This window comes from Leptospiraceae bacterium (assembly GCA_025059995.1).
Classification (GTDB): Bacteria; Spirochaetota; Leptospiria; order Leptospirales; family Leptonemataceae; genus SKYB61.
Genome location: JANXCF010000005.1, coordinates 115,343 through 220,071, shown reverse-complemented (window position 1 = coordinate 220,071; position 104,729 = coordinate 115,343). Strand labels below are relative to the sequence as shown.

The following is a 104,729-nucleotide window of genomic DNA, read 5'->3' as shown; positions in this document are numbered from 1 at the left end:
TTCCCTTTTCAGAGTAAATCACCTTAAAGTGAATGGTGCCGTCATCTGATATTTCTTTAAGTTCATAAATAAGCTCTTTCTTTTCATTAGCCTTTTTAAGTTCAATCTCTGATGCATCAAAATAGAATTTTTTACCGTCAAATTCAACAGGCATACTTCTAAACACTCTATCAGTTTTTACGTAATAAAGCATTCTTGTTTTCCAAAACAGAATTACGTCTCTGTCGTCCGTGTAAATCTTCTCGTAAACGTTGTTATGAAACGGTGTAGAATTAAAATAGATACTTCCACTTTCAGTAAAGTATCCCTTGAAGAATGTGTAAAGCTTATCAAACAACTCTTCCCTAAATGTAGGATATTTCTTTAATGCTTCATCTACATCTTTCTTAAGCAACTGTTCTATCTTCTCGTAATACTTAGATTTTACTTTCATTAAATTCACAAATCCACCAATACCTTCTACTTTTGCACCGATAAACATATCCCTAAGTGTATTGAAAAACCTCTGTTCCCTAGTCATTGTTCCTCTTTTCTCGTATTGTTTTTTACTAAATATCTGAATAACATATTAACCTTTTTATTCGCTCTTTTTCTTCCACCCCCACAATGAAGTTGGATTGTTCTGTCGCTATAAGCCAGATTTTTGCTGCCTTGCCTGTTTTTAGCCTCATAAAAATCACTTACATAATATAAATTCAAATGCTCAATATAAGTCCAAGTCATGTCTATTTTCACCTGCTCAACACTTACATTCATTATAGCATACCATACCACACCACACATATGTCATTATCCTACCATTGTTTTAATATTTCACCCTCAATCATTTCCTATAATGGCAGGTATCCCCTCCCCCCTCTTCAAGAACAAAAACGCATAGTCCAGAAGCTTGAGCAAGTCCACCGCATAGTAAGAGAAATCCTCAGAGAAAAAAAGCAGATGGAAGAGAAAACAGAACTCCTCGAAAAGTCCGTGCTCGACAGAGCTTTCAGAGGCGAGCTCTAAAGGTTATAGACCTTTCTGGTTTACGATGTAAACCCGCGCTATTTATAGAAAGAGAAGAGGAACTGAAAAGACCACAAATGGCTTAGCCATGCGGATTTTTTGAACTTTTATGTTTTAATTTTGCTGTGTCTAACATTAAGTTTGTGAGATAACATCACCCCATGAAGAAAGACTGGAAGATTATAACAAAGAATAGGAAGCGAAGGAAAGAGAAAAATGGGTATGGAAGGCGGTGGCATGTGGAGAGTTTCTTTTCGTCTTTTAGGTTTTAAGCGGTGGTTTGGTGAGTATGCAAGAAGCGTGAAGTTCGAGAATACACAAAAGGAGCCGATGTTCAAGGTTATGACAACGAGCATGTTTTTAAGCGGTGGTATAGGAATGATAGTGAGGTGAGATTATGATCATATAGATGGGTTATGCTGGTGGGTGGTGAGTAGGGGATTTGGGGGCGTTATGGAGGATACTGAAACTCTTATTGGACACAGCAAATCCGAAAATATTTATGATTTTGTGTTAGGTCTTCTGAATCAGCGGGGATATACGTTCATTTCTGAAAATGATGAGCTGAACAAAATAACTCTTAAAGAATTTGAAGAGAAGTTTGAAATAGAAATTCCTGAAATACTCAAAGAAAACGAAAGTGAATAGAAACCTTTATCTCTCATTTTAGTGGGATGCAGAGAAATTGAAAAAACTCTTCCTTCGATGGTTGAGAAGTTGGAGACCAGAAAATGAACGAGAAGCAGAATATAAAAAAAATTACATCCAAACCTTAAAATCTCGTAAGAAAGATATTTTGGATTTCTTGTTAGAAACTGAACCAACAACTACGATTCCTCTTTTTGAAAAACAAAATAACTGAAGACCTCCAAAATGCCAAAGCCTGAGATTGAATGAAGAGTATTTAAACAAAAAATATCCCAATTCCAATTGAAAAAAATTTTTATTAAGATTTTACAATCTGATATTGTTCGAAGTTCTAACTGGTTTACGAGTTTGGGAATCAGTGTATTAAATTCTAATATTAATAATACACGTCATGAAATAAAAACAATCCTTGAGCATCTAAAAAAAGGAAATTCTAAATTAAAAGTTTTTATGGAATCAATCTTACTCCAATTAGACTTAGATCAAACCTTAAAGGATGATCCATTGAAGTGGAGATTGCAAGCGGCATTTTCTAAAGATGATTTGGTTTTCCCTAAAAAAGTAAAAGAAAAAAATAGACAAAGTCCAAAAACAAATCTAAGATTTTCGAATTCTAACTGAAGAAGAACACCAAGAGTTTCTAAGCTTAGCGAAGGACTATTATGATTTAGAAAAGATTGCTCAAAAAGGTTTATGGATTTCTAACCATCCTGAGCATCAACTCTTTCAAAAATGCAATTGTAAACCCAAACCCAAAAAAACGCAAAAGAAGAAATCCTTAAACAAATCCCAGGACTGAAAACCAAAGATGAAATAAACAGACTTATTGAACTTTTAAATAATGAAACCATCAAAATCAATAAGCGAGATACGGAAGTTAATCAATGTAATCAAAGACTTAGCGAAATATAAAATATAGCACAGAGTATAAAAACTTCTTCAAGATTCGCTTTAATGAAATACGAAACAAAAAAAGGAATTTGTCAGAAGACGAAAAAAAGAAAAAGAAATTTATTTAAGTGTATATCCTCTTGAAAAAAGCCAAAACCATAATCAAGGAAATACTCTAAAAGAAAAAATCTTAAAGAATTTCTCTTATCTCGAGAGAATCAAGTAATCGCTACAATAATCCATTTCTCTATATTCAACTTTATGGTGTTTTAAATGAAGAACGAAGTGGGTTCTATAAGACCTGTATGGCTTGCACATTGGAAAATGAACTTCGATCAGAATTAAATCAAAATCAAAATGCTATAGCAAAACGTCTTGCCGCAGATGCTATTCGTCCGATTGACTCACAAGTAGTAAAAATCCTTGAAAGAAAAGTCTTCGAGCTCTACAAACTGATAGAAAAAGAACTTGAGAAAAATTCCGCAAAGATACAATCATGGAAACTTTCCATCTAACTTACACCTACGGAAATAAGCAATACCAACTCGAAACCATCATGCAAAAGAGAATAATATAAAATATGCGGTTATATCGTTAACATATAAACCTTATGTTTTCAGGTGGTGAACAATGAACATCGAAACCGAAGTGATTATTGGTTATGACGTCCAAGATAACAAGCGAAAAAATAAGTTAATCAAAACTCTCAAAAAGGAAGGGCTAATCCGTATCTCCAAAAGTCAGTTTTTTGGGTTTTTTACTTCCCTCCGAGAAACGTGCCATAGTGCGAGAGTTCCATCGAATTTAAAAGAAGATAAGGAATTTCTTGTGGATGTGCCTTTTTCGAAAATGATACGTGATCACCACTTTGGCCATACCAACTTGGAGCTGTTGAAAAAATTTTTGATTCTATGATTGAGGGTACGGAGGATTTCTTATTTTCTTTTTCATAATTATGAAGTTTCAAAAGATATTCTCACTTTGAAACAAGGCAGGGATTATCAAAAGCTTAAATCAAGAAACCTTCAAAAGCGAATGTTGAAAAATTTGAGTTTTCCAAATTCAAAAATCGTAAGGCATGAATTCGTTATCTCTCACAATTACCAAATCTATGGCATAGTGGATTTATATTTCGAAACAGAAACCGCATATTCTATTGAAATCAAATTGTTTTCTAACAAAATCAGGAAAATTTATCTCTTGCAGGTTTCTTGCCTACGGCTTCGGCTAACAAGAAGCAAAACAGATGAAACGACCTCGAGAAAAATTACAAGCTTTTTTCGAATAAGTGTTTCGTTTTTGTTCCAGATTCTAAATTCTAATTTGAGTAAGAAAAAAATAAAAAAGAGCTCAAAAGGGTGATTTTGCGGTCAATTTGGGCGCTCACAACCCTGCATATGAAAAAAATGAAACTGTTTGCTTTTTTTGGCTTTTGGATAAAAAAAGCATAAATGGAGAAAGAAATCAAGTTTTTGTTTCAGTTTAATAAAAACAATCAGCAGGACCTTTTTGTTCGTGGAATAATCCCTGAGTTGAACGTTCGGTTTGTGTTTGCTCAACTGAAAGAAGCTCTGAAAGAAATCCGTCAGCTCCAAGAACTATCGATACAAGCTCAGGCGTTGTTGGGGGAAGTGATCATGGGGGCGTTTTTACTCACTTCTCGAGAAATCAAAGAGTTTCACGAACAAATTGGGATCCAAATCCACAGTGATGGAGTCATAAAAAGAATCATTGCTTTTGCTAATAGTTATGGAGGGGTTCGAGGGATTATTTCTCCTCCTGATGCGGAATGGGAGGGAGAACTCCATCAAGGAAAGGGGGAAGGGATACTTCAAGTCAACAAATTCAAAATGACGAGTAAAAAGATTTATTCTTCGGCGGTGGAAATGAGGAAGGTCCCCTTTTCGAAAAATATCGAAGAATACATTAGCAAATCCGATCAAGTGAATGCCTTTGTAGGGATTTTTTCTCTTTATGACAAATACCAACCCCAAAAGCCAGTAGAAATCTTTGGATATTTTTTCGAAGCTCTGCCTGATACTTCTTTCGATCAGATTGATGCTTTGGCAAATTTCATACAAAAAACGGATTTTCCTACTTTCTTTCAAACTCTGTTTTATGAGCATCAAACAAATCAAAAAAGAACCTTCCATCAGCAGTATCGAGTAGAAATCCTACAGACGGGGAACTTATTTTTTTATTGTGATTGTAGCTTGGAGAAAATTGAAGAAGTGATCTTTACGCTCGGCAAAGACGAAATCCATGCAATTTTAAAAGAAGAAGGCAAAGTAGAAATTACTTGCGAATTTTGTAAAAAAAAATATACTTTCAATGAAAATGATATACAAAAATTGTTTATGAAAAAAAACAATTTATAAGGTATTAGGAGTTTTTATGGACAAAAAATCCAACCCTCAAAAGGAATACATTTACATTCGTTCCATCGAAGATATTGATCCGAAAAAACTTTCCATTCGAGATTTGAATAAAAAGTTCATCGATGCTCACGGAAGAAAGTATGCAGTGAAGTTTGACTTTAACACAAGAGAAGTTCAATTCGTTCGTCTGGCGAGTTCTTACTATGAAGCAATGAAGGTCCGAGAAGAAATCCTAAAAAATAAATCTATGGAAGATTCTCTAATAGATGATATTCAAATCGATGACAGTTTTTCTCAATCCCATCAAACTGAAAGCTCAAAAGTTGAAAATTTTATGCAAGAAGTCAATCATGAATTTGAAAACAAAGACGATACAACCTTAGTCATTGAAAATGAATTCTACAAAGAATTAGAAAGAGAGTCCAAAAAAGCCATTGAAAGTTTAAAAGCAGTAGAAAAGATCTTGGAACGGTCTTCTGTTATCCAAAGGATTTCTACCTTGATGAGTTCTTTCATAAATTTGCAAAAAGAGATCGAAATCAAGGTTTTTAACAAAAATGATGATGCGATAAAAATCCTCAAAGAACTTTTATACTACCCAAAAAACTTAGAAGATTATCTTTTAAGGCTTCCTGAACGTGTTCGAAAGAAAATCGAAAGCATTCCTCAAGAAGAACGAATGAACTACTATAAAAGATTTGAAATCTATCGCCACTTTCGAGAAATGTTTATGAATCTTTTAGAGTCTTCGAAGAAATTCGAAGATCTATACTATCGTATTCCTGCTTTTGAAAGAGAACATAAGCCTTTACGGGACATCCCTCCTTCCTTGATGGAAATTAGCGATAATACAAAGAAAATTTTAGAGAAAATGAATCAGTGGTATGTTCAATATCAGAAATATTGATTCAAACGTTCAAGAATTGTTGGATTTCACTTTTTAATTTTTTTAAAGACTCTTTATTATCGTATTCTAAAATAAAACTATCTTTTGCGATGTCATCATATTCTGTGCGAATAGTAGCTTCGATAATGTTGATTTTGTTTTCATACAAAAACTTCGTGATGCTTAATAATAAACCGGGACGATCTTTTGCCTCAAAGTAGAATAAAATTTGATTCTTTTTTGGGATTTCTTCTATGATAAAATCAAAATTAGAACTGAAGATTTCTTTGATATCAGGAAGTTTCCTTTCTGGATTCATTGCCAAGAGCTGTTCTGGATCCGAATCTCGATTCAAAAGGCTTTCCATCAAAACCCCTAATTGTGCGGCAAAATCACCAAATGCCTTTAGTTCCTTTGGATTTCTTAAAATGAATACGTCCTCAGAATATTCTTTTCCTTCTTCGTCTTGTTTGGTCTTGATGTCTCCCGAATGAATATCCATTCCCATCACGAAGATTGCCGTTGCTAATCGATACAAGGTACCTCGTTCCGTATGATCGGTGACGATTTTTAAGTAAATATTTCTTTCACTTAATGGATAGCATTCAAATTGAATCATGCTAATTATTTTTATGTTGAATGACGTCGATACACCATCGAATGAATAAATCAGGAATAATATCGACTGCGGGAATTTTTTCGTAATTTTGTCCTACATGGATTTCCATGTGATTTTGCTCAATGCTGAATCGATCCGCAAAATCTTGGAGATTCCTTCCCAAGATGGGTTCTAGTTCCCTCCAACTCATCACAATATAACCGCTTTTTAGAGCTCCAAAAATTTTTTGTCCTCTTGCATAGAATTCGATTTCCGTAAAACTATCTTTGCAATACCATTCCCCCAGAGGATCCAACTCTTGGAAGATCTGCCATAGAATTTTCGATGCTTTCTTTTTGTCTTTTTTATTCTTAGTTTCATCATCCATTTTTTGGATGAATTCTCTTATTACTTGTAAATTTGCTGATTTGAAGTCTCCTTTTCGTTTTTCCTTTTCCCACCAATGAACGATCTTTTCTTCGGTTAGGAGGATTTTTAAAGAATTTAAGGCTTTGTCCCAAATTTCTTCATATTCTTTCTTGTAATCTTCTCGGATCCAACCTTCGTGATAGACATGGATTCGGATTCCTTCTCCCTTGTCCTTTCTTCGGACCCCTTTTTCATGTATCTCAATTGCTATGATGGTTTCTGGCTGATCCTTCCAATCTAAGCCATAAAATTTATAACGAACAAACTCATTTTCTCGGTAATTCGTGAGAATCATCTTCATGTCTTTTCCTGATTTGTGGGACACGATGTTTTTAGCCATGATTACACGTGGCGCCCACCATTTTCGTAACTCTGTTTGTGATGTAACGGCACGATATGCTCTTTGAGGAGTCGCTACTACATCAATATATCGTTCTATAGAAGTTTCTTCTATTTGTTTTCTTGTCATATTATTTGGATCGATTCTTCACTTTGTAAACATCAGAGAAAAGGATCATATCTCTTTGACTTTTTCCTGAAGGAATCATGGGGAATACTTTTTCGTCTGCTGGGATGACTACCTCCAATAACGAAGGTCCATTTTCCGAAAGTAAAAATTCAATTCCCTCATCTATTTCTTTTGGACTGGTGATTCTTCTTCCGGGTATGTTATAGGCTTCAGTTATCTTTACGAAATCAGGATTGAATTGATATTCGGATTCAGAAAACCGCTCGTCAAAAAACAATTCCTGCCACTGACGAACCATACCCAAGAAGTTGTTATTCAAAAGCACGATCTTCACAGGAAGGTTGTATTGACGAACCGTGGCTAATTCTTGCATACACATCTGGAAGGAACCATCTCCTGAAATACAAATCACTAAGTCATTGGGTTTTGCAACAGCGGCACCAATAGCAGCAGGAAAACCAAATCCCATGGTTCCAAGTCCACCCGAGGTCAACCAACGATTGGATTCATCGAATAGATAATACTGGGCGGTCCACATTTGATGCTGCCCCACATCAGTAGAAACAATTGCTTTCCCTTTCGTGATTTCGTATAAACGTTTTATAAATCTTTGAGGTTTGATGACTTCATCGCTGTCTTCAAACTCCAATGGGTATTTGATTTTATATTCTTCTAAATGCTTAATCCAATCAGAACGATCTTTTTGTTCTATGAAGGGAATCAAAGCTTGTAGAACTTCCTTTAAGTCCCCATGAATATAATGATCTACTTTGACTCGTTTATTGAACTCAGCTGAGTCAATATCAATGTGAGCTCTAACTGCGTTGGGGGCAAAGTCTGAGGGAACACCTGCAACCCGGTCATCAAACCTCGCACCCAAAGACAAAATGTAATCACACTCTAAAATGGCTTTATTTGCAACTGCCGTTCCGTGCATTCCAGCCATGCCCAATGAAAGAAAATGTGTTCCGGGAAACGCTCCTAATCCCTTTAATGTGCTGATAACTGGAATCATTCCTTTCTCAGCAATGACACGAATTTCTTGAAAAGCTCCCGAAATGACAGCACCACCTCCCACGTAAAGTAAAGGTCGCTTTGCTTTATTCAAAGCCTCAGCAAAAGCTTCAATATCTCCTTGAATTTTTGGTTTTTTCCAAAATCGCTCTGCTAACCTGACTTTTCCTTGTAGTTTTGTGGTTTCTTTCATTTGGACGTCTCTTGGAAAATCCAAAACCACTGGACCAGGGCGTCCATTTGTTAGCATGACCCAAGCTTCTTCGAATACATCTGCGATCTCATCAGCACTCTTGATTAAAGCATTGTATTTCGTTATAGGGATAGTAATTCCGAAAACATCAGCTTCTTGGAAAGCATCTGTTCCTATCGCCGTTGTTGATACTTGTCCCGAAATCACCATCACTGGAATAGAATCCATCTTAGCATCGGTTAAACCCGTCACTGTGTTCGTAGCTCCGGGTCCGCTGGTTACAATCACAACACCCGGTTTACGAGTAACAATGGCATAACCTTCTGCCATGTGCATAGCACCTTGTTCATGACGAACCAAAATATGCTTGATACTGGAATTATACAACTCATCATAAAAAGGTAGGATAGCTCCACCAGGATAACCAAACACTATATCAACATCATGAGATAATAACAAATCCAACATTAACTTTGCCCCAGTTTTTTTCATATTGACTCCTCATTTTTTGTGGGAATTTATGTAGTACTATCAAATTATACCTCAATTTAGATTCATTCAGTTCTTAGTCAATCTTAATTTGATTTTCTTATCAAGACAAACTTGACAATTATCATCATACACAAGCAAAAGAAAATCATTACATCATAGATAAATCCAATTGACTAAAAAAATCTTAGTTTTTTTCCATCCTTTATGGAAAATAATATCCAAATCATTATCGAAAATATTAAAAAAAGTGGAAAATACGGAGATACTCCTGTTTTTTCAAAGAGCCAAATTGAAGATTGGGAATATGACCTTAATTTTCAATTCCCGGAGGATTTTAAAACCTTAGTCACTACTCTTGAACCCGAAATAGTTAACTTCTATTTTGTGAAACCCCAAAGACATTCCAAAAAAAACCATTATATCGTTTTTGCAGAATGGACCGATGATTTGTTTGCCTTTAATGAAAAAGACCTTTCTGTTGTAACTTTACTCAATGATAATGACTCAGGAAAGACTTGGAAAAACTTCACCGAGTGGATGGAATATGTTTGGAACATGAGCAATAAGCCCATCAATCCTGAATAAAATCATGTTGAAGCTCTTTTGGGATCAGTTCCTTAAATTTTCTCTTGTTGGCGTTGTAAACACTTTGATAACTTTAAGTTTGATTTATCTTTTCACTGTGATCCTTCAAATAAACTATTTACTGGCGAATGGGATTGGTTATGTTGCAGGTTTTTTGAATAGCTTCTTTTGGAATAAATTTTGGACCTTTCGTTCAAGAGGGAAGATAGGTAGAGAGTTTCTTCTTTTTTTGATTGTTTTTGGAATAAGTTATGGTTTTCAGTTTTTCGTGCTACTTATATTAGTAGAAATCATTTCGTTTGATGAATTTTTTTCTCAGATTTTAAGTATGGGGTTTTATACACTTGCCAACTTTTTTTTGAATAAGTATATGACCTTTCGATGAAGGAACCAACTCTTTCTGTGATCATTCCTTGTTATAACGAGGAAAAGGTCATTGAAGAAACATTCCAGCGACTTTCTAAAGTATTATCAAAAAATTTTCGCAATTACGAATTGATTTTTATCAATGATGGAAGTACCGACAAAACATTAGAAATCTTAGAATCCATCGCCAGTAAAGATAAAAGAGTAAAAATCATTTCTTTTTCAAGAAATTTTGGGCATCAGCCAGCAGTGGTTGCTGGCTTAGATAACTGTAAAGGAAATTATGCTGTTATTATCGATGCAGATTTGCAGGATCCCCCGGAGCTTATTCCTGAGATGTATCAATTAGCTATTGAGAAAAAGGCGAATGTGGTTTATGGAGTTCGAGTAGAAAGAAAAGGAGAAACCTTTTTCAAAAAATACACTGCATGGCTATTTTATAAAATCATCAATTTCTTGTCTGATGTTCCTCTCCCCGAAAATACGGGGGATTTTCGGTTAATTGACCAAAGAGTGATAGAAGAATTCCGAAAACTTCCCGAGAAAAACAAATACATTCGAGGTTTGATCAGTTGGATTGGTTTCAAACAAATACCATATTACTATGTCCGAGAACCTCGCTTCGCAGGTGAAACCAAATATCCACTATCCAAAATGATACGTTTTGCTATGACGGCTCTTTTATATTTTTCAAAAAAGCCTTTGAAATTAGCCACTTCGTTAGGTTTCATAAGCATTTTATTAGGGTTGGTATTAACTGTTTATGTCTTCCTTTCTATCTTTCTTAGACCTGAGATTGTGCTTAGTGGTTGGGCTTCAACCATCATTACTATCATCTTTTTTGGAGGTGTTCAATTACTGACTATTGGTCTTATAGGAGAATACATTGGCAGTATATTTGATGAAATCAAAAACCGCCCAATCTACATCATTGACAAAAAAATAAATTTTTAAAACTAGATAAGAGTTGCAAACTTACTATGATGAAGTGTAAGTTTTGCTTTATCATCAAAGGGATTCTGTTTTTATTTCTTAATCAATGTAGCCCCACAGATAGACTGCCACCATTTATCAAAGACGGAGTTTTAGATTTATCGAATTGGGATTTAGACTCTGAAGGACCCGTTCCTTTAGTAGGAGAATGGGAGTTTTTTTTCGGAGTTCTCTTAGAACCTGAAAGTTTACAAAACAATACAATACTTTTAAAAAAAACCCTTATCCTTGCTCCTGCGAACTGGAATAATTTTGGTTATGATGTAAACAATGTAGCAACCTACCGAGTCTTGATACGTCCTTTGGAATATCCAAAACTTTATGCCATAAAACTTCCCCATTTCGCTTCAGCCTACAAGCTTTATATCAATGGTAAGTTTGTTTCTGAGAATGGTGTAGTGAATCAAAAAAAAGAAATCTACAAACCCCAACATCTACCAACCGTGAAATACGTTTTTGTCGATAAACCTGAAATGGAAATCCTCATTCAAGTAGCAAATTTCAGCGATAACATTAGCGGAATCGTAGAAAAAATATACATTGGCACAGAAAATTTTATTATCAAGAAATACGCATTTTCTATTGGAACAGAAATTTTTTATTTTGGTATTATCCTCATCATGGGAATTTATCATTTGTTTTTATTCTTTTTTCGAAGAACGGAATTAGCCCCTCTATTTTTTGGATTATTCAGTTTGATTATGGCATTAAGGATTGCTATAACGGGAGAAAAATTCTTCTTGCAGATTTTTCCTGATTTTCCCTGGGAAGTTCATATAAAAGCAGAATATCTTTCCGTGTTTTTGGGTCTTCCTTTTTTTGCTTTGTTTTTGTTTTATACATTTCAACAACGCGAAAATTATCCCAAGACGAGGATTATAGAACAACTTTTCTCACAGAATTTCATCCCTTTTTCATCAAAATGATTCTTTATGTTTCTTTTCCATTAGTTATAATGACAATTATCTTCCCTATTCATGCCATGAAAATCTTTCTCGAGTTATACCAAATCTTTCTGATTTTTATGAGTTTGTATTTGCTTTATGGTTTGATATTATCCACTCTTAAAAGAAAAGAAGGAACTCTTTTCTCCCTGATTGGGATCATAGCTCCTCTTTTGACTACTATTAACGATATTTTGTATGCAAGAAACATCATTGAAACAGGATATTTATTACCTTTGGGGATTTTTATTTTTATTTTGTTTCAGGCACTTTCCCTATCTTATAAGTTTTCATTCGCTTTCGAACGTAATCGTGTTCTAACAAAAAAACTCGAAGATCTCCTTGCTGCTGTTTCGAAGTTTGTTCCCAGAGAATTCTTAACGACTCTAAGAAAAGAAGACATTTCTCATGTTCGATTAGGTGATCAAATCCAAAGAGACATTACCATCATGTTTGCTGACATAAAAAACTTTACTCAAATTTCAGAATTGCTACCCCCAGAAGATAATTTTAAACTCATCAATCAATATCTAATGCATGTAGAACCTATTATTCAAAAAAACAATGGTTTTATTGATAAATACATTGGGGATGGAATTATGGCACTCTTCCCAAACAGTCCAGAAGATGCCATCCTTTCTGCCATAGAAATCCAAAAAACCATAAAAAATTTTCGTTATTCTTATAAATACCAAGACATAACCTTAAAAATATGTTGTGGGATTCACACAGGTGTTGTGATGTTAGGAGTGATTGGGAGTTCCAACCGGATGGAAACCACAGTGATTTCGGATGCTGTCAATACGTCATCTCGATTAGAAAAACTCAATCGGGATTTTGGAACCGACATTCTGATTTCAGAAGACGTGCTCAACAAACTACCGAACAAAGATCAATACTTCCATCGTTTCATTGGAACTATCATTTTAAAAGGCAAACACACACCTGTTAAGGTCTACGAAATTTACAACCACTACGATGAAGAAATCAAACAAAAATACAGACAAACGAAAGAAAAATTTATAAAAGGCATTGAAAATTACACAAAACAAAAAATTGATTTAGCTTATTCTCTTTTCGAAGAAATCCTTGAGTATAATCAAAATGATAATCCTGCTCATTTTTACTATCAAAAATGCAAAAAAGTTTTAGGGAGTTAAGATTTTTTCTTTTCAGAACTTTCACTTAGAGTTTTCTTCTACTATGAAAGTTTCGGCTTATGCTTCTTTCCAAGAAAAATCAGAATTAGAACCTTATGAGTTCGAATTAAAACCACTACAAGATCACGAAGTTCTGGTCAAAATCACCCATTGTGGTATTTGTCATAGCGATGTCCATTTGATTGATAATGACTGGAAGATCAGTTCGTATCCCTTAGTGCCAGGGCATGAAATCATTGGGATCGTCGAAAAAACGGGGAAAAACGTTAAAAACTTAAAAATTGGAATGCGAGTGGGGATAGGCTGGCAAGCAGGTAGTTGCGGTCATTGCGAATACTGCTTGATGGGACAAGAACAGTTCTGCGAAAAACACATCGCCACGTGCGTAGGAAGACCAGGTGGTTTTGCTACCTACACCGTCGTTGAAAGTAAATTTGCCATTCCGATTCCTGAGGATCTACCTTCTGATACTACAGCTCCTCTTTTATGTGGAGGAATCACGGTGTATAACCCTTTGCGTAATTTTGCTCATCCTTCTATAAAAATTGGAGTTATTGGCATGGGAGGGCTCGGGCACTTAGCCATTGAATTTGCTTCGGCATTTGGATGTGAGATCATAGTCTTTTCAACTACGAAAGAGAAAGAACGAGAAGCAAAAGAACTCGGAGCTCATCATTTTGTTTATCTACCTGAACTTACCAAAAAAGAAATCCGACTCCTCAAAAGAAGTTTTGATATGATCCTTTCTACTGTGTTTGTTGATCTTGATTGGAACATGTTTCTTTCGTTTTTGAAGCCAAATGGACGTCTTCATTTTGTTGGAGCTGGGGGAACGTTGAATATCCCCATACCCAATATTTTAGAAAACCTTCATATAAGTGGAAGTATTATTGGCAGTCCTTCTTTAATCAAAGAAATGCTGGAATTTGCAAGAAGACACAAAATCAAAGCAAAGATAGAAACCTTTCCCTTAGAAGAGGTGAATCAAGCCATCCGAAAACTACGAAACAATACTATTCGTTATCGAGCTGTGTTGTTTCATAAATAAAGTAGTCCAACAAAGGACTACTTTTCTTTATACATTTCTTCAATTAGGTCCTTATATTTTTCTGTCACTACGTGACGTTTGATTTTGAATAAATTCGTTAGCTCATCACCGACTTCAAAAGGTTTAGGCAACAACCTTATATCAACAACACGCTCAAAGGATTTAAAACCTGCTTCCGCAGAAATAAGTCTTTTTACTTCATTTCGTAGTAATTTCAATACTTCTTCATTTTTTGCTAATTCTTCGTACGTAGAACCATATTCTTTGAGTTGCTCTAAGGATGGAACAATCAAAGCAGCTAAATATTTCTTATCTTGACCAACAACCATGCACTGATGGATCAAAGGAGACTCTAATAGTCGATTTTCAATTGGAACTGGTTCTACGTTTTCTCCTCCTAAAAGAACTACGGTTTCTTTGGATCTTCCTACTATCTTCAGACAGTTATTAAATGTCATCATTCCCAAATCACCAGTATTTAAGAATCCATCTTTATCGATGGTTTTTGCAGTGGCTTCTGGGTTTTTGTAGTATCCTTTCATCACTTGGGGTCCTCGAACATGAATTTCTCCCTTCACTCCTCGTTTTTTCGGTCCATTCGGTTCTGTGGTGTATAGAATCTCGCCTGTCGAAATATCAATCAAACGTAATTCGGTATTGGGATAAAGAGGACCGACAGTTCCGGGAACTAATTTACTATATGTTCGCACCGCCAAAACAGGAGCTGTCTCTGTCATACCATATCCTTCCAAAACAGGAATTCCAATATTGTTAAAAAACTCATCCACGTGCAAGGGAAGCGCACCACCACCAGACACAGATCCCCGTAATTTCCCTCCCGTTGCTGCTCGGATTTTTGACAATACAATCGCATCCAAAATCAAATTCGGTATAGCGAAAATAATTAAATTGATAAGATGATAAATTCCCAAGAAAAATGAATATATTGGATTTCTTCCAGTCGTGTCCAATTCTCTGAAGGTCAAAAAGCGAATCGCTCCTTTGAATTTTTTTGAACAATAGTAAGCTGCGTGAAACAAATTCCTACGAATAGCTGGTGCTTCTTCGATACGTTTTAAGATTCCTTGATACACACTTTCCCAAAGCCTTGGAGCTGATGCCATAAAGGTAGGTTTTACAATGGTCAGATCTTCACGAACATTTCTCACATTTGTGTAATAAGTGCATATGCCGTTGGCGATACAAAGCATTTCGAACATTCGCTCAAAGATATGCCAAATGGGAAGTATCGACAAAACTCGATCCTGTGGTGATAATGTAATTTCATCTGGAAGATTATTGATTTGAGAAATAATGTTTTTGTGAGTTAACATCACTCCTTTAGGAGTTCCTGTTGTTCCGGAAGTATAAATCAATGTGAATAAGTCATCTTCTTTTATGTTTGCCATTCTTTCTTCTACTCTGCGATCTCCTTTTTTGCGAAGTTCTTTTCCTTTCTCAAGTAAATCGTATAGATGTAAAACACCTTCAGGAGGTTTTGTATTTTTGTCCATGACAATGATATGTTGTATGTTTTTCAAATGGGCTTTGTTTTTTAACACCTTATCTAAAACCGCTTGGTTTTCGACAATCACTACTTTTGCATCAGAATGAGGAACTATATATTGTATATCCCCATCTGTTATGTCACTACCTCTTGGAACGTCCACAGCTCCACAAAGTTGAATACCATAATCCACTAAAATCCATTCAAAACGGTTATCAGAGAAAAAACACACGTGTTCTCTTTGTTGAATCCCAAGATCAATAAAAGCTGTTGCTAATGCTACTCCCATTTCATATAATTCTTTGAAAGATACGGGCTCAAAAACCTTGTTCTCGTTTCTTGTAGCAAAAGCAGGTAAATCACCATATTTTTCTGCTGCTTCTTTATAAAGTTCTGCTAAGTTCTTTGCTTTCGTTTTTGTTGACATGACTACCTCCTTTTTTTACATAGAGATTGTAAGAATCCGTGAAATATAATATAAATCTAATAATAAGCACATAGGATTTTATGTCAACATATAATCGAAAAACACTAAAATTCATTATTGAAACTAAAAAAAATTTATGTATTGGAATCGATCCAAACGCTGATCTACTCCCTACTGGATATGAAAAAACAATCGATGGATTAAAAATTTTTTTTTCTGATATTATAGAATATACTTTTGATTTCTGCAGTGCTTATAAATTCAACTTTGCTTTTTTTGAAGCTTTTGGTAAAGATGGTTGGAATCTTATGGATCAAATTTTGACCATAATCCGTGAAAGAATGAAAACTTCTCAAACCAAGAAAATCCTTATCGCCGATGCCAAACGAGGTGATATACTTCATTCCTCAAAACAATATGCGAAGGGGATTTTTGAATATTGGAATTTTGACGCAATCACCGTGAATCCTTACATGGGTTTTGATAGTATAAAGCCCTTTATCGAATACCCAAACAAAGGAACTATAGTTCTATGTCTGACCTCCAATCCATCAAAAGTAGATTTTGAATTCTATGGAAATCCTCCTTTATTCCTTGAGGTAGCCAGAAAAATTTACGAATGGAATCAACTCTATGATAATGTCTCTGCAGTGGTAGGAGCTACCAATACCCTCGAAGATTTAAAGCAAATAAAGCAAATCACAAAAGACATTCCGATATTAGTTCCCGGTATCGGAGAACAAAAAGGAAGTTTAGAAAACGTCCTACACGTTTTCGAATGGAATGCTCTGATCAATATAAGTAGAAGTTTAATCTACTCTGCTCCTCATCGTAATGATTTAGCACAATCTATTAACAATTTTATCAATAATTTTTATGATCAAGTTCAAACCCATCTTCAAGCTAAATATTTTTCGTAGAAGTTTTTGAATTCTTTATAGATTTCATCCCGGACTTTACGAAAAACATTCATTACTTCTTCTTCTGTTCCCTCTGCTTTTGCTGGGTCCTCAAATCCAATATGGAGTCGGTGTTTCACAGGACCATAAAAAGTAGGACAACTTTCTTTTGCCGAATCACATACTGTAATCAAAAAATCAAAAGATTGACTCAAAAACTGATCAACACTTTTAGGATAATGATTTGAAATATCGATACCAATTTCTTTCATTACTTTGATCGCTTTGGGATGAACCCTATCTGATATGTTTGTTCCAGCTGAAACAATGTAATGCTTAGAAGAAAAGGATTTGAGGATACCTTCAGCCATTTGGCTTCTACAAGAGTTTCCTGTGCAAAGAATTAGAACACGTTTCACCTGCTTCATTGAAAAAGAAAATGATTTTTTGTCAACGCAAAAGAAATTCATTAAATGCAAAAAAGTGCTTGATGCTTACTTTGTTTGTTAATTCTTTTTGAAAAAAAGGTTGAGGATAATACCTCAACCACAAATTATCCTCCCCTTTTACCCTTATTCTAATGATTTTTAATTAGCTGATAGTTTCTTAATATATAAGGTCTTTCTACTAGAGTTTTGTTTCAAAAAATCTGAAAATTTTAAGAAATCCTAAAAAAATTCCATTTTGCATGAAATTAATAACTAAAGGTTAATTTTAGATACAAAATTTTATTTTAAAAATAATCGACAAAGAAATTAAGTCAAATTTTTTGCAAATGTGAAATATAGATTTCAACCATATATAATTTTGGTTACATTGCCTCTGATGGTTTTGATTTACGTTGAAGGTTATCTTTTTTTTGAAAACAATTTTTTTCATTCTTTAGATAAAGTTTTTATTAAAGATATTTTTTTTAACTACATCGCTTATTTTATATTATTAAATTCATTTTTTCTAATAAACAAACGTAAGATCTATGTTGGTTTTGTGACTTTTTTTTTGTTTGTTTTAACGTTTCTTCAGTTTGTAAATGTAGTGAAAATCAAATTTCGACACGAACCCCTTTTCATGTCTGATCTTTTATTAATGCACGAAGCAGTCTTTTTTAGTGAGTCTATTCTCCAAAACTTCTCAGAAGAAGTTCTTACTTTCTTTGTTTCTTTTGTTCTTGTTTCTTTAGCCATCGCAAAAGTTTTTCATCACGTTCATGTCTTTCTTCCACGTTTGAGATTAATTATCTTGATTGTACTTTCTTCTTTCTTTTTTTTTCTAAACTATCAAAACACTAAAAGCGAATTCCGTTGGGATCCTGTAATCCAACTTTACCAAAAGGGATTTTTACAATATTTAATTTTTGAGGTATTGAATTATTCTGATTATTTCTTTTTCTACTCAGAAAATGATGTGCATAAAGTCATTCAAAACAACAAAATATTTGATCAAAACTCACAAAACGAAAAGGTCCCTTTCACTCCCAACGTCATTTTGGTTTTGAACGAAAGTTTTTGGAATCCAAAGAAAGCAAAACTTCTTTCTTTAAAAAACGATCCAATCAAAGAAATAGAACTCTCTAAAAAAGCTTTTGAAGGCGAGTTGATTGTCCCAAATGTTGGAGGAGGAACAGCAAACACGGAATTCGAAGTCTTAACAGGACTCAGACTGAATTTACTTCCTGAGGGGATATCTCCCTACACAGGATTCATCAATCAATATCTATATGCCTTACCTTTTGTTTTAAAAGAGAGGGGGTATAAATCAATTGCAGTGCATCCTAACTTCGGGTGGTTTTATCATCGTATCGACGTTTATCATTTTCTGGGATTTGATATTTTCTTTCCTTTAGAGTCATTGCCATTTATTCCGAACTACTATGAAGGGGTGATTTTGGATGATAAAGCCTACGATTTTGTTGTTTCGTTGTTAGAGAAAGAACATCAACCCCTTTTTGCTTTTTTGATTACAATTCAAAATCATTTTCCCTATCCTATAACAAATGTTCCCACTGATATGCTTGATGGGATCAAATTGCCTCAAGATTACTTTATTGATGAGTACGAGCAGAAATTGTTTTTCCAACACTTGTTTTTTTTACGGCGTTCAAATCTTGATCTTATCCAGTTTTTAAACAAATTACAAAATCAAAAGGAACCTGTGATCGTGATTAGTTTTGGTGATCATCTTCCACCATTCTCAAAAGAATTTTATCAAAAAATTGGATTGACTGATAATTACTTAGACCTAAGAAAGACCCCCCTTTATATTTGGACCAACTTTAATTTTGATTACTCATTCCCTAAGAATGAACTTTATGCTTATGAACTTTATTACTTGATCTTGGATATTCTTAATATACAAAACTTTCAAACACAAATGTATAAAGGTTTGAATGATAAAAAAGCTTGGAAGCTCTATCAATACGATGTTTTGTTTGGAAAACAAATTTTCTACCAAAAATTCTTAGATAAGCCACTGAACAATAGCCACTATCAAATCGGTTGGATACCTCATGTAGAAAGGATTGAGTGCTCAAATTTCAGTAAGTTCCAAGTTTGCATTTTGGTTGGGAAAAACTTCACTCCCTTCATGAAACTCCAAATCGGGAAAAAAACATATTATCCTGAGTTTATAGACGAAAGTCATCTTATTTTCTTTCATCACCAGAATGAAGAAATAGCTCAAATCAAGAAATCACTATCCATTACAAATGACAGGGATCAAGATTTGAATTCCTCAGAAGTCGAAAACATTCCAATTGAATATCTATCCCCCAGCTGTATGATAACCTCGCAACTTCACGAGATACCCTTTACCATTCTCAGTCAAAATCGAGACTATTACTTAATCAAAATCCCCATCAGACTCAACGGAAACGAAGTATTCCTTACCAAAGGAAAAATTATCCTTCCAAGAATACGTTCCCTTACTGATAAAGACTTTCAAATCCAATACAAAAAGAAAAAATTATCAGATACATACTACATACATGACCAAAACATCTATTTAGCTTTGCCAAATATTTACAAAAAAAGAAATCTTCACCTATCAGAGGTTCTTCGTTTTTTGCAAGAAAGAGAATATGCCCTACACCAACTTTCGCATGATTGTTTAAAAAATCAAAACTATGATATCAGTTTTTATACAAACATTAAGTAAGGATTCTCAATGTATTTTTTGAAAGTTTGAAGAAAGCTTGCTCCTTCTGCTCCATCAATCACTCTATGATCACAGCTCAAGGTAATGGACACAATATTTCCCACTGTAATTTGATCGTTTTTTATGATTGGTTTTTTTTGTATCGTTCCCACCGCCATGATGGCTGCTTCTGGTTCATTGATGATGGCTGAGAATTCTTTGATTCCATACATTCCCAAATTCGAAACCGTAAAAGTTCCATTGGTGTATTCCTCGGGCTTTAGTTTTCTTTCTCGTGCCCTTTTGACCAAGCTACGGATTTGTTTGACCATTTCTAAAAACTCAAGCTGATCTGCATTCCGAACATAAGGAGTAATCAATCCTGAATCCAAAGCCACAGCAATTCCAATATCAATCCTTCCATATTGAATGATGGTATCTCCCTGCCAGCTACTATTCACCACAGGATGTTTTGTTAAAGACTTGGCTACAGCTCTGATGATAAAATCATTTAGTGTTAGTTTGATTTCCTCTTTCATTTCTGCAAGGTCATGATTCATCTTTTCTCGAAGTTCTAAAACGGGATCCACCTCGATATCGATTGTCAAATAATAATGGGGGATATTCGCTTTGGACTGATACAAACGTTCTGCGATGATTTTTCGTATACCTGCTACAGGGATACGTCTATCAGGCTTGATTTCTTTTGTAGGTCCAGCTTTTCTATTTTTTACGAAGTTTTCAACGTCCTTTGCTGTGATTCTTTTTCCGTCTTCGGGAACAATCACACTCAGATCAACTCCATAATTTTCTGCTAGTTTCTTCGCATAGGGGCTTGCGGGGTATTTACTCTTTGTGATGCTTTTTGCTAAACTTATATAAGGAGGTATGCTAATATCGCCGTTTAAGGCTGGTCTATCTATGATGGGCTTTTGAAAATCAGAAACTTCAACCTCGATGCGATCAAATACTTTCTTCGTAGTTTTGATTTCTGATTCTTCTTCACTTTCTATTGCTTCTAAAGTCATTGTTTTTTGAAGAAATTCTTTTGGCTCTTCTGTAGGTTCTTCTGTTTTTGGTGCCCATCCCTCTTCTTTTTTGATTTGAGGTTTCACTGGTGGTGTTTCGATTTTTTCTTCTTTTTGAAGGGTTGGTACTGCTGAAGGAGATTTCATTTCGTTGAGTTTTTTTCTTGCTTTTTCCAATAGTTCTGAAATCTCTTCGCCGATTTCTCCCACAATTGCTATGGGAGCTCCAACGGGCAATTGATCTCCTTCATTTGCGACTGTTGCTAGCAGGATTCCTTCATCAAAAGCCATCATTTCCATGATGGCTTTATCGGTTTCGATCTCTGCTATGATTGTATCTGACTTAACGGCATCACCGGGTTTTTTCACCCAACGAACGAAGGTACCTGTTTTCATTGTTGGGGATAATTGCATTAATTCTATGATACGTGCCATGTTTTACTCCTTTTGATTTCAAAAATAAAACTAAAAGCTCATCAGGGTTTTGACTGCTTGCATGATTTTATCTGGATTAGGTAAACTCAATCTTTCTAGATTTCGTGCATAGGGCATAGGGACGTCCTCTTGACTAACCCGCAAAATAGGAGCATGCAAGTCATAAAAACAATTTCTTTGGATGAAATCGGAAACATACGAACCCACAGAAGCCCTTGGCCAACCTTCTTCGATAATCAAAACCCTTCCTGTTTTTAAAGTAGCTTCGATAATGGCTTGCTCGTCCATGGGTCTTAAGCTCCTCAAATCTAAGATCAAAGGATCATATCCTTCTTTGAGGATTCGATCCAGAGCTTCCATTGTAAACCAAAACCCTCGATTCCAAGTGATGATGGTGAAGTCCTTTCCTTCTCGCTTTACATCTGCTTTTCCAATCGGAATTAAAAATTCCTCATCAGGAACTTCCCATGAGGTGTTATACAGAACCTCACCTTCAATAAAAATCACTGGATTGTTATCACGGATAGAGCTCTTCAGAAGTCCATAGGCATCATAAGCAGTGGCAGGTGCTACTACCTTCAAGCCCGGACAGTGAACATATAGAGCCTCAAGAGACTGGGAATGTTGAGCAGCAAGCATCCCACCTGCACCTCCAGGACCACGAAAAACAATCGGAATCGGGATTTGCCCGCCTGACATGTAAAGAATTTTTGCTGCATTGTTATAGATTTGATCAAAAGCCACCAACGAAAAATTCCATGTCATAAACTCGATGATGGGACGTAATCCCAACATTGCCGCACCAATCCCAACTCCCGCAAAACCCTGTTCTGAGATGGGAGTATCAACTACCCTCATTTCTCCAAATTTTTCCAACATACCCTGACTACACTTATAAGCTCCTTGATAGTGGCCTACTTCTTCCCCCATCAAAAACACATTTGGATCTCGCTCCATTTCTTCGATCATAGCTCTACGAACAGCTTCTCGATAGGTAATCTTTGGCATAGTCTCCCTCCCCTTATTCTACATAAACATCCGTGTATAATTCATAGGGTGCTGGTTCTGGAGATTCTTCAGAAAATCTTATCGCATCTTCAACAATATTTCTTACTTCGGCTTCAATCCTTGCAAATTCTTTTTCATCAACCCCATTGTATTCCAGCATTTTCTGAGCTCGAGAGATTGGGTCTCGCCGCTTCCAAGTTTCAACTTCTTCGGGTGTCCGATATTTAGCCGGATCCGACATGGAATGACCTCGAAATCGATAAGTGCTAATTTCTATTAAAGAAGGTCCTTCTCCTCGTCTTGCTTTTTCAATGTAAGGAAGAATTCTTTTATAAACATACAATACATCATCACCATCAAATTTATCTCTTTCCATGTTATAAGCAACTGCACGGATACTAACATCAGGAACAGACAAAGCACGATAAATAGGAGTTCCCATGCTGTAGTGATTGTTCTCACAAACAAAAACCACAGGCAATTTCCACAATGCTGCCAAATTCAATCCTTCATGAAAAGCCCCAATATTTGCTGCTCCTTCTCCGAAGAAAGCCACTACAACGGCATCTAATTTTTTATATTTAATTGCCCAGCCCACGCCTGATGCCAATGCTACGTGTCCTCCCACAATTCCGTGTCCTCCTAGGAAGTTTTTATGAACATCGAAGAAGTGCATAGATCCGCCTTTCCCTTTTACAATACCTGTGCGTTTTCCTAAAAGTTCTGCCATGAGAGCTCGAGGATCAAGACCACGTACCAAGGCATGCCCATGATCTCGATACGTGGAAATGATATAGTCTTTTTCTTGAAGAGCATAAATGACTCCAGTTCCTACGGCTTCTTGACCAATATACAAATGACAGAAACCACCGAATTTTCCTTGTGCATATAATCGTGCTGCTGCCTCTTCGAAGCGTCGTATCAAAAGCATATCTCGATACATTTTTCTAAGAAGATTTAAGTCAGATTCGCTCAGCTTCTCTAAAGGACGTTCTACACTCGTTGGCAGTATTTGTCTTTGCTCCATGATAATCGATTCTAATCAATCTATCTTTCATGCAAGAAAAAAATACTTTTTTCTGTTTTAAAAAAATAAATAAAGTTTTCTGTTGAACATGACTTAATTAAATTAGTAAAAAAAACTTATAAATTTTCATTATAATCAATGCAGCTTCCTTAAGCAAGCATTTCTATAAAAAAGAATCATTTACAAAAGAATTAGCATTTTTATTTCTTGTGTATGAGAGCTTATGTGGTTATATTGATTTTTGTTTCTTGTTCATGGGGGTTTTCAAAAAAATATGAAATCAAAATCAATGAACATTCTCTTTTGGTAGAATTAGCTGTAACTCAAGAACAAAGACAAAAAGGTTTGATGTATCGAAATCATTTGCACGAAAACGAAGGGATGTTGTTTGTATTTCCTTACGAAGATTATCATTCCTTTTGGATGAAAAACACTTTTATCCCTTTGGATATTGGTTTTTTCGATAAAGAAGGATTTCTTACAGAAGTTCAAACTATGAAACCCAATACAGAAAAAACCTACACTCCTTCAGAACCAATAATGTATGCTGTAGAAGTAAACTCAGGATGGTTTGCAAAACGAAACCTAAAAAAATATTCTAAATTACACCTCACCAACGAAGTAAAAGAAAAAATAAAAGAACTCCAAAAGAAAGATTAAACACAATGTATCTTAAAAACTACTCATGTTATGTTTGTAAATATTTTTTTTCAAATAAGTTTTTATTTTCTTGAGTTCAATCAAAAGAAAAAAAATGTGAATTCATATGTGTGGCATTATTGGTTATGTGGGTAATAAGTCGGTTAATTCTGTTTTGATCGTGGGGTTAATACGTTTAGAATATCGAGGATACGATTCTGCGGGTTTGGCGGTGATTGATAATGGTGAATTAGAAATCCGAAAAGACAAAGGGAAAATCCGAAATTTAGAATATCTTTTAAAAATCCAACCCGTTGAAGGAACAATTGGCATTGGTCATACCCGTTGGGCAACTCATGGAGAACCTTCAAAACAAAATGCTCACCCTCATGTAGATTGCGAAGAAAAAATTGCCATATGCCATAATGGAATCATCGAAAACTATCATAACTTGAGAAATGAGCTCCTACAAAAAGGACACTTGATGCGTTCAGAAACCGACACTGAAGTGATAGTTCATCTCATCGAAGAAGAACTAAAAAAACGAAATACAAAAGAAATCAAAAATGTTCTACCTGAGGTAATCAAACGGATTGAAGGGAAATATGCCGTTGTTATTTTATCTGAATATGAACCCGATAGGATTTATTTTATAAAAGATGGTTCGCCTTTGCTTTACGGGAAAAATCCAGAGGAGTCATTTTTGACAAGTGATATTGTTGCCATGATCCCACAAGCAAAAGAATATTATGTAATCAAGGACAAAGAATGGGGTTGGATAACTCAAAAAGAATTTGTTGTGTTTAATTATCAAAATGAGCCCGTAGAACCAACATTAGAAAAAATCAAAATCCAAGCCATCAGCTTAGATAAAGGTCCTTACGAACATTATATGCTCAAAGAAATCTTCGAACAACCTGACATTTTTCGTAAAATCATCGATACAAGGATGGGAGAAAAAGGAAAAGTTCTTTTTAACGAAATGAAGTTATCAAATGACGTTTTTACCAAAATCACGAGGATAATGATCACCAGTGCGGGAACTTCATGGCATGCTGGATTAGTCGGGAAATTATACATAGAAAATTTTGCAAGGATTGCTACAGAGGTGGATTTGTCGTCTGAATTTCGATACCGAAATCCCATAGCGGAAGGTGACACTCTCGTGATTGCGATTTCTCAAAGCGGAGAAACGGCTGATACTTTAGCAGGAGTTCATGAGGCTAAAGCTCGTTTTTGCAAAGTATTATCTTTTGTGAATCGGACGGAATCTTCGATTGCTCGTGAATCGAACGCTTATATTGACTTGTTGGCAGGTCCTGAGATTGGAGTTGCTTCGACGAAAGCATATACTTCGGAGTTGCTTCATTTACTTTTTTTTGCTTTGTATTTATCAGGCATCAAATGGCTAACAACCCGAGAACAAAGGGAAGAAATCTTCAATGAAATCCGAAAACTTCCATCAAAAATGGAAGCCATTCTTGGAAAAATAGAAAAAATCCAAAACTGGGCAAAGCGATTCAAAGACTCAAGGGATTTTATTTTCTTAGGACGTAATTTTAATCATCCAACAGCTTTAGAAGGTGCCCTCAAGCTAAAAGAAATTTCTTACGTTCATGCTTCAGGCTATGCCGGAGGAGAGTTTAAGCATGGTCCCATAGCCTTAATTGATGAAACCGTCCCCGTGATTTGCATAGCTCCCAAGTCTTCTGTATACGATAAAATGGTTTCCAACATCCAAGAAGTGAAAGCAAGAAAAGGAATAGTCTTAGCCATTATCACGGAAGGAGATACTCAAATCCCTCATATTGTTGATGACTATTTCGAAATCCCTGATACTTTAGAAATCCTCACCCCAATTTTGTCTATCATACCCCTTCAATTATTTGCTTATTATATGGCAATTGAACGAAACTGCGAACCGGACCAACCAAGAAACCTGGCAAAATCCGTAACAGTCGAATAAACTTCATCGAAAAAGATTGAAAAACAAAAATTAAAAAAAAACATTATCTTATGAAGACCAGATCAAAAACGCAGATAGGAAAAAATCAGATAGAAAAGTATTTTGGTTCAAACGTTTTCCACATCAAAAAAATGAAAAAATACCTTCCGAAAGAAACTTTTAAAGCTTACTTAAAAGCTATCGAAAATGGTGAACCTTTGTCATTAGAACACGCAAATGTAATTGCTGAAGCCATGAAAAAATGGGCTATCAAAAGAGGAGCTACCCACTTTACTCATTGGTTTCAACCTATGACAGGTTTTACCGCAGAAAAACACGATTCTTTTTTACACCCCATCCAAACAGGAATTGCTATTACAAAATTGTCAGGAAAGCAACTGATTAAAGGTGAACCTGATGCATCATCATTCCCCTCGGGAGGATTAAGAAGCACTTTTGAAGCACGAGGATACACAATATGGGACATTACTTCTCCAGCCTTCATCAAAGAAAGCAGTGGAACAAAGGTTCTTTGTATTCCTACGGCATTTATTTCTTACAACGGTGATGCTTTGGATAAAAAAACTCCTCTTCTACGAAGTATGGAGGTGTTATCCAATCAAGTGATTCGAGTGCTTCGTCTATTGGGAAACACAACAAGCAAAAGGGCTTATTCGACAGTAGGACCTGAACAAGAATACTTCTTGATCGATAGAAAATACTTCGAGAAACGTTTAGACCTAATCATTACTGGAAGAACCCTCTTTGGAGCTCGTCCTCCTAAAGGTCAAGAAATGGAAGATCACTATTTTGGAAGCATCAAAGAAAGAATTTCAGAATTCATGCAGGAGTTGGATAATGAACTATGGAAAATGGGGGTTTCTGCAAAAACCCGACATAACGAAGTAGCACCTGCACAACACGAAATTGCCCCTAATTTCGAAAATGCTAACATCGCTGTCGATCATAACCAGATCATAATGGAGACCCTCAAGAAAGTTGCTAACCGACACGGACTGGTATGCCTACTTCACGAAAAACCCTTTCTTTACGTGAATGGTTCTGGAAAACACAACAACTGGTCCATCCAAACCGATGATGGAATCAATCTTTTAGATCCAGGCACCACTCCTCATGAAAATCATCAGTTTTTAATTTTCTTGGTTGCCGTGATTAAGGCTATCGATGATTATGCAGATTTATTACGGGTTTCAGCTGCAACTCCTGGAAACGATTTTCGCTTAGGAGCTAATGAAGCACCTCCAGCTATCATTTCCATCTATCTGGGAGATATGCTAACTTCAATCCTAGAAAAAATCGAAAAGCGAGAAATGGATAAAATCCAATATGGAACTTCTAACTTAGACATTGGAATTTCTCAATTATTACACCTACCCAAAGATAATACAGACCGAAATCGAACATCTCCTTTTGCTTTTACAGGAAACAAGTTTGAATTTCGTATGGTTCCTTCTACGGCATCCATAGCAGCGGCAAACTTCACTCTCAATAGTATTGTCGCAGAAACCCTATCTCAGATAGCCGATCGATTAGAAGCAGAATTGCAAAAAAATAACAAATCCTTAGAAGAAATCATCTTGGATATTGTAGCTGATATCTACAAAAAACATAAACGCATAATCTTCAACGGAAATAACTATTCTCAAGAATGGGTGGAAGAAGCAAAACGACGTGGACTTCCGAACATCACAAATACCGTAGATGCGGCAAAAGCAATTATCGCAGAAAAAAATGTTCGAATGTATGAAAAATTAAAAGTTTTCAACAAGAGAGAATTGGAATCTCGATATGAAATTGTATTAGAAAATTATATCAAAACTATTCGGATAGAAGCTAATACAATGCTCACAATGGCAAGGCAAATGATTCAACCTGCTGTGAATCGTTATATCAAAGAAATTGCTGATACCATCATAAGAATTGAAAAGATCCAAGAGGAAGCTCCAATCCAAAGAAAATTACTACGCAACCTCAATCAAAAATTCAAAATCTTAGATGAAAAAATCCAACAATTAGAAAAAGCCATCGAAGGAGAAAACCAAGAATTCAAAGACACCTACGAACATGCTTGCTATATGCGTGATGCGATTCTCAACAAAGCCATGAAAGAACTTCGAGAAATAGTAGACGAATTAGAATTAATGGTCGATAAAAACTACTGGCCAATGCCTGATTATACGGATCTTTTATTTAGAGTCTGATGGAAAAAAATCAAATTTTACTAATTGATTTTGATACCCCATTTTGTAGGATTATTGCAAGATACAAAAGTATTTTTGAAATACGAAATGGGGTATTTTCTCCTATTGAAAGACTCAAAAAAGTCAAAGGGATTGAAAACGTCCTTTACTTTCATCCTGAACCTGTATTAGAAAAAATTTTCAGTAGAAAAAACCAATGGCGTTCTTTTCGAGAAGCCTATCCAGAAATCTCCAACGAAATCAAACGGAAAGGGAATATCCGCGAAATCTATCATTATTTAAAAGAAATCTTTGAAGGTGTAGAGATTTATTCTTCTCAAGACTTTGATATTTTTCGTTCTCTGGATTCTGTTTTGAAAAACCTACAAGAAGATCTTCGTTTTTTGAAGCGAGAAAATTACGTATCTTCCCATAGTTATATTCAAATCATTGGGAATCCCTCCGATGTTTGGATACATCCTTCTGTTGAGGCGACTTTCGGGGTGGTGTTGGATGCACGTAAAGGTCCGATTGTGATTGAGAAAGACACAAAAATCACAGCCTTTACTTACATTGAAGGTCCTTTCTATGCAGCTGAGGGTTGCCATATTGACAATGCCAGGATCACGGGTGGAGTGATTCTGGGAACTTCCTGTAGAGTTGGTGGAGAGATTGAAAACAGCATCTTTGGAAATTTTTCGAATAAACATCACGAAGGATTTGTAGGTCATAGTATCATTGGAGATTGGGTAAATTTGGGAGCTCTTACTACTACATCAGACTTAAAAAATAACTATGGAGAAGTGAAGTTATATGTTCCTCAATCCCGTTTACCTGATTTGAGGGACACCCCAATTCTTTTTAACACAAACCGTTTGAAATTTGGCTCCATCATTGGCGATTGTGTCAAAACTTCGATTGGAACTATGCTCAATACGGGCACCATCCTTGATATTGGTAGCAATGTTTTTGGAGGTAGCCCACCTCCCTACCTTCCACCCTTTTCTTGGGGAATACGAGGACATCGGTATGAACTCGAACGTTTCTTGAAGGATCACGAAAAAATTTTTGCTAGAAGAAATCAAACCATGAGTTCCCATTTCATTGAGTTAACAAGAATTTATCATTCGAAAATGATTTAGAGTTTGAATTATGGAATATCATGATTTCGAAACAGCATTAAAAAGGCTAGAAGAAATCGTAGAAAAACTCGAAAAAGAAGATTTACCTTTAGATGAAATGTTAAGTCTTTATGAAGAAGGAGTAAAACTAAGGGATTATTGTAAAAACTACTTGGAACAAGCAAAAGGAAGAATCTACAAACTCACAAAGTCCGAGAATAATGAAGCGAAAATAGAAGAAGTTTCTGAAGACACGCTCTTTAAAAATGACCAAAAGGAGTAGAACCCTAAAATGGGTTCAAAACGGCTATGTTTTGACATATTACAACGATAAGCCTTTTTTTATTCATGGAGCTCTACCCCAAGAGGAAATTCGATTTCGTATCATCAAAGAAAATAAGCATATTGGTTTTGGTTTCGTTGAGGAGGTTTTGTTTGCCAATCCCAGCCGAATTGAAAATGATTGCAGTGTTTTCCCCATCTGTGGTGGTTGTAGTTTTCGAAATATAAGTTATCAGGATGAAATAAATATTAAAATAGAATTACTCAAAGAATTCCCTACAATAAAAAGGATTTTGGATTCAGTTGCGTGGGAGTTGTTTTTTTCTCCATTTTACCAATATCGAAACCAAGCTAAAATCCATTTTCGAAATCAAAAAAAAGGATTTTTTCAAATCCTTTCGAATGAAATTGTGGGTTTGCCAGAAGAAGGTTGCCGAAATCTCCCCCGAGAGCTCAATGAGTTTATCAAAACCCACCTTCCCTACTCCCATCAAAAAGAACAAAAATTGTTTTTCATCCACGATCAGGTGTATGTGAATCAAGAATTCGAAATTAGACTACCCAAGAAAAATTGGAAGTTATCTACGGATTGTTTTTTACAAACCAACCGTTTTTTGATTCGAAGCTGGCTGGATTGGATTCAAAACCAAATCCAAAATCATATCAGTAAAAAAGATTTACGGGTGATGGATTTATTTTGTGGAACAGGCCTTATTAGTGGTTCTTTCAATGATGAGGTTTCCTATGTAGAAGGCTACGAATCCAACCCCATTTCGTTGGCATATGCCCGTCGAAATTTCGAAAAATTAAAGAAAAAACATAAATTTTTTCAAGTAGATTTGTATCAAAAACCTATTTCGATTCCAAATGATTTCAACGTCGTAATTGTCAATCCTCCTCGAAATGGAATAGGGAAAAAACTATTAAAATCCTTAGGTTCTGCATCCATTCCTATTTTGTATTCATCATGTAATCCTGCAACGTTTGAAAGGGATGTTAAGGTTTTAATGGCAAATCACTATGAGCCCATTTCGTTAGCAATCTTTGATTTCTTTCCCAGAACGCCCCACTTGGAACTAGTGGCTTTTTTTAGAAAACTAAGAAGCTAAAAGTTCTTGGAGTTTTTCTTTTGCGGAGGTCGTGTATTTTTTTCTCGGGATATCTGCAATGATCCTTCCTTTCTTGAGGGCGATAAAACGATCGGCTACTTCTTCAAAAGCCTCATCGTCATGAGTTACAACGATGACAGAGCCTCTTTTCTTAAAGTCTTTTAAAAACTCCAATAAAAATTTCTGTCCCTGAAAATCCATTCCTGTGAGAGGTTCATCCAACAGTAGAATCTTAGGATTGGTAATAAGACATCGGATCAATCCTGCCCGTTGCCTCATACCCCGTGAATAATTACGAACCTCCTCAAACCTACGAGAATAAAGTTGGATTTCTTTTAGATAAAACTCAATTTGATTCCAATCCAAAACATCTTTCTTTTTAGGTTGATACAAAGAAAGAAAATACTGTAAATTTTCCAGCAAATTGAAATCCAAAAAAAGTCCAGGTTCATGCCCTAAGTAAGAAACGTGTTGTAAAAATTCATAATGCTCTGATAGGGTTCGGATTTCTTTTCCTTCGAAAAAGATTTTGGATTCTCCCATGCGATGATGAGAAAGAATTCCTTCAAGCAAGGTGGTCTTTCCCGCTCCATTTGGTCCTAGGACACATAAAATTTCATTGGATTGGAGTTCTAAGTGGAGATTAAATAGAACTTGTCTGCTTCCGTAGTATCGAGAAAAGTTTTGTAGTTTAAGCATGTTTTGATACTCGAATTTGAAGCCCCGCAAAAATAGGAATGAGTAAAAAAATCAAAAGGGTTCCTAAAATCAAAGCGAACGTGGTTTTCCAAGGTTTATCAAAAATGGGATTTTTATAAGCTTTCAATGGATCTTTAAAAATCACTGGACCTTGAGAAAAATCCATTTTCACAACCGATTGATCATAATAAATAAAAAAAGCTTTCCCCAAGTTCGGGATTTGTTTTTCTTCCAAGGTGCCACCTTCGACTTTGGGTTGGAGTTCCTCGGGACGCCACATGATGACACGAAAAATCCGCTGATTTTCTTTTTTGATTTTATTTTGGATGGGATCAATTTGATGTTCAAAATGAAATTCCGGGATTTCTACTTGCACCACTAATTCCGAATTTCCTGGCTTAAAAGCTCTATTGATGACAAAACTTTCTTCTTTTTTTTGAACTTCAACTCTCTGAGGTATCTTTGTCTTTTCGTAAGAAATGGTAGCTATAAGGATATTTGCATTTTTTGGTAAGTAAAATTCCACTTCGCTTGGTAGTATACTTTTTGGAGGGTTTGTTTGATTTTTGATGACGTAAATCATTTGGATTTCTAAATTTTTGTCAAACTTTGTGATTTGATACCCTGAATGAAAATCCAATCCTTGAAGATCTTTCGTTGTTTCGTAAACAAAGACTTTTTTTCTAATGTTCTTTTGTTGGAACTCTTGATTGGAAATCATCTCGCCATAAAATTCATCTCGATAATGAGCTCGGATAATGTAGGGATTGATAGTTGAAACCGGATATTCAAAATACGATGTGGGTTCTTCGATTGTTTTTCGTAGTTGGATGCCTTCTTCTGTTAACTCAAAGATTTCGATTTTATCAGCCTTTGCGGGGGTGGATGTAGTGCCATTCCAAATTTCCGCTTGAATCAAAAACTGCGCAGACAAAGAAAAGTTAGTTAGAAAAATCAATAAAATTCTTTTCATACTTTACCTCGTGGTGTGTTGTTTGTTTTTTCTGAGTTCTTTGACACCAAAGGAAAAAAAGAGAAACTACCGCTAAAAACAAAAAAATCAGAATGAGAACTTTAATAAATTCCATCTGAGATCAAAGTGTTGGTTTACTTTTTTATCTCGACTTGGGGTAGAAAAACAATCAAACCTGCGATGAAAAACAAAAACGTTCCCAACCATAGCAACTTCATGAAAGGATTGATCCAAATTTGCACATCCACAACAATGTTTTTTGGGAAAAGCATATAGTAAGCTTCTGGGCTTCTTTTCAAATCATAGTAATAAAACTCAAACATACTGGCAATGTCAGGGGTTTTGTTGCGATGGGGATCAAAGATGGCTCCAACTTGTATGTAAATGTCTTCTGTCCAACTGGAAATGATTTCTGGTTCGCTTGTTACCAATCTTTCTCCAAAACCGATCGGAGTCCTAATTAAATCTCCTGTATAGGGATGAATTTGAGGGTAAAACCTTCGTTCCGTGATCATACGTTGATCGCTAATTATGCCAAAAGCAAGGTTTTCGATTTTTTCTAAGAATGGTGTTGGTTCATTGGCAAATTGGTAAGGATCAACTTGGCTTGCTGTAATCACTGGCAAATGCTGTGTGGGATTGACTCGATAGTGGGATTCTTGTGATATAGTCAAATAAATGGGATTATTGGGATCAGCATTTGGTTCAAAAAAAGGACGAATGAAAAGTTCTCTTGCTTCAATCGTATATCCTTGAATGTACACCTTATCCCCACTGTAGTAATAAATATAAGGCGAGTTTTCACTTTGAGGTGGCATCAAAGTATAATGGAATTGAACCTGATACTCGGTTTTGAAGGAACCACCCGAAAAACCAATAAATAAGATCACAATCGAAAGGTGAACCAAATATCCCCCATACCTTCGTTGATTCCTTCGAAGAATTTGGATAAAGGATTGGAAAAGGGATTCCTTCATTCGGATTCTTCGAACTCGTATAGCCCTTTGATACTCTTGAACGATACCTGCAATCACAAAAATTCCAATTCCCACCGTCAAGATAGAGAAAATATCAGCAACGATCTGAGGTCCCCATGGACTATTCTCAAGCTTCACAAAAGGACGAAGATAAAAGAAATAAACAAAAGCATACAAAAGAGTTCCAATCAAACCTATCCATAGAGGTTTTTTGATGGATTTTTCGTAAATATGGCTTATGGGTTTACGCCATGATTGTAATGGAGAAAGACCCATGATTAGTAGCATTAGAATCCCAATAGGAACCATTACTTTATTGAAAGTAGTGGGTTTCCATTCAACCTTAAAGCATTGAAATCCATCATTAAAAGAACAATGATAAGGAATCAAAGGAGAAAACACTCCTATCAAAATAATCACAACAGAAATCACCATTAGATAGTTATTGAGTAAGAAGCTCCCTTCTTTTGATGTTATATTTTGGATGTGTTCTTTTGACACCAAAAGATGTCTTTTGAAGTAAAGAAAACGAACAAAATACAAAAAGCTAATGATAATATAAATAATCAACGGGATTCCGATGTCGGATTTAGCAAAGGAATGAGGTCCTTCAATCACACCACTACGTGTGATCCAGGTCCCCAAAAGGCAAAAGTGATACGTAAGAACAATCAAAAGCAAACTCCAAAAATGAAACATTTTTCGTTGTTCCAAAACCGCCAAGGAGTGTAAAAACGCAGTTCCGAAAAGAAATGGCATCAAACTCGCATTTTCAACGGGATCCCACGCCCAATAACCGCCCCATCCAAGTTCTTCATATGCCCAAAGACTTCCCAACAAAATCCCAAAACCCAAAAAAAACCAAGAAAACAAACCCCACCTTCGAAAAAGCGAAAGTAAATCCTGACGAACATTTCCCGAAATCACAGAGCTGATATATAACGCAAACGGAATAGCATAGCTAACATAACCAATATACAAAATCGGGGGGTGGATAATCATCGCCCAATGAAGGAGAAGAGGATTCATGCCCTTTCCTGCCTTCATGGGAGCGTAGTATTCAAGGAAAGGTTGACCATCCTCAAAATACAAAATCAACGAAATAAAGAGCAGATGAATAGAACTAAGAATCAAAATCACAATGGGAATTCGATTTTGAAGTTGGAATCGATCTTTATACAAAACATAAAAAGAAAAAAAGCTCAAAATCAGATACCAAAACAAAAGAGAACCACTAGGACCCGCCCAAATCGCAGTAAGCCGATAAAAAAGAGATAAACCATCCGAAGAATAACTTACGACATACTTACTCGAATAATCACTAATTATTAATTGTATCCATAGGATAGTAGCCGCTATCAGTGTGACGAAGAAATTGACAATGAGACCTTGTTTTGCTAATTCTAAGGCTTGGTTTTTGTTGATCTTGAGAAATTCAAAGGTTTTTAATGACAGATATTCCCAAACTTCTACGATCCTTCGATAAAAACGAATGACCTTGAGTTTGTTTTTACGAAATAACAGTTCTAAGATAAGAGATCGAAGGAGTTGGAATTTTAATTTTGTGGGGAGGCTCAATAATCCCATCAAAAAAGAAAACAATACCAAAATACCAATGACTACAATTGTGATGGAACCTAATTCATTCCAGCTTAGCATAATTGACTTTCCTTATTCTTATAGGTTATACTGGTTTTCACAGGTTTTTTGTATTTTGAGGAAGGGTGCTTGTATAGGAGGGAGCTTCGTATTTAGAAGCACATTTTGCTTCTATTTTGTAGGCAACAAATCGACCATCGGGTTGTAATCGACCATCAATTCTTACAGGAGCAGCATCGCCAAACGTATCTGGAATTTGAGTTTTTCCATTAAAGTAAACAAGGACCTCTTTGTTGTTATGGGTTACGATGAATTCCGCTTTGTTCCCCATACGTAAAATACTTCCGGGTTTTACAAATCCACGAATACGTAATTCTTTGTTATAAAGTGAAGCCTTGTTATCAACGACATAATCAGCATCTACGATAAGCAAGGTCTGACTTGTATCAGGATTGATAAAGAAGAGACTCAAGACTAATGCGATAAGAGACACAAGTATAAAGAAGATTTTTTTGTTCATACCTACCAATTAATTTCGATTCAGGATATAAGCAACCTAAATTTAATCGAAAGATATCTTCATCAGCACAACCTATTTGTTTTGAAGTTTTAATAAAACTTAATGAAAATTGATAAAATATTTAAAAAATTAAAACAATCAAAATGGCAAATTTTGAAAATGAGTTGAAAATAGATATCGAATCAAAAATCTTGTTTATATGGCAACAAAGAAAACAACGAAGAAAACAGCAAAGAAAGAAGTAGCAGGAAAAAAAGAAACAAAGAAAGCAGCAAAGAAAGAAGCAAAAAAAACCACAAAGAAAGAGGAATCATTAATCTCATCTGAAGTTGAAACAAAATTAGAAGAACAACGAAAAGAACTTTCCTTACACGAACCCTCTACGCAAGCTCAAAAAGAAATCCACCAAGAAGTCATACCAGCAGCACAAGAAACCAAAGAAACCCAAGAAATCAAAGAGGCTAACAAAAACAAAATCCTAATTGCTGTCTTAGTGGTGATTTTGATTTTAATTGGCATCTTGATTTTTACTCGTGGTCAAAAAGAAACTCCAAAGCAAGAACAAGCGAAAATTGAACCTCAACAAACCCAACAAGCACAACAACCTGCAACTCCTCAACCACAAGAACCAAAACAAGAACCAACAACACCTAAGCAAGAACCTCAAGAAGTAAAACCAAATTTCCAAGAATACACAATCCAACGAGGGGACACACTTCTCAAGATTGCTAATAAGTTTAAAACTACCCGTGAGAAACTCGAAGAGTTGAATCCCGAAATAGATTGGAGCAAATTAAAACAAGGTCAAGTCATTAAGATTCCCAAACAATAAGCCTTTCCCTTGATAAGCCTAATTCTTAGAGGGGTTTCATCCCCCTCACTAAATATTATATGTTTTTTTTAAGATTTTTTCTTTTGTTTTTTGTCTTCTTATTTTCCGAGAATCAAGACCTTTTAGGAAGGCATCCTACTTCTGTTAAAACCGAAGGACCCATTGATTACTATGAATTCCTTTTTTTGTATGACTCAAGCCAATCCATAGAACAAAAAGAGATTGTAATACATCCTTTCTACTCAAGCTATCAGAATCATGAAAGGGCATATCGATTTTATTCTTTTTTGTATCCTTTGTATTACTCCCATGGAACCAATTATTGGAATACATGGACCTTTTTGTATCTACTTAACAAAGATGAAAAGTATGACCAAATAGAAAAAACAGAAGGAGAGTTGGTTTTAACTCCTTTGTTCTACTGGGGTTATGGGAATAATCCCAAGGAAAGGTTTTTTAGTTTTTTTCCTTTTTTTGGAATCTTAAAAGACAAAGTATCTTGGGAAGAAATCCGATATGTGCTTTTCCCATTGTATGTTTCTTGGGAATATCGAAATTACCGTGGATATTCCATTTTATGGCCTCTTACTATGTGGGGGGGCGATGGCTTTAAAAGAAAAGATTTTCGATTCCTGCCATTTTATTCCAGTAAAGTTCACGAAGGTAAATACAATCGTAAGACCTTGCTTTGGCCCTTTTTTCAATGGGGTTGGGACGGCTTAGACAAAAAAGAACCCAGATCTTTTTTTATGTTTTTTCCTTTTTATGCTCAAAAGAGGTCCCAACACGGAAATATGTATGCCTATAGCATTTTGTATCCGATTTCTTTGATTTCATGGGGAGAAGATAAAGTCGTAAATGCCTTTGACTTTAAATTTCTTTGGATACTCTTTCAATATAGCCGCTCTGATCGACCTTACCTTCGAAGGTGGGTATTTTTTCCTTTTTACGTTCATCACCGATCTGGGGTAAAGGATATTTCCTATTATAAAGAAACGAATTTTTATTTTATCTTTTGGGGGAATTTGAAAACGGAATCAGCTCTAATACAATCAAATTATCGTTTTTTCCTCCCGTTCTGGTATCACCATTATCGTTACTACCAACAAGAACAAGTAGAAACCATAAGTTGGAAACTTTGGCCATTCATGAGCTATTGGCGGGAAGAAACTTCCTTTGGCTGGCGGGTTTTGGCGTTGTGGCCCTTACCTGACGATTATTTCGAAAAGATTTGGGGAAATTTTTATTCTTTAATAGAATACCAACGCTTCGAAAATAACGATCGATATTTGTCCTTCTTGATGAGGATTATGAGTTTTCGTTGGAACCGTGATTATGACGAATGGAATTTATTTTTTTTGGGATTCCACTATAAATCAAATCCGTATCAATGGAAATTCACGTTCTTAGGGGGACTTCTAGGAATTTCCAAAACAAAATACAGCAAACGAGAAAGAGTTCCTTTGTATTTATATCCCAAGTATGGAGCTCTTTTGACGGACGAAGAAAAAGAAACCGATTGGGATTTACACTTTCTTTGGCTGAGATTTTGATTATAATCCTAAGCCTTTACTGGCAATGATTTCCTTCATGATTTCAGAAGTTCCTGCGTAGATGGTTTGAACCCTGGCATCAATATAAGCCTTAGCAATGGGATATTCTAAAATATAACCATAGCCACCAAAAAATTGTAAACATTCATCCACATGACGTTTTAATAACTCAGAACACAAAAGTTTACATTGAGAAGCTTCAACGGTGACTTTGTTTCCTTCCAGATATCGGAGAATCACCAAATCCAAAAATGCCCTTGCAGCACATTGTTCCGTAAACAATTCCGCCAAACGAAATTGGGTATTTTGAAACTTCCCGATGGGTTTACCAAAGGCTTGACGGGTTTTTACGTAATCTACGGTCATGTCAAGTATCACTTCTGCTGAGCGCATGTTCGAGATAGCAAGCACCAAACGTTCGGTTGCCAGTTCATTCATCAAATAACGAAATCCATATCCCTCTTTGCCTAGAAGGTTTTCTTTGGGAACTCTTACATTGTGAAAAAACAACTCAGCTGTATCTTGGGCATGGAGCCCAATTTTTTTTAATTTCTTTCCTCGTTCAAAACCCTCCATCCCTCTTTCCAAAACCAGTAAAGAAATCCCATTAATTCCTTTTTTGGGGTTGGTCTTTACGGCTACAACCACTAAGTCCGCTAAATACCCATTGGAAATAAACGTTTTTGATCCATTCACTAAATAATGATCTCCCTGATCCACAGCCGTGGTTTGTATTCCTGCTAAATCGGAACCTGCATTTGGTTCTGTCATGGCAATGGCTAAGATTTTCTTTCCTGCTATGATATCAGGAAGCCATCGTTTTTTTTGTTCTTCTGTTCCATAATGAAGAATATAAGTAGCTACCACATCACTATGCAAACTAAAAAAAACTCCTGAAGCTCCTACCCTTGCCAATTCTTCAATCACAACCACGTTGAACAAAAAATCAGCACCTGCACCACCGTATTCGGGAGGAAAATTAGGACATAGTATCCCTAAACTTCCTGCTTTTTCCCAAAGTTCTCTTGGCACAATCCCCTCTTGCTCCCACTGAGAATGATAAGGCACAATTTCTTTTTCTACAAATTCCCGAACAATTTCTCGAAACTCTTCATGCTCTCTTTTGAAAGGAAGAATCCGTTTAGTTCTTCTGATTTCTTTCATGATACATGAATAAAGATAAAATTGATTTTTATGTCAATTCATGTTTTAAAGCCCTTTTAAAAATGCTAAAATTCTCTTTTTCTATGGTGTTATTTTTTGTGTAATTTGCCTATTTCTTTGACAAATTGTTTTATTCATAAATCGTAATTTATCCAAATTGTTAGGAATTGTTTTTGCAGATTCTTAATAGCGAAACCTATTTCGTTTAAAAAATCTAAATCAGGAGAAACTCTATGTATGATTTACCCAAAGACCCAAAAAGTTTATTAAAGTATTGTAGAGATGAAAAAATAGAATACATTGATGTTCGATTCACTGATATGTTGGGGATGATGCATCATGTGACATTTCACATTGATGCAATAGATGAAGATGCTTTTTATTATGGAATTGGATTTGATGGTTCTTCCATTCGTGGATGGAAAGTCATTCAAGAGTCCGACATGTTGGCACGATTAGATGCTACCAGTGCGTATATTGATCCTTTTTTTGAGCACAAAACCTTAGCCGTGATCGCTGATATTTACGAACCTCCTAAAAATGGAGAGCCTCCAAAGCCTTACAACCGGGATCCTCGATATATCTTGAAGAAAACCATAGAATATATGAAAAGCACGGGGATTGCGGATACATGCTACATGGGACCAGAAGCGGAGTTCTTCATCTTCAGTGATGTTCGCTATGAGCAAATTACCAATCAAGGATTTTACTTCATTGATTCCATTGATGCACGTTGGCGAATGGGGGTTGACGAAAAACCCAATTTGGGCTTCAAAATGCGAACGAAAGAGGGTTACTTCCCTTTACCACCAAATGATCAATTTCAGAACCTAAGAACCGAAATGACAGAAATGCTAAATAAAATGGGGATTCCACCAGAAAGGCATCATCATGAAGTATCTAGTGCAGGTCAAGCAGAGATCAACTTTAAATTAGACGATGCTCTAAAACAAGCAGATAAACTACAACTTTTTAAATACGTAGTCAAAAACGTTGCCAGAAGGAATGGGTTTTCTGCTACTTTTATGCCTAAGCCTCTTTTCGGAGATAATGGTTCAGGAATGCATACTCACCAGTCTCTATGGAAAGACGGGAAAAATCTCTTTGCAGGTAATTGGTATGCTAATCTCTCAGAAATTGCCAAATACTATATTGGAGGAATTTTGCATCACGGTCCTGCTTTGTGTGCCTTCACAAATCCCACGACAAATAGCTATAAACGATTGGTTCCAGGATACGAAGCACCTGTGAGTTTAGTTTATTCAGCGAGAAACCGGTCAGCTGCGATACGTATTCCAGTGGCGGTTCATGGAGATAAAGCTCGAAGGATTGAATTCCGAACCCCTGATCCCTCAGCAAATCCTTATTTGGCATTTGCTGCGATGATCTTAGCTGGGTTAGACGGAATACAAAATAAAATAGATCCCGGTGAACCAGCAGACTTCAATCTATATGATGTCCCAGAAGAAAAGAAAAAGAAAATCAAAGCCGTGCCTGCCAATTTGACTAAGGTTTTAGATGCTCTTGAACAAGATCAAGAATGGCTTTTGAAATCAGGAGCTTTTGATAAAGACTTTATTGATAATTACATAGCCTACAAACGAGCAGAAGTAGAACAAATTGTAAACCAACGACCTCACCCTTATGAGTTTGTTCTCTACTACGACTGCTAAAAAGGAGCTACAGCTCCTTTTTATTCTTCACAAAGCAATGGGAGTTTTTAGTGTCATTTGATATTTATATTTCTTCTTTTGGATTACATCTTTGTAATGAAAATAAACTTTCTTCTCTTTCAGAAGAATAAAACTTTGACTCACAGTATGAGCAAGTTTACGATTCATGAGGATTCCATTGGATGGCTTTTTTTTGTTATAGTAATGATGAAAACGAATTTGCTGTTTGGAGCTGGTAGGGTTTTTCAAGAATTCTTTAAACAAGCGCTTTCGGATAGGATACATCTTTAAATCTCCAATGCCTGAAGATGCTTGAAAGAATGGCAAACAATACTCTCGGTATTTTTTCCCCCTTCCTGTATAAATCAAAGCATGTATTTTTTGTTTGTGGGGATTAAAGAAAATCAATCGAAAGGGTGAAAACTGCTCATAGGGTAAGGTTTTCATGGCTTGCAAGATTTCTGTTTCTGTTGAAAATTCCAGCAAAGGAGGAATGATAAAGCCTCGACTTTTTTTGTTTAAGTAAACTGGGTTGGTGGCATAATTTTTATAAAGTCCTTTTTGATTGTAATTTAACAAAACAAAAGCAAATCCCAGATCATTAATTCCTATCCAAGTACCTCCGGATTCCGCATCTTTGGGATAAAGTTGTTTGATCCCACGAAACTCATAAAAAGAGGGAGGATAAGCTATCTTTCTAATTTTGAGTTCGTCTCGATTGAACGCTATCAGAAATGAACGATCTTTCTCGTAAGAAAAAATGGTTAAAGTACACATGGGATCTTTAATTTTTTTGCTTTTTACGAGTTTGAAAAGTTTTTTTAAAAGTAGAAAAGAACAATTATTTTCCGAAATATCCTTAAAAATGAAGGTTTTGGTTTTTTTGATTTTATCGTTATTGTTTTCTTTTCCTTTCTCTTTTTCTTTGGTAGCTCAGGCTATACGACCACCCAGTGAAGTTTTGGATTTTTCTCGAATCCAAAGGCTTTACGAACATTGGGAAAATCAAGTCTTTGAACCCCAAGAGATTTTGCAAAACCTCCAAAAAGAAATCCAAACCTACTATCAGCAATTTCAAAAAGAAAGATATTTGCGAGAATCAGAAATATCCATTCCTTATGACTTTTATCGATTTCCTTTGGATAAGATCCATCTTTTGTTATTTGTTCGAAAGTTAGAGGAATTACAAAAAACCAAAAGGTTGTTTTCGCCTTATTTGTATTTTGCTTTTGAATTTCAAGGTAAACTCTATGAAAGCTTAAATCGACCTACGAATGCCGTTTCTAGCTATTTGCAGGCATTACAATATGCTATCCCTATATTGGATATTACTAAAAAAAAAGAAGCTCTGCCAGATACCATTGAAATCCATAATTTGGAACTTTTTATAAAAAATCCTAAATTTCTTGAGGAAGTTTCTACGTTTGAATACTGGAAAAAGACTTTTGGTGATGATAACTACCAAAAAGAGCTCTCAGACCAAAACTTAAGAGACAATATAAATAACTTTTTGGTTTTATATCAGAATTTTCAAAAAAACCTCCAAGAAATTCAAGAGATAAAAAAATTGTATTATCAAGCACAGATCCGAAGGGATAGAAACTTACAAAACGAAAATTTACGTCAATTCCAGCAAAAATGGCAGGAACTAAAAAACCAATGGGATAACCTCATAGCTTATCAAGAAACGTTTTTAGAAGAACAAACCAAACTCCGAAAAGAATACGCAAATTTGGTTTATCGAATTGCTACTTTGACAAAACGAATCGAAGAAGCTCATAAAGAAAGAGAAAGAGTTCTTAATCAATCGTCTTTTTATCGAGGAACGGGGAATGTTTTAGGAGTTAATAAAACTTTGTATTCTCAATTTATAGGGTATATTCATTTATTGGAGTTAGCTAATAAGTTGGATCCTGAGAACATCGAATACATCCATTTGCTTTCGCAGGAGTACTTTCGAGAAAAGGATTCTCTCAAGGGAATTACAATCGAAAAGAAGTGGTTTCAACATGCACCCAAAAATGATCCAAGAAATCTTATTCACTACCAGCGATTGGTTTCTTATTATCAAGCTGTGCAAAATATCAGCTTAGCGAAGTCTCAACTCCAAGAATGGAAAAAACACCTCGAACAATTCCCAGACCAACGAAATCTGATTTTCGAAGAGAACCAAGATAATTCCGTTTTGAATGCATATCAGAGATTTTTGTTGTTTTATATAAAATTTTTTTTAGATCACTATAGTGCTGAAGAGCTCGACAGAGAAATAAATGCAGAGCAAACCCTCAATGAAATGAAAAACTCCATCACACAAAAACAACAAGAAATGACAGAAGAACAAAAAAACCAGAATTTCCGAAATCTCGTAGAAATACAAATCCTTTTAGCAAGGTATTATCAAGCTAAAAAAAATCCAGATAAAGAAAAAGAGACATTGCTGAATTTGAAATCTCTTGATGAAACTTTGGAAGCTCTCGAAGAAGAATACTTACGTCAAGAAAAAGAAAAGAAGATGGAAGCTTTGAGTCTAAAAAACTCACTATACTTCGAAGAGGATTTAGAAAAAACAAAAAGATACTACGAAATACAAAGGATACACCTTCCCAACATCCAACTTCGATTACAGTCCATACGAACCCTGCGAAATGAATTCCCCATAGGAAAAATACTTGAAAAAATTGCTTATTTAAATTATGTAAACAAACAATACGAAGAAGCCATTGAGATTTATTCTGAAATCATGAAGCATAAATACGCAAGCGATGATACAAAAAAGCGAGCGGAAGTAAATAAAAAACTTATCATGGCTTTGTTAAGAACAGGTTTTCAAAAACCATTGTTAACACCATTGGATATAGAAAGCGATTAAAAAATTAAAAAGATATTTACTTTTTTAACAAAAAAAAATTAACGTTTACCAAACCATTGAAGCGAGGTAAAATATATGGCTGGGAAAAATGAGTCTTTAAATAGTGTAATCGGTCCTGGTTCCATTTTCGAAGGAAAATTTTATATCTCGGGTTCTTTACGTATTGATGGTAAATTTCAAGGAGAAATCAAAACCGAAGATGAATTAGTCGTCGGCGAAACAGGAAAAGTCAAAACCAATATCAAAGCCAGAAGTGTGTCCATAGCAGGAACTATGATCGGAAACATTCAAGCGTCCGAAGAAGTGCGTATCGAAAAAAACGGAAAACTCTTAGGAGACATAGAAACCCCTGTATTGTATTTGACTCCAGGTGTGATTGTAAAAGGTATGGTAACGATAACAGGAGGACAAAAAAAGGATATTGAAAAACTGATTGAAGAGTCCTTTGGAGAAACTTTCCCAATGAAAGAAAAAGAAGAAGAAAAAAAAGAAACCCAAAAGAAAAAATAAAATCAATAAAATTTCGATAATTTTAGAGTAAAGGTAGATTAATGCAGTATCACAAGCGATTCCAACAAAGATATGATGTAAAGCGAATTGAATTTAAAGGAAAATTATCTATAACCCACATAGGGGGTGGGAAGTTTGTCTATACTATTCCAACGAAAAGTAAACCTCATGTCGGGAGGATTGATTTTTCAGAATTACCTTACAAAAAAATAAGTCTGGTAGCGGGATTTTCGGTTTCTGGCTTTCTCTTGTTCTTTATGGTATTTTCCAAAAGTGGAGTCGCTACAACCAATGAAAAAAAACCCATATTAACCGAATCAAGAGAAAAACAAGTTTCTGAGGTAATGGAACTCACAAAATTCAATCCCGAAGAGATTGAACGAAAATCCGAAGAATACAAAAACCGACTTTTGAAAGAAGACACAGAAGTAGAAAAAGCTTTACAAGATAAAAAAGTAAAGTATATTAGTTATACAGTTAGAGAAGGTGATACTTTAAATGCTATTGCGGCTAAATATCGAATCCCGGCAAAGTTTATTATAACAGAAAATCAGTTAAAGGATCATACGAAACTTAAAGTGGGGCAGGTCTTGAAGATACCCAACAAAGCAGGGATATTTTATAAAATCAAAAAAGGAGATCGGTTAGTGCAGATAGCAGAAAAGTACCAAATCCTTGTGGAGGATATTATTAAAGACAATGAACTTGTGAGTTATGCCATTTTACCTGTTGGGAAAAAAATTTTTCTACCTAATGCTGTGATACCTGAACCACCGCCTATTTGGGTTTCTCCTGTGAAGGGAAAGATCTCTTCGCATTTCGGATATCGAATACATCCTTTGTTTGGATATAGACATTTTCACTCTGGGATTGATATTTCTTTGCATTATGAACCCGTGAGGGCAGCACGAGATGGGATTGTTTACTTTGCCGGGTTTTTGGGTGGATATGGAAAAACTATCATATTGAAGCATGGTTCTGATTATAAAACATTATATGCCCATTTGAGTAAAATACGTGTAAGAGAAGGTCAAATGGTAAAGGCAGGTCAAGTGATTGGAATTTCAGGGAATACTGGGTTATCAACAGGTCCTCATTTGCATTTTGAAGTTATATATAGAGACAAAGCAATCAATCCATTAAAATACGTTAAGTTTTAAATTTCGTTTTTTTTACTAATACATCATATATATGAAATTCATTTTGGAATATTTCAGATAGGAGTTGTAAAATGCCATCCACAAAAAGAGGGAAAAAAAAGAAACAAGAAGTAGAATTACAAGACCAAGTTCAACCCGAAATTGACGAAAATAAAGAAATTGATGAGTTCAGAATTGATACAGATAATCATAAGTCAGTTCAAGAATTAGAATCTCACGTCATAGAGAGAGAAAACACCAAAGTAGAAAAAGAATACCAAGAAAGTGAAGAAGAAGTCTATACAACTTCCAGATATATTAGCGAAGAAACTCCACCTCCTCTTCACCTCACAAAGATTACCTCTATGCCAATTGAAGAATTGATTCAGCTCGCCATTCAAATGGGAGTTGAGGATGTCTCTGGTAAGCGTCAAAGTATCATTTATTCCATCATGCAAAAACAACTCCAACGAAATGGTATAGTTTATGCTACGGGAGTATTGGATAAACGCCCTGAGGGATATGGCTTCTTACGAAGTGCTAATTACAGCTATCTTCAAAGTCCTGATGATATTTATGTTTCATCGAATCAAATCAAGCACTTTAAACTCCAAACAGGAGATACCATTGAAGGGCAGGTTCGTCCACCCAATTCAAGCTCCAACGAAAAATACTATGCTTTACTCAGGATTGACAAAGTAAATGGAGATAATCCCGAAAAAGCAAAAAACCGAATCTTGTTCGACAACCTCACTCCGATCTATCCGATGGAAAAATTCGAACTCGAATACCGTTCTGATTATTTGGATACTCGTATCATTGATCTATTCGTTCCGATTGGGAAGGGACAACGAGGATTGATCGTAGCTCCTCCAAGGGTAGGAAAAACTGTATTACTTCAGCATATCGCAAATGCAATCACGACTAACCATCCTGAAGTCTATTTGATTGTCCTCTTGATTGATGAGCGACCTGAAGAAGTCACCGACATGGCAAGAAATGTAAAAGGAGAAGTTATCAGCTCAACCTTCGATGAAGAAGCATCAAGGCATTGCAGTGTAGCAGAAATTGTTTTAGAAAAAGCCAAACGCCTTGTGGAGTTTGGGAAAGACGTAGTGATTTTGTTGGATTCCATCACGCGGCTTGCAAGGGCATATAACCAGACCACTCCGACTTCGGGAAAAATCCTTTCCGGGGGTATGGACTCAAATGCTTTGCATAAACCCAAGAAGTTTTTTGGTGCTGCACGAAATATCGAAAACGGTGGATCTTTAACGATTATTGCTACAGCTTTGATTGAAACAGGTTCTAAGATGGATGAGGTGATTTTCGAGGAATTTAAAGGAACGGGAAACATGGAAATTCATTTGGATCGCAGGTTGGCAGATCGAAGGATTTTCCCAGCGATTGATTTGAATAAATCGGGAACTCGTAAAGAAGATCTGCTTCTACCAGAAGAAGTTTTGACAAGGGTTTATTTACTGAGAAAGATTTTGAGTCCGCTATCTCCGATTGAAGCTATGGAGTTTCTCCTCAGTAAAATGAAGTTAACCAAGACAAATGAGGAATTTTTGGCAAGTATGAATACCGCTGCGGTGATGGAATTCCATTAAAGGATTTTTTTTAATTCCAGCCAAAATTCTGTCGAACTTATTTTTCCCTTCAAGAAATCAGAAATGAGAACTCGAACCGAAAGGGGGAAAGCATTCCAGTATTTTTCATGCCACTTGGGTGCTGTTCTTTTGAGTTCTTCTATCTGGCTTTGGGGCATTTTTCCTAAAGCATAATCCAAAAATTGCTGAACCATCACGTGTAACAACTCTCTCGGAAGGCTCGTTTTATTTTCATCAGGAACATAATAATCCAATAACTTCTCCAAATGTTCTTCGCTGATATTGGGTTCATGTTGTAAAATCAACTGAGCAACGAGTCTTCTTGCCATGCCCTTCACATCCACTTTGAATGATTGAGAGATTTTCGATGCCATCTCTTTTGCCATTTTTTCTATGTTTAGGTCCTTCAACGAAGTCGGAGAACGCATCTTTCGTCTTTCAAGCGCCAATTCAATCCCAGCCAGTTCTTCCGGAGTGGCTTTGTTCAAGATATAGTCCAAGACAAATTCATATTCCTTTTTTGGGTTCATCATAATTATGAAACGGAAGTTAAGTAATAAATCAAGAATCTTTTTCGTTTTGAAAAAAATATGCCTCTTACATTTTCGAAGTAATAAAAAAAGTTTGACTTTTCTATTATTCCTATCTATTTTGTAGAAAATAAATTGTTAGGAGTTAAACATGAGAATATATGAAGACAATTCCTATGCGATCGGGAACACACCATTGGTAAAAATCAATCGGATTTCAAAAGGCTCCTTTGCAACCATAGTTGCCAAGATTGAAGGAAGAAACCCTGCTTATTCTGTGAAGTGCAGGATTGGAGCAAGCATGATTTGGGACGCAGAAAAAAGAGGAATCTTAAAACCAGGAATGGAAATTGTTGAACCTACTTCTGGAAATACGGGGATTGCTTTAGCATTCGTTGCTGCGGCTAGAGGCTATAAGTTAACCCTCACCATGCCAGAGAGCATGTCAATTGAACGAAGAAAGGTACTTCGGATTTTGGGGGCAAATCTCATCCTCACAGAAGCCTCTAAGGGAATGAGGGGAGCTATCGAAAAAGCCAATGAGATCGTAAATAGCAATCCAAAAAGATACTTCATGCCACAGCAATTTGAAAATCCTGCCAATCCTTACATTCATGAAACAACTACAGGTCCCGAGATTTGGAATGATACGGACGGACAGATTGATATTTTAGTTGCAGGTGTTGGAACAGGAGGAACCATCACTGGTGTTAGTCGTTATATCAAAAAAACTAAAGGAAAACCCATTAAATCCGTCGCCGTAGAACCAATTCATTCCCCTGTGATCACACAAACCCTCAGAGGAGAACCATTGACACCTAGCCCACATAAGATACAAGGAATTGGTGCTGGATTTGTGCCAAAGAATTTGGATTTGTCCTTGGTCGATGAAGTAGAAACCGTAAGTAATGAGGAAGCCATTGAGATGGCAAAAAGACTCGCCAAAGAAGAAGGAATTCTCAGTGGGATCTCAAGTGGTGCTGCTATGGTCGCAGCTCTTAGACAAGCAAATCGACCAGAAAACGAAGGAAAACTAATTGTCGTTGTTTTACCAGATGCAGCAGAACGATACCTATCGTCAGTTTTATTCGAAGGCATGTTCGCAGATTTAGAAGTGGCAAAAGCAGGTTCAGTTTTATAAAAAATGAGTTCGCCACTGGCGAACTTCTTTCTTCTACTAAAAATCTATTGACTATTTTTTGTTTTCTAATTTTTTGTTAAGCATGAAGGATTTAACTCAAAAACAAAAGCAAATTCTAGAATTCATTACGAGATATACCAAAGAAAAAAATTATCCTCCCTCCATACGAGAGATAGCCGAACATTTTAAAATCACACCGAAAGGTGCCTATGATCACCTAAAGGCGATCGAAAAAAAAGGCTTCATTAAAACCGAAAAAAACCGAAGCCGAGCCATCGAGATCGTAAAATCCCAAGAACAACAAGAATTCATCAAAATCCCGCTTTTAGGAAGGATCGCAGCAGGAGCTCCCATCTTAGCCGAAGAAAACATCGAAGATTATTTGACCTTCCCAAGAGCGATTTTGCCTGCGAATTCCGAAAAAGAAATCTTTGCGTTGCGGGTTACGGGGGACTCTATGATTGATGCAAAAATCCACGACGGTGACATTGCCATCATTCGAAAAACATCAATCGCAGAAAATGGCGACATCGTAGTAGCTCTAATTGGAGATGAAGCTACATTGAAATATTTCTATAAAGAAAAAGATCATGTTCGTTTGGAACCCGCAAATCCCAAGTATAAACCCATCATCACAAAAGAAGTGATCATTTTAGGAAAAATGATTGGATTATACAAGCGATTTGAGTAAAAATGAACTTGATTTTCAAATAAAAAGCAAAAATACTAAAAGAATGAGTGAGCTCTACATTCGTGTTTGGGAAAAAGTCGATCTCAAAGAAATCACCAAGCATTTGATGATCATTGATGATTTTTATGGTATGTGTGCGAACTGTAAAGAAGTGGGACTCAATTTCGTTAAGCACACGAAATGTCCCAAGTGTAATACGGAATTTTTCTACTTAGCGCCAAAAAACAAAGGAGAAATCGGAAAGATATTAAACCGCATCCAGATCGAAAAGCTTCCCTTCAAAGTAATTGAAAAAGAAGATTGGGAAAAAGCCATATCTCGACAACAAATGGACTCGGTCTTTAAATAAATCAAAATAGACTACGAGAGATTCCTCCATCCACTAAAATACTTGTTCCCGTGATATAGCTTGATTCCTCTGAAAGGAGGAAAGCCCCCGTCTTTCCGATTTCTTCTATGGTTCCGTATCTTTTTAGGGGGATTTTCTTTAGGAATTCTTCCCTGATTTCACTGGCTGTTTTTTGCCACTTCGTGGCATTTTTTTCTTCGAGTTCTCTTATGCGATCCGTATCAATTCGTCCAGGCATGAGGCAATTCAACCGCACTTCCGGTGCCCACTCAAAAGACAGAGTTTTGATCAAAGAAGTGATGGCAGAACGAAATACATTTGACAAAAGTAAATTTTCAATGGGTTCTTTCACTGCTAAGGAAGTGATCACTAAAACCGAACCTTGACTTTGCTTTAAGTAAGGATAAGAAAGTCTCAGCAATCGAATAGGATTAAGAAGCATGAACTCAAAAGCTTGTTGCCAGTCTTTATCATGAAAATCAAAAAATGATCCAGCCGGAGGTCCCCCATAATTGATAAGTAAACCATCAATAGTCCCGAATTTAGAAATCCCAACGTTGAACCAACGTTCCATAGACTCATACGACGAAACATCGACACTTTCATATAAAGTAAAATTAGGTTGGATTTGATCCAAGATTTCTTTGGCTTTTTCCAAGTTGGTTGGATTTCTACTTCCTAAGAAGACTCTGTTGCCTTTCTTCACAAGCTCGAGAGCAATACCAAATCCAATACCTTTACTTGCCCCAAGAAGAAAATAGTTTTTCATGAATTTATGTTATTTCTTTACAAAGCTTAGACAAGATTTTTTTCATTCGTTTTGAATATCCTCTTTGAAGCTCCTCAAGATATATCAAGATATATCAAAAAACTCTCGAATTTAATTTATTTTAGCAAAAAGATATCCGTTGGTCTTTGAGGAAGAAGCACCTGCCCTTGAAAACTACTTGTATTCGTATTATAAATCTTTACGGAGGGGTAGGCAGAACTTTCTCCTAAGTATAGAATTCCGTTTTCATCTATTTCCAATCCAGCGGCAAAACCTTCTTGATTTTTATAAAATAAAACTTGCCGTATGGATTTTGCTAGTTGAGGATGAAATTCCACCAAAGCATTACTGAAATCCTGAAAAAGCACCAGCGCATAGCCACGTTGAGAGTCACGTATCACAAAATCCAGGATATCTCCGCCAACTTCTTGCTCTGTAAGAACAACAAATTGCTGTTTGCTTTTAGGACAAAAGGCTTCAATCCCACCATCAATGCGAAAATTAAAACCCAAAAATGATGGCGTTGCAACAAAAATACAATCTTCATTCGTAATGTTATAAATCTTTAGTTTATTCAAAGGATTAGTGAAAATCAATCGATGTTCTTGGATAACCACATCATCTTGAGGATCAACCTCAAGAAGAGCTGAGTAATCTGTTGGTGGGAAAATAAAATTCGGATTAGTTCGATCAAGCCTTTGGATAGCCACATAAATTCGATTATCATAAGAAATAATCCCAGAAGCTTCTGGTAAATTGTCAGGAACAGAAAACGTATTTTTGTCCACATATGGTTGTAAATCAATTCGTTTTAGTTCAAGACCTGTGTTTTTATCAACCACAAGTAAATAATTTTTCTCATACAAAGTGATGTAGGCTTTATTTTGATAAAAAGCGATTCCATGAGGGTTGGAATTCTTCCCAGTGCTAAACTCCAGAATAGTTCGATTTAAAAAATTCGGATCCAAAAATTGTATGCTATCTCGACCTAATCGATTGATAAGAATAATTTTTTCATCTAAATAAAAACCTACAGCATCTGAGTATATGGGTATAAAATTTGGAGATAAAAATCCGGTAGAATCAATGGTATAGAATCTTCCCGAACCACTAAAATCTGATGTGATAACCCCTACATCTCCTCTGGGGGTAAAGAAAGCAAAAAACAAACTTGGTCTTTTGATATCCGAACAAGAAACAAAAACTAAAATTAAAAAAAATTTGTAAAATAATTTTATAAAATTCTTTATATTTTTTCTAATCGAAAAAGTATTTAACACCAAGAACATAACTCCTTCCTGGTAAAGGATAACCTATGATGTCTTCGTAAAGAAGGTTTTGGGTATTTCGAACCTCAAGATAAGCCAGTAATTGTTTTTGATAACGATAGATCATAGTAAAATGAAAAATCCACTTTCTTGGCTGGTAGGAGAAGTAATCATTGGACTCATTACGGAAAAAGGCTCCATAGTAAATTCCTTCAATTTGAAATTCCCATGTGTTTTCAGGAAAGAGATGGATTCCTCCTTTGAAGGTATGAAGCGGCATCAAGGGGATATAAATTTCTTCTTGAGCACTTCGACTTGTTCCAATTCTCTTTGCCTGCATGTATTGATAAGCCAGATAAATCTGAAACCAATCATGCTTGTATTTTGCTGTTGTTTCGAAACCACGAATGCGAGCTCTTTGGATGTTTTCTGCTCTCAATGAAAACTGAGAATTGGGTAAAAAACGAATCAAATCTCGAACCCATCGATAATATCCTCGAACATCAAGAAATATGTTTTTAAACTGAAAGATACTTCCTACTTCGCTGTTATAAGATTGTTCTGGACGGAGCTTCAAATTGGGAACAATAGAACCTTTTTCTCCAAAAAGCTCAATAAAGGAAGGGATTCGTTTTTCTTGATGATATTTTATAAAAAAATTCCACTTTTGATTTTGATTTTTTATCAAATTGAATATGAGAGAATACAAACTATTCACAAAAGAAATTTTACTTTCGTCTTTTTTGATTTCATCTATTGTAAGGAGTTGTTTGGTTCGGGTTTCTATGAGAAAGTTATTACGGTATTCTTCATAGCGAAATTCTGGCAGAAATTCTATGAATTCATCAAAAAAAGAAAATTGCTGATGAAAGTGAAAACTATAATGATAACGCTTTTTTTCGGGAATTTCTGTGGTTTTGATGTTGAAGTTGGAGTAGCGATTTTCAAAAAAATATTCTTCTTCGTATCCCAAAAGAAATTGAGTTTTATACCAAAAATTTTGGGTTATGATAAAACTCCACCCTGGGATTAGATGAACACCTTTATTGTTGAGTTCAGCTCTGCTATTGTTGCTACTAAATGCCAATTCGTTTCGAGGATCGTAAAACCGATTTTTGATGTAGGTATAATACCAACGGGTATCGAGTTGGAAGTTTCCCCAAAAGATGCCCTTTGATACTATTCGTATCCCTGAGGTATTTCGAAAATGCTCTCTTTTCGTTTTTTCTGTTTGTCTTGTGATAGGACCGGGTATTCCATGAACACGATAAAACGAATCATTGAGAATCCGCACCTGAGTTTTCCCTAACGAGAAGGACGAAGTAATGAGTCCACTTGTTTTTCGATAGTAGGCATTTCTCTGTTTGTCTTTGTAATCATCTAAACGATTAAAGTAAATTGTCCCATTGTGATTAAGAAACTCATAATCTTGTTTTGAGCTTTCACTCATAGCAGCAATCCCCAAATAGAACTTGGGTTCTTGCGTATGATCCTTCCATGCAAAGTTGTAGTTAATACCTCCTCCAAAAGTTCCAAAGCTCCCCCCATGTAGAAAAACTTGATTTCTTTCGGTTTCGTAGTTTGGTATGAGGTTAATACTTCCTCCAATACTACTTCCCACTAATCCCGTCATGCTCCCGTTTTTTTGGAATTCTATTTTTTGGTAGTTCCATAAGCTCAGGTCTGATACATCCACCTCACTATACGATGCAAAGTTCAAGGGAATACCATCTAAATAAAGATGAACTTGATTGGCATTACTTCCCCGAATCCGAATCAGAGAATAACTACCTTCACCGCCGAATTTCTGAATTAAAACTCCATTTTCTTTTTCTAACAATTTATCCAACGTATAATGAAAGCTATCTTTTGGAATGTAGATTTCTTCTTTTTGGGGTGTTCGTTCTTCGGATTTCGACTTTACAATGATCACATACTCTTGAGATGCCAAAGAAACAAAAGAGAAAAAAAACCAAAAACCTATCAAGACGTTTTTCATAGCTCGAAGATGAAGTCTCTTCTTTTTCATTTTGGATTTCGTCAGAGTTTTAATTGGTTTATTATCAATTTTTATGTAATGCTATTAAAACAACTCAATCAAAACGAATAAGAGAATTTTTTTCAAAAACAATCATCAAAGCACCCCACAAGAAATTAGTTTTTAAACTTTATAAAATAATCAAAATTTGACTCTTTAAGTGGTTCAAAATTTCAGAGATTTATTTTTGATCTTTTTTTCTCTTTTTTTACAGAAATCCATACAAAAAATGGTTTCATGTATCGCCTTTTGGCATTAGCTTCTGGAAGAGGTAGCAATTTCTTAGCCATACTCAAAGCGATTGAATCCAAAGAAATCCCGAATGCCAAGATGGTGGGACTAATAACCGATAGAGAAAACACAGGAGCTGAGCAACACGCAAGAAATTATCAAATCCCAGTAAAAGTCATTCCTTTTAAAAATTACTCTCAAAAAGAGGATTTCCACAGAGACCTGCTTGAGGCGGCAAAATCTTTTGAACCTGATCTGATTTTGGGAGCTGGCTTTATGAGAATCTTATCAAAAGAATTTGTACAAACTTTCGAAAACAGAATTATGAACATCCATCCTTCTTTACTACCTTCTTTTCCGGGGCTTCATGCTCAAAGGCAGGCATGGGAATATGGTGTTAAGGTCTCTGGCTGCACAGTCCACTTTATTGATGAAAACGTGGATACCGGTCCCATCATTTTACAAAAAGCCGTTGAAATCCCCGAAGGCGCTACCGAAAAAGAGATCGCAGACTTGATTTTACAAGAAGAACATAAACTTTACGTTAAAGCCATAAAGCTTTTTTGTGAAAACAAATTAGAAATACGACCTTCCCCCAACCAAAAACGAAAAATAGTCATCATTAAATCATAGGAGAAAAACATGATCAAAATCCAACGAGCATTGATCTCAGTTTACGACAAAACAGGCATACTGGAATTATCAAAGCATTTGTTGAAATATCAAGTAGAAATCATATCCACTGGAGGAACTTATAAATACTTACAAGAAAACCAAATCCCTGTAAAATCCATAGAAGAAGTCACGCAATTCCCAGAGATTCTGGATGGGAGAGTCAAAACCTTACACCCCGTCATTCATGCAGGGATATTAGCCAACCTATCCAATCCTGAACATCGTAGAACCTTAGAAGAAATGAATATCTCAAAAATTGACATGGTGGTAGTAAACCTTTACCCCTTTGTAAAATCTTTTTTAAAGTACCCCAATCTTTCTACTCTCGAAGAAGAACTCGAAATCATTGAAAACATTGACATTGGAGGTCCTACCCTCATCAGAGCTTCAGCCAAAAATTATTTTCATACTGTCGTTGTATGTGATCCTTCTGATTACGTTGAACTTATCAAAGAATTAGATATGTTAAATGGATATGTTTCCCAGCATACATCCCTTCGGCTTGCTGCAAAGGCATTTCGTATCACTTCTTCTTATGATGCAATTATCTCAGAGTATTTTAGAAAGAAAACCCAAGAAGATTTTCCAGACATTATCACAATTCCATTAAAAAAAGTCCATCCTTTACGATATGGAGAGAATCCTCACCAAAAAGCCCATTTTTATCGGGATTTGCTTTCTATTCATCGAGATGCTCCGAATGAGTTGGGTTTTATCATCCATCAAGGGAAAGAACTTTCATTCAACAACTTGTTGGATTTGACTGCAGCCATGCAATGCGCAGCTTCTTTGCCTCATTACGGTGTTGCCATTGTAAAACACCTAAATCCGTCAGGAGCAGCCTATGCCACAGATGAAAAAGAATTGGTGGATGCCTTCCTTTTGGCACGTAGATGTGATCCCGTAAGTGCTTTTGGAGGAATTATCGCAATCAATGGTATCGTTCAAGAAGAATTAGCCGAAAAAATCACCGAACAATTCGTGGAGTGTGTAATAGCCAGAGAATATACAAAAGAAGCATTAAAAATCTTTGAAAAAAAAGCAAATATAAGGATTGTGGAGCTTCCACAACCCGAGGTTCTTTTAATGCCTCAAAAAGAATTACGTTTTGCGATGAATGGTTATCTCTATCAAGATATGGATGTATCTTATAACGATAGAGAAAATTGGCGAGTGGTGACTCAAAAACAACCCACAGAAGATGATTGGCTTGGGCTTGAGTTTGCTTGGAAGGTTGTGAAATTTGTAAAATCCAATGCCATTATATTTACGAGCAAAAATGCTACACTGGCAATCGGGGCTGGACAGATGAGCCGCGTTGATTCTGCCGAACTCGCTGTTCGTAAAGCCATCAAAAATGGTATCAGCCTTAAAGACTCTTATGTAGCTTCTGATGCGTTTTTCCCTTTCAAAGACGGATTAGAAATAGTAGCCAAGGCTGGAGCCAGAGCTGTAATACAACCCGGTGGTTCCATCAGAGATCAAGAAGTTATAGACACTGCCAATGAATACGGAATCGCCATGGTTTTTACCGACATGAGGCATTTTCGACACTAAAAGAATACCTACCAGCCCTCTCTATCGGTAAATTTTGGTTTTTGAAAAACTTGAGGAAGAACTCGTCTCAATACATCCATCATATCGGAATAATATTCTACTTGGATGCCTGAGCGAATATATTCGGGGATTTCTTCGAAATCCGCTCGGTTTTTGTCGGGTAGAATTACCGTCGAAATTCCTGCTGATTTAGCGGCAATTACTTTTTCTTTGATGCCACCAACTGGCAAAACCTTTCCTCGCAGAGAAATCTCTCCCGTCATCGCAAGATCTTGATCAATGGGAGTGTTCGTCAACAAACTAGCCAAAGAAACAAGGATGGTAATTCCTGCGGATGGTCCATCTTTGGGAACGGCACCACTGGGAACATGGATATGAAAATCATAATCATGAAACAAAGAATTTTGTATGTTCAATTCATTCGCATGAGCACGCAAGAACGAAAAAGCCAAATGAGCAGACTCCTTCATCACATCACCTAATCTTCCTGAAAGCTTCAAATTTCCTTTACCAGGGAATTTCGTCGTTTCGATATATAAAATATCACCACCAACAGGGGTCCACGCCAATCCGATAGCAACGCCGGGAATTCGTATGTGTTCTTTGTGATCTTTGTAGTATCTTTCTTTTCCTAAATACTCTACCAAGTCATTAACATCAACAACCACCGGCAATGCTAGATCCTTTTCTTTTTCTATTTTTAAGACGACCTTTCTTGCAATACTTTCAATTTGTCGTTTTAGATTCCGAACTCCTGCTTCTCGTGTGTATCCTTCAACGATCTTTTCTAGAGCTTCGTCTGTTATGAGCCATTCGTTTTCGGTTAATTGATAGGTTCTACGTGCATTAGGAATAAGATGATTTTTGGCTATTCTTATTTTTTCACTGGTTGTATAGCCTGATAACGTCACGATTTCCATTCGATCTAATAGGGGAGCTGGTATGGTATCTATGGTATTCGCCGTTGCTATGAACACTACCTTGGATAAGTCATAAGGTAGCCCTAAATAATGATCCTCAAAGGTATGATTTTGCTCAGGATCCAAAACCTCTAAAAGAGCGGCTGCAGGATCACCATGAAAAGAATAACTGATTTTATCTATTTCATCTAACAAGAAAACAGGAGCTATGGTTTCAGCTTTTTTCATGGAAGAGATGATTTTCCCTGGCATTGCTCCTACGTAGGTTCTACGATGACCTCGGATTTCTGCTTCATCCCTCACACCACCCAAAGAAGCTCTTACTAATGGACGATTCATACATTTTGCAATGGATTTTCCTAATGAAGTCTTTCCCACGCCAGGTGGACCAATGAAACATAAAATCGGAGCATGAAGGTTTTTTGCTTTCTTTTCAACCGCTAAGTATTCTAAAATTCGCTTTTTTACTTCTTCTAAGCCTTCGTGATCTTCATCTAAAATTTTTTGGGCTTTTTCTAAATCAATTTGCTTTAATTCTTCTTGAAGTTTTTCTCTTTCTTCTTCTACGTTCCATGGCAAATCCAAGACTAACTCTAACCAGTTGCGGATTTGTGTTGCTTCTAAGTTTGTTCCATGGGGTGACTCCATTAAGCGTTTATACCGTTTGAATTCTTTGTCTACAGCTTTTCTTACGTGATCTGGTAATTTTTTTTCTACAATCCTTTTTTCTAATTCTTCTACATCAGAACTATCAATTTCACCTAATTCTTTTCTGATGGTTTCCAATTGCTTTCTCAAATAGAATTCACGTTGAAGTTTTGCTGCATCTTTTTCTACTTTTTCTCGAACTTCTTTTTCCATGATGAGTCTTTGAGTTTCATCCAAGAGATATTTCTTCGCTTCTTCAAGTTTCTCTTTGACAGAACCAATTTTTAAAAAATTGATTTTTTCTTCATTCGATAAATTCGAAAAAAAGATGACTTGATTTGCTAAAGCTGAGGGATTATGAATTCGCCTGATGTAATTCGTAGCATCATCAGGAATGCTGGGATTATTTTCTATATACCGAATTACGTAGGTTTGAAATTCAATAACATCAGCCTCTGTATAGTTTTTGTCTTCATAAATGGGTCTGATCTTAGCCTTTAGGTAGGGTTCTTCAGATACAATTTCAATAAGTTCAATCTTTTGTACTCCTTGCAAAAAAACCTGGTACCCACCCTCACTCATAGGAATGATTCTATGAATTTCCACCAAAGAACCAATAGGATGCAAATCATCTTTACGGACCTTCTCTTGTTCAGGGTCTCTTTGGGTAAAAACCCCAATCAAGGCTCCAGGAGCATGTTCTTCAATCAAACGTATAGATTCTAACCTTCCTACAAAAATTGGAAGAAGGATCCCTGGAAAAACCACTGCGTTTCTTAGTGGAATGATAGGAACAAATTCTGGAACCTCATGAGAGGGAATCTCAGTTATGTTATGGTCAATATACTTTAAACCACCCATTCAAACCTCCTTATATCTATTATAGCAATTTTTTTGCCAAAACAAACCAAAAAAGAAAGAGATATAATCTAATCTTTAAAAACTAAAATGTTTCTGAGGAGGATGGATGAATTTTATTAAACTTTTATTTCTTTGTTAATTTCCCACTTACAAAGGCTGTAGGATGGATATCAATTCTTGGGGAATATAAATCACCAATGACCTCGCTTTTATCTCCTAGGGTTATGGATTTTTTCCCATAACAATTTCCTTTTACTTTTCCATAGATGATGATTTCACCTCCGTAGATGTCAGCATGAACCACTCCACCTAATCCAACAATCACTGGTTGGTTTCCTGCATCAACTCTTGACCCTTGAACAATCCCTTCGATGATGATTTCTTCATCACTAATCAAATTCCCTTCAATTTTGATTTTTGGTCCAATGATGCTCTTTTGTAAGTTGATTGGCATTTTTTTACTCCTTTTCTATAGAATCGGATTTTCTTAGTAATATAAAATGATGGACGAATTAACTTCAACTTTTTTTTGTATGAAAAAGATAAATTTTTTATTCTCTAGTAATTGAAATCTTTTTTTCGATAGCAAACTTGATCAGTAATCTCAGAAGAATTAAACTTTTTCCCTTAAGGTTTTTGCGACTTCCACCATGTTTCTTAGTGAAGGTATTACTTCATCCCATTTTCTTGTTTTTAATCCACAATCAGGGTTAATCCAGAACAGACCTTTGTCGATCACTTTCAATCCTCTTGAAACAATCTCCTGCATTTCTTCTTTGGTTGGTACACGTGGAGAATGGATATCATAAACTCCAAGACCAATCCCTTTGTCATAACGGAAATTCTCAAACGCAGATACAATGTCTCCTTTGCTACGAGATGCTTCGATTGATATTACGTCTGCATCCATTTTGTAGATATATTCGATGATTTCGTCAAATTCAGAATAGCACATATGGGTATGGATTTGGGTAGTATCTTCTACACCAAAATGGGATAAACGAAAAGCCTTCACCGCCCAATCCAAATAATGGGGTTGTTTGGATTTCTTTAATGGCAGACCTTCCCGAAAAGCAGGTTCATCAATTTGAATGATTTTGATACCTGCTTTTTGTAAATCCAAAACTTCCTCATTCAATGCCAAGGCAATTTGATAGGCAATCTCTTCTTTGGGTAAATCTTTTCGATAAAAGGACCAGTTTAAGATTGTAACTGCACCAGTTAACATTCCTTTTACGGGTTTTTTAGTTAAACTTTGGGCATATACGATTTCTTTCAAAGTCATGGGTTCAGGACGAGAAACATCACCATAAATAATCGGAGGTCTCACACACCTTGAACCATAGGATTGCACCCATCCATTTTTGGTAAAAGCAAAGCCTTTCAGTTTTTCTCCAAAAAATTCTACCATATCGGAACGTTCAAACTCCCCATGCACTAAAATATCTAATCCCAACTCTTCCTGAACCTTGATGACATTTTCGATTTGTTTTTTAATGTAGTCATCGTATTCACTCTGGGATATCTTCTTTGCTTTGTAATCAGCTCTGACCTTTCTTAATTCTTTTGTTTGAGGGAAACTTCCAATTGTAGTTGTTGGGAAATGAGAAAGATTCAATAAGGAATTTTGTTTTTCGTATCTTTCTTTGAAGGGAGTTTTTCTTTCAATGTGCATGCTTTTTATCTCTTGGATTTTCTTTCTTACTTCTTGATTTTCATATTTTGAGAAAAATTCTTTTAATGGACTTTTGGGAATTTTTTCTTTTCCTTCAATGATATTTTTCAACATATTAAGCTCTGTTAATTTTTCATCTGCAAAAGACAAAACAGTTAACAAATCTTCGGGGAGGTGTCCTTTTTCATCTTCGATTGTTACCGGCACGTGAAATAGCGGCGATGAGTTCGAAAGAATGACTCGATCCAGTGATACTTTTTTTTCTATTGTTTTGAAATGACTCATGATTTCTTCGAAATCTGTTTTCCAAATGTCTCTTCCGGAAATCAGACCTGCAACCAAAACCTTGTCTGAAGGAAATCCAAAATTTTCTATAAACCCCCAATTCTCTTGACCCAAAACAAAATCCAAACCTACCCCATAAACCGGAAGTCGAAAAACGAGTTCTTTATAGTCAGTTATACTTTCATAATATGTTTGAATAAGGATCTTAAGAGAAGATAAGGATTTTGCTATTTTATCATAAATGGACAAAACTAGCTTTTTGTGGTTGTCAGACAAATCCATCACCAAAGCAGGCTCATCAAGTTGGACGTATTCACATTTTTCTTTCTCTAATTCTTTAAGAGCTTGAATATAACCCTCAACTACAAGGTTCAAATAATATTCGAATTTTTCACTTTCGAAAGCCTTTTCTGAAGCAACCGAACCATTCACATTTTTAAAGATTTTCGACAAATAAGTAAAAGTAAAAGGTCCCACCAATACTGGCTTTGTTTGAAGGGAAAATTCTTTGAGTGCATGACGATAACTCTCCAAAGGATGATTTTTCTTTAATGAAACTTGATCTGAAAGTTCCGGAACAATATAATGATAATTCGTATCAAACCATTTTGTCATTTCACAGGCAATGGCTTTTTGATTCCCTCTTGCCATGGCAAAATATTGATCAAGGCTGTCTTCCACATCCCGAAACCTCTCAGGAATTAAATCCAACATCGTAGAAACATCCAAGACAAAATCATACAAAGAAAAATCCCCAGAAGGAATCAGATCGATCTGATGGCTGATATATTTTTTCATTCTTTGTTGATTGACTTCATTAGCTCTTGATAACATTTCTTCTTTTGTGATTTCTCCGCCCCAGTAGGACTCCAACGCAGTTTTTAATTCTCTGTATCTTCCAATTTTTGGATAACCATAAATTGTGGTTTTCATGAATATCTCCTTAAGTTCCCAAAACAAATAATTTATACCAAAACCATGCTTCTTTTCTATGAGTCAATAATTAAGAAACTTGAATTTTCTCTTCTTAAATTGTTTGAGTATTTTTTGATGATGATTTAACCTCATCAATTCATTTTACTCTACAACCAAAATTCCCATTGGAGCTTCCATATACTTTGATATGCATATTGCTTCGATGGAAGAACATAAACCAACGATAAACGATGGTTCTCAAAGAACCTACTTAGCCCCAATCCCACAAAGTAGAGCTCTTTTTCAAAAGGTTTAGGATCATAAAGTTTCTGATATTGACTTTCCAATCCTATCCAATATTTCTGAATAGAATATCCTACGGAAAGTTGGAACTTCCATGTGCGTTCAAACTCTTGATTTCTTTTTTCTTTGAATTCCGTATTGGTTTGGGTGTTCCAATGCAAAGATAGCTTGAGTCTGACTTTCGACCACCGGTAGTCAAACCCCACATAGGGCTCTATGTAGCCGATATCTTTGGGAACGTCCCCAGCCATTCCGTGATTTCTGGGAAAATCAATGAGTAATCCTCCCAATAATGAAAAATTTTTAAAATCAAAATGTAGCTTATTCTGAAGTCGGATATGATCAACATACCCTCTTGTTTGGGAGTTTGGAGTCCATTTTACCGTGTAAGGGAAAGCAACAAAAAAACCATAAAATCCAAAGCGATATTCGGCAAAAAGAGTCAAGTTTTGCTCTTTTCCTTTTTTGGGTTTGTTTTTATTTTCTTGGTATTGATACAGAACCCCTACCCTTTTGTGAGCTGACAACTCCTCATTCCATAAATTCACAAAATCCTGAGAATCAACGTGATGTGGGATTAGAAATAAAAACATGAACATTGAAAAAGAAAAAGGTTGTTTATAAATTTTTCTCAATAAATTGTAATTGTTGAACATATCGATCAGTCAAGAGTTGAAAGCCAAGTGTATTCGGATGCAAACAATCCAACATGAATTCTTTTTTGGAAATGGGAGGTCCTCCTAAGGTTCCTCTCAAGTCAATATAATATAAATTCAAAGTTGTTTTTGATAAAACTTCCAATCGTTGATTGAACTCATTTAAAATTCTACTGATTAAATTTATAGCTTCTTCTTTTGGCATCCCTTTTTCGACTGCATTTAGTATACACGATTCTTCAATTTCAGGATTAGGAAAATCATAGCCATGTATGATCCATTTTAAGGGTTTTCCCTGGTACAAAGTAAACTTGAGTTGATTCCCCAAAACCATCAGGGTTTTTAGGTCCTCTTCGAATTGATCCAAACGCTTCTTGATGGTGTTTTCTACGCCATGAGTTTGAAACTCTGAAATAGGAAAAATAATGTCATTACCACCTATGCTTAGGAGCATGTATTCTAATTCGGGTCCAGCATTTTTTATGACAGAAATGAATCCTCTTCTCCATTCCAATTCCTCTTTCAAAGACAATCCCCCAACGTTTGATGCAACAATTTTATATCGATATCTCTTTGTAAGTTGATCGAATAAATCCTGTTCTACTTCAATCCCTAAAAAGGCATCGGTCCAGCTATCTCCAATCATTCCGTAGCGAGAACCCGTAGAACAAGTTCCAAAAACATAACATTCCAAAAGATTGGGTAGATAGTCTTCGATGGTCTTTCTTCTATCACACGAAAGGAAAACGAAAAGTACCCACAAAAAGATCAATATCCTACCAACTACCGCTTGCACCACCTCCACCAAAACCTCCACCACCTCCAGAAAATCCACCCCCATAACTAAAACCACCTCGAGAAAATCCTACTGAAGTTCTTCCCTTAGAAAAAACTCCTAAAGATCCCAAAAAAGAGAACAAAAAAATCAAAAATAAAATCTCCCAAGAAAACCCAAAAAGAAACAAAGAAAGAATCGTGGTTCCAAAGGCAGTGACCAAAAAGGACCTCAAAAAGCCCAAAAGATACCTCAGAAAAAAGGCAACAAACATGGGAATGATTACTATCGTAAAATACTTGCCAGTATCTTCTTGTGTAGCATCTTGATCCGACCTATTAAAATCTACATTTTGTTCTTCACTTTGTAATCTTTGCCTGATAACATCAATTCCTTTGTCAATCCCTTCGTAGAAGTTTCCTTTTCGAAATTCAGGGATGATAACTTCGGAAAGGATTCTTTTAGCTATCGCATCAGGAATGATTCCTTCTAAGCCATAACCCACCTCGAGGCGAATCTTTCGATCTTCTTTTGCAACCAAAAGAATCAAGCCATCATCATAACCTTTTCTTCCAATTTTCCATTCTTCGGCTAATCGGATCGAATATTCTTCAATGGTTTCGATTCCTGTAGTAGGAAGCAAAACCACAACTACCTGTGCTTTGGTGGTTTGCTCTATCTGTTCGAGTTTGTTTGTGAGTTGATTGATTTGTGTTTCTGTCAAAGTATTGGTCAAATCGACAACTCTTCCAGTCAAGGGCGGTATGGGAACAAAATCTTGATTACCTTGAGCTGATAGAAAAGAAATCGAAAAGAAGTTCCAGATTATAAGTAAAATTGATAAATATAATTTATAAATTTTTTTCATTTTTTATTTGTATTGATTTGGATTTCTGGGGGTTTTGAAATGTCCTGTAGGTTTTCTACTTCGAATTGGGGTTTTTCTGTATAACCAAAAATCTTTGCTGTAATCACATTCGGAAAAATTCTGATGGTGGTATTATATTCTTGGACGGAGTCGATATATCGTTTGCGGGCAACAGCTATCCGATTTTCTGTTCCTTCAATCTGAGCTTGTAAATCCCGGAAGTTCGCATCGGATTTGAGTTGAGGATACTGCTCTACAACTACCATTAATCTACTTAGGGCGTTGGATAACTCTCCTTGTGCTTGTTGAAATCTTCGAAAAGCCTCAGGATTGTTGATTAACTCAGGTGTGGCTTGTATAGTTCCCACTTTGGCACGAGCTTCAGTAACTTGAACCAAAACTTCTTTTTCTTGAATTGCGAAGGCTTCTACAACTTTTACCAACTGAGGAATCAAATCAGCTCTTCGTTTGTATTGGTTCAAAACTTCTGCCCAGGCAGCTTTTACCGCCTCGTCCTGCATCTGGATTTCGTTATAACCACAATGGTTGAAAACCACGAAAACAATGGTCATCAAAAGTAAACGATGGAATTTCATAATTTGATTAGGATGTATATTGATTGTTTTTTGTCAATGAATTTCAAAATCAATTCTATCTTTACGAATTTTTCTTAAAGATTATCTTGTCTTTTGTTATGGCAATATTTCAGGAAATCCTGATGATTCTTTTTGTGAACATCTTTGTTCTTTGGATCTTTTCTTTATTGAGATTACCAGAGATATTGGGCTTAATCTTTACGGGTTTTTTATTAGGACCCTATGGCTTTAAATTTATACAAAACTCAGAAGACATAGAAATCATTTCGGAAATTGGACTTATTCTTTTGTTATTTACTATTGGATTAGAGTTTTCGTTCAAAGAGCTACAGAAGAACAAAAGAGATGTGGTTGTGATTGGTTTTCTGCAAGTGAGTTTGACCTTTTTGATTTCGCTTTTGGTTCTTCAATTTTTGCCTCTGATTACAAGTATCGTTCTGGGAATGGTCATCAGTTTGAGTAGCACTGCAATTGTTTTAAAGATTTTTCAGGACCAAAACGAAATCCACACACCTTATGGAAAAGTCTCCATTTCCATCTTGATTTTTCAGGATTTGATTGCAATCATTTATTTGTTGTTTTTGCCTTTCTTGAAGGAAATCTCCCAACTTGATTATTCCAACATTGGGATTTTTCATACAGGTTTTTTGTTGTTTGTTTTGAAGATGATCTTATTTTTGTTGATATTCTTTCTTCTATACAAATACATCATTCCCTTTGTTTTAGTTAAAATTGTTCAACTACGAAATCGAGACATTTTTGTTTTGAGTATCATTACGTTGTGTTTTCTGATTGCGTTTTTGACCTATAAAGTTGGGCTTTCATTGGCTTTTGGGGCATTTTTAGCAGGACTTTTGATTTCCGAAACTCCTTTTAGCTTCGAATCCATGAGTAATGTGATTCCTTTTAAGATTATTTTTACGAGTATTTTCTTTACTTCGATTGGAATGCTGATTGACATTTACTTTTTGTTTTCTTTGAAGAATTTACTCTTCGTTTTGTTTCTTTTGGTCTTTATTTTTTTGATCAAATCAGTTGTGATTTTCTTTATTATTCTTTTTTTTTATCGAAACTTACGTATCGCATTTATCAGTAGTCTATCTCTCTTTCAAGTCGGTGAATTTTCGTTTATTGTGCTAAAAAATGCCCTCAATTTAGAAATCATCGATCATTATACCTATCAAGCCTTTTTGGTTTCATCAATTTTCACAATGCTACTAACACCTTTTTTGATCTTGAAGTCTCAAAACTTATCAGATAAGTTTGTAAACTTTATAAATAAACTCAACACGGAAAAAAACAGAAACTTTTTGAGCAAATTTTTCAAAACCTCGAGTACTGAAGCAAAAGAACATTCATCACATCTCGACATCAAAGATCATATCATAATAGTAGGGTTTGGTATTAACGGAAGAAATGTTGCTAAAGCGGCTCAAATCATGGACATTCCCTATGTAATACTTGAGATGAATATCAAAACAGTCCAAAATGAGAAAAAATCAGGAGAACCTATTTTTTATGGTGATGCTACCAACGAAGCTCTACTGAAACACGTCCAAATAGAAAAAGCAAAACTCTTGGTAATTGTGATCAATGACTTTCAAAGCACGAAAAGAATTATCTCCATCGCAAAGAAACTAAATCCCAATATCTATATCATTGCAAGAACTCGGTATGTGCTTGAGGTTCCAAAGTTGTTCGAAATAGGGGCTGATGAAGTTATCCCTGAGGAATTCGAAACTTCCATTCAAATCTTTCGAAAAATTCTTGAACATTATAATTATTCTTTCGGAGAAATTCAATTTTTCACAGAAGAGCTGAGGATTTCTGGCTATGATATCTTGAGAAGAGAACAAATCAAATCATAATTCTCGAGCCGATGTTTTAATCAATATTCTACCCTTTTTTCTTCTTTCCGGGTGTTGACTCAAAGAATAAACTTGCTTTTCGACTTCCTGTTTAAGCCATGCCTCATCGGATTCTGATTCCAACACAGAAATAGGCTGACCCACATGATAATCAATCCTGATTTTACGAAAATGAAAAAGAAGTTCCCAAAGCGATGAAAGTTCACTTAAACGAAAAGTTCCATCAATCCCACTTGGTATCAAAACCAATTCATTTTTTCGACAAACTCTAAGTAATATGCTAAACACAAAAAGATCAAAGGGCTGGATTACTCCAGTTTTAGTAGGCATTCTTTCAGGAAAAACAAATAAATGAGAGTTCTGAGTAAGCTCAAGCAAAGTCTTTTCTATCTTATCTTCTGACATCCATGAAAAAAAATAAAAATAAGAGAATCTCTGAACAAAAGAAACCAAATTTCCATCAAGAGCCTTTTCGTCATACAAAAGATAAAGAGGTTGTTTTAAATAAACTAACGGAATTAATAAATCAAAAATATCCAAATGATTACTGATAATAATACCTCTTTTTGAAAGAAATTCTTCTCCTGTTATGCGAAATTCTATTTTCTGAGCTAAGAGATTCTTTAGCATTTCTTTGGGTATCTTTGGAAGAGATTGAATTAATACCATATCGACGAGATAAAAATTTACTTTAAAAGGTCAAATTCAATCTTCTGTAGAAGTCTTTTCCATTTGACATGAAAAAATTTTCTGTAAATTTTGCCAAGCATTAGAAAAAAATTTTTTTCGATTTCAATTCCCATAAGATTTTTTAATTTTAAATAAAAAATGAAAGGTGAAATATGAAAAAATTTACCTGTAAAGAACTTCGAAAAGCTTGGGTTGATTTTTTTGTTTCTAAAGATCATTTACATCTTCCTTCTTCGAGTTTATTACCTGCAGAAGATCCTACGCTTTTATTTACTTCCGCTGGGATGGTTCCCTTCAAAGAGTATTTCAATGGAACGAAAAAACCACCACACCCACGAATAGCCACAATTCAAAAATGCTTGAGAACAACAGACTTAGAAAGTGTAGGAAAAACCGCAAGACACTGCACTTTTTTCGAAATGCTGGGGAATTTTAGCTTTGGAGATTACTTCAAAAAAGAAGCCATTGAGTGGGCGTATGAATTCTCCATCAAAGTTTTAGAAATTGATCCCGAAAAAATCCATGTATCTGTTTATCATGAAGATCAAGAAGCTTACGAAATTTGGAATAAACACATAGGAATTCCAGAACACAAAATCGTTCGTTTGGGGAAAGAGCAGAATTGGTGGGGTCCTGCAGGGGATTCGGGTCCTTGTGGTCCTTGCACAGAACTCTATTTTGATCGAGGTGAGCATATTTGTCATACAGAAACAGGATGTGGAAATCCTGCCACGTGTAAACCTGGTAATGATTGCGATCGTTTCTTTGAATACTGGAATTTAGTTTTCAATGAATACTTTCAAGATACAGAGGGAAATCTTCATCCTTTACCCCAAAAGGGAATTGATACGGGAGCTGGGCTAGAACGTATTGTTGCTTTGCTCAACGGCACTGATAGTGTTTATGAAACCGATGAACTACTCTCATTAAAAGAAGAAATCCAAAAACAAATAGAAACTATCCTCAAACGAAAGCTGGATTTTTCTTTTCAAACTCAATCTGCTTTGAGAGTTTTAACGGATCATGTTCGTTCTGTTACTTTTGCCATGAGTGATGGGATTTTCCCAGAAAATACAGGAAGAGGTTACGTCATTCGTCGAATAATCCGAAGAGCTCTGTTATTTGCATACCAACTGGGGATCACAGAAGCAATTCTTTATAAAATCCAACCTAAGGTCGTAGAAATTTATGCTTCTTTTTACCCAGAGCTCGAAGAACACAGAAAAAAGGTTCAAGATGTACTATATGAAGAAGAACAACGCTTTTTAGAAACCTTGAACAAAGGAATGAAAAAGTGGGAAGAATTCTTAGAAGAACACAAAAAAGAACAAAAACAAGTTTTTGATGGAGAAAAGGCATTTATTCTTTATGACACTTTTGGTTTTCCTGTGGAAATCACTCGTGAATTAGCTGAGAAAGAAGGACTAAGTTTAGACATCGAAACTTTTAACCAAAAAATGGAGGAACAAAAACAACTATCAAAACAAACACAACAATGGAAAGACTTTCAATTTCCTCATAATTTCCCCCTCATCAATGAACAAACGGAGTTCACAGGTTACTTTAAATATCGAGAAAAGAGCAAAATCCTCGCCATCATTTATAATAATCAATCCATAACAAAACTAGATAAAAAAGACATCGCCATCATTATAACAGATAGGACCAATTTCTATCCCGAAGGTGGTGGACAAATCGGAGACACAGGGATAATAAAAAAAAGACAAAGTCTTTTCCGAGTGATTGATACCAAAAAGAAGGGAAATCTTATCTTACACATTGGACACGTAGAAAAGGGAAAATTCCAAGTAGGTGATGAAGTAGATTTGATCATTGATGAAGAGAAAAGAAAATTCACAACTTATCATCATAGTGCTACCCACTTGTTGCATAAAGCCTTGAGGGATGTTTTAGGAGATTCTGTTTTTCAAACGGGTTCTCTGGTATCGGATGAATATTTACGTTTTGATTTTTCTTATAACAAAAGGTTAACAGAACAACAGTTAGAAGAAGTAGAACGGCGAGTGATTGATGCCATCCTTGCCAAAGCGGACGTAAAAATCAAACATCTACCCTTAGAAGAAGCCAAAAAAACAGGAGCTCTTGCTTTCTTTGGTGAAAAATATGGAGAAATCGTGAGGATCATCGAAATGGGAGAAAACGGTAAATATTCGATGGAGTTCTGTGGAGGTTGCCATGTTCAAAACACAAATGAAATACGATACTTTCATATCATCAAAGAAAGTAGCCCTGGTGCTGGCAATCGAAGGATAGAAGCCGTTGCAAACCAAAAAGCCCTACAATATTTCTACGAAAAAATACAAAAACTAAAAAAAGAATGGGAAGACAAAAACCAAAAAATGCCCAATCAACTTTCCTGGAATTTACCGGAAACGATGGAAGAGATAACCGAATATATGAGTTCAAATCCCTATTCTTCCATCCAATTGGAAAAACGTATCATTCAATTCGAAATTCAGCTCCAAGAAATAGAAAAAAAACTCAAAAAGGAACTTAAAAAAGAAAAGTCATTAGAACACTTATTAGAAAAAAATCTCCAATTCGAAAATCTGAACTCCGTCAAATTATATTCTTTTATAGAAGAGAACCTGACTCCAGAAGAACTACGAATTCTTGGTGATAAAATCAAAGAAAAAGAACCCTATGCATTAATTTTGGCCGCCTCAGTGCAAAAAGAAAAGGCATCGCTTATGTTTACTTGCACAAAAAAATTGATTGAATTAGGAATTGATTGCAGTGAGCTCTTAAGTCAAAGCGTCAAGGCATTTTCTGGCAAAGGCGGCGGGAAAAAGGATTTAGCTCAAGGTGGAGTAGAGAAAAATTACGTAAATGAAGTTATTTCATTTGCAAAAAAACTTGCACGAGAAAAAATACTCAAATAGAATATATTTATGGCAAAGGAACATTCTTTTGATATTGTTTACAAAATTGATGAACAAGAACTATCTAATGCCATAAACCAAGCCTTAAAAGAAGCCACAAACAGATTCGACTTCAAAGGTAGCCACGTGGAAATCCAACGAGAAAAAGACGAAATCCACTTAGCCACCGAAGATGAAATGAAGATGAAATCACTAATTGACATTTTTCAAAGCAAACTTGTAAAACGTGGCATCAATCTAAAAGCAATCCAATTCGGTGAGATTCAGAAAAACATCTCTGGAAGAGTCAAATGCACTGCAAAGATTCAAAACGGACTTACTCAAGAACAAATCAAAAAAATCAATAAAATCATCAAAGAAACCAATATAAAGGTTCAAACCCGCATTCAAGGAGATAGTTTACGAGTGATAAGCAAAAGCATAGATGACCTCCAAGCAGTTATCAAGCATTTACGAGAACAAGAATTGGACTTTGCTATTTCTTTTGATAATTATCGTTAATTTCTTTGTTTTATGCGGGATGAAGATACCCTCTTATATCACATCGAAAAAGGAGAATTTTTCGAAGCAAGTGAGGTTGCCGGCAGTATCTTAGAAGAATCTCCAGATGAGTTAGAATACATAGCAAACTTTTTTGCCACGAAATATTGGCTCAACCGAGAAAAATTCTTTAGAGAAGAAAAAAAAAACTACGATTTTCTCCTGAAAGAATGGAAAAAATTCGAATCTGTCCTCACAGAAAAAGGGTATCCCACAACAAAAGTTATCAACCAGATAAAGAGATATTTACTACTAAAAGTCAAAAGCAATTTAGAAAACAGACAACACAAAGAAGGAATCGAAGAGCATGATTTCCCCTTGCTTTTAGAGATAGCAAAGGGTTTTCTTTCTGTTCATGATGTTTCCAATACAAAAGAAATACTTCAAATTGCAAAACTAATTCAACCATTCCATCCTCAGATTTTTTTTTTATATGGTGATTTGAATTTCATGGAAATGGAAAGGACTGGGAATTTTGAATATTTTTCCTATGCCCTTAGTTTTTTTCGAGATGGATTTTTACTTTCACCAGATACCTTGGACTTCAAAGAATTACAATCCGAGACAATAAAGAAAATCATAAGAGAACTACAATTTCTTTATGACAAAAACACTGAGAAAGTTCATTATTGGCTCCCGGTTTCAATCATGATGAAGGCTTTACCTTACAATATCAGGAAGCTTGAACTGGATGAAATTTTTAACATCGAAGATGAAGTCTCAAGACTAGAACAAGAACTTCCTTATGTGAATGTCAAGTATCGTGAAAAAACCTTATCACGACTATTGTTTTTTTATCTGGTAATTCTACATTCTCTTCTTCATCATTACTCAGATAATGATAGAGTCCAAGAAATTTTGAGTCAAATCCAAGAATATTTCCCACAGTTGTATCTAGAGCTACTAAAAATTTTAGACAAAATTCCAAGTAGTGATACAATCTGACTATTTTTTTGTTTCTTTTGTTTCTTTTGTTTCTTCTTGAGCTGCTTTGATGGTTGCACGAGACTGAGCCACTTTACAAATGATGGGATTCCCTTGGATGAGCACATCCCATTCTTTTGGCAAATTTAGGTCGGATAATCGGATTGCTTCTCCAACGTTTAAATTGGTGATATCTACTTCTATTTTTTCTTTTAAGTTCTCTGGGGTTGTTCGGATTTTCAACATTTGAACAAAATGTTCTAATGCACCACCAGCACGAACTCCCTTCGCAACTCCGACTAATTCTACTGGGATGTGAAGGTGAAATTTGTGATTAGGGGTCATTTTATAGAAATCTACGTGTTCGATTTCTCCTGTAACTGGTTCACGTTGGATTTCTTTGGGTAAAACCTCAAAGACTTCATTTTCGAATTCAACTTGAATCTTCATTGATGGCAGCAAACCTTGGCTTAGCAATTTCATGAATTCTGATTTTTGGATGACCACTGGAGTTGACTTTCCTTTTTCTAAGATGTTGGCGGGGATTTTTCCTGCTCGTCGAAGCCTCCGAGATGCGTTCTTCCCAAATTCAGTTCTTCTCTCTGCTCGTATCTTTTTTGTATTTTCCATATTTTCCTTATTTTCCATACGTGGCTCCACGAATCGAATTAGAGTTCAAAATTTTCTCTTTGATGATAACGAAAAGCATTTTTCCCATTGATGGGTTCTATACGATGTTGAAGAAGATTTCTCCATGCATAAAGAATCAAAACCCCACTCAATATGATAGTAAAACCAATAAATAAAAGAAACAAAACAAACCTCAAAAACAAAAAAAACATTCTATAGCTGACAATTAGTGTTAGTAAAATATCCATCAAAATCTCCAAAGCAGCTACAATGAAATACAAAACCAGAAATTTTTCTTTTTTTTGTCTTGATTGAGGATTCCCATTCAAACTACGAATCAAATGGCTCAAAGTAAACACCCAAATACCATAAGCAAGGGCATGGGAATACACAACCTTCAATCGCCCTGAAAATGTCAACGGCTCTTTGAAGCGATCTTCTTCTTGAGGGAAATATTTTCGCATTTCCTCAGAACCATAATAATATTCCATCCACTGGGAAGGCTGGTATCCAATTTTAGAAAAAAAAAGAATTGAACCAGAAATACTTTGAAGTACCCCCAAAACCCCCACAAATAAAATTACATAAGTATAACTACTTTTCATACAACAAATCTAGTATTAATAAAAATTGCAAAACCAAGAAAAATAGATGAAACGTAAATAACACCCCATAATAAAAATAAAAAAACCAAAGAGCTTCATCATAAATCAAAAGGGAAAGTAAATAAAACACAAACAAAACAATCGAAATCCCAAAAAGTATGTTTTTTATTTTCATTTTCCATCGGCTTTGATACAACATGGCGAAAATAAAAATTAAATAAAAACCAAACATAAAAAGACTGATATGTACTTCTTCCAAACGAATGATCAAAGAAGGTTCTAATGTGAGGATGAAATCTTCATATCGAAAGGAGTTCTGAGATATAGCCAAGAATAAATTACTTATGAGAAATAACAAAAACAAAAAATAGGCTAATAATAAGATATTTCTTGGTCCTTTAGAAGATCGAACATTTCCTGTTACGAAAAACTTCATAAGCTTTTATAGGGACTTGGCAAGATAAAGTGTCAACATTGCCATTTCATAAGCACTTCTTGCTGTAAGGGTAGCTCCCGAAACTACGGGTATATCAATACCTAAAACTGGTGGATGATTTAGACTTCGATTTGTGAATAATTCTAGCCATCTTTCTGTAGGTTTGTATTCTATGGGTTCATAAAAGCTGATAAGATAGATTTGTTGGATTTCTTTTTTTGGATTGAGGACGATCATCAAAGACATTTCTTTTGTTCGCACGATATCTGTGTGTAGGATTGCATAACCCAAAAGGTTTTGATTGGATTTCGCTACATAAAAACTAAAAAATCTATGTTTGATTTTGAATCCTAACTCTTGTTCCATTTGCTTTTGATCTTGTTCTGTAAGATATATCCTTATTTTTTCTATGGTTGCATTTGGAAAGGCTTCTTGAAGTGCTGCCTCAGGCGTAAGAAACACTCTGCTTTGTAAAGAAACATTCCACAGCAAAAACACCAAAAAGAAAAACCCGAAATTGAACTTGATTATGAGACTCATAATCATAGAAAAAATCACAAAAGAACCAAGTCAACTTTTTTCTAAATCTTCCAGCCAATTTTCCACTTCTGGGTAGATGTTTCCAAATTCACCGTTGCTCATAAATAACAAGATGATCTTGTTTAATTTTTTTTGCTTTGCGAATAAGACATAATCGGAAAAATCATTCTTTAGTTTTTCTAAAAGTTCATTTGGTGCTGCACAGTAATGAGCATTGATATTTTTTTTGCGGATTTCATCAATGATTTCTAATACATTCAATCGTTGTTCCGGTTCTACTTTTCTTGGATCATAAACTTCTGTGATATAAACTACATCTGCTAACAAAAATGATTCTGGATATTCTTTCTGAAAGACATTTCGATGGCTACTCGCACTTCTGGGTTCATAGCAAGCAATGATGAAGGCATTGGTAATCGTTTCTCGAAAACTTTCAATGGTGATTTTCACAGCTGTGGGATGATGAGCAAAATCTTCATAGAAAAGTATCTCTATTTCTTGATCACGAAGGGAAATTTTTTTTCGTAGTTGTTGGCGCCTCATGACTCCAGGAAATTCTTCGATTGCCTGACGAATGATTTGAGCATCAACACCCAGTTCTTTTGCCAAAAGATAACTTGCTAAGATGTTTAGATAATTTTGTTTTCCGAAGATTTTGGGATGAACTCTTCCAATGGGGAGAATTAACTCATTACGTTGGTATTGGAGCTGCGTGATTTCTGGTAAGCGTTCTTTCTCTGAATAATATACAACATTCGACTGATTTTTGAGAATTTCTCGTATGACCTCGTAATCATAGTTTGCGATGATCTTTCCTTTTTGGGGTATCCAACGCAACAATTGAAGAAAAGCCTTTTTGTATTCCTTGAGGTTTTCGTAAATGTCTGCATGATCATACTCAATTGAAGTCAAAACCAAATAATAAGGTCGATAGTGCAAAAATTTGGGCTTTTTGTCAAAAAAAGAAGTGTCATATTCATCGCCCTCAATAACGAAATAGTTTCCTTTTTCTATCGAAAAACCAGGATGATGATCAGCTCGTATCCCACCAGCAAATAATCCCGCGGATAATCCTGCTTTTTTAAGAATATAGTGGATTAGAAAAGTAGTGGTGGTTTTGCCATGTGTGCCCGCTACTACAATCACATAGTGATGCTTCAAAAAAAACTCATACAAGGCTTGAGGCATACTCATCAAAGGCAAACGGTGATTGAGGATGGTCTCAACTTCTATGTTGCCTCGAGATAAAACATTCCCGATTATGTAGAGATCCGCTTTTGGATTTTGGTGTTGGTCTATGATGTTATCTGGAGAAAAAGAAGAAACAGGAAAACCCCATTCTTTGAGCTTCTCAGACATAGGAGGATATAAATTCTGATCAGAACCTGTAACATCGTGTCCTTGATCCTTTAACATTTTTGCTAAATTCCCCATGGCAATCCCACCGATACCAACAACATGGATTTTCATAAAAGACCAAACCTTTGTAATAATTGAATAGACTCAAACAAATTCACAATAAATAGAATCAAGACAGCCACCAACAAAAAAAGAGAAACCAAAAGTAAACTTTCGGCGAATGTTTTGGATATTGGTTTTTCAAGATATAAGGACCACTGGATGATAGAAAAAACAAACGTCATGATAGAAGAAACTCCCAAAGCTAACCAACCCAAAATCGGATGAACAAGAAAAAAAATCAAATTAGAAGTAATCATAATCGCATTTTTGATTCCAAAATAAGGATTTTTTCGGTATAACGTGGGAGGTTGGGAATAAAACTCAAACTTATCCATCAAAACCAAAAAAATAAAAGTTCCCCCATAAATGAACAAAGGGGGAAGATAAGTAGTAAAAAGCAAAGAGAAAAAACTTTCTTTCTTGAACAAGATTTGATACCAGAAAAAAGGACTAATTAGAAAAAAAATATAATGAATCAAAAAGGGCATGTGGTAGAAATAAAAAACTTTTCTTGCAACCTCAAAATGGGGAAACTTCTCAAACTCTCGGTACAAGCGAAAATCAAAAGAAGCACTTAGAAGCTTCAAAGCCCAAAGAAAGCTCATATTTCAGCCAAAAAAAACCAACATAGCCTCAAGAAAATAAAGAAAACCAAGAAAATATAGATCCATTATTCAATAGCTTCTTTGATTTCTTTTATAATCTTATTCTTCTTCTCAAAGCGATGTATAACCGATTTTACGGTGCTTTTATTCATATTTAATTCATCAGCAACCTTACTATATATCTCTTCTTTATTTTCTAAATGTGGATTATAGAATTGAACTTCAAAATTTTTTAAAATAACTTTTATATGGGTTTTATTTTTAAATCCATTTTTTAATAGAATAAATTCGATTTCATCCAAAAGCTTTTGTATTTTACTCAAGAGTTTGAGATATCTTAGATTGTCTTTCCAATCGTAGTCATAATACGCTTTTGGATTAGAAAGACGAACTTTTTCTATAAGTTCACCAATTGAAATATTTTTTCTTTTTTCTCTATGGAAGTCTCTATCAATACAATTTTTGTAAAGTTTTAGTTTTTCCCGGTCATTTTCTGCTATTTTCAAACATGGTAGGTAGATTTCTATAATATCGATCATAAGTTTTTCGAAGTCTTCATCAGATAATATCAGTTCGTTTTCTAAGAAACTATGAAATTGTTGCTTTATCTTGTTTTTAAATTTTCTTTTTCTGATTTTGCCATTTTCATCACGACCGTTATAGACAAATTCATTATAGATTAACCAAAAAACATATTCAGCAATTTTTCGTGAATTTTTTGATACTTTTTTCGTCTCCAAAAGATGCTGAATATATTCAATGATTCTTTCTTCACAAGATTTTTCATAACCTTTTGATTCATAAATTTTCTTAAAACAATTTTGGATTTTAATCGTTTCCATCTTCATAATCATATAATTAGAAAAGGAGGAGACATATTTTATGATAAAATCCCGAAAAATCTGAAAATTTTTCTCACTTAATGAAAAAATTTTTTAAACTTTGCTATGGGTGTTTATCATGTAATATAAAATATACACTCAATTTCAGACAAAAATTGTTATTTTTTTATTTTATTGCAGTTTCTCTTTTCTTCTTAATCTGTAGATCTTTAGATAATCATTTTTTTGAAAGTGGATTTTGTGATACGCCACAAGTACAAATTGTTCTTTTAGTTTTGCTAAGTTCTTTTGTATATCCACTGATTTCTTTTTCTCTACATACTTCGAATGATACACTATGACGTCCCCCTTGTCTTTTGAATATACATACAAATGATCAAGAAACTCCAATGGAAAATACCGCTGAATCGTAAGCACAGTGTGATCAATTACACTTAATCCTAAAATGCTTGTATCGATATAATCAAAGTTGATGTAAATAGGAGCTTTTTCTGCTGTAAGTTTTTGATGAGCTTCTTTTGCTATCTGTAAAAAAAGGGAATAAAAAATGAAATACACAAATGTGACAAAAAACGAATAGAAAACAAGAACAAACTTCCATTTTTTTGATAAAAACTTCAAAAACACCCCCCTACTCAAAAGAACAAACGGAAAAATGGCTAAAAGCATATATCTTGGTCCTAAATTTACGACTCCTTCATTCGGAGAAGTAATACCCACAAGTATCACTAACAAAATTCCTGAATATATCAATATGAGTTCCTCTCGTGGAAAATCAAACTCACGCCTCCGAAACAAAAAAATCAACAACACCACCAAAAACAACGGAACATATCCAAAAAATCCCAACTGATTAAAACTTCCGAAAAAAAGAAGTATCCATAAGTGTTTTAGTTGTCTTAAAATTGAATATTCCTCTACATAAATGTTTGCCAGATATCTTGGACCGAGGATGTGTCCATACTGATACCAATGAAACAAAAAAAACACCAAAACAAACAACACTACTGACACAACAAACACCACAAACTTCCTCGATACCCCAATACCCCTCCAATCAAAATCCCTCAAAACAATCTCATTCTCTAACAAAAACCATACAAATATCAAACTCATCAAAAATAACAACATCTCCAAACGAAGCCACATCCCTAATGTCAAAATAAAAGCCGATAACACCACCCACCTATCACCCCCTCGAAATAAAAGTGTCAACCCCATCACTTGTAGTGCTACCAACAAGCTACTCTCTGACATGTCTATGCTATTCAAAAACAAAAAGGTTCCAAACAAAAAGAACAATATCCAGAATGACGAAAAGTTCCAATATCGTTTTAACAAATACAAACTCAGAAAGTTCACTATTGTGGTCAAAACGGGTAGATATTTCACTCCATTAAACTCAATCACGGGAGCTATGATCAACGAAAAAAGAACGGGGAATACACCTACGACTTTGTTTTCATCGGGAATCGTAACAATCGAAGTCAAAGGGAAATAACGAAACTCAGGATCAAATTCCCTAAAACGATATAGGATTTCTTCTGACTGATAGTTATTGAAGATTAAAGAATAAGACTGATAAACCTTCGCTAATGGATCTCCAACGTAGTAATAACGTTCCAAAAAATAAGAAAAAATTACTATTAATAAAAAAAAAATCAAAAATAGTTCCCAATTTCTTTTTAGAAAGAGCTTCAGGTTCATAAGCCAAGGATTTTCATAATTTTTTCGTTGCAACAAGGAATCAAATTTTGATATACTTAACTTTCAATTTAATTTTTTTATGATTCGATGCCAAAAGATGATTTATATTCATTTTTGAGAAAAGAAAAAAATGTTTATCATTTTGATTTTAAGCGATTTCAAAATCAGGATTTTTATCAATATGTGGTGTCAAAGTTATCGAAAATTTCGCCATCTACTCCACCCTCATCGATATTGAAAAAACTTAGGAAAATGGACCTAAATGAACAAAAGAACTTGTCCTTTGATTTTCAAGACTTTTTGAAATATTTAGAAAATCAAAATCTTTGGAATTATAAAACAAGTTTAAAATTACGAATGCAACTTCACTTGGAAAACCACTTGGGTTATCATAAAATTAAATTTCTGCTTCTTCAAGAAGGCTACCATGAGGAACATATACAAGAAGAATTAGCAAATATTCCATCTGAGTTTTGGAAAAACAAAGCCCTTCAGGTCTTGAAGTCCCTTCAGAAAAGTTTATCAAACATACCACCTACCAAAAGAAAACAAAAAATTTACAACAAACTTCTATATTTGGGGTTTAGAGAAGAAGAAATCGAAGAAATCATCTCAAAAGATATCACTGAATGAACCAGATTGGATCTCCATTTTCGAAACAATTACGTAAGCAACGTTTGAAGCTTACATTTTCACATTGGACTGCCCAAATCCCCGGTAAACACTTTGAATATTCTTCTAAAGTAACAGAAGAGCTACAGTTTTCTTTTGACTGCCAGAACTTCTGATTACAATCAAAGTGGCATCTTCTAGCATCTAAGCTGAACTTTCCTTCTTCGAAAATTTCTGAACGTATCAAGGAATCACAATAAACCTCAGGTGATGAAGAAGTTATAGTAATTTTATAAAATTTACTTATAATTCCAAAATAAGAAAATTGATTGAGACCAGAACAATTCAATGCTTGTTTTTCGGAGTCAATACAAATTTCCTTGAGTTTTTCTTCGGTGGGTAGTAGATTGACAAACACATAGAGATTTCTTAGGTTCTCTTTTTCTTCGTATTTTGGAGACTGCTCACAGCTCCAAAAGAAAAGTATAATCAATACTACTATTTTTCTCATCAGAACTTTACCTCAAAACCTAAGTTGAATAAGGGAATTCGAATTTTTCGTTTTCCTTGCGTGATTTCTAAAGTTCCAAATTCAGGGGCTGGCCTTGGATTGATAGGAGTAAAGGGCAAAGCTCGATTGAAAGCAAATCCACCTATGTTTTGACGTAAATACACATTAATGAGTTCAACGAAAATATTTCCATAACCCCATTCATAATTAACAAATTTATCAAAACGAATATCTAAGCTATGATAGGGTTTCGAACGAAAAGTATTAGTTTCTTCAGAAAGTTTTGGTTGGAATAAAGGTCGACCATTGTTTTTGTTTTTGCCGCCGTCATCTCCTACAACTACAGTATAGGGTGGTGATGTTTGGTATCGCCAGCGTATGCCAATTTGATAAGTAGGATTGATTTTCCAGCCTATGATTAATCTCACAAGATGTCTTCGATCGAAATCAGCAGAGATTAGTTTTGAATTATCGTAATATTGCCATAGTCTTCTCTCGTTTGCACTAATTACTTGTTTTTTCTCGTCTTCTGTTAGTCTGCGTAAATGATCACGACGTTTCGACACACTGTGAGTGTAAGAAAGCCAGCCATACAATCCTTTTGAGCGTGGAGGATCAAATCGGATAAACACCTCAGCACCATAGGAACGTCCATCACCCCTGTTCGAAAAATAAAGGGGAGCATTGAACAAAATGGGTTCTTCGTATTTTCGGATAGGATCCTGATTGATCTTGATGGGAGTCGTAATGTAGGGGTCTTGGATAACTAAATCATCATAATATTGTTTGAAACCTTCCACTCGAAAAAGCCAATCTCTCCATTGGTACTCAAACCCTCCTGAGGTGTGAGAAGCCTTTTCGAATCGTAGATTGGGATTTCCAGATGTGGGTGAGTATTCATTCGGACTTGGCACCCGATGATATATTCCACCACCTCCAATCAACTTCAAGTTTTCTGTCAATCTGATGGCAAAAGATCCCCTTGGCACCAGAACTGCTTGTTTATTCAATGAAAAGTATTCATAGCGTATTCCCGGACGAAACTCCAACCAACGGTTCTTAAAAACTAAAATCCCATATGCCACCGAAAAAGGTGAGAAGAAAGAATCGTTCACGGGTACCTTTTCGTAATCTGGAGGATCAATTTTATAGGGATCAGGATTTGGATTTAAGGGATCTTTTGGCCTTGGAAACTCTCCTTTATTGTTATAGATAAGATTTCGTAGTTCTACTCCAAATTCAAAGTTTAACAAATTCTCAATCAACCCCAATCTTGTTTCGTTTCTAAGAGCTCCATAGCCGTCCGTTCTTGTAAATTTCGCACTGATATTTCCAATCGAAGCATCAATATAGACTCTACGGGTATAATAAATGAGAGTTGTCTCGTTTTGAAAAAACGATGAAGGCTGAAAGCGATGGCGTATCGCAGTTGTTATGAAATCCCGATCAACAGCTCCACGCAGTCCTATCAAATCTGGCGGTGGTTCTTTCAGAGGGTTTTCAAATGGTTTTTCTTTGATTCTTGCTACAAAAGAATCTCTTGAGCCAATCACATAAAAAAATAGAGACTGAGTATTCGACAATTGATGTTTGATTTTGATTTGTAAATCTTGATACTTCGGCACTAACGTTATGGTTTTGGGTAAAAGGGGACGCAGTGTCTGATCCAAATACGAGACCTTACCTCCTAAAACAACATAACTCGAATTTTGATAAGGAACTTGTAAAAGCAAATTCGTAGCCCAAACACTAATGGAAGCAACTCCATTGGTTCGTTCTACCTCATCAGGAGTAAAAATGGCAATCACACCCCCTGTGGCATCTCCGTATTTGGCAGGATAAGATCCCGTATATACGTCTATACTTTGGATGAATTCATTTTGAATTACAGAGCTCAACCCTCCTAAGTGATAAGCAAAAGCAATGGGTAAATCATCAACGTAGAAAGAATTCGAATCGGGATTAGAACCCCTTAATGCTACCTCACCCGAACCAAAAGGAGGTGCCACAACTCCGGGCAAATTTTCAATCCCTCGGATGGCTTCTCCAAATTGACCAGGAAGTCGTTTGATTTGATCTAATCGAACAGTATATACAGAAGAGGGAGGAAGTTCTCTTCTTCCTACAACAATCACACCTTGATCCGAAACAATTTGTTCTCTGGGAGTTCTTTCTGGTTTTGGCTCAGAAGTGTAAAGGGGTATGAGCTGACCTTTCCCTAATACTTGAACAGAAGGCTGTAATACATTTCCATCTGGTAATACCACTCGAACTTGATAAAATCCAGGCTGAGGAATATCAAAAACTGCCTTTCCTTCTTTGTCAGTGAATTTAAATTCTTTTGTCTCGGCGATAATCACCCTTGCATCAGAGACAGGCTGTCGCTTTGCATCAAAAACCTGAATAGTTACTTCAAAACCATAAACACTCTTAACCATCAACAAAAACAAAAACAACAAAAATGCTAATTTATTCTTTAAATATAACATTCCAGTATAAATCATAACAATAAATTGGATATTCATCAAAGGGACAAGGCAACCTCAAGATATATAAGCTACATAATCGTAAGCTATCTTCGTCAATATTTGGGGGTGGGATAAAATCATTGGGTGGACGATTCCCACATTCTTTCTGTTTGTATTCTACTGCTTTTTGGATTTCTATATACGCATCCACAAAATTTATGGAAGCATCCTCAACTACACAATATGAACTTAAAACCAAAATTCCAAATAAAATCAAATTTGGAGCCCTCATCGTGGTATTTGAAACTTAATGACCGTTCCTTTTAGTTTTAAAAGGCGAACCTGCCCTAAAACGTTATAATAATGACTTTCATGCCATGCACGAATATTGATGATGGTATCTCCTTCATATTTTTGGACCATGGTACCCAGAGCATATTCTGGATCCAAACTTCCCGATATTGGGATCAAATGAAATAAATAAAACTGAGACACTTCCCCCTGAACATCACATCCTCCTTTGTAATCTCGCAAAGGTACGTATTCAATAGAAAATGAAGTTTCTTCTTGTTCTTGAGATCGAGGAATTTCTTTTGGACAAACCACATAAAGATCATCCCGATAAAGATTCGATGCTTCTGGCACAATCAACATACTATCGATATAACCTGTCTCAACACAAAAAGAAAAGGAAACCAACCATAAAAGCGAAAACTTCCTCATAGTTATCGCTTTCGTTCCCGCGTGTCTTTGGGTTCTGGTGGCGGAGTCGTCTTGGGAATGAGTTTTACTACATCGGCTTTTATGATAATAGAATTCTTTGATAACATCAAAAAAACAGACCGTTGGGTATAATACCTGATGTTAATCAAAGCATCCCCTTCGTGTTTTTGTTGTAATTCTTTGAGGGCTTCATCTATGGGAGGTTCTTCCAAAGGCAAGCCGAAAACACCCACATCAAATACCCACCAGTCCTTCCGAACTGTATCTGTTGTAATGTATTGAATTTCAGTCACAGCTGGATTGATCGGTATGTTTGATGAGGCTATCCCCGCATTTGTAGATGCACAACTTAGAACAAAAACGATCATAAGCCAAAGATAAAAATACTTCATAAGAGAAGTCATCATCACCCGACACCAAAGAAAATTTTTCGATAACAAAATAACAAAAACGGAGTCAATAAGCAAATACTTTTTAGAAAATAAACATTTGGGATATTTTTAAAAAATCATAATAAAAGATTTTGACGCTACCTCTTTTGATGGGATTTTGTTTTTTATGTATTTTTTCTTTAGGGAAAGGGAACGAAAGAAATTACTTTATATTGTTACAGGAGCTGCGGGTTTTATTGGAAGTGCGGTCGTTCGTGAATTAAATCAAAATGGCATTGAGCAAATTATCTGTGTGGATCATTTAGGAAAATCAGAAAAATGGAAAAATCTACGAAACCTCAGATTTGTTGACTACTACGAAAAAGAAGAGTTTTTAAAAATGATTGAAAATAACTCATTTCTTCAAGATGTTAAAGCCATTTTTCATTTAGGTGCGTGTTCATCTACTACTGAAAAAGACGCCTCGTACTTAATAAAAAATAATTACGAATACTCAAAGCAATTAGCCATCAAAGCATACCAATACAATATCCGAATGATTTACGCATCAAGTGCTGCTACGTATGGAGATGGAAAAATGGGATTTGATGATAACATCGAAGATCTAGAAAAACTTCAACCATTAAATCCTTATGGATACTCGAAACATCTTTTTGATTTGTGGTTAAAAAGAAATGGCTTTTTCGAACATACGAATCTGTTTGTTGGACTCAAATATTTTAATGTTTTCGGACCTAATGAATATCACAAGGGAAATATGCAATCTATGGTTTTAAAAGGTTTTCGACAGATTCGTATGACGGGAAAGATTCAGCTCTTTAAGAGTTATCATCCTGACTTCGAAGACGGCAAGCAAATGAGGGATTTTCTTTATGTAAAAGATGCAGCTAAAATGACAGTGTTTTTTATCTTGGAAAATCCAACAGCTTCTGGGATTTTCAATATTGGAAGCGGTAAAGCATCTACATGGTTGGAATTAGTTGAACCCATCTTTGAAGCTATGAAGATACCAAAAAACATTGAATTTATAGAAATGCCAGAGGATTTAAGAAAATCATACCAGTATTATACGCAAGCACCTATCGAGAAATTACGAGCCTCTGGTTATCACGAGACTATCACCCCTTTACGAGAAGCTGTGATGGATTACGTTCAGAATTACTTAATGCAAGATGAAAGAAACGCCTAACTACTATATACACCCAAATTCACCATCATATTTGAGCAAACTTCTGGAATTACTCTTGAAGATCCAACGAAAGAAATTTGCCTTTGAAAAAGCAATGAATAGTTATCAAAAATCGAAAAAAATCTCCAAAGAAATATATGAATTCCCAAAACCTCCAAAGTTCATGTTTTCAAAAAAGACGTATCAAGTTCAATCCTTTCAAAATAGAAATGTATTTGTTTTTAATCCTCAAAAAGAAGAGAAAATCTCGATCTTGATTCTTGTTCTTCATGGGGGTGCTTTTCTACGAAGCTTTTATCTCTTTCATTGGCTCATGATAAAAAAACTTCAGAAGATTTCTTCAGCAATCATTTACGCACCAGATTATCCTACCGTCCCTCACTATAAATACAAAGAAATCATCGCATTCTGTAAGAATTTTTATGATTACCTAAAAACGAACGAAAAAGACATCATCATTATAGGTGATTCTGCGGGAGGGAATTTGGCTTTAGTCCTTTTACAAAAACTTTCGAAAGATGAAATGCCCAAAAAAGTCATTTTGTTTTCCCCTTGGGTTGATTTATCTATGGAAAATCCTAAAATAGAAAATATTGAATCAAAAGATTTCATACTCACGAGAAACGGACTGATGATGGCGGGAAAACTATACAGTGAAAACAATCCCAAAAACCCCGAAGTAAGCCCTCTATACCATCCATATGATTTTCTTCCTGAAATTCATCTATTCATGGGAACCCACGATATTCTTTTTCCTGATGCAAAAGAGTTCTTCTTTAAAAATCCACATCCTTCTTTTTATTTTTATGAATATCCTTACATGCAGCATGATTGGATGATCCTGGATCTCATTCCTTTTGATGAAGCAAAAGATGTATGGTTGAAAGTTCGAGACATTTTGAATGACACATAAAGTATGAAGTAAATATTAAATGATCATTCTATTGAAAATATCTTTTTTGCCACATTGATAACAAATTCAGTTTCTTGAATGGCTTGCAAGGCATCACTTTCTTTATATTCGATAGTCGGGATAAAATCCACATCACCATAAAACGCCAATTCTCGTTCTTTCCGTAATCGTTTGGAAATTCGCACCAACTCGTGTATTTCGTGATCTTGTAGCTCATGAAAAGTTTGTCTGAGTTCAAGAATTAAATAACTTACATCATGATACTTTGGAGGTTCAATACCTTTCATTCGTAGCATTCCTTTTGTCGCTAACTCCACAGCTTCTTGAGCTTCTCGAACCACGTCCGAAAAGGCTTTTTTTTCCTTGAGAAAATATAAAACCTCAAGCCTTACCATAGCTTTTTCGAAATAACTTTTGGCTAAGCCCTCAAATGTCATAAATCCAATTTTGGATCTAAAATCCAGTACCAATGCATATCTTTTTGGATTCGTTTTGCTCCTGATTGTTCGAGCTTTCGTTTGAATTGGGAAATATAATGATTGAAAAAATTTTCTTTATCATACAAGATTTTCGCATCGAAAACAAAATCCAAAAATAAGGGACTTCCCAAAAGAACTTCTTCTTTTGTTTTCAAAACAGGTGAGATTTGAATCCAAACTTCTTTTTTTCGTAAATCACGAAGTTCATTCTCCAAGCGATCTTCAATCAATAAAAATTCTTCCATTCGTTTTGTAGCTCCTCGAGGTAAAACCTCACAAACAATAAGAACGTCAATATCAGAGTCATTACGAAACACTCCTCTTGCTACTGAACCAAACAGAACTATTGATACTAAATTTTCTTTGTAATATGACTGAATTTCGTGTATCAATCTCTGAACGAAATCACCGTATATTTGTTTTAACACAAAACAATTCTATTTAGTTATTTTTTTTAATCAATAGTTATTCAATTTTGAGTTTATATTTAGAAAACTAAATCAATATTAGGATGGGGAATTCTTATATTATGATGAAATTAAATTTTTTTGAGTGAATGTTGAAGGACAGGAATCATCCCCCGAATTGGGGGGATGGAATTTTAGAGGGGTTGTTTGAGACCTAATTTCCAACGAATACCGCTAAGATTCACAGGATAAGAAAGGTTTCCCGTAGAAGCCAATTGAGAAATGGTTCCAATAGCTTGCACGGGTGCATTATCCATTCCACCACCAACAAAGTATTCGATTTCGATGTAGAATTTGCTTTTGTTTTGGAGCCTATTTTCAAAACCAATCACTAAATTATAACCTACGCCATTAACATCAAAAACAACCTTCTCACCAAAAATAGCTCCTCGATAAAACTTCGATTGATCAACCGTATTAAGTATAGACGATGTTGGTAAATTTTGTTGACGTGCAAATGCAACTGCTGTTCTTAACTCGGCATCACCCCAAGGTCCGAAACCACAAAGTAAGTAAGTTCCGAATTGTAAGCCGACAAAACAAGGCGTAGCTCCATCCACAGTTCCACTCAAGGACCATCCACCACGATGGTAATTAATACCAATACCACCATAGACAGAAGAAGCTTCACCCACCCCCGCTTTGATACCGTAAATAAAGGGAATGTAGTAACTTACGAAATCCCAATTTTGACTTACATTTTGATAGATCCCTAAGATACTCGCTGAGGTCTTTCCACCTAAAATCTTTTTTGTGTATTCAAGACCTACTCTCCAGAAAGTAGAAGTAGATTCTCGTTCATAGAAAACATTCAAAATACCACCATGCATGGCACCACTAATCTTTGCCTTAGCAAAGCCACTTTTTGACCACACATCAATTGTGTTCTCGGGAATGATGATTTTTTGATCACCTATAGCGTTATCCAATCCATCTTTCGTAATGGTAGAACCAAGATCGCCAACGTTAAATTGCACCCCTAAACCATAGCCTAAATACGCACTTTGGGAATACAATGCTCCTACAAAAACAAAAGAGATAGCCAAAAGTAATGTAAATTTCTTACTCATTCTCTCCTCCTAATGATTATGATTCATTATTGCTACTATGATAAATTTATAAAAAATATTGTCAAATACAAAAGTCGATTTTTCCAATTTAGTTCACTCATAAGAAAAAATTGATTAAGATTTTTTACTATAATTTTTCTGATATATTTTTCTGGGAAAAGTTGACATAAAATTTAAATTTATTAAAGGAGTTTTTGTATGTCTATAAGTAAAAGTAAAAGAAGTAATAATGATGATAAGGAAAGGCAAAACAATCTTCAAAGAACTTTGGAACTAATAGAATACTTCAGTTCAGTGAAAAAAATAATCAATGATAAAGAAGGAAATAAATTAAGAGAGTTAAAAAAAATCTATGGTCAAGATAAAAAAAAGAAGAAAACTATTTTAAAACAATTTAAACGAGATAGGGATTTTCTTCAGGAATTAGGAATTGACGTAAATCTCAACCTAAGTAAAAAAATTAAATCAGAAGATCTTGTCTTAAATGAAGGGGAAAAAAAGAAAATAGCAAAAGGGATATTGTATCAAATCCAAAACACTAACAATAAAGCATACAGAGACAAACTGATTTCTTTGTATTACAAGTTATTTTTCTCAGAATTGAGGTTCATAAAAAAGCTGCTTAAGATTATCAAGAATTATAATGAGTCAGACCTTAATCAACTTCGGCTTCTTACAAAATCAAATCATAACAATCACAATACAACACCTCTAATAGAATTGTTCAGATTAATCTCAAGAAAAAAACCCATAAAAATAATATATCGTAAAAAAAATGGGGATATTATAAGTAGAGTAATATATCCCTTGATAATTTATAAGAATCTAAGAATTTTTTACCTGATATCTTGGGATTATGAAAAAAGTGAAATTCGAAATTTTATTTATTCAAACATTTTATCATATGAAGCAATATCTAATCCCTCTTATTTAAAAGTCGAAATTGTTGGTGATCCAAATGAACCTAATACATCTAATAAAATTTTTGTTCCTATTAGAGATATTTATAGAAACCTTCCACACCCTTTTTTTATTAGCAATGAGAAGAATCCCATGAGAATCAAGATTACTATAAAAAGCTACTATAAAGATTTGTTTTTAGATCAAATCACATTACCATTTACTTTTCCGAACTACAATTATCCAACATATAGGATTATAGGTAAAAGCGAAAAAGAAAAAACAATAACGATGGATGTAAAAATATTTAATACTGAAGGTTTTTTTCGATTTATATCAAAATATCCAGATATGGTAGTAAACATAGAACAATCTGATATTTTCGATAGCTATAAAAAATATTTAGAAGAAACAATAGAATTTTACAATTCTTTAGAAAGAGAGTTAAGTTCTTATGGCAAGTAAAAAAAACATAATAAAGTACTTATCAGCATTAGCAGTCGTAATAGAAATTTTAAAAAGAAAGGAATCAAAAAATAAAAAACCAAGCATCAGTGTAAAAAAACTAAAAGAAATTCTAGCCACGAAAAATAAAAATGAAATAGAAAACTTCATTAGTCAACTCAATGACTTTTTAGAAGATTATCACTACAACATTGACTTTTATACTTCAAAAAATGGAATGAAATTAATATTTAATGTTCCTGTTAAATTTTTCTCGAATTTACGCTTACCGCTCACCATGGAAGATTTCGAGATAATTGCTAATTTCATATCAAACGAAAATCTATTAAGAAAAATTTTGAAAATTTACCCCATCAAATTCATCGATCGCTATCGTATTGAAGAACTGGAAGAAAAACTTTCTGAAATCGTAGCATTCAATAAAAAAGCCATTCAATCAGAGCTACCAGATAGCTTAAAGAAAATCGTCGAATTTTATTACAAAAAACCAGCATCTACTCACGTTGAATTGAAAAAAATCATTCCTATAGATACCACTTCGTATCAAAATATAAAATATATAGTAGGAATTGATTACAAATTTTCTACAGAGGACATAAAACTTTATCGATTGGATCGAATTGTTAAGTTTGATCCCCAAAAAAATCAATTAAAGACCCAAATGAAAATTTCAATTGACTACCAACTGTTAGAAAGTAAAGTTCAAGAAATCCTTCAAAAAATCGACTCTGAAGCAGTCATGGAAATTATTTTTCTTTATGATCCAATAGTTGAACTAAACCTTTCAAACCAATGGAACTTTGAGATTTTAGATAAAGCTCAAACAATCAACGAACGAGAATGGAAGATGGGAAGAATAAGAACAATTTATCCTTCAAGTGTAATAGAAACCTTCATTCCTTTTGCAAGATTCGTTTACATCCTTGAACCCAAAGAAGTTCAGAGAAATTTTTTGGGATATTTTGAAAATATCTTAAAAAATTTATAAACAAATTTTATAGAAATACCAGTTTTTAACTTATTTTTGATTCAAAAACTGAATTAATTTCATGTAAAGATTTACTTAGATAGGTAATGATTTCCAATTCTTTTTTTATTATGATTTTACCTCTTTTATGAAACAAGGATTTTAATATCGGATCTTTAATTAATTCATAAGAAAATTGTGATAGTTGGATATGGTTTTCTACACCATAACTTTCTAATCTACTCGCAATATTAACTACCTCCCCCCAAATATCAAATATGTATTTTTTTAATCCAATCACACCTCCAATTACTTTACCGCTATGAATTCCGATTCTTACTTTTAAATCAATGTTATTTTTCTTTGAGAATCTTTCTGTGATTTCTAAAACTTCAATAGCGAAGTATATCATATTATCAATGTGTTTTTCATCATAATCAGGTAAACCCGTTGCTGCCATGTAACAATCACCTATCGTTTTAATCTTTTCTACTTTGTATTTTTCTAAAATTAAATCAAATTCTGTATAAAAATCATTCAAATAACGCACCAACTCTTCAGCTGTTAGTTTTTTGCTTAACTTGGTATAATTCACAATATCACAAAAGAAGATGGTAGCTTCTGGGTATTCTTCTGCAATTAAATTTTGTTTACCATAATCAATAATGGAAATAATCTTTTTAGGTAAAATATTTTCTAAGAGTTTCTTTGATCTTTCTTCTTCTAACTTTAGCATTTCAATCATCGTATAATGAATTGAATTATATTCTACTATATTGTTAAGTAATTCATTAAACTCACTTTTTAGTTGATAAATTTCGTCTTTTTCTTCGTCCTCTAAGGGTAAAAATCTAATTTCATCTAAGTTTGATTTGATTTTTTTGATTTCTTCATTAAATTTTCTGAGTCGAAAAACTAAAGCTTGATCCAATGTTCGCTGTAAAAGAAAAAAAGTAAACAAAACACCTGCTCCACCAATAATCATAAAAACCAAACTACCCCAAAGAAAAAAATTGATAAAAAAATTAAACCGCTTGAGAACAATATACCCAATCGGATGGCCATCCCAACTTTTTAACAAGAACTTGCCTTCTTGATACAATGGAGAGATAAGCGAATAACTTTTCCGTTCTGAAATTTTATATTTATTTTCTAAAGTTAATTTTACTTCGACATCCCATTTTGGATGATTAATATATTTTTCTAAAAACTTTTTAATATTTTGACCGAAAATAAAGGTTCCATAAGAATTTTTGTATCCATCCCCAAACCATAGACTTCCTACCATGCTAATGATATAGATATCATCCCGAACTCGAAGTAATCCATATTGATAATCCTCACGTTTTCTAATGTAAGGAATTTTCATTGAAGAAATTACATCTACTAATTCTTTGGGGGGTTGTGCTATTTTAAAATTTTCAAAATAAAAAAGTTCTTTTACTTTTCCATTAGGATAAACTGAAACAAAAAAATCTAAATCCATGTAGTAAATTGAAGAACCAATCTCCTTAACAACATAATCAGGATATTTCCCCGACATGTATAAAATGGGGCTTTCGTAATCAATCCAATTCACATAAAACATAGCTTTTTCATTCAAGTTCTTTTTGAAGACATTTTCTACAATTTCTACATCTTTCTTTAATTCATTTCGATCGAGAAAAAAGGCATAGAAACCTAGAACTACAAACAATAAACCAAATATTATAGGCTGTATTATGAATAAATTCCGTATCAAAAGCCAAAGAATCTTCCTTTTTAAAGACTGATATTTATTCATTTCAGAACCACATATTTTTTGTCTAATCGAAATAAAATAATTTTCTGATTGAAATAAAATAATTTTCTAAAAAGATTACATACTTGTATAAAAGATAAGCTTTTTATCACAGTAAACAAAACTGGTTTTAGGATGCAATTGCATAACTTCAACTCAAAATTAAAATTCACAATGACGATGATTCATTAAGCTAATGCTAATGAAAAAGTTCATTCATATACAAAAAGAATTCCACTTAACGAATAAATGGGAAGTTTTATCTGATCAAGAAATTGAAATACTTTATCAATTCTATCAATACTTAGTTATTCAAAAAAATGCCTCCAAACATACAATCAGAGCTTATCTTTCAGATACAATTGAATTTCTTTTAGCTATTCAGCAAAAAGGAATTTCGTTTTTGAAAGTCGAAACAAACGATATTCGAGACTATTTTTTTGAATTAGTTGGAATCAATCTTGATAAATCAAAAACAGCTAAAAAAATCTCATCAAAAACCCAAAGACGAAAGATTGCATCGATTAAGGCTTTTTATCGTTTTTTGAAAAATCAAAATTTGATCTCGAAAAATCCAGTTTCTCTGACACTTCCCAAAATAAAATCACAACTCCCAGAAGCATTAAAGCCTCAAGAACTATCTTTTCTGTTTGATTATATCAATCAAAAAATCAAAACAGAAAAAGACCCAATCAAAAAAACAATATTTCTTCGTGATAGAGCTCTAATTGAGCTACTCTACTCCTCAGGGATGAGAATCCACGAATTACTTTCTTTGGAGGTTCATCAAGTTATAAAGAAAAATAACAAACAGAACAATTCTCTCGAAGTCCAAGAGGAAATCTTAATCACGGGAAAAAGAAATCAGCAAAGATATATTTTTGTAGGAAGTTATGCAAAAACAGCTCTTTCAGAATATTTACAGAACCGGGATATCCTAAAGCCCAAAACCCAAAAACTTTTTATAAACCAAAAAGGAAATCCCCTTACGGATCGGGGAGTTCGATTCCGATTCGAAAGGTATCAAAAACTACTTCAAACAAAAATCTATCCCCATAAATTCCGTCATACTTTTGCCACGGATTTATTAAACGAAGGACTTGACATTCGTTCTCTACAAGAAATGTTAGGACATGCGAAGTTAACTACAACGCAAATCTACACAAAGATAAGCAAAGCAAAACTCAAAGAAGAATACCGAAAATATCATCCCTGGAAATAACTAGAAACACTGGAATTACTGGAATCAAGCTCTATAAACCCGCCTTCACGATATCATGAAGCCGTAGCAATCCAATGGGACGGTCATCCTCATCGACCACTGGTAGAACACTAATTTGGGATGGTCGATCCTCCATCATGTGTAGAGCATCAATGGCTTTGGTTCCTTTTTTCACGCAAATGGGGTTTCTCGTCATGATTTGCTCAATACTACAATTCAAGATATTTCCAAACTTCATGATTGCTCTTCGAATATCACCATCTGTGACAATTCCAATCACTTTGTTCTGTTCATCTACGATAATAGCCCCACCCAAATTCGGCTTTGTAATTGTTACGAGTAAATCTTGGATTGAGGCATTGTAAGTTATCACAGGTGAGCCTTGATCCAAAATGAGCAAGTCCTCCACATTCAAAAGCAAACGTTTTCCTAATTGTCCAGCGGGATGATAAAAGGCAAAATTCTCCGGTTTGAAGTTTTTTAGTTTTGCCACTGTTGAAGCCAATGAATCCCCAATCACAAGGGAAACTGTGGTAGAAGATGTAGGGGCTAGATTCAGAGGATCAGCTTCTTTTCGAACATAGGCATTAATCACAACATCCGACAATTTCGCAGCTCGAGAACGAACATTTCCTAATATAGAGATGATGGGATTTCCCATTTTTTTGATGATTTGCATCATTTGAATGACTTCTTCGGACTCTCCACTCTTGGCAATCACCAAAACTAAATCATTCTTCTGTAATACACCTAAATCTCCATGGAGAGCTTCGCCAGGATGAAGAAAAAACGAAGGGGTTCCCAAAGAAGAAAAAGTTGCCGCAAGCTTTTGAGCAATCAAACCTGATTTCCCCATACCAGAACAAGCTAACTTTCCTTCACAAAAAAGTATCAATTCTACTGCTTGAATAATGGAATCTAAATCAATATTTTGAATATTGTTTTGTAATTCTTGAATCTGCTGAAAGTAGCTTCTCTGAAATTCTTCAATTATGATTTTTGTTTTTTGTGTTTTGTCTTGGGTAATAGACTGCATTTATCGTTTTCTCCGTTTTTTTAAATCATACCTTCCCATGAGTTCAGCTTTCTCAAGAATGATCGAAGAAATTTTTTGTTCTAATTCCTTTGCTGTAAGACCTGTGGGAAAATTTGTTTCTTGACTCAAAGCATAAATTTTAAAGAAATACCGATGTTCTTTATCAGGTGGGCAAGGACCTCCATAACCAATACGATTCCAACTATTTTTCCCTTGGGTGATTTTGTGTCCTTGTATTTCAACAACTCCTTTTTTTGAGACGTTTTGAGGTAATGAATCTATCAAAGGTGGAATATTGTAAACTACCCAATGCACCCATAAACCCACGGGTGCATCCGGATCATCCATAATGAGAGCTAAAGATTTTGTTTCTTTGGGAATTTGCTTCCATCCAATGGGAGGAGAAATATCTGCCCCATCACAAGTAAATTCTTCTGGTATAAGCTGACCATGAGAAAAAGAAGGACTATAAATTTCTAACGCCATGATTACCTCCACATTTTTAAATAAACAAAATTTTATACTCAAAACCGAGCAATAAAATTTAATAGAGTTTTAGGTTAGAAATGTAGGATTGATTTAAGCGAAGTTTACGAAGTTTGATCAAGATCGCTCCGGGCAGGATTCGAACCTGCGACCGCTGGATTCGAAGTCCACCACTCTATCCCCTGAGCTACCGGAGCTTTGGATTGATTTTTTTCTACAAATGAAGTCGTCAAATATTTTTTTAAAATACTGTCTAAAACGAAGTGAGTAAAATTCGAATGAAGTTTGTCACAGGAGCTTGTTCACGAGTATCTTCTAAATTTTCCCTCATTTCTCTTACTGTTATTTTTGCGTTAGAAATTAAAGTATTCGCATCATCATATAATTTGCTATCATTAATCAGTTGTCCTACGGTTCCTTTTCCTTGATTGATTTTATCTGTGATTTCGGCTATGTTTTGTAAGGTTCTTCTCACATTATGGCGATTTTCTGCGATCAATTCTGATAAGCCTGCAATGGGATCTCCTGCATTAATGCCTGATAGAATCACCGTTGCTTTCTTTTCTTGGATATCGTTTATGTTCATTTTGATAGCGCTTTTCCCAAGCCTCTCAATATCCAAAGAGTTATACCAAGTTACATTCAAACGTCTGTGATTTTTCAAATCTGATCCACCTGGGTCAATGGCTACAATCTTTCCTGATAGAATAGACTCATTTTTGAGAGAAATTTGATAGTTATCATAAAACACTACTTCTTTTTTTAGTTCTATCGCCACAGCAACGCGTTGACGAACCCTTTTAGGAGAAGTATCAGGAACAGGGATATCATTTTCATCCACAGAAACCAAATCCATATCTACTACTGTTCCAGCAGGAACTCCTAACACTGTGACTTTTGAGCCATTCTTGATTCCTTCTGCTTGATCAAAATAAACAACAATTTGCTTTCCACGTCGTGCAAAAGGTCCGCTATCAGAAACGATTGTGAAATACCCCACTAATGCCAACGAACCCGCAAATAAAATACCAACGATAAAATGTTGTACGAACTTCACAACTTAAAAATAATTCCTTTTTTTTGAGTTGTCAATAGGTTTTTTATGTGTTTGAAATACTTATTCTTGAGCTAATTTTAATCTTGCCTTTGGGATAGAGTCATTCATGATTTTTCTAATCATGGCTTTGTTGGATGTGATAGTGGGAGAAAACGAAGCTATGATATATTGATTTTCTTTTATGAAAAAAGGTTGAAAGGGCACTCCATCAAAATAACCAATAAGCTTTCTGTATATTAGGTCCTGCTGCGAGATTTCGTTCCATTCGTTTGAATTTTTGATTTCTACGATAACGTAATCATCTTCTTCGAAGATGTATTTCCACATTTCGAACTCATTAAAGGGAGCAAGCCAAAATATAACTTCGGGGGTTTGATTTTGGATCATTTTCCATTCTTCGTAATTGGTTTGTTTTTGATAAAAAACAAAAACTCTTGAAGAATCCAAATCAAGCTTGGGAAAATTTTTATACAAAGAACGTATCCCTTCGTATGAAATCTGATATTCAATGTTGGGGAATCTTTTTTGTATTCTCTCATAGATTTTTTGAGAAATCTGATTTTTAAATTCAAAAAGTTGCTTGTATTTTTCTAATAAATCGTTTGGAATTTGGTATTCATTCATCAAGAGCTCTATGGGAAACAAAAAAGAAGAAAGCTTCATCGCCATTTGCATTCGAAATGACTCTTGAATCCTTTCTTTTGGGAGCTCTTTATTTTTCAACTTCTCTAAAAAAAATTTATAAATCTTATCAACGTTTTGGTTTTGAGCTGTAAGAAGTAAAATATCCACTCCTGCGATAAAACTTCGATAAGACAAATCTTCTACAAGATAAGTACGCGAAACAGCCTTCATCTCCAAAGCATCGGTGATAACTATTCCTTGAAAATTCATTTTGTTTTTTAGTAGCTCCTGAATGATTTTCTTACTCAAACTTGAAGGCACATCATCTAATTTTGGATACAAGATATGGGCAATCATCACTCCTTTGGCTTTTGCTCGTATCCCTTTCAAAAAGGGTTTTAATTCCAATTTCCATAATTCTTCTTCGGATTTATCGATGATGGGTAAATCAAAGTGACTATCGATAGTAGTATCCCCATGTCCAGGAAAGTGTTTTAAAAAACCTATTGCATGGGTGTAATTGATTCCTTCAATGTAAGATACCACCATTTTTGAGACAGTTTCTTCATCACTTCCAAAAGAACGGGTATTAATGACAGGATTTAAAGGATTATTGTTAATATCAGCAACTGGTGCGTAGACCAATGGGATTCCTAAAGAAAACATTTCATAGCCTGTCAAGAATCCCATAAGCCAAGCGTATTCTGATTTGCCAGTTTGTCCAACCGCCATAGCCGATGGGAAATCCTTCACAAAACCTGTGATACGTTCTACTCTTCCTCCTTCTTGATCGATACCAAAAAACAATGGGATTTTACAATGCTCTAAAGACAGTTTTTGTAAATCATCAATTAAGATTTTGAGTTGCTCTTTTGACTCAATGTTGGACTTGAATAAAATAAATCCCCCTAAGCAATAATGTTGGATTTGTTTTGCCAATTCGGGATTAACTTTGGTTCCGGAGATCCCCGAATGAAGGATTTGCCCGATTTGGATTTCTATGGGAACTTTTTGTGTGATTTTGTTTGAAATTTGATCGAGAACTTCATTCCATTCATGCTCGTAAAAATGATCCCATAAAAACAAATCCCATTTTAGTTGAAATCCCACAGTAGAAGTAAGCAAAGTCCTGAAAAAAATAAAAACTAACGCAAAAACAAAAACAATTCTCAGCATTTTTTTTGAGAGTTGTTGTTTTGAAAAGAAAGACTTTTTTATTTGATATCTACTTCAAGTGGATTTTCTTCGGGCTGAGATTTTTTTTCAGGAAGTGCTGAAATAACTTGCTCTGTGGGAAGTTCTTTTGGCGGTTCTTCATCTTGTCTTTGATCGAAATTCAAAAACGTCAAAATCAACTTGTAAAAAAACCACAAAATTACCAACCCCCAAAATGTTGTAATCACTTTTTGGAAAACTTCAAAATCACCATTATAAAAATAATTTTGCTTCAAAAACTGGTACAACACATAAACATCAGAATTTTGAGAATCACTTCGAAAATCCAACAAATCATAAAAACTATAAAATAACAAAAAGCTTTGCAAAAAAACAAAAAGCCCAAAAGCCAAATTCTGACTGAATAAAAAAGCCACCCCCAGTATCAAACTACCTCCCCAAAGTATCCAAAACCCCAAACTTCCAAAGGGAATAAAAATAAACGATAACAAAAAAATCAAACCGCTAAACAAAATATAATACATTTTCCAATGTTCTTCTTTGATGCAAGCACGCAAAAACCACATAGAAGAAATAGCAGTTCCCAAATATCCAGCTGAGGCAATAAAAAACACTTGCAATAAAGATAAATCACCGTAGATTTTCGTATTCCCAGACTCATTTGGATAGACATGCATTTGGATTGAATCTACTTGAAACATCAATGCCACAAGACTATGAAAGATTTCATGAACACCTACAGCAAAAAGCTTAAAGGGGCGTAAAAAAGAACTTTCCCAAAATACCAACGCAAAAAAGAACGTTGCAAAGACTATCACAAAAGGACTCATTGAATTTAATATCGAATGTATAGTGAAAGATTTCAAGACATTTACTTTCAAGAAAATGGCATCGAAGAATCAGAATACGTATTTATCGATGGAAACAACCTAAAAGAACGATTCTCTCAACAACAGGATCTTTCTCTTTGTGAATTGGGTTTTGGCACTGGTTTGAACTTTTTACTTACATCAAAGCTATTTTTAGAAACAAACAAACAAGGGATGTTGTTTTACTATTCCATAGAAAAATATCCGTTGAGCGTGAGTCAAATCCAAAAGGCATTATCGATTTTTCCTCGAATTCAAAATGAACTCCAAAGGCTTGTGGATTTACTCAAAGAAATCTATTATCCAACCGTTGAGTTTCAAACTTTTTATTTTCATCCCCGTATTCGGTTGACGTTGATGTTAGGGGATGTCATGGAAATGCTTTCTTCTTTTTCTTCAGAAACCTTTGATGCGTGGTATTTGGATGGATTTTCTCCGAAGAAAAATCCTGAGATGTGGCAGGAAGGAATCTACTACAAAATGGCAAAGCACTCCCATCATGGAAGTACCTTTGCTACTTTTTCGTGTGCAAGAGTCGTCAAAGTGGGACTCCAAAAAGCCGGCTTCATCTACAAAAAAAGAAAAGGATTTCACCACAAAAGAGAAATGCTCTATGGTTATTACGAAAACCCCAGCAAACCCAAAAAAATAGTGCCTCCAAAAACCATTGCCATTATCGGAGCTGGAATTTCTGGAATAAGTAGTTCCCTTTTTTTACTTAAAAGAAATCACAAAGTGATTGTGTTTGATAAGTTTTCGGATGTTCTATCAGGATCATCTTTTATCCCAGCAGCATCCATCATGCCCTACATCAGTAAACAAAAAAATCCATTGAGTAGTTTTTCGATAAAGGGTTTTAATTTTCTTCTGTCATTTTTAAAAAGTCATCTCTCGGATGATTTATATAAAAAAATTTATAAAAAAACTTTACTATATAAAAAACAAAACAAAAATGCTATTATTCCTGATTTTTTGAAGGACTACCAAATTTCAAAAACGAGTATTCGGAAGTTTCAGACATTCTTTCTTGATCGCAAGGGGGGAGTTTTATTAATAAATTATCTAAAAGAAGCACTGAAATCAATTTTGTTTTCAGATAGAAACTTCGTTTTTCATCCCAACACAGAAATCCAAGAAATCCATTGGGACAAACAGTGGTTTTTGTTGGATCAGAGAAACCACGTTTATTCAGAAATTGACGCTGTTATCTTTTGTAATTCTTATGAACTTTCTCGATTTTCTGTTTTAAAGCCGATTGAGCATTCTAAAGTTCGAGGACAAATTGTTTTGATTTCGAAAAAGTATTTATCATCACAAATTAAAAGAAATTGTATTTTTGATGTTTCATTGTTTCCATTGGAAAATCAAATCCAGATTGGCTCTTCTTTTGAACCCTATCTCGACGATTCCCAAAGAAGAATTGAGTCTGATAAATATATATTAAAAAAATTTTACAAAGATTTTAAAGAAATATTTTCTGAAGTTGCCGAGTCAGATCCTGATTGGGACTTTAAAGTTCCCACAGAAGCTATCATTGGTTTTCGTTGTCAATCAAAGGACTACCTTCCTGTTGTAGGGAATCTTCCCGACTGGAATAAGTATGCGGAAATTTTACGTTCTGTTTCTACTTCTGAAGCTCCACCATATGAAAGTTTAGAAATTCCCAATCATGAGGATTTATTTGTTCATGCTTGTCATGGAACAAGAGGTTATACAACTTCTTTTTTGAGTGGTGAGTTTTTAGCTTCATTGATAAGCCATCAACCTTTACCGATTGAAAAGTATTTGATACAAAATTTATCTCCTGCAAGATTTGTTTATCGAAAATGGAAATCATCTCAAAACCGTAAAAAATTTTTCTTAGATTGATTTAAAACTTGTCAAAAATCTAAATTGCATTTTAACTTAAAGAAGATAAAAAATCTAAAGGATTATATATGATCAAAAAAAACCATGTGGAAATTTATTATCAAATCCAAGAAAAGAAAAATCACTTCCCCATAAAAGACGAAAAAGGTCTTTCTGATTATCAGAAGTTACCTGACAAAACAGGAATACGCATTCCAGAAGTAGGGATTACGAGATTTCGAATTCCTATTTTATTCCCTCATAGAGACTTCGATAGAGAATACTTCATGAGTCATGACGTTATAGCTTCCATGAAAGTCAATCTACGAGAAGGAAAAACAGGAATCAACATGAGTCGCCTCGTGAGTATCCTACAAAAAGAAACTATGGATACTCCCTTCAGTCATGACTTACTGAAAAGAGTCCTAAAAAAATTCCAAAACGAAATGAGAGATGATATTTACGAACTCCCTTTTGAATATGCTTCGTTGGTTTTGGATTTTTCTTATCCTATGAAGCAAAAATCCCTCAAAAGCAACCAATGGGGCTGGCAATACTATCAAACCCAAATCGAATCCAAAGTAATTTATGATAAATGGGAGTTATTTTATACAATCCATTATGAATATTCTTCCACCTGTCCATGTAGTTTAACATTGGCACATCAATATGAATATGAATACGCACAAGGACTTACTAACGAAGGGATTGGAATAGCCACAGCTCATGCCCAACGTTCCCTTGCAAAGGTCACCGTCAAAATATACCCAGAAGAAGAATTCTTTATCCCAGAATTAGTTAGAATTCTACGAGAAGCTATCCCCACAGAAACCCAAAGCATGGTGAAACGGATTGATGAACAAGCCTTCGCCATTCTGAATGGAGAAAACCCCATGTTCGTCGAGCACGTAGCCAGAAGACTCCACACTATTTTAGATACAGACGTAAGAATCTTAGATTGGAAAGCAGAAGTAGAACATTTTGAATCCCTTCATAGCCACAACGCTTACGCCAGAATCTACAAAGGAATAGAGGGAGGATTTAAGTAAACGATCGCTTATTTACTCTATGATTAATGTGCATGACGATGGGCAATTTCTTCTAGAGTCGCTTCTCTTATATTTAGTATACGTATTTCGAAGTTCAAATTTTTCCCAGCTAAAGGGTGGTTTCCGTCAACAATCACAGTTTCCTCTCTGATTTCTTTTACTGTTAGAATATACGTTCCTTCTTCCGTCTGAGCTGAAAATTGCATTCCGATTTCTAGATCCTCAGGATCCTCGAAGATTTCTTTTGGAACTTCTTGGATTAGGCTTTCATCGATATAACCATAGCCATCTTCGGGTGGAATAGATACTTTGATGAAATCACCTTTTTCTTTACCCTCCAAGGCTTTTTCAATTCCAGGAATTAGGTTCCCATTCCCATGAAGATATTTTAAAGGAGATCTTCCCTGAGTAGAATCCAAAATATTTCCAAAATCATCTTTCAATACGTAATCAATTGTGACAACTGTATTTTTTCTAACTTTCATGACTTCTCCTTCATTTTATAAAGATTATGGCAATTAATAAAAAATCAGAGAAAGGTCAATCGATATTTGAAATCTTCACTACAAAATAAAGAAAAAAAATTTATCATTTTGTATTTTTGAGCTTGGAATAAATATCTATCAAACATTGCTCTAAAAAAGACTCGATATACTTTTCTTTTGATAACTGGGAATCGAAATGGTCCCAAAACTCAGGTTCAACAGACTTTTGGATGATATGAATCAAAGATTCTTTCAAAACAGGTCTTTCTTTTTGCAAATATGTGAATAATCCCACTTGCTTGATGTGCTTGATGATTTCTATAAGTTCGTTTCTTGTAAGTTCTATCCGATGAGAATACAAAAACCAATGAATATGATCTCCATAGATTTTCGATTTGCTTTGGGAGAGTTTCATATATCATCCAATTGTCGTAGTTTGTTTTGGAGTTCCTTCCATTTATCTGTTAATTCTTTCAGTTTTTGATCAATTTTTTCCATTTTTTGATAATTTTCGGGTGTGTGCAAATTGTATTTATGAATGAATTCCCAAAGTTCTTTTCTTTTTTCTTCTAAGTCTTTGAGTGCCAACTCCATTTCGTGTAGTTCTTCTTTTAGTTTTTTTATTTCCTTTTTTCGCTCTCGATAACTTTTATCGAAAAACAATAGTAATCCTTTTTTATGATCAAGAATATTACTTTTATCCCTTATTTTGTAAGGGCTTACTCCATTTTTTTTAGGTGGAGAATTGAGTTTCATCAAATTATAATCCCTAATGGATTTTTGATACAAAAACTTACTATCATGATCTAATTTATTTCGCAACTCCTCAATGTAATCATCAAATTCTTTTTCCACAAATTGAAACTTCAAGTCATGAAGGGTGAGGATTTTCGTAGCAATCGTTTTTGCAAAGGTTCGATTATAGGTCGAAAAAATAATACTTCCTTTGTAATGTTTTAGCAAAATTGAAACTTTGGCAGCTTGCTCGATGTTTAAACCTCTGTCTATATCGTCTAAAACCAAAAGTGGATGCATTTTCAAGATGAGCCCGACAATATAAATTAAAATTTTTTTCTCTTTGGGGAGCTCTTTTCCTAATTTCCTCCAGTCCTCACCCGTGATGGATAAAAAGCGAAATAATCCTATTTTTTCGGGATCGAAATCCTTATTCTCCGGATAAAAATGCGAACGAAAACTTTCTATCACAGGGACTTCATTTCGAAATATTAATATTGATCGACGGTTATAATATCCCTTCTCTAACTTATTGATACCTAAAATTCTTCCCATCTCATTTTCTGGATTCGTCAACAAATCAAAAAAAAGAGACTTTCCGGATTTTCTTGAACCAGTGATAAAAAATTTCCCTCGATACTTTAAATTTATACTCCAAGCCAAGTCTTGATTTTTTAGTAAATCTAGATTTTGTTCAATCTCAAAAATTTTATCTTTATAAAAAGACTCTAATTCCTCGATGACTCGATAATAGGATAAAATTTTTTTTTTGATCTTGTATGGGTATATGATAGTTCTATTCAAGAAAATATTTTTGATTCGTTCCAAGATACCAATTTTGTAATCGATTTCTTTAAAATACTTTGTTGGAAGGAAATGATCATTTTTTTTGTGATATATCGCTTTTTGATTCCCAATTTCTATAAAAGAAGAACACGTTCTATATAAGAATTCTCTATCATCTGAAAAAATCATATATCCGTGAGAATTCGAACGGAAGTGATTTAGCTTATTCTCAAGAAGTATTTGAGCTTCGAAATCCAAAAATCTCGTCGGTTGATAGAAAATGATAAAATTTGGGTTCTCGCAAAAAACCTGAGCCAAACGTAAACGAATCCTTTCAGAAGGTCTCAGCTCTTTGATGGGTGTTGATAACGTTTTATCTTCAAAAAAAAATGTATAAGCATTGTAATAACAAAACCATGGTTCTTTTTGTGTTGATTTGATTAAATAATTAATTGCGATATCTTCTTTTTGTAAAAGATCATAGTAAACCAAAAACCGAACCCGATAAGATGTATTGACGGAAAAATTCTCTTTTGGCAAAGGGATTTTATTACGAAGGATGTTAAAAAAAGAAATTAAAGCTTCTCGGTCGTTGCCAAATACCCCTATAGCATCGTTTAATTTGATCTCAAGGTTTAAATCTTTGAGGAGCTCTCTTTCTTTGTTGCGGTAAGAAAAATTCTGGAACTTAAAAAGAGAGGACATAACTTCTTTTTTTTGTTAAAATATAAAAAACTTGCTTTCTTTTAAACGTCAAATCAAAAAATCACGGCTTTTTCAGCATCATGGCTAACATATCCCCTTGATAGAGTTTTTTCGCTAAGTAATCGAATATTCTTTTTTTTACTCTGTAGCTCCATATTGAGTCGTTCTTTGCAGTCAATCCTGAACCATAAGTGATTTTACTCATAAACTGAAAACCTATTGATCGAAGTAAAGGTATTAGCGTTTTTTCATGGAAAAAAAACAAATGCTCGGGAACGTTCATAAAACGCCAACGGTCCCTCGAGAACTTTGCAATCAAGCCCCATCGACAGGTGGAAAATATCATAATCCCACTACTTTCTAATAACGAATAAATCTTACGAAATGCCAACAAAGGATCACGAAAATGCTCAATGGTAGCCCACAATACAATACAATGATATTTTTCATCCAAATCAGGTTCCCACAAAAGAAAATCCTTATGAATAACGTCAAGATGATAGATTGAACTTGCTAATTCCACCATAGGTTTTGAAATTTCAATCCCCTTAACGGACCAATTTCGATTTTTCATGTAGTAAAGAAAATGCCCACTTGCAGAGCCAATTTCCAAAAGCCTAGGTGTTGCAAAGTTCTGAAAAATCCGTTTTTCTTCCTTGAAAAAACCTAAATCTAGAAGGTTTAACCACCAAACCCGAACAAGTTTATCATACATTTCCTTCGATGGATAATGATTATAGCCTCTGTCGGTTCTTTGAAAAAAGTATTCTTCGCCATACAAACTTTCGGTTTCATGAGGTTGTGGATAGACTTGCACCACTTTGCATTTTTTACATTGTATGATTTGATAAATTTTTTGATCTTTTCCTTTTTTGTGAAAAAGCTTTCGCACATCATTACTTTTACATATATGACACCTCATAGGATATTCTCATTGTCATAAGATTAGTCCTAAATTTATTGAAATTCAGTGGATAGAAAAGAGTTTTTCAAAAACGGATTCAAAGAATTAGTTAAAGAATTTTATCAAACACCTATAGGAAGTTTTATTGATTCTCAACTTCAATCAATCGTCAATGCCCTCGAACCTTTAGCTTTCTACACAATTCAGGAACAAGACCAAGAAAAACAAAAAGAAAAAAAGAAAACATTGTTCATACGACCTCCCGGAGCTGTATCTGATCCAAAGACCTTTCTTTCCTTGTGCACAAGCTGTGGAGATTGTATTATTTC

101 protein-coding genes, 1 tRNA gene and 1 pseudogene (1 of these 103 cut by a window edge) are annotated in these 104,729 nt (G+C 34.9%); 48 read left to right on the top strand and 55 right to left on the bottom strand.

The genetic code is table 11. From position 1 onward, the window contains the following. The coding region (locus NZ853_08785; GenBank protein MCS7205780.1) for a hypothetical protein at positions 1-520 on the bottom strand (520 nt) is incomplete at its 3' end. Positions 521-548: 28 nt separating this feature from the next. Next, positions 549-671 carry a hypothetical protein gene (locus tag NZ853_08780; GenBank protein MCS7205779.1) on the bottom strand — a complete coding sequence of 41 codons (123 nt, stop codon included), beginning with the start codon at positions 669-671 and terminating at the stop codon, positions 549-551. Positions 672-699: 28 nt separating this feature from the next. Between NZ853_08780 and NZ853_08775 the strand changes: the two genes are divergently transcribed. The 9 genes from NZ853_08775 to NZ853_08735 all read left to right on the top strand — a co-directional run bounded on the left by NZ853_08775 (position 700) and on the right by NZ853_08735 (position 5,829). Continuing rightward, on the top strand, positions 700-1,005 hold the full coding sequence (locus NZ853_08775; protein ID MCS7205778.1) for a hypothetical protein: 306 nt from the start codon (positions 700-702) through the stop codon (positions 1,003-1,005). A 237-nt stretch (positions 1,006-1,242) separates the two neighbouring features. Beyond that, the gene (locus NZ853_08770; protein ID MCS7205777.1) at positions 1,243-1,398 is read left to right on the top strand and encodes a hypothetical protein; all 156 of its coding nucleotides are present in this window, start codon (positions 1,243-1,245) and stop codon (positions 1,396-1,398) included. A 60-nt stretch (positions 1,399-1,458) separates the two neighbouring features. Then, a complete protein-coding gene (locus NZ853_08765; protein MCS7205776.1) occupies positions 1,459-1,653 on the top strand; it encodes a hypothetical protein in 195 nt (64 codons plus the stop codon). Between the two features lie 61 nt (positions 1,654-1,714). Then, entirely contained in the window at positions 1,715-1,867 is a 153-nt protein-coding gene (locus NZ853_08760; GenBank protein ID MCS7205775.1) for a hypothetical protein, read from the top strand. A 68-nt stretch (positions 1,868-1,935) separates the two neighbouring features. After that, entirely contained in the window at positions 1,936-2,274 is a 339-nt protein-coding gene (locus NZ853_08755; protein MCS7205774.1) for a hypothetical protein, read from the top strand. Between the two features lie 575 nt (positions 2,275-2,849). Then, complete coding sequence (locus NZ853_08750; GenBank protein ID MCS7205773.1) at positions 2,850-3,059, top strand: hypothetical protein; 210 nt, start codon at positions 2,850-2,852, stop codon at positions 3,057-3,059. 115 nt (positions 3,060-3,174) lie between these two features. Further along, positions 3,175-3,459 carry a CRISPR-associated endonuclease Cas2 gene (gene cas2, locus NZ853_08745; GenBank protein MCS7205772.1) on the top strand — a complete coding sequence of 95 codons (285 nt, stop codon included), beginning with the start codon at positions 3,175-3,177 and terminating at the stop codon, positions 3,457-3,459. Between the two features lie 536 nt (positions 3,460-3,995). Continuing rightward, positions 3,996-4,922, top strand: a complete 927-nt coding sequence (locus NZ853_08740; GenBank protein MCS7205771.1) for an Hsp33 family molecular chaperone HslO — start codon at positions 3,996-3,998, stop codon at positions 4,920-4,922. Positions 4,923-4,938: 16 nt separating this feature from the next. Beyond that, a complete protein-coding gene (locus NZ853_08735) occupies positions 4,939-5,829 on the top strand; it encodes a hypothetical protein (GenBank protein ID MCS7205770.1) in 891 nt (296 codons plus the stop codon). A 1-nt stretch (position 5,830) separates the two neighbouring features. On the opposite strand, the gene NZ853_08730 is transcribed toward NZ853_08735, so the two are convergent. From NZ853_08730 to ilvB, 3 genes are read right to left on the bottom strand one after another with little or no spacing between them, the layout of a single operon-like run. Beyond that, positions 5,831-6,427: an ACT domain-containing protein gene (locus tag NZ853_08730; GenBank protein MCS7205769.1), complete on the bottom strand. Its 597-nt coding sequence runs from the start codon at positions 6,425-6,427 to the stop codon at positions 5,831-5,833. Position 6,428: 1 nt separating this feature from the next. Then, positions 6,429-7,304, bottom strand: a complete 876-nt coding sequence (locus NZ853_08725; GenBank protein ID MCS7205768.1) for an SRPBCC domain-containing protein — start codon at positions 7,302-7,304, stop codon at positions 6,429-6,431. Between the two features lies 1 nt (position 7,305). After that, positions 7,306-9,003: a biosynthetic-type acetolactate synthase large subunit gene (gene ilvB, locus NZ853_08720; protein ID MCS7205767.1), complete on the bottom strand. Its 1,698-nt coding sequence runs from the start codon at positions 9,001-9,003 to the stop codon at positions 7,306-7,308. 204 nt (positions 9,004-9,207) lie between these two features. Between ilvB and NZ853_08715 the strand changes: the two genes are divergently transcribed. Genes NZ853_08715 through NZ853_08690 form a run of 6 tightly spaced genes read left to right on the top strand, consistent with a single transcriptional unit; the run spans position 9,208 to position 14,099 of the window. Continuing rightward, on the top strand, positions 9,208-9,588 hold the full coding sequence (locus NZ853_08715) for a hypothetical protein (protein MCS7205766.1): 381 nt from the start codon (positions 9,208-9,210) through the stop codon (positions 9,586-9,588). Between the two features lie 4 nt (positions 9,589-9,592). Beyond that, entirely contained in the window at positions 9,593-9,973 is a 381-nt protein-coding gene (locus tag NZ853_08710) for a GtrA family protein (GenBank protein ID MCS7205765.1), read from the top strand. Continuing rightward, positions 9,970-10,908, top strand: a complete 939-nt coding sequence (locus NZ853_08705) for a glycosyltransferase family 2 protein (GenBank protein ID MCS7205764.1) — start codon at positions 9,970-9,972, stop codon at positions 10,906-10,908. The genes NZ853_08710 and NZ853_08705 overlap by 4 nt, the downstream gene beginning before the upstream one ends. A gap of 26 nt (positions 10,909-10,934) precedes the next feature. Continuing rightward, positions 10,935-11,873, top strand: a complete 939-nt coding sequence (locus NZ853_08700; GenBank protein ID MCS7205763.1) for a 7TM-DISM domain-containing protein — start codon at positions 10,935-10,937, stop codon at positions 11,871-11,873. Then, complete coding sequence (locus NZ853_08695) at positions 11,789-13,051, top strand: hypothetical protein (GenBank protein MCS7205762.1); 1,263 nt, start codon at positions 11,789-11,791, stop codon at positions 13,049-13,051. Before NZ853_08700 ends, NZ853_08695 begins: the two co-directional genes overlap by 85 nt. 43 nt (positions 13,052-13,094) lie before the next feature. Then, positions 13,095-14,099, top strand: coding sequence for an NAD(P)-dependent alcohol dehydrogenase (locus tag NZ853_08690; GenBank protein MCS7205761.1), 1,005 nt, complete (start codon positions 13,095-13,097; stop codon positions 14,097-14,099). Between the two features lie 17 nt (positions 14,100-14,116). Here the strand turns inward: NZ853_08690 and NZ853_08685 are convergent, their stop codons facing one another. Further along, positions 14,117-16,033: a long-chain fatty acid--CoA ligase gene (locus NZ853_08685; protein ID MCS7205760.1), complete on the bottom strand. Its 1,917-nt coding sequence runs from the start codon at positions 16,031-16,033 to the stop codon at positions 14,117-14,119. 80 nt (positions 16,034-16,113) lie between these two features. Between NZ853_08685 and pyrF the strand changes: the two genes are divergently transcribed. Next, positions 16,114-16,953, top strand: coding sequence for an orotidine-5'-phosphate decarboxylase (pyrF, locus tag NZ853_08680; protein MCS7205759.1), 840 nt, complete (start codon positions 16,114-16,116; stop codon positions 16,951-16,953). Here pyrF and NZ853_08675 read toward each other — a convergent pair. After that, complete coding sequence (locus tag NZ853_08675) at positions 16,932-17,360, bottom strand: arsenate reductase ArsC (GenBank protein ID MCS7205758.1); 429 nt, start codon at positions 17,358-17,360, stop codon at positions 16,932-16,934. The two genes, pyrF and NZ853_08675, sit on opposite strands and share 22 nt — an antisense overlap. Before the next feature lie 640 nt (positions 17,361-18,000). Here NZ853_08675 and NZ853_08670 point away from each other — a divergent pair. Further along, positions 18,001-20,085: an LTA synthase family protein gene (locus NZ853_08670; GenBank protein MCS7205757.1), complete on the top strand. Its 2,085-nt coding sequence runs from the start codon at positions 18,001-18,003 to the stop codon at positions 20,083-20,085. Here the strand turns inward: NZ853_08670 and NZ853_08665 are convergent. Genes NZ853_08665 through pdhA form a run of 3 tightly spaced genes read right to left on the bottom strand, consistent with a single transcriptional unit; the run spans position 20,067 to position 23,478 of the window. Then, on the bottom strand, positions 20,067-21,527 hold the full coding sequence (locus NZ853_08665) for a 2-oxo acid dehydrogenase subunit E2 (protein MCS7205756.1): 1,461 nt from the start codon (positions 21,525-21,527) through the stop codon (positions 20,067-20,069). The genes NZ853_08670 and NZ853_08665 overlap by 19 nt on opposite strands. Before the next feature lie 30 nt (positions 21,528-21,557). Next, positions 21,558-22,535 (bottom strand): pyruvate dehydrogenase complex E1 component subunit beta, encoded by a 978-nt coding sequence (locus NZ853_08660; protein ID MCS7205755.1) that lies wholly within the window; start codon positions 22,533-22,535, stop codon positions 21,558-21,560. Between the two features lie 13 nt (positions 22,536-22,548). Further along, positions 22,549-23,478 (bottom strand): pyruvate dehydrogenase (acetyl-transferring) E1 component subunit alpha, encoded by a 930-nt coding sequence (gene pdhA / locus NZ853_08655; GenBank protein ID MCS7205754.1) that lies wholly within the window; start codon positions 23,476-23,478, stop codon positions 22,549-22,551. Between the two features lie 297 nt (positions 23,479-23,775). Here pdhA and NZ853_08650 point away from each other — a divergent pair, with 297 nt between their 5' ends. The 6 genes from NZ853_08650 (at position 23,776) to NZ853_08625 (ending at position 30,859) form a co-directional block, all read left to right on the top strand. After that, positions 23,776-24,222 carry a DUF192 domain-containing protein gene (locus tag NZ853_08650; GenBank protein MCS7205753.1) on the top strand — a complete coding sequence of 149 codons (447 nt, stop codon included), beginning with the start codon at positions 23,776-23,778 and terminating at the stop codon, positions 24,220-24,222. Positions 24,223-24,328: 106 nt separating this feature from the next. Further along, a complete protein-coding gene (glmS, locus tag NZ853_08645) occupies positions 24,329-26,167 on the top strand; it encodes a glutamine--fructose-6-phosphate transaminase (isomerizing) (protein MCS7205752.1) in 1,839 nt (612 codons plus the stop codon). 50 nt (positions 26,168-26,217) lie between these two features. Further along, positions 26,218-28,368: a glutamine synthetase III gene (locus NZ853_08640; protein ID MCS7205751.1), complete on the top strand. Its 2,151-nt coding sequence runs from the start codon at positions 26,218-26,220 to the stop codon at positions 28,366-28,368. Next, positions 28,368-29,489, top strand: coding sequence for a glucose-1-phosphate thymidylyltransferase (locus NZ853_08635; GenBank protein MCS7205750.1), 1,122 nt, complete (start codon positions 28,368-28,370; stop codon positions 29,487-29,489). The genes NZ853_08640 and NZ853_08635 overlap by 1 nt, the downstream gene beginning before the upstream one ends. A 10-nt stretch (positions 29,490-29,499) precedes the next feature. Further along, positions 29,500-29,751 (top strand): exodeoxyribonuclease VII small subunit, encoded by a 252-nt coding sequence (gene xseB, locus NZ853_08630; GenBank protein ID MCS7205749.1) that lies wholly within the window; start codon positions 29,500-29,502, stop codon positions 29,749-29,751. Beyond that, positions 29,735-30,859 carry a methyltransferase gene (locus NZ853_08625; protein MCS7205748.1) on the top strand — a complete coding sequence of 375 codons (1,125 nt, stop codon included), beginning with the start codon at positions 29,735-29,737 and terminating at the stop codon, positions 30,857-30,859. The genes xseB and NZ853_08625 overlap by 17 nt, the downstream gene beginning before the upstream one ends. Here NZ853_08625 and NZ853_08620 read toward each other — a convergent pair. From NZ853_08620 to NZ853_08605, 4 genes are all read right to left on the bottom strand, one after another. Continuing rightward, on the bottom strand, positions 30,848-31,558 hold the full coding sequence (locus NZ853_08620) for an ABC transporter ATP-binding protein (GenBank protein ID MCS7205747.1): 711 nt from the start codon (positions 31,556-31,558) through the stop codon (positions 30,848-30,850). The genes NZ853_08625 and NZ853_08620 overlap by 12 nt on opposite strands. Further along, positions 31,551-32,531: a hypothetical protein gene (locus NZ853_08615; protein MCS7205746.1), complete on the bottom strand. Its 981-nt coding sequence runs from the start codon at positions 32,529-32,531 to the stop codon at positions 31,551-31,553. Before NZ853_08615 ends, NZ853_08620 begins: the two co-directional genes overlap by 8 nt. A gap of 134 nt (positions 32,532-32,665) precedes the next feature. Beyond that, positions 32,666-35,167 carry a cytochrome c biogenesis protein CcsA gene (gene ccsA, locus NZ853_08610; protein MCS7205745.1) on the bottom strand — a complete coding sequence of 834 codons (2,502 nt, stop codon included), beginning with the start codon at positions 35,165-35,167 and terminating at the stop codon, positions 32,666-32,668. Positions 35,168-35,204: 37 nt separating this feature from the next. Beyond that, positions 35,205-35,627 (bottom strand): cytochrome c maturation protein CcmE, encoded by a 423-nt coding sequence (locus NZ853_08605; protein MCS7205744.1) that lies wholly within the window; start codon positions 35,625-35,627, stop codon positions 35,205-35,207. A gap of 199 nt (positions 35,628-35,826) precedes the next feature. Here NZ853_08605 and NZ853_08600 point away from each other — a divergent pair, with 199 nt between their 5' ends. Together NZ853_08600 and NZ853_08595 are read left to right on the top strand one after the other, a co-directional pair. Beyond that, complete coding sequence (locus NZ853_08600; protein MCS7205743.1) at positions 35,827-36,459, top strand: LysM peptidoglycan-binding domain-containing protein; 633 nt, start codon at positions 35,827-35,829, stop codon at positions 36,457-36,459. A 59-nt stretch (positions 36,460-36,518) separates the two neighbouring features. After that, positions 36,519-38,012: a hypothetical protein gene (locus NZ853_08595; GenBank protein ID MCS7205742.1), complete on the top strand. Its 1,494-nt coding sequence runs from the start codon at positions 36,519-36,521 to the stop codon at positions 38,010-38,012. Here the strand turns inward: NZ853_08595 and NZ853_08590 are convergent, their stop codons facing one another. Beyond that, positions 38,013-39,176 (bottom strand): acyl-CoA dehydrogenase family protein, encoded by a 1,164-nt coding sequence (locus NZ853_08590; GenBank protein MCS7205741.1) that lies wholly within the window; start codon positions 39,174-39,176, stop codon positions 38,013-38,015. 233 nt (positions 39,177-39,409) lie between these two features. Between NZ853_08590 and glnA the strand changes: the two genes are divergently transcribed. Further along, positions 39,410-40,849 carry a type I glutamate--ammonia ligase gene (gene glnA, locus NZ853_08585; GenBank protein ID MCS7205740.1) on the top strand — a complete coding sequence of 480 codons (1,440 nt, stop codon included), beginning with the start codon at positions 39,410-39,412 and terminating at the stop codon, positions 40,847-40,849. Between the two features lie 27 nt (positions 40,850-40,876). Here glnA and NZ853_08580 read toward each other — a convergent pair whose 3' ends face one another. After that, positions 40,877-41,626: an NRDE family protein gene (locus NZ853_08580; GenBank protein ID MCS7205739.1), complete on the bottom strand. Its 750-nt coding sequence runs from the start codon at positions 41,624-41,626 to the stop codon at positions 40,877-40,879. Between the two features lie 88 nt (positions 41,627-41,714). On the opposite strand from NZ853_08580, the gene NZ853_08575 reads away from it, so the two are divergent. The 4 genes and pseudogenes from NZ853_08575 to rho all read left to right on the top strand — a co-directional run bounded on the left by NZ853_08575 (position 41,715) and on the right by rho (position 46,980). Further along, entirely contained in the window at positions 41,715-43,718 is a 2,004-nt protein-coding gene (locus NZ853_08575) for a hypothetical protein (protein MCS7205738.1), read from the top strand. Positions 43,719-43,793: 75 nt separating this feature from the next. After that, the gene (locus NZ853_08570; GenBank protein MCS7205737.1) at positions 43,794-44,228 is read left to right on the top strand and encodes a polymer-forming cytoskeletal protein; all 435 of its coding nucleotides are present in this window, start codon (positions 43,794-43,796) and stop codon (positions 44,226-44,228) included. 41 nt (positions 44,229-44,269) lie between these two features. Then, entirely contained in the window at positions 44,270-45,388 is a 1,119-nt protein-coding gene (locus NZ853_08565; protein ID MCS7205736.1) for a M23 family metallopeptidase, read from the top strand. Between the two features lie 308 nt (positions 45,389-45,696). Beyond that, positions 45,697-46,980 (top strand): annotated as a pseudogene (gene rho / locus NZ853_08560) (transcription termination factor Rho). Here rho and NZ853_08555 read toward each other — a convergent pair. After that, the gene (locus NZ853_08555) at positions 46,977-47,513 is read right to left on the bottom strand and encodes a hypothetical protein (GenBank protein MCS7205735.1); all 537 of its coding nucleotides are present in this window, start codon (positions 47,511-47,513) and stop codon (positions 46,977-46,979) included. The pseudogene rho and the gene NZ853_08555 sit on opposite strands and share 4 nt — an antisense overlap. A 148-nt stretch (positions 47,514-47,661) precedes the next feature. On the opposite strand from NZ853_08555, the gene cysK reads away from it, so the two are divergent. The 3 genes from cysK to NZ853_08540 all read left to right on the top strand — a co-directional run bounded on the left by cysK (position 47,662) and on the right by NZ853_08540 (position 49,691). Then, positions 47,662-48,651 (top strand): cysteine synthase A, encoded by a 990-nt coding sequence (cysK, locus tag NZ853_08550; GenBank protein ID MCS7205734.1) that lies wholly within the window; start codon positions 47,662-47,664, stop codon positions 48,649-48,651. An 82-nt stretch (positions 48,652-48,733) separates the two neighbouring features. Beyond that, entirely contained in the window at positions 48,734-49,342 is a 609-nt protein-coding gene (gene lexA, locus NZ853_08545; protein MCS7205733.1) for a transcriptional repressor LexA, read from the top strand. A 43-nt stretch (positions 49,343-49,385) separates the two neighbouring features. Then, entirely contained in the window at positions 49,386-49,691 is a 306-nt protein-coding gene (locus tag NZ853_08540) for a hypothetical protein (protein ID MCS7205732.1), read from the top strand. A 1-nt stretch (position 49,692) separates the two neighbouring features. Here the strand turns inward: NZ853_08540 and NZ853_08535 are convergent, their stop codons facing one another. The 3 genes from NZ853_08535 to NZ853_08525 form a co-directional block, all read right to left on the bottom strand. Then, positions 49,693-50,460: an SDR family oxidoreductase gene (locus NZ853_08535; GenBank protein ID MCS7205731.1), complete on the bottom strand. Its 768-nt coding sequence runs from the start codon at positions 50,458-50,460 to the stop codon at positions 49,693-49,695. Between the two features lie 116 nt (positions 50,461-50,576). Continuing rightward, positions 50,577-51,629, bottom strand: a complete 1,053-nt coding sequence (locus NZ853_08530; GenBank protein MCS7205730.1) for a hypothetical protein — start codon at positions 51,627-51,629, stop codon at positions 50,577-50,579. 88 nt (positions 51,630-51,717) lie between these two features. After that, positions 51,718-53,757, bottom strand: coding sequence for a TonB-dependent receptor (locus NZ853_08525; protein ID MCS7205729.1), 2,040 nt, complete (start codon positions 53,755-53,757; stop codon positions 51,718-51,720). A 246-nt stretch (positions 53,758-54,003) separates the two neighbouring features. Between NZ853_08525 and purN the strand changes: the two genes are divergently transcribed. Next, on the top strand, positions 54,004-54,630 hold the full coding sequence (gene purN, locus NZ853_08520) for a phosphoribosylglycinamide formyltransferase (protein MCS7205728.1): 627 nt from the start codon (positions 54,004-54,006) through the stop codon (positions 54,628-54,630). A gap of 9 nt (positions 54,631-54,639) precedes the next feature. Beyond that, positions 54,640-56,229, top strand: coding sequence for a bifunctional phosphoribosylaminoimidazolecarboxamide formyltransferase/IMP cyclohydrolase (gene purH, locus NZ853_08515; protein ID MCS7205727.1), 1,590 nt, complete (start codon positions 54,640-54,642; stop codon positions 56,227-56,229). An 8-nt stretch (positions 56,230-56,237) separates the two neighbouring features. Here the strand turns inward: purH and lon are convergent, their stop codons facing one another. The 7 genes from lon to NZ853_08480 all read right to left on the bottom strand — a co-directional run bounded on the left by lon (position 56,238) and on the right by NZ853_08480 (position 64,731). Further along, positions 56,238-58,658, bottom strand: coding sequence for an endopeptidase La (gene lon / locus NZ853_08510; GenBank protein ID MCS7205726.1), 2,421 nt, complete (start codon positions 58,656-58,658; stop codon positions 56,238-56,240). Between the two features lie 124 nt (positions 58,659-58,782). Further along, on the bottom strand, positions 58,783-59,112 hold the full coding sequence (locus tag NZ853_08505; protein MCS7205725.1) for a polymer-forming cytoskeletal protein: 330 nt from the start codon (positions 59,110-59,112) through the stop codon (positions 58,783-58,785). Positions 59,113-59,271: 159 nt separating this feature from the next. After that, complete coding sequence (gene metE, locus NZ853_08500; GenBank protein ID MCS7205724.1) at positions 59,272-61,551, bottom strand: 5-methyltetrahydropteroyltriglutamate--homocysteine S-methyltransferase; 2,280 nt, start codon at positions 61,549-61,551, stop codon at positions 59,272-59,274. A gap of 149 nt (positions 61,552-61,700) precedes the next feature. Next, a complete protein-coding gene (locus NZ853_08495; GenBank protein MCS7205723.1) occupies positions 61,701-62,429 on the bottom strand; it encodes a hypothetical protein in 729 nt (242 codons plus the stop codon). A gap of 25 nt (positions 62,430-62,454) precedes the next feature. Then, positions 62,455-63,333 (bottom strand): SGNH/GDSL hydrolase family protein, encoded by an 879-nt coding sequence (locus NZ853_08490; protein ID MCS7205722.1) that lies wholly within the window; start codon positions 63,331-63,333, stop codon positions 62,455-62,457. Beyond that, on the bottom strand, positions 63,269-64,135 hold the full coding sequence (locus NZ853_08485) for a YgcG family protein (protein MCS7205721.1): 867 nt from the start codon (positions 64,133-64,135) through the stop codon (positions 63,269-63,271). The genes NZ853_08490 and NZ853_08485 overlap by 65 nt, the downstream gene beginning before the upstream one ends. Next, positions 64,132-64,731, bottom strand: coding sequence for a LemA family protein (locus NZ853_08480; GenBank protein MCS7205720.1), 600 nt, complete (start codon positions 64,729-64,731; stop codon positions 64,132-64,134). Before NZ853_08480 ends, NZ853_08485 begins: the two co-directional genes overlap by 4 nt. 98 nt (positions 64,732-64,829) lie before the next feature. Between NZ853_08480 and NZ853_08475 the strand changes: the two genes are divergently transcribed. Beyond that, positions 64,830-66,599, top strand: a complete 1,770-nt coding sequence (locus NZ853_08475) for a cation:proton antiporter (protein MCS7205719.1) — start codon at positions 64,830-64,832, stop codon at positions 66,597-66,599. On the opposite strand, the gene NZ853_08470 is transcribed toward NZ853_08475, so the two are convergent. Next, entirely contained in the window at positions 66,594-67,268 is a 675-nt protein-coding gene (locus NZ853_08470) for a hypothetical protein (GenBank protein MCS7205718.1), read from the bottom strand. The genes NZ853_08475 and NZ853_08470 overlap by 6 nt on opposite strands. A gap of 173 nt (positions 67,269-67,441) precedes the next feature. On the opposite strand from NZ853_08470, the gene alaS reads away from it, so the two are divergent. The 3 genes from alaS to NZ853_08455 are packed head-to-tail and all read left to right on the top strand — an operon-like array spanning position 67,442 to position 71,677. Then, positions 67,442-70,192: an alanine--tRNA ligase gene (alaS, locus tag NZ853_08465; protein MCS7205717.1), complete on the top strand. Its 2,751-nt coding sequence runs from the start codon at positions 67,442-67,444 to the stop codon at positions 70,190-70,192. Between the two features lie 9 nt (positions 70,193-70,201). Beyond that, complete coding sequence (locus NZ853_08460; protein MCS7205716.1) at positions 70,202-70,693, top strand: YajQ family cyclic di-GMP-binding protein; 492 nt, start codon at positions 70,202-70,204, stop codon at positions 70,691-70,693. A 12-nt stretch (positions 70,694-70,705) separates the two neighbouring features. Continuing rightward, complete coding sequence (locus tag NZ853_08455) at positions 70,706-71,677, top strand: hypothetical protein (protein ID MCS7205715.1); 972 nt, start codon at positions 70,706-70,708, stop codon at positions 71,675-71,677. Here NZ853_08455 and NZ853_08450 read toward each other — a convergent pair whose 3' ends face one another. From NZ853_08450 to NZ853_08415, 8 genes are all read right to left on the bottom strand, one after another. After that, positions 71,678-72,304, bottom strand: a complete 627-nt coding sequence (locus NZ853_08450) for a 50S ribosomal protein L25 (GenBank protein MCS7205714.1) — start codon at positions 72,302-72,304, stop codon at positions 71,678-71,680. 20 nt (positions 72,305-72,324) lie between these two features. Then, a complete protein-coding gene (locus NZ853_08445; GenBank protein ID MCS7205713.1) occupies positions 72,325-72,891 on the bottom strand; it encodes a hypothetical protein in 567 nt (188 codons plus the stop codon). After that, positions 72,881-73,327 carry a hypothetical protein gene (locus NZ853_08440; protein ID MCS7205712.1) on the bottom strand — a complete coding sequence of 149 codons (447 nt, stop codon included), beginning with the start codon at positions 73,325-73,327 and terminating at the stop codon, positions 72,881-72,883. Before NZ853_08440 ends, NZ853_08445 begins: the two co-directional genes overlap by 11 nt. Positions 73,328-73,333: 6 nt before the next feature. Continuing rightward, on the bottom strand, positions 73,334-73,867 hold the full coding sequence (locus NZ853_08435; protein ID MCS7205711.1) for a hypothetical protein: 534 nt from the start codon (positions 73,865-73,867) through the stop codon (positions 73,334-73,336). A gap of 30 nt (positions 73,868-73,897) precedes the next feature. Continuing rightward, complete coding sequence (locus NZ853_08430; GenBank protein MCS7205710.1) at positions 73,898-75,337, bottom strand: Mur ligase family protein; 1,440 nt, start codon at positions 75,335-75,337, stop codon at positions 73,898-73,900. After that, the gene (locus NZ853_08425; GenBank protein MCS7205709.1) at positions 75,334-75,933 is read right to left on the bottom strand and encodes a hypothetical protein; all 600 of its coding nucleotides are present in this window, start codon (positions 75,931-75,933) and stop codon (positions 75,334-75,336) included. Before NZ853_08425 ends, NZ853_08430 begins: the two co-directional genes overlap by 4 nt. Before the next feature lie 65 nt (positions 75,934-75,998). Then, the gene (locus tag NZ853_08420; protein MCS7205708.1) at positions 75,999-76,775 is read right to left on the bottom strand and encodes a hypothetical protein; all 777 of its coding nucleotides are present in this window, start codon (positions 76,773-76,775) and stop codon (positions 75,999-76,001) included. A 171-nt stretch (positions 76,776-76,946) separates the two neighbouring features. Then, positions 76,947-78,482: a hypothetical protein gene (locus tag NZ853_08415; protein ID MCS7205707.1), complete on the bottom strand. Its 1,536-nt coding sequence runs from the start codon at positions 78,480-78,482 to the stop codon at positions 76,947-76,949. An 87-nt stretch (positions 78,483-78,569) separates the two neighbouring features. Between NZ853_08415 and NZ853_08410 the strand changes: the two genes are divergently transcribed. Beyond that, entirely contained in the window at positions 78,570-79,115 is a 546-nt protein-coding gene (locus NZ853_08410; GenBank protein ID MCS7205706.1) for a RecX family transcriptional regulator, read from the top strand. Here the strand turns inward: NZ853_08410 and NZ853_08405 are convergent. The 5 genes from NZ853_08405 to NZ853_08385 are packed head-to-tail and all read right to left on the bottom strand — an operon-like array spanning position 79,105 to position 83,203. Beyond that, positions 79,105-79,605 (bottom strand): hypothetical protein, encoded by a 501-nt coding sequence (locus tag NZ853_08405; protein MCS7205705.1) that lies wholly within the window; start codon positions 79,603-79,605, stop codon positions 79,105-79,107. The genes NZ853_08410 and NZ853_08405 overlap by 11 nt on opposite strands. Continuing rightward, positions 79,605-82,094: a TonB-dependent receptor gene (locus NZ853_08400; GenBank protein MCS7205704.1), complete on the bottom strand. Its 2,490-nt coding sequence runs from the start codon at positions 82,092-82,094 to the stop codon at positions 79,605-79,607. Before NZ853_08400 ends, NZ853_08405 begins: the two co-directional genes overlap by 1 nt. Next, positions 82,075-82,365 carry a hypothetical protein gene (locus NZ853_08395; GenBank protein MCS7205703.1) on the bottom strand — a complete coding sequence of 97 codons (291 nt, stop codon included), beginning with the start codon at positions 82,363-82,365 and terminating at the stop codon, positions 82,075-82,077. The genes NZ853_08400 and NZ853_08395 overlap by 20 nt, the downstream gene beginning before the upstream one ends. Continuing rightward, positions 82,362-82,796 carry a hypothetical protein gene (locus tag NZ853_08390; protein MCS7205702.1) on the bottom strand — a complete coding sequence of 145 codons (435 nt, stop codon included), beginning with the start codon at positions 82,794-82,796 and terminating at the stop codon, positions 82,362-82,364. Before NZ853_08390 ends, NZ853_08395 begins: the two co-directional genes overlap by 4 nt. Positions 82,797-82,798: 2 nt before the next feature. Then, entirely contained in the window at positions 82,799-83,203 is a 405-nt protein-coding gene (locus NZ853_08385; GenBank protein MCS7205701.1) for a hypothetical protein, read from the bottom strand. Between the two features lie 151 nt (positions 83,204-83,354). Between NZ853_08385 and rfaD the strand changes: the two genes are divergently transcribed. Then, entirely contained in the window at positions 83,355-84,377 is a 1,023-nt protein-coding gene (rfaD, locus tag NZ853_08380; GenBank protein ID MCS7205700.1) for an ADP-glyceromanno-heptose 6-epimerase, read from the top strand. Further along, positions 84,361-85,290, top strand: a complete 930-nt coding sequence (locus NZ853_08375; GenBank protein MCS7205699.1) for an alpha/beta hydrolase — start codon at positions 84,361-84,363, stop codon at positions 85,288-85,290. The genes rfaD and NZ853_08375 overlap by 17 nt, the downstream gene beginning before the upstream one ends. A gap of 23 nt (positions 85,291-85,313) precedes the next feature. Here the strand turns inward: NZ853_08375 and NZ853_08370 are convergent, their stop codons facing one another. The 3 genes from NZ853_08370 to NZ853_08360 form a co-directional block, all read right to left on the bottom strand. Continuing rightward, positions 85,314-85,727 (bottom strand): HEPN domain-containing protein, encoded by a 414-nt coding sequence (locus NZ853_08370; protein MCS7205698.1) that lies wholly within the window; start codon positions 85,725-85,727, stop codon positions 85,314-85,316. After that, complete coding sequence (locus NZ853_08365; protein MCS7205697.1) at positions 85,724-86,197, bottom strand: nucleotidyltransferase domain-containing protein; 474 nt, start codon at positions 86,195-86,197, stop codon at positions 85,724-85,726. The genes NZ853_08370 and NZ853_08365 overlap by 4 nt, the downstream gene beginning before the upstream one ends. A 173-nt stretch (positions 86,198-86,370) precedes the next feature. After that, positions 86,371-87,306 carry a porin OmpL1 gene (locus tag NZ853_08360; protein ID MCS7205696.1) on the bottom strand — a complete coding sequence of 312 codons (936 nt, stop codon included), beginning with the start codon at positions 87,304-87,306 and terminating at the stop codon, positions 86,371-86,373. Between the two features lie 198 nt (positions 87,307-87,504). Between NZ853_08360 and NZ853_08355 the strand changes: the two genes are divergently transcribed. Continuing rightward, a complete protein-coding gene (locus NZ853_08355) occupies positions 87,505-88,671 on the top strand; it encodes a WYL domain-containing protein (GenBank protein MCS7205695.1) in 1,167 nt (388 codons plus the stop codon). Then, entirely contained in the window at positions 88,661-89,659 is a 999-nt protein-coding gene (locus tag NZ853_08350; GenBank protein ID MCS7205694.1) for a hypothetical protein, read from the top strand. The genes NZ853_08355 and NZ853_08350 overlap by 11 nt, the downstream gene beginning before the upstream one ends. A gap of 25 nt (positions 89,660-89,684) precedes the next feature. Here NZ853_08350 and NZ853_08345 read toward each other — a convergent pair whose 3' ends face one another. Next, the gene (locus NZ853_08345) at positions 89,685-91,421 is read right to left on the bottom strand and encodes a hypothetical protein (protein MCS7205693.1); all 1,737 of its coding nucleotides are present in this window, start codon (positions 91,419-91,421) and stop codon (positions 89,685-89,687) included. A gap of 199 nt (positions 91,422-91,620) precedes the next feature. Between NZ853_08345 and NZ853_08340 the strand changes: the two genes are divergently transcribed. Next, the gene (locus tag NZ853_08340; protein ID MCS7205692.1) at positions 91,621-92,640 is read left to right on the top strand and encodes a tyrosine-type recombinase/integrase; all 1,020 of its coding nucleotides are present in this window, start codon (positions 91,621-91,623) and stop codon (positions 92,638-92,640) included. Between the two features lie 31 nt (positions 92,641-92,671). On the opposite strand, the gene NZ853_08335 is transcribed toward NZ853_08340, so the two are convergent. The 6 genes from NZ853_08335 to NZ853_08310 form a co-directional block, all read right to left on the bottom strand. Then, a complete protein-coding gene (locus NZ853_08335) occupies positions 92,672-93,676 on the bottom strand; it encodes a KpsF/GutQ family sugar-phosphate isomerase (GenBank protein ID MCS7205691.1) in 1,005 nt (334 codons plus the stop codon). Then, a complete protein-coding gene (locus NZ853_08330; GenBank protein MCS7205690.1) occupies positions 93,677-94,162 on the bottom strand; it encodes a YbhB/YbcL family Raf kinase inhibitor-like protein in 486 nt (161 codons plus the stop codon). A gap of 124 nt (positions 94,163-94,286) precedes the next feature. Then, positions 94,287-94,359 (bottom strand) — tRNA-Arg (locus NZ853_08325). A gap of 56 nt (positions 94,360-94,415) precedes the next feature. Further along, positions 94,416-95,219 carry an MlaD family protein gene (locus NZ853_08320; protein MCS7205689.1) on the bottom strand — a complete coding sequence of 268 codons (804 nt, stop codon included), beginning with the start codon at positions 95,217-95,219 and terminating at the stop codon, positions 94,416-94,418. Positions 95,220-95,279: 60 nt separating this feature from the next. Then, a complete protein-coding gene (locus NZ853_08315) occupies positions 95,280-97,019 on the bottom strand; it encodes a glycoside hydrolase family 3 protein (GenBank protein MCS7205688.1) in 1,740 nt (579 codons plus the stop codon). A gap of 38 nt (positions 97,020-97,057) precedes the next feature. After that, positions 97,058-97,837, bottom strand: coding sequence for a M50 family metallopeptidase (locus NZ853_08310; protein ID MCS7205687.1), 780 nt, complete (start codon positions 97,835-97,837; stop codon positions 97,058-97,060). A gap of 27 nt (positions 97,838-97,864) precedes the next feature. Between NZ853_08310 and mnmD the strand changes: the two genes are divergently transcribed. After that, the gene (mnmD, locus tag NZ853_08305) at positions 97,865-99,757 is read left to right on the top strand and encodes a tRNA (5-methylaminomethyl-2-thiouridine)(34)-methyltransferase MnmD (protein ID MCS7205686.1); all 1,893 of its coding nucleotides are present in this window, start codon (positions 97,865-97,867) and stop codon (positions 99,755-99,757) included. A 68-nt stretch (positions 99,758-99,825) separates the two neighbouring features. Next, positions 99,826-100,785, top strand: coding sequence for a GTP cyclohydrolase FolE2 (gene folE2, locus NZ853_08300; GenBank protein MCS7205685.1), 960 nt, complete (start codon positions 99,826-99,828; stop codon positions 100,783-100,785). A gap of 23 nt (positions 100,786-100,808) precedes the next feature. Here the strand turns inward: folE2 and NZ853_08295 are convergent, their stop codons facing one another. The 4 genes from NZ853_08295 to NZ853_08280 all read right to left on the bottom strand — a co-directional run bounded on the left by NZ853_08295 (position 100,809) and on the right by NZ853_08280 (position 104,418). Further along, a complete protein-coding gene (locus tag NZ853_08295) occupies positions 100,809-101,270 on the bottom strand; it encodes a peptidylprolyl isomerase (GenBank protein MCS7205684.1) in 462 nt (153 codons plus the stop codon). A gap of 103 nt (positions 101,271-101,373) precedes the next feature. Beyond that, positions 101,374-101,685, bottom strand: coding sequence for a hypothetical protein (locus NZ853_08290; protein ID MCS7205683.1), 312 nt, complete (start codon positions 101,683-101,685; stop codon positions 101,374-101,376). Then, on the bottom strand, positions 101,682-103,496 hold the full coding sequence (locus tag NZ853_08285) for a hypothetical protein (GenBank protein ID MCS7205682.1): 1,815 nt from the start codon (positions 103,494-103,496) through the stop codon (positions 101,682-101,684). Before NZ853_08285 ends, NZ853_08290 begins: the two co-directional genes overlap by 4 nt. Before the next feature lie 61 nt (positions 103,497-103,557). Further along, the gene (locus NZ853_08280) at positions 103,558-104,418 is read right to left on the bottom strand and encodes a class I SAM-dependent methyltransferase (GenBank protein MCS7205681.1); all 861 of its coding nucleotides are present in this window, start codon (positions 104,416-104,418) and stop codon (positions 103,558-103,560) included. A 48-nt stretch (positions 104,419-104,466) separates the two neighbouring features. On the opposite strand from NZ853_08280, the gene NZ853_08275 reads away from it, so the two are divergent. Then, a protein-coding gene (locus NZ853_08275) for a 4Fe-4S binding protein (protein MCS7205680.1) crosses the window boundary here: on the top strand, positions 104,467-104,729 show its beginning. Its footprint extends 373 nt past the window's final position; the window shows 263 of its 636 coding nt (coding positions 1-263); its start codon is at positions 104,467-104,469; the stop codon falls past the right edge of the window.

Coding starts and splice junctions, on each gene's coding strand:
- NZ853_08675 (MCS7205758.1), bottom strand. CDS start 17,360: ATGAAGCAGGTGAAACGTGTTCTAATTCTTTGCACAGGAAACTCTTGT.
- NZ853_08700 (MCS7205763.1), top strand. CDS start 10,935: ATGATGAAGTGTAAGTTTTGCTTTATCATCAAAGGGATTCTGTTTTTA.
- NZ853_08410 (MCS7205706.1), top strand. CDS start 78,570: ATGCCAAAAGATGATTTATATTCATTTTTGAGAAAAGAAAAAAATGTT.
- NZ853_08280 (MCS7205681.1), bottom strand. CDS start 104,418: ATGAGGTGTCATATATGTAAAAGTAATGATGTGCGAAAGCTTTTTCAC.
- lon (MCS7205726.1), bottom strand. CDS start 58,658: ATGGGTGGTTTAAAGTATATTGACCATAACATAACTGAGATTCCCTCT.
- NZ853_08590 (MCS7205741.1), bottom strand. CDS start 39,176: ATGAAAGAAATCAGAAGAACTAAACGGATTCTTCCTTTCAAAAGAGAG.
- NZ853_08615 (MCS7205746.1), bottom strand. CDS start 32,531: ATGAAAAGAATTTTATTGATTTTTCTAACTAACTTTTCTTTGTCTGCG.
- NZ853_08685 (MCS7205760.1), bottom strand. CDS start 16,033: ATGTCAACAAAAACGAAAGCAAAGAACTTAGCAGAACTTTATAAAGAA.
- NZ853_08435 (MCS7205711.1), bottom strand. CDS start 73,867: ATGAGTCTCATAATCAAGTTCAATTTCGGGTTTTTCTTTTTGGTGTTT.
- ilvB (MCS7205767.1), bottom strand. CDS start 9,003: ATGAAAAAAACTGGGGCAAAGTTAATGTTGGATTTGTTATTATCTCAT.
- NZ853_08385 (MCS7205701.1), bottom strand. CDS start 83,203: ATGATGACTTCTCTTATGAAGTATTTTTATCTTTGGCTTATGATCGTT.
- pdhA (MCS7205754.1), bottom strand. CDS start 23,478: ATGTATCGAGATATGCTTTTGATACGACGCTTCGAAGAGGCAGCAGCA.
- NZ853_08570 (MCS7205737.1), top strand. CDS start 43,794: ATGGCTGGGAAAAATGAGTCTTTAAATAGTGTAATCGGTCCTGGTTCC.
- NZ853_08580 (MCS7205739.1), bottom strand. CDS start 41,626: ATGTGTACTTTAACCATTTTTTCTTACGAGAAAGATCGTTCATTTCTG.
- purN (MCS7205728.1), top strand. CDS start 54,004: ATGTATCGCCTTTTGGCATTAGCTTCTGGAAGAGGTAGCAATTTCTTA.
- NZ853_08555 (MCS7205735.1), bottom strand. CDS start 47,513: ATGATGAACCCAAAAAAGGAATATGAATTTGTCTTGGACTATATCTTG.
- NZ853_08375 (MCS7205699.1), top strand. CDS start 84,361: ATGAAAGAAACGCCTAACTACTATATACACCCAAATTCACCATCATAT.
- NZ853_08460 (MCS7205716.1), top strand. CDS start 70,202: ATGGCAAAGGAACATTCTTTTGATATTGTTTACAAAATTGATGAACAA.
- NZ853_08670 (MCS7205757.1), top strand. CDS start 18,001: ATGTCTGATCTTTTATTAATGCACGAAGCAGTCTTTTTTAGTGAGTCT.
- glnA (MCS7205740.1), top strand. CDS start 39,410: ATGTATGATTTACCCAAAGACCCAAAAAGTTTATTAAAGTATTGTAGA.
- NZ853_08660 (MCS7205755.1), bottom strand. CDS start 22,535: ATGCCAAAGATTACCTATCGAGAAGCTGTTCGTAGAGCTATGATCGAA.
- NZ853_08620 (MCS7205747.1), bottom strand. CDS start 31,558: ATGCTTAAACTACAAAACTTTTCTCGATACTACGGAAGCAGACAAGTT.
- NZ853_08445 (MCS7205713.1), bottom strand. CDS start 72,891: ATGAAAAGTAGTTATACTTATGTAATTTTATTTGTGGGGGTTTTGGGG.
- NZ853_08690 (MCS7205761.1), top strand. CDS start 13,095: ATGAAAGTTTCGGCTTATGCTTCTTTCCAAGAAAAATCAGAATTAGAA.
- NZ853_08705 (MCS7205764.1), top strand. CDS start 9,970: ATGAAGGAACCAACTCTTTCTGTGATCATTCCTTGTTATAACGAGGAA.
- NZ853_08575 (MCS7205738.1), top strand. CDS start 41,715: ATGAAGGTTTTGGTTTTTTTGATTTTATCGTTATTGTTTTCTTTTCCT.
- NZ853_08505 (MCS7205725.1), bottom strand. CDS start 59,112: ATGCCAATCAACTTACAAAAGAGCATCATTGGACCAAAAATCAAAATT.
- NZ853_08525 (MCS7205729.1), bottom strand. CDS start 53,757: ATGAAAAAGAAGAGACTTCATCTTCGAGCTATGAAAAACGTCTTGATA.
- NZ853_08295 (MCS7205684.1), bottom strand. CDS start 101,270: ATGAAAGTTAGAAAAAATACAGTTGTCACAATTGATTACGTATTGAAA.
- NZ853_08315 (MCS7205688.1), bottom strand. CDS start 97,019: ATGCTGAGAATTGTTTTTGTTTTTGCGTTAGTTTTTATTTTTTTCAGG.
- rfaD (MCS7205700.1), top strand. CDS start 83,355: ATGTATTTTTTCTTTAGGGAAAGGGAACGAAAGAAATTACTTTATATT.
- NZ853_08330 (MCS7205690.1), bottom strand. CDS start 94,162: ATGGCGTTAGAAATTTATAGTCCTTCTTTTTCTCATGGTCAGCTTATA.
- NZ853_08430 (MCS7205710.1), bottom strand. CDS start 75,337: ATGAAAATCCATGTTGTTGGTATCGGTGGGATTGCCATGGGGAATTTA.
- NZ853_08415 (MCS7205707.1), bottom strand. CDS start 78,482: ATGAACCTGAAGCTCTTTCTAAAAAGAAATTGGGAACTATTTTTGATT.
- NZ853_08335 (MCS7205691.1), bottom strand. CDS start 93,676: ATGCAGTCTATTACCCAAGACAAAACACAAAAAACAAAAATCATAATT.
- NZ853_08440 (MCS7205712.1), bottom strand. CDS start 73,327: ATGAAGTTTTTCGTAACAGGAAATGTTCGATCTTCTAAAGGACCAAGA.
- NZ853_08725 (MCS7205768.1), bottom strand. CDS start 7,304: ATGACAAGAAAACAAATAGAAGAAACTTCTATAGAACGATATATTGAT.
- NZ853_08450 (MCS7205714.1), bottom strand. CDS start 72,304: ATGGAAAATAAGGAAAATATGGAAAATACAAAAAAGATACGAGCAGAG.
- NZ853_08285 (MCS7205682.1), bottom strand. CDS start 103,496: ATGTCCTCTCTTTTTAAGTTCCAGAATTTTTCTTACCGCAACAAAGAA.
- NZ853_08770 (MCS7205777.1), top strand. CDS start 1,243: ATGTGGAGAGTTTCTTTTCGTCTTTTAGGTTTTAAGCGGTGGTTTGGT.
- NZ853_08355 (MCS7205695.1), top strand. CDS start 87,505: ATGTCTATAAGTAAAAGTAAAAGAAGTAATAATGATGATAAGGAAAGG.
- NZ853_08740 (MCS7205771.1), top strand. CDS start 3,996: ATGGAGAAAGAAATCAAGTTTTTGTTTCAGTTTAATAAAAACAATCAG.
- NZ853_08535 (MCS7205731.1), bottom strand. CDS start 50,460: ATGAAAAACTATTTTCTTCTTGGGGCAAGTAAAGGTATTGGATTTGGT.
- NZ853_08775 (MCS7205778.1), top strand. CDS start 700: ATGCTCAATATAAGTCCAAGTCATGTCTATTTTCACCTGCTCAACACT.
- folE2 (MCS7205685.1), top strand. CDS start 99,826: ATGATCAAAAAAAACCATGTGGAAATTTATTATCAAATCCAAGAAAAG.
- NZ853_08475 (MCS7205719.1), top strand. CDS start 64,830: ATGGCAATATTTCAGGAAATCCTGATGATTCTTTTTGTGAACATCTTT.
- NZ853_08485 (MCS7205721.1), bottom strand. CDS start 64,135: ATGAAAAAAATTTATAAATTATATTTATCAATTTTACTTATAATCTGG.
- NZ853_08345 (MCS7205693.1), bottom strand. CDS start 91,421: ATGAATAAATATCAGTCTTTAAAAAGGAAGATTCTTTGGCTTTTGATA.
- NZ853_08420 (MCS7205708.1), bottom strand. CDS start 76,775: ATGGAAACGATTAAAATCCAAAATTGTTTTAAGAAAATTTATGAATCA.
- NZ853_08750 (MCS7205773.1), top strand. CDS start 2,850: ATGGCTTGCACATTGGAAAATGAACTTCGATCAGAATTAAATCAAAAT.
- NZ853_08640 (MCS7205751.1), top strand. CDS start 26,218: ATGAAGACCAGATCAAAAACGCAGATAGGAAAAAATCAGATAGAAAAG.
- NZ853_08395 (MCS7205703.1), bottom strand. CDS start 82,365: ATGAGGGCTCCAAATTTGATTTTATTTGGAATTTTGGTTTTAAGTTCA.
- NZ853_08625 (MCS7205748.1), top strand. CDS start 29,735: ATGACCAAAAGGAGTAGAACCCTAAAATGGGTTCAAAACGGCTATGTT.
- NZ853_08730 (MCS7205769.1), bottom strand. CDS start 6,427: ATGATTCAATTTGAATGCTATCCATTAAGTGAAAGAAATATTTACTTA.
- NZ853_08405 (MCS7205705.1), bottom strand. CDS start 79,605: ATGAGAAAAATAGTAGTATTGATTATACTTTTCTTTTGGAGCTGTGAG.
- NZ853_08715 (MCS7205766.1), top strand. CDS start 9,208: ATGGAAAATAATATCCAAATCATTATCGAAAATATTAAAAAAAGTGGA.
- NZ853_08480 (MCS7205720.1), bottom strand. CDS start 64,731: ATGAAATTCCATCGTTTACTTTTGATGACCATTGTTTTCGTGGTTTTC.
- NZ853_08635 (MCS7205750.1), top strand. CDS start 28,368: ATGGAAAAAAATCAAATTTTACTAATTGATTTTGATACCCCATTTTGT.
- alaS (MCS7205717.1), top strand. CDS start 67,442: ATGAAAAAATTTACCTGTAAAGAACTTCGAAAAGCTTGGGTTGATTTT.
- pyrF (MCS7205759.1), top strand. CDS start 16,114: ATGTCAACATATAATCGAAAAACACTAAAATTCATTATTGAAACTAAA.
- NZ853_08540 (MCS7205732.1), top strand. CDS start 49,386: ATGAGTGAGCTCTACATTCGTGTTTGGGAAAAAGTCGATCTCAAAGAA.
- NZ853_08710 (MCS7205765.1), top strand. CDS start 9,593: ATGTTGAAGCTCTTTTGGGATCAGTTCCTTAAATTTTCTCTTGTTGGC.
- NZ853_08565 (MCS7205736.1), top strand. CDS start 44,270: ATGCAGTATCACAAGCGATTCCAACAAAGATATGATGTAAAGCGAATT.
- xseB (MCS7205749.1), top strand. CDS start 29,500: ATGGAATATCATGATTTCGAAACAGCATTAAAAAGGCTAGAAGAAATC.
- mnmD (MCS7205686.1), top strand. CDS start 97,865: ATGTATAGTGAAAGATTTCAAGACATTTACTTTCAAGAAAATGGCATC.
- NZ853_08780 (MCS7205779.1), bottom strand. CDS start 671: ATGAGGCTAAAAACAGGCAAGGCAGCAAAAATCTGGCTTATAGCGACA.
- NZ853_08370 (MCS7205698.1), bottom strand. CDS start 85,727: ATGACATTTGAGGGCTTAGCCAAAAGTTATTTCGAAAAAGCTATGGTA.
- NZ853_08765 (MCS7205776.1), top strand. CDS start 1,459: ATGGAGGATACTGAAACTCTTATTGGACACAGCAAATCCGAAAATATT.
- NZ853_08290 (MCS7205683.1), bottom strand. CDS start 101,685: ATGAAACTCTCCCAAAGCAAATCGAAAATCTATGGAGATCATATTCAT.
- NZ853_08400 (MCS7205704.1), bottom strand. CDS start 82,094: ATGTTATATTTAAAGAATAAATTAGCATTTTTGTTGTTTTTGTTTTTG.
- cysK (MCS7205734.1), top strand. CDS start 47,662: ATGAGAATATATGAAGACAATTCCTATGCGATCGGGAACACACCATTG.
- NZ853_08470 (MCS7205718.1), bottom strand. CDS start 67,268: ATGGTATTAATTCAATCTCTTCCAAAGATACCCAAAGAAATGCTAAAG.
- NZ853_08360 (MCS7205696.1), bottom strand. CDS start 87,306: ATGAGTAAGAAATTTACATTACTTTTGGCTATCTCTTTTGTTTTTGTA.
- NZ853_08600 (MCS7205743.1), top strand. CDS start 35,827: ATGGCAACAAAGAAAACAACGAAGAAAACAGCAAAGAAAGAAGTAGCA.
- NZ853_08665 (MCS7205756.1), bottom strand. CDS start 21,527: ATGGCACGTATCATAGAATTAATGCAATTATCCCCAACAATGAAAACA.
- NZ853_08455 (MCS7205715.1), top strand. CDS start 70,706: ATGCGGGATGAAGATACCCTCTTATATCACATCGAAAAAGGAGAATTT.
- metE (MCS7205724.1), bottom strand. CDS start 61,551: ATGAAAACCACAATTTATGGTTATCCAAAAATTGGAAGATACAGAGAA.
- NZ853_08595 (MCS7205742.1), top strand. CDS start 36,519: ATGTTTTTTTTAAGATTTTTTCTTTTGTTTTTTGTCTTCTTATTTTCC.
- ccsA (MCS7205745.1), bottom strand. CDS start 35,167: ATGCTAAGCTGGAATGAATTAGGTTCCATCACAATTGTAGTCATTGGT.
- NZ853_08735 (MCS7205770.1), top strand. CDS start 4,939: ATGGACAAAAAATCCAACCCTCAAAAGGAATACATTTACATTCGTTCC.
- NZ853_08425 (MCS7205709.1), bottom strand. CDS start 75,933: ATGAGCTTTCTTTGGGCTTTGAAGCTTCTAAGTGCTTCTTTTGATTTT.
- NZ853_08495 (MCS7205723.1), bottom strand. CDS start 62,429: ATGTTTTTATTTCTAATCCCACATCACGTTGATTCTCAGGATTTTGTG.
- glmS (MCS7205752.1), top strand. CDS start 24,329: ATGTGTGGCATTATTGGTTATGTGGGTAATAAGTCGGTTAATTCTGTT.
- NZ853_08350 (MCS7205694.1), top strand. CDS start 88,661: ATGGCAAGTAAAAAAAACATAATAAAGTACTTATCAGCATTAGCAGTC.
- NZ853_08490 (MCS7205722.1), bottom strand. CDS start 63,333: ATGGGGGTGGATTTTCTGGAGGTGGTGGAGGTTTTGGTGGAGGTGGTG.
- lexA (MCS7205733.1), top strand. CDS start 48,734: ATGAAGGATTTAACTCAAAAACAAAAGCAAATTCTAGAATTCATTACG.
- cas2 (MCS7205772.1), top strand. CDS start 3,175: ATGAACATCGAAACCGAAGTGATTATTGGTTATGACGTCCAAGATAAC.
- NZ853_08650 (MCS7205753.1), top strand. CDS start 23,776: ATGAGAGCTTATGTGGTTATATTGATTTTTGTTTCTTGTTCATGGGGG.
- NZ853_08390 (MCS7205702.1), bottom strand. CDS start 82,796: ATGAGGAAGTTTTCGCTTTTATGGTTGGTTTCCTTTTCTTTTTGTGTT.
- purH (MCS7205727.1), top strand. CDS start 54,640: ATGATCAAAATCCAACGAGCATTGATCTCAGTTTACGACAAAACAGGC.
- NZ853_08340 (MCS7205692.1), top strand. CDS start 91,621: ATGAAAAAGTTCATTCATATACAAAAAGAATTCCACTTAACGAATAAA.
- NZ853_08605 (MCS7205744.1), bottom strand. CDS start 35,627: ATGAACAAAAAAATCTTCTTTATACTTGTGTCTCTTATCGCATTAGTC.